The following is an 82,897-nucleotide window of genomic DNA, read 5'->3' on the forward strand; positions in this document are numbered from 1 at the left end:
TATTAACTCATCATGATCAATTGGTTTTCTTAAAAACTGAGCGGCTCCTAGTTTTAAGGCAAAGTCTTCATCTAATTTCTCTGTATATGTTGAGGTATAAAAAACAAATGGAATATGTTCAAATAATTTTTCCTCTTTGCAGGCTTGACAAAACATAAACCCATCCATAATAGGCATTAAAATATCTGATATAATAAGATCTACATTGTTGTTCTCGTATAGTTTGTTGAGCCCTTCACTACCATCATTAGCTTCAATAACATGATACCCTTCTTCTTCAAGAATTACTTTAAGTAGGTATAAGTTTTCAAACGTATCATCTACTATTAAAATAGTTTTTTTAATCATTTTTCTTTTCATTAATAATGCTTCTCATTTGATTAACAAAAGTTTCAGGATCTATTGGTTTCTCCAAATAGCCATCTGCACCAGCCTCTAATGCTTTTTCTTTATCTCCACCCATGGCGTATGAGGTCACGGCAATAATTGTTGTGCTTTTAGGCAAGCCATTGTGACTTAATTTATTACATATTTCGTAACCATCCATATCTGGTAATTGAATATCTATTAATATAATTTCTGGATGATTATCATGTGCCATCTTTAAGCCCTCTTTTCCATTATATGCTTTAATTATATTATAATTATTTTGACTCAATAAATAAGATAACATATACATGTTTTGTTCATTATCTTCAATTATTAATATAGTTTGTTTCATAGGTATTCAATGGTGTTGAGTTATGTATTAAATATAATAAAATGTTCTCATAAAATTTATTACTTTTTTATAAGCTATTTATTATCAACTTGTTCTAGCGGTAAATTAAATGTAAAATTGCTTCCTACACCTATTTTACTTGTTACTGTAATTGTTCCTCCTAATTTTTCTATTAAATTTTTACAAATTGATAATCCTAGGCCTGTACCATCATGCTTTCTACTTAATCCATTATGTAATTGTATAAAAGGCATAAATAACTTATTTAGGTCTTTTTTACTTACACCAATACCTTGATCGATAATTTGAGTTGTTAGCACATTATTATTACGATCTACTTTTACCAATATAGTGCCGTGATTTGAAAATTTGATAGCGTTTGAAATTAAATTTAATAATACTTGTTCTACTCTTCTTTCATCACTATTTAATATCACTTTTGTTGCAGAATACTCCAAACTTATTTGAAGTCCCTTTTTAATTGCTTGAGGTGACAAAAACTCTATTGTTTTTTCTAATGTAGTTAAGTAACTAAACGGAGACTTAGATACTTTTAATTTACCAGCTTCAATTTTAGAGATATCTAAAACGTCGTTAATTAATCCTAATAAATGTTGCCCACTATTTTTAACCATAGATAGTTGTTTTTTCTGTTCTTCATTTATAGGCCCTGCAAACTCTTTTAAAAGAATACCAGTAAAACCAATGATTGAATTCATGGGTGTTCTTAATTCGTGTGACATGGTTGCTAAAAACGCAGATTTCATTAAATCTGCAGATTGTGCTCTTATGGTCTCTTTTGCTAATTGGTTTGTTCTTAATTCTACCAATTCTTCGAGATGGTTTTTATATTTTGTGATTTCATCTTCTGTTTTTTTACGTTCAGTAATATCTCTTATAATTCCAATTAAATACGTATTGGCATCGTCATCAATAAATCTGGTTTTTTTAGTAGAAATTATTCGCGTTTCTTCTCCTCTAACTGTAAGGCTCTCTTCATTGATGTTTTCGACACCTGTAGATAGCACCTGTTTATCAATCCTTAAAAAACTTTCCCGCTCTTCTGGTGTTACATCTTCAGCAAGTGTTTTGCCAATTACATCTGCTCTTGTAAGATTAAATATTTTACAAAAAGCTTCATTTACTAAGAGTAATCTGCTCTGGTCGTCTTTTACAAATATTGGGTCTCCAACATTATTTATGATATTATCGAGATACTTTTCACTTTTTATTAAAAGCGATTCGGCAGCCTTACGTTTTGTAATATTTGTTGCTACAACACCTAAAGCTAAAGGTTTATTAGAAATACTATCTTTTATTAAAAAACCCGACATTTCTATGGGGATTAAACCGCCAGTTTTTAAATTTTTAAATTGTGCCTCGCCATTCCATTTGCCTTTATTAAAAATATTAGGCATGTGTACATTTACTATAGTATCGAGATAATCTTCTGGAAAAAAACCGGCTATATTAGTAGGTAATTCTTCATCGACCTCTAAACCTACCATTTTATTTCCCAATGCATTTAAATAAATAGGTTTGCCTTCTAAGGATGCTAACCCAATAAAATCGTCACTAGTCTCAATTAAAGAAAGTAACATTTGATTGTTTTTTTCTGCTTCTTTCCTTTCGGTAATGTCTGTGAAATAAATAGTTAAGCCATCTGAAGATGGGTAAATTCTATTTTCAAACCATTTGCCAAACGGCTCATAATACTCTATAAAATATTGCGTTTTTTGCGTTTCTACTGCTTTATAATATACGTTATAAAAAGGAAGTCCAACACCTTCTGGGAATTCGGTCCAAATGTGTTTTCCAATTAAACTTTCTGGTGCTCTTCCTAAAAATTCACCTGCTTTAATATTTACATACGTATAGCACCAATTTGTATCTAAAGACACAAAACCATCAGAAATATTATTTAATGTAGCTTCTAATTGAGAAACTAATTTTTTCTCTACTTGCTCTTTTCTAATTTTAAGGTTTTTATATTTCACTCTATATCTAAGTATAGAAAAAATATCCTTGTTTTGATTTGCAATAAAACTTATACCTTTTTTCTCTTTATCTATATGTTTTAGATAAATATAAAGTATTAACGAAAAAATAAAAGTTGCAAGAGTTTTTCCAATAATATGCCCTATTAATGCCGTAATAAACTCAGGATCATTATATTTAAGTATTAAATTAAAAACTAAAGAATCGAAAATTAAAACCGATTCTAGTGATAAAAAAAGAATTAAAAAGAAATATAGCTTTTTTATTTTAGTGATTAAAAATTGATATAAAATAACCAGTAAAATAAAGTCTAATAATAAGATTAAAGTCCCTGTAATAAAATATTTATAGTCTATACTAAAAATAGGTTTTGTTGAATTTTCATTGATTAGCTCTAAAAAACTTCCTTGTAAATATGCAATTCCAGAAAAAACAGATAATAAAAAATTTGAAATTATTATTCCAACAATGAGCGTTCTTGCACTTGCAACACCTTCTTTAATATAAATTAATAATACGGCAAACAATACCCCAGAAAAGATAATTATTGGGCTTGGGTAAATTGTATATTCACCTAAAATTTCAAAACTTATAAAAGTGTTAGAAAAAGCTTGAAGATATTGTATGGCACCAAGTAAAATATACAAAGGAGCTAAACCTAATTTTGATCTAAATCTAAATAATAGCAGAATACTTGCCGAAAGAAATAAAAACTCAATTAGTATAGTAGTATATATATTCATGCGTTAATATAAATTGTTTTCAAATACATACTTTTCTTAAAATAAAAGCTAAATATTTAATGCTTTGCTTATAACAAAAAACAAATTTTGCGTTCAAAACCTTTAAGATAATTCAAAAAGACATCAGTAACAAATTTTAAAAAAAAAGAATAGAATCTTAGTCAACAAAAAAGTTCACACAGATTAATAAAAGTTTTAAAAAACAGCTCTTTTTTTTAAGAGGCTTTGCTTTGTACTGCATATAAATGTCTTCCACATTAAAATTGGTTTTATTAACCTGTAGAAATAAAAAAGCCTGACTAAGTTTTGTCTTAATCAGACTTAATAGTGTATTATTATAACGATGCCTCTATGTGGCAATTCAATACATTGTTACAGCCTATTACAGTTATCAGGTTCAGAAAATAATTTTGCAGAATCTCTTTTTTCTTTTTAAGGTATGTTAATCTTCCTTAATTAAGACACCTTATTTTGAAGAATTAACGATTTAATAAGACTGCTGTTGTCCTAAAACAAAAAAGCATCCCAATCTTCTTATTCAGAAAAAAGGAAAGCCTTTCATTGGAATATCAAAGAAACTTTGATATTACTACGTCTCAGATTTTACTCTGAGCACAACACAACATTTTACCATTGCTTCAAAAAAAGCCTCAATTTCTTGAAGCTTCTTTTTGCAATTTTAGCGGTCTGGACGGGACTCGAACCCGCGACCTTCGCCGTGACAGGGCGACATTCTAACCAACTGAACTACCAGACCGTTGCATAATTGCGAGGGCAAATATACATTGCATTTTTAATTCCGCAAACTAAATTTAGAAAAATTAGAGATTTATTTATACAAATTTTTGGCGCTCTATCATATACGTTGTTAGTATCTGATTAAAACCGGCATTAATGTCAGCTTCTACATACTTTATTTTATATTGTCCACACTTTAATCTTAAGTTATTAAAGTACGCTTTTACAGCTTTTTCGTAGTTATCTTTAATGTTATCCGCATACAAATTAATGTACTCACCTGTTTCAACATCTATAAAACGCTTCGGTCTGTTATCAAAATCAAACGTGAGTTCTTTTGCTTTATCAAATACATGAAATAAAACAACCTCATGTTTATTATGTTTTAAATGTCTCAGTGCTTCAAATAGCTTTTCATCATCCTCAGAAGTTTGAAACATATCTGTAAACAAAAAAATCAAAGATCTTCTATGAACCTTTTCAGCAATTTGATGCAAGTACCTATACGTTTCTGTAGTTTTAGATTCTGGTTTAGCGACAACTGCCTCACTCAATTTATTAAGTAACATGTGGTGATGACGCTCACTTCCTTTTTCGGGTGAGTAAAAATCATAAGTATCACTATAAATACTCAAACCAACAGCATCACGTTGTTTCTTTAATATATGCATCAATGATGCACTTGCTAAAGCCGAAAACGCAATCTTATTAAGATTTGTAATACTAGTACCAGTAGATTCAGGATAATGCATAGAACTGCTATTATCTACAATGAGATGACATCTTAGATTGGTTTCCTCATCATAACGTTTCGTATATAATCGATCTGTCTTAGCAAACAGTTTCCAATCAATATGTTTTGTGCTTTCTCCTTGATTATAAATTTTATGTTCAGCAAACTCAGCAGAAAATCCATGAAACGGACTTTTATGCATACCAGCAATAAAACCTTCAACCACCTGCTTAGCTAGTAATTCTAGGTTTTTAAAACCGCCTGCTTTATTAAGTTCTAACTGTAATTCCATGAGTTACCGAAACTAAAAAAGGTTTGCCGTATAGGCAAACCTTTTATCATTTCTTTTAGAATTTGTTTAAACTTTATAGATTTTAGCGAAAATCAGTAATTTTTTGACCAATTGAAATCTTTTTTGAGTTGCATAGCTTTGCTACGGAAGGAAAAAAAAGGTGAAAAGTGGGTGAAAAAGTATGCTTTTTCAGCGAATTTATAAGGTTTAAATAAGTTCTATGAGTATTATCTATAAAAGTGCGTCGATAGCATCAGAATAAGCTTTCTTAGGAGCTACTCCTACTTGGCGACCTACTACTTCTCCATCTTTAAAAACTAAAACCGTTGGGATGTTTCGAACACCATATTTAGCTGCAAATTCTTGGTTTGCATCTACATCTACTTTACCTACAACAGCTTTTCCTTCGTACTCTGTGCTAATCTCATCAATGATTGGTCCAACCATACGACAAGGTCCACACCAAGCTGCCCAAAAGTCAACTACTACTGGTTTATCACTCTTTAATACTGTTTCTTCAAATGTTGCATCTGTTATTTCTAATGCCATAATATTTATTTTTAATTGTATTCTACTTCTGTTTAATACACAAAATTAGTCAAAAATTTTGCCAAACCTTACATTGGCAGTATTTGATTTGATTATAACACCATTCGCGAAATATATATTCGTTTTTTGGGCGCAACCAAAGGGTCAGGCTGTCCATTATATCTTTTTTGCTTTTAATGACAAAAAAGGATGCCATTTCCATCCTTTGCGCAAGCTGAAATCTAATTAGGCAGCTTTTTAGTTGCACATTAAATATATTTACGTAATTTAGCAACCACAAAGTTGCGTATAAATTTATAAAACGAACATTATGAACAAAACAATCACAAAAGAAAAGGTATTTAATCATCCAATAGATCAAATCTGGAATGCCATTACAAAAGCCGAAGAAATTTCAACTTGGTTTATTAAAGCAGATTTTAAAGCCGAAAAAGGATTCAACTACACTTTTAAGTCAGAGCCTAACGAAAAAGGATGTACAGTAATAAGTGGAACCGTAAAAGAAGCCAGTCCTTATGTATTAGTTTATACTTGGATTGTTGCCGATACAAAAGTAGAAACAACCGTTACTTGGACATTAGAAGACCTAGGTAATTCTACAAAACTATCTTTAGAACATTCTGGTATCGAAAACTATGCTGGCGAAACTGCCATTGCCATGTTCGAAAGTTTTAACGGAGGTTGGGATAATTGCATTAATGGTTTAACTAACTATTTAAAAGAAGAAGTTAATGCAAGATAATATCACCAAACTATTTAAAGCCATTGCAGATCCTACAAGGCGTGATATTTTTCACGCCTTAGTGATTGCAACCTCAGCATTGTCTATTACTCAAATCTCAAATCAGTTTGAAATGACCAGACAAGGTGTAACCAAACACATTAAGATATTAAATGATGCTGGGCTGGTAAAAATGGACGAACAAGGCCGAAATCGTTTCTGCTTTGCAGATCCAAAACCTTTAAAGGAAGTCAACAAATGGATGCAATTTTATTCTCAGTTTTGGGATGATTCTTTGGATAATTTAGGTGACTATTTGGATGGTAAGAAGGTTTAATTTTTAATAATTTAAGAATTGCCTTTTAACGTTGTTATACAAGGTATAATTAAGCAATTATATACTCTTTGTAAGCCTTCTTTTCTTTATAAATATTTTGATATTTAATTTGGATTCTTACTGTTTTTAAAAACTCTTCAAGAGAGCTTTTAATAATATTTGTTCTAAAATGGCAGTTTATTACGTTCATTTCTTTTCCAGCACTTAATGGAATAATACTAAAAGTATGTAATACAGATGCTTGTTTAATTTGATTATTTGATCCAAATTTTTCTTTGATCATTTCATCAAATTCAATAGCATCTATTGAAGTATCATCTATTCTAAATTTTATTGATTTAATTACTGCTGGACCAAAACCCTCATTTAAAACATTTATGCTTAAAATAAGCTCATTATTGCACAAATGGATAATACTATTTCGATAATATTTGTGTCTTCAGTTCCGATGATAATTGTGAGATACATTTACTTTTTTATTTAATTAACCTTATCCATAATAATGTGTACAATGGTCACGTATATGAAAAGTAGGGCTGAGAAATGGCATTAGTTTTTCGGATTATACACAAGCCGAATTTTTAAATTTTACTAATTATTTTATTTTTAGAAATTTGTCAAATTTAAAATTTGACGACTTTCCAAAATGCACAAACCTTCGTGTTAGCAAATGCTTGCGTTATTTTTTATGTACTTTGTTTCACACAGTTATTTATCCCGTTTTTTGATTATTCGCAATAATGCGTGTATCGTTGATAAATAATGGTAAAACATCCAACTATGCCAAATTGCTTTATCATAATTAGATTTCTGTTTGTCGTTGTGGTGTCGAATACCATAATTATTTGCAATATTAAATAAGTCCGATTCGTCCTTACTTTCCAGAAACTCTTTTGCTTTTGGTCTTAAAAACTCAAGAACATCTACAAGGTCACGAATAGCTTCTTGTCTATCTTCCATTGTAGATTTGTATCTTCTAAACTTTAATACAGCCTTATTAATTTTACTCTCAATGTTTTCGCTATCATTTGTCGGAACATCTGCATCAAAAAGATGAGATAGACCAGAATCTGCAAGTTGTAAAATCTCTCCTTCGTCTGATATTTCAAATCCACCTGCAAAATCTTTCAGAATTGGGTTTATTTGAGAACGAAAATACTGTTGACCTTCTTTATCATTGAATTCTTCGTAGTGATAACCACAACCATTGTGCTGATGATAATAACCGTCAATTGGCTTTGAGCAGTAATCGTAAAGAAATTCCAAAACGTCAAAAAAATCGTCCTCGCTATAATTCTCAATTTTGGAATGTACTGGATAAAGGTTTTCTTTTTTGAGATGTATGAAAAGTACAGAGTCCAAATCAATACCTAATTCTCCAGCGACTTCTCCTTGATCTTCACAATAATATCCGAAATATCTTTGGTAGTATCCGTCGTCTTCAAGTTTTCGATAAATAATAAGAAATAGGTTTTTTAAAATTTTCAAGTCGATTATTTCATTCGGCTTGATTTTTCCAGTACGTACCGAATAATAATCTCTTTTATTCATATTTAGTTAATTCAACTTATACCTAACATCCTGCGCTTTCAAGCCATCCAAAAGCTCCTGAGAAATTTTAACCTTATTTTTTCGACTAGGCATTTGCACTTTTAGTTTTTCCTTATTGTCATAAACCACAAAATTCAGTGTATTACTACCTTCATGGATTCGTAATAAATCATATAACGCAGAAATTTTACCTTCAGCTAAAGTATCTATATTCAATTGTATCGATAATTTTTTAGCATAAGTATCCATAACATCGTGCAACAACTGAAAACTATTAAACTGAATTCTAGGATCACCTTTTTTACCTGTATCTCTATTTACCCAACCTTCTTTAACAAAGGCTCTGACGTAAACAAAAGAATTGATGACAAAGAAGTGTCTAAACTTTAAATAGTCTTCTCCAAAGATTCTAAACTCGTGGCTGTCTGTATAATCTTCTACAGTAAATAATGCCCAACCTTTACCTTGTTTACTCACACGATGCTGTACATCTGTAACCACACCACCAAAAGTAACTTCTCTATTCAGCACCTTTTCTAAATCACTAAAATCTGAAATTGTACCATTACAAAACGTCTTCATTTCAATTTTAAAATCATCTAATGGATGACCAGAAATATAAATACCAACGACTTCTTTTTCTCTCGACAACTTTTCCATAGTTCCCCAATCTTCGCATGGAGGCACTAGTGGTTCTGCAATCTGCACATCGCTTGCTGCGCCAAATAAACTGACTTGAGCCGAATTTTCATTCTCTTGGTGTTTGGCACCATACTTAACGGCTTTTTCTAAAAATGTAATACCATCTCCATCGTGTGCAAAGTATTGTGCTCTGTGTGTATCTGACCAACAATCAAAACCTCCAGCATTTGCAAGTCCTTCGAATGCTTTTTTATTAGCCGCACGCAAATCTATACGCTTAGCAAAGTCAAAAATAGATTTATAATTTCCGTCTTCTTTTCGACCTTCAACAATCGTTTTTACAGCTCCGTGACCAACACCTTTTATAGCTCCCATTCCGAAACGTACAGCATTGTCTTTATTTACCGAAAACTTGTAATAACTCTCATTAACATCTGGACCTAAAACTGGCAAACGCATACGCTTACATTCTTCCATAAAGAAGGTCACAGATTTAATATCATTCATATTATTAGAAAGCACCGCAGCCATATATTCTGCTGGATAATGTGCTTTTAAGTATGCCGTTTGGTAGGCAATCCAAGCATAACACGTAGAGTGTGATTTATTAAAGGCATAACTTGCAAAAGCTTCCCAATCCTTCCAAATTTTTTCTAGTTTCTCCTTGTCTAATCCTTTTGCACCAGCTTGCTCAATAAATTTAGGCTTCATCTTATCTAAAACCGCAATCTGTTTTTTACCCATGGCTTTTCTCAAAACATCGGCTTCACCTTTTGTAAAATCTGCTAACTTCTGAGACAAAAGCATTACTTGCTCTTGGTAAACGGTAATCCCATAAGTCTCCTTAAGGTATTCTTCCATTTCTGGTAAATCATACACAATCTCTTCATCACCATGTTTACGGCTAATAAAACTTGGTATATATTCCATAGGACCAGGACGATACAAGGCATTCATGGCAATTAAATCATCGAAAACCGTAGGTTTAAGATTCTTCATGTGCTTTTGCATTCCTGGAGATTCATACTGAAAAACGCCTACTGTTTCTCCTTTTTGAAACAACTCATACGTTTTCTCATCATCTAAAGGAAAGTTTTCTGGATCGAGAAGTATATCATGCTTAGCCTTTACAATCTTAACCGTATCCTTAATTAAGGTTAAAGTTTTTAGTCCCAAGAAATCCATCTTCAATAAACCTGCATCTTCAACTACAGAGTTATCAAATTGGGTAACGTATAAATCGGAATCCTTAGCTAAAGCTACAGGCACATAATTGGTAATATCTCCAGGTGTAATAATCACTCCACAAGCGTGAATTCCTGTATTACGAACCGAGCCTTCTAAAATTCGTGCTTGATTAATCGTTTCAGCCTGTAAATCTTCACCATCAGAAATATTTAAAAGCTCATTCACTTTCTCTAAATCTTCAGCACGAAACTTTTTAGCCAGCTCTTTTTCAGACAATCCAAAAATCTTTCCGAGTTTAGACATCAAGGGAATTAACTTCGCAATACGATCAGCTTCATTTAAAGGTAGATCCAAAACTCTGGCTGTATCTCTAATCGATGATTTTGCAGCCATTGTTCCGTAAGTGATAATCTGCGCTACTTGATTAGAACCATATTTATTAATCACATAATCCATAACACGACCACGACCTTCATCATCAAAATCGATATCGATATCTGGCATACTCACACGATCTGGATTTAAGAAACGCTCAAAAAGTAAGTCGTACTTAATTGGATCTATATTAGTAATCCATAAACAATAAGCAACCACAGAACCAGCAGCAGAACCACGACCAGGTCCAACAGACACATCCATTTTTCTAGCTTCTCTAATAAAATCTTCAACGATTAAAAAGTATCCAGGATAGCCAGTATTTTCAATAACACTCAATTCAAAATCGAGTCGTTCTTTTAGTTCTGGAGTGATGTCTCCATAGCGTTTCTCAGCTCCTTTAAAAGTCAAATGTTTTAGAAATGCGTTCTCACCACGCTTGCCTCCATCCGCTTCATCTTCTACTTTTTTGAATTCCTCAGGAATATCAAAAGCTGGTAATAATACATCGCGAGCTAATTCATAAGGCTCTATCTTATCAACAACCTCTTGAATATTTACAATCGCTTCAGGTACATCCTCAAACAAAGCCTTCATCTCTTCCGAAGACTTAAAATAATATTCTTGGTTGGGTAAACCGTAACGATATCCACGTCCACGTCCAATTGGAGTCGCTTGTTTTTCACCATCCTTTACACAGAGCAAAATATCGTGTGCGTTCGCATTTTCTTGTTCAACATAGTAGGTGTTATTTGTAGCTACCAACTTCACATCATGCTTTTTTGCAAACTGAATCAATACTGGATTCACACGATTTTCGTCCTCTTGATCGTGTCGCATTAACTCAATATACAAGTCGTCAGCAAAGGTTTCTTTCCACCATAGCAAGGCTTCTTCTGCCTGATTTTCACCAATATTTAGAACTTTACTTGGCACTTCGCCATATAAGTTTCCTGTTAAGCAAATAAGATCTTCTTTGTAGTGTTCAATAAGTTTTCTATCAATTCTTGGCAGATAGTAAAAGCCTTCAGTAAAAGCTGCAGAAGATAGTTTTGCTAAATTATGATAACCTTTCTTTGTCTTTGCAAGAAGCACAATTTGGTAACCATTATCCTTTCTGGTTTTGTCTGTATGATTTTCGCAAACAAAAAATTCACAACCAATAATCGGTTTAATAATTTTACCTTTCTTTTCCTCTCCGCTTTCTTCTGCTTCAGCATGTTGTGCCTTAACTCCTTTGTTATGATTACCTACTGCGCTCACAAAATGAAATGCTCCCATCATGTTTCCATGATCCGTCAATGCAACGGCTGACATATCTTGATTAGCAGCTGCAGCTACTAAATCTTTAATACTTATAGTAGATTGAAGTATTGAAAACTGCGAGTGGTTATGTAAATGAACAAAATCAACATCAGCCAATTGGGAAGCTGCTTCTTTATTTGTTCCTGTCGTAACAGCTTCTGCTTGTTCCTTTTGTAGTCTTGCATTAATCTTAGCACTTGCTTTCTTAAGGTTAATATGTTTTAGACCAATAAGTTGAACTTCAGCAGGATTTTTTTGAGTGAAATTTTCAAAATAATCTGGCTGAACATCTAACTGTTCTTTGGTGTATTGTTTTCGTCTTATTAATTCTAAAAAACAACGCGTCGTAGCTTCAACATCTGCTGTAGCATTATGTGCTTCACCAAAAGGTTTATTAAATAAAAATTGGTGTAACTCTGTTAATGTTGGTAATTTGAATTTTCCGTAACGCCCACCAGGAAGTTGACATAAACTTGCTGTATGTTCTGTACAGGTATCTAAAACAGGAAGTTCTTGTAATTGGTTAACGACATCTTTGCGCACAAACTCGGCTCCCATAATATTCAAATCGAACTTCACATTTTGTCCGACTACAAATTTGGTCTTTGATAATGCGATATTAAATTTTTCTAATACTTCTGAAAGAGATACACCTTGTTCTTGTGCTAATTCTGTAGAAATGCCATGAATTTTTTCAGCATCATAGGGAATATTGAAGCCTTCTGGCTTTACCAAATAATCTTGATGCTCAATGCAATTACCCATTGCATCATGCAGTTGCCAAGCAATTTGAATACATCTTGGCCAATTATCTGTATCAGTTATTGGTGCGTCCCAACGTTTTGGTAAACCTGTGGTTTCGGTATCGAATATTAAATACATAAAGTCCTTTTGGTGTAAAAAATAAGAGCCTTAAAATTAAGAAATAAAGGCACTTTAATAAAATGAAGTTATAAACATTTGTAAACAAAAAAGCGCTACTCGATGAGTAGCGCTTCCTAAAATATTTTCATCTAAATTATGCTTGCAAATAGTCTGGAACACCATTAGCATCAGCGTCAACTGCATCCGCTGGATCACCATCTATATTTGGATCTGCATTTTCATCAATAGTTAAAATAGTATCTCCATCATCATCATTATCTAAATAATCATCTACACCATCTCCATCTGTATCACCAGTTTCAAAATTTGAGAATAAGCCATCACCATCATCGTCATTATCTAAATAATCTACATCGCCATCACCATCAGTATCAACTGGGTTTCCATTTGCATCAATAGCTTCATCTGCTGTTGGTATTCCGTCTCCATCATCATCAGCATCTAAATAATTCGCTATACCATCACCATCACTATCATCACCCGAAGTATCATCATAAATTAAACCATCTCCATCAAAATCCTCAAAAACATCAGGAATTCCATCAGAATCTGTGTCCAAGCAGTTGAGGTTATCTATGTCTGTTTGTATGCTTCCATCTTCATCTCCACAAAACTGTATTTGTTCTTGAAGGTATAGTAGGTATTGGGCGCACTTTTCTGCATAATTACCAATAGTTGCTGCGTTATATTGCAATTCAGCTTCCACTCTGTTCGCAGTAGCATGCTCACATGTTAGAATACAATTTCCTAATGTATCAATTATGTCTTGTATAGAACCATCTACGTCACCACAATAATCACGTTGTGTATTTAGTGCAGCTACAAAAGCATTACATGCAGACTCAAACTCAGTACTACTTACAAATTCTATGCTTGAGTCAAAAGTAGCCTCATAGGCTATCAACGCTGTGTTAGATGCCGTTTCAACATCATCACATAATATTGGGTTTGCAGGAATTTCCCCTGAAACCAAAGGTACTTTGAAGAAAATACCATTGGTATAACCAACCGAATTTAATCCCGATGCATCAAAAGCTAAAAATTGAAATCTACCTGTAAACGTACCTCTTGTTAAATCTATTTCATCAATCCAAATCTTACCAAGTTCTGGATAAATGGACACATCTTCGTCTGGTCTATTGTTTGTTGAATACACAGTACCAAAACCATCTATGTATTCCGCCTCCATTGTTTCAATAGGGTTGTCACCTCCATCACCAACTACAAATGGCTCATTCTCTGGTGTTTCAACGACTGAAGGCACTCTAAGCGTTACAGTTTCTATATTATTTGTACCTATTATGGTTAAAAAACCATTGGCTTCAATACTTGCTGAAAAAGCCTTGGCTCTCCAAAGTTCATTTTCGCGATCACCTTGAAAAGCAGGTGTATTAAATTGCACTTCGTCGCCACAGCTAAGTATTGTTAAAAAAACAAGAGATAAGAGAATACGTTTTTTCATGTTTAAAATTGATAATTTTTCCTTGGTTCAAATATAACGAAACAAGAATACCAAAAGTATAATAATTTTTAAAACTGAGCCATCTTGATTTCTTCTTTTAGTTAAAGTGAGATTCTTTCAGTTAAAGTGGATTAAAACATCTAAGAATTAAAAAAATATATTATCTTTGCGCCCTCATTAATAACAGAGGTCGAGAACCTCACTAATTAATTATTATGCCTGTAAAAATTAGATTACAAAGACACGGTAAAAAAGGAAAACCTTATTACTGGATCGTAGCAGCGGATTCTCGCTCTAAAAGAGATGGTAAATACTTAGAGAAACTAGGTGCTTACAATCCAAACACAAATCCTGCAACTATCGAGTTAGATGTTAATGGAGCTGTACAATGGTTACAAAACGGTGCACAACCAACTGATACTGCAAAAGCAATTTTATCTTACAAAGGAGCAATGCTAAAGCATCATTTAGCTGGTGGTGTAAGAAAAGGAGCCTTAACTGAAGAGCAAGCTGAAACAAAATTCAACGCTTGGTTAGAGGAAAAAGCGGCTAAAGTACAAGCTAAAGCAGATGGTTTATCTAAAGCAGATGCTGATGCAAAGGCTAAAGCACTAGAAGCAGAAAAAGCAGTAAACGAAGCACGTATCGCTGCAGCTGCACCAGTTGTTGAAGAAGAAGTAGCAGAAGATGTTGCAACTGATGAGACAGCAGCTTCTAACGAAGAAGAATAAAAAATTTATTTTTATACTTTTAAACCCAGACCTTAATCGTCTGGGTTTTTTATTTCATTAAAATTAGATCCTGAAACAAGTTCAGGATGACAAAATCAAAATTTGTTTTGAAAAAAGAAGATTGTTTTTATTTAGGGAAAATTGTAAAAAAATATAGCTTCAAAGGAGAACTCCTTGCTAAGCTAGATACAGATGAACCCGATATATATGATAATTTAGATGCTATTTTCATTGATCTAAGAGGCAATCTTATTCCTTTCTTTGTGCAATCCTCTCAATTGCATAAATCAGAATTACTACGTTTAAAATTTGAAGATGTCGATACAGAAGCTGATGCTGACGCATTAATGAAAACCGAATTGTATTTACCCTTAGACTTATTACCAAAGCTTGAAGGAAACAAATTCTATTTCCATGAGGTCATCGGTTTTACAATTAAAGATGAGAATTTTGGTGAAGTCGGCATTTTGAAAAGTATCAATGATTCTACCGCTCAATCTTTATTTGAAATTGATAGAGATGGCATCGAAATTTTAATTCCTATGAATGATGAGTTTATAGTTGAAGTAGATCGAATAAATAAAACTATTGAAGTCAACACACCTGAAGGTTTGATTGATTTATATATTGAGTAAATCTGTCATTCAGAGCACTACTGAAATCAAAATATATTTTGATTGAAAGTATTTTGCGAAGCAAATAAGAATCTCAAAATGAGATTGCCACGTCCTTCGTCCTCGCAATGACAAGAATATTATGAACAAGCCATTTCAATTTAAAGAGTTTACAATCAGCCAAGACCGTTGTGCTATGAAAATTGGCACAGATAGCGTTTTACTTGGCGCATGGACTTCCTTAAAAAATAATCCATTTTCAGTTTTAGACATTGGTGCTGGCACAGGCGTTTTAGGTCTTATGCTAGCTCAACGAAGCAATGCTGAAGCTATTGAGGCTCTAGAGATAGATGCTGAAGCTTACGAGCAATGTTCTGAGAATTTTGAAAATTCCCCTTGGGCAGATCGCTTATTTTGTTACCATGCTTCTCTTCTAGAATTTGTTGAAGAAATTGAAGATAAGTACGATCTTATCATTTGCAATCCTCCATTTTACTCAGAAGACTATAAAACTGATAATAATGCTAGAGATTTAGCACGCTTTAATGACGCGATGCCTTTTGAGCATTTAGCATATGCTGTTTCTCAATTACTGAGCGAAGACGGACTTTTTTCGGTAGTGGTTCCTTTCAAAGAAGAGAAAAACCTAATTGATTTAGGTTTTAGAGTTGGATTATTTCCAAATCGTTTAACCCAAGTAAAGGGGAATCTGGATTCTGAAATTAAGAGAAGTCTATTAGAGTTCTCTTTTAAAGAAGATGAAATAAAAAATTCCGAATTAATCATAGAAACTTCAAGGCATAAATACACTGAAGACTACATCAATCTCACCAAAGATTTTTATTTAAAAATGTAATTAGTGAGACCGCAACAGAGGTCGTGTTAAACATGTTGGTCCACCTCCACCTTTTACACTAATATCATTTCCTTTATAGGTTGTAACCTCACATCCTGCTTGTTCCAATAACTGTTTTGTTTTTGGATTTCCATCAACCATTAAGCATTTTCTTGGTGCAATTGCCAACACATTACAACCCATAGACTCAAATTCTTCATCTGGTACTTCAATAAATTTAAAATCTCTTTTAATGAGTTCATCTCTAAACTTAATTGGCATTAAAGAAGAATAAACTACTGCCAAATCTTTATCTACAGGATTTAAAATGCTCATTAAATGAAACACCTCATTTTCTCCTTTATAATGTGGTAATTCGGCAACAATAATGTCTATTCCATTAGGCTCTAATAAGGTTTTAAGTTGTGTAATCCCTTCCGTATTGGTTCTGTAGGTATATCCAACGGCCAAAGTTGTTTCATCTAACCAAGCCACATCACCACCTTCTAGAGTTCCCGGAGCTTTTATAATTCCTAGAACAGGAATATTATTTGCTCTATATATTTCTAAATGTGAATTAGGTTCATTAATTCGTCCTCCCTTTCCCATGTTACAAATAATCATTCCAAAATCTGTAGCAATTGACGCATCTCTGCAATAAATAGAGTCGATTTTTACATTCTCATTAAATGGAAAAGAATGGATTTCAATATTTTTATTGGCAAAATACGCTTCAAAAATTCTATATTCTTCCACTGAATTAATAAAATCTGGACACGATAAATAATTAAGTTCCTGCCATTGTTTTGTCAATTCATAATTAGAAACAAAAGCATTTTTTGATGATTTAATAAAAACAGATTGAAGTTTTAAATATTCTGAATGATGTGTGTATTTCATATTAATTTTTGCCTTGATTCCATTTCATAATTACATAAAATGGAATTCCTATCAATAATAATAAAAACCCATAAAATACACTTTGTTCACCTGTCCCATAAATTGCCCATAAAGAATAGGCAATTCCAAGCATACCAAGAACCACTGTTTTAATCCAACTATTTATATAAATTTTTCTTTCTATAAGAACTAGTATATAAGCGGCTGCAACAAATAAATAAGGTATCAGGGCAGAGAATACTACAATTTCAGCAATAAAGGTAAATTGATCTACAAGACCATCAGATAGATTCATTAACATTATAACTGTTGTCAATGAGCTTCCGATTATTAATCCCATTGCAGGAGCTCCTTTTTTATTTAATCTACCAAATATTTTAGGAAATAAATTATCGTTAGATGCTGCCATTGGTATTTGTCCTGTAAATAACACCCACCCATTTAGGCATCCTATTGCAGAAATGGCTATCCCACCAGCTACAAAATACCCACCAAAATCTCCTCCAATTAATATTGCTGCATCTGCAAAAGGTGATGGGGAATTAGCTAAGACATCCATGGGTAATACTCCAAAAAGGACAAACGTACTTAATATATAAACGATAGCAACAATTATGGTTCCTAATAGTGTAGCCTTAGAAATTGTTTTTTCTGGGTTCTTAATATTTGCTGCAGGAATAGAAGCAGATTCAATTCCTAAAAAGGCATACAATGTTGCTGCTGCTACAACCGGAAATATTGAAAAATTACTTTCTCCGGTTAAATTGAAAGACGGAAAATTATTAATGTCAAAAAGAAATAAACCAGCAATAATCACAAACCCTAGAGGCAATAATTTTAGTATCGTAGTAATAACCTGTACTTTCCCAGACTCTTTTATACCTCTTGTATTTATCCAGGTGAAAAACCAAATAAATGACAATCCGACTAATACTCTAATTATACTATCACTTTCTAGTACCGGAAAAAAGAAACTTAGTGCACCAACAATTGTTATGGCAAGAGCAGCATTACTAACCCAAATGGATATCCAATAACCCCAAGCAACCAAGAAACCAATAAAATCCCCAAACCCAGCTTTAGAATAAGTATAAGGGCCACCACTTTTATTTCCTATTATCTTGCTAAAATTGCCAAATATTTTAGCTAAAATTAATGCTCCGACTGCTGTAAATAGCCATCCTAAAAAACTAATACTCCCATAGGGTGCAAGAATTGCTGGGAGAACAAAAATCCCTGCTCCAATCATGCCTCCGACCACATAAGATGTAGTGGTTATCAATCCAATTTTTTGCGATTTAGAATTCATTATGATGTTGTTTAAGCGATAAGTATTAATTGCGTAAATTGAAGGGCGTTTAAATATACAATAATAGATGTCGGAAAATTTCTATATAAATACAGATATTACGAAGGCGAAAACACTTCCTGCACTTTTTTATAAGTCGGAGGCGACTTTTGAGGCACTAAAAGAACTTGTTTTTTTAAAATCTTGGCAATTTATTGGTGATGAGAACTTGGTAAGACTTCCTCAATCTGTTTACCCATTTGTTTTGTTAGATTCATTCTTAACTGAGCCAATGTTATTGACTCGTAATGAAAATGAACATATAAATTGTTTAAGTAATGTTTGTACACATCGAGGCAACGTTGTGGTTTTACATCCAGGTAAATCAAAAAAACTAACCTGTATGTATCATGGGAGACGTTTTAATCTAAAAGGTGAATTTGAACACATGCCCGAATTTAATGAAGTAAAAGATTTCCCAAAACCATGTGATAATTTACATCAATTTCCATTAAGAAAATTAGGTCCATTACTATTTGCCGGATTAAATCCATCTTTCGATTTTCAACAAGTTATCGATAAAATGAATGAACGCATTGGTTTCTTACCAATTGATGAATTTATTTTGGATAATTCTATTTCTAAAGATTACCTAGTTCATGCAAATTGGGCTTTATATTGTGATAATTATTTAGAAGGCTTTCATATACCTTTTGTTCACAAAGATTTAAATTCTATTTTAGATTATGGCAGTTATAAAACCGAAACCTATGACTATTGCAATCTACAAATTGGGTACACTGATGAAGCTACTGAAGTATTTGACCTTCCTAAAAATCATATTGATTATGGTAAAAATGTGTCGGCATATTATTACTGGGTATTCCCAAATATGATGTTTAATTTTTACCCATGGGGACTTTCTGTTAATGTTGTAAAACCATTAGATATAAACAGAACTAAAGTGTCTTTCATTTCTTATGTTTACGACCCTTCCAAACTAAACAAAGGTGCAGGAAGTGCGCTTGAAAAAGTAGAACGAGAAGATGAGTTTGTTGTTGAACATGTTCAAAAAGGAGTACGTTCTTCCTTCTACAAAGCTGGACGATTTTCACCTACAAGAGAACAAGGTGTGCATCATTTTCATACTTTACTAAGTAAATTTTTAAACGCATAAATTTTACATCTAAAACGTTATAGTTTCTTTTGCTTTCTTTAAATTTGGTGCATTATAGTTTTTAATCAAAACAGATGAACCGAGCATTTATGCGAACACTATCTGACAACCATTAAAATAAATATTACCAGATGAAACCAGATTTATTTGAAGCTCCAGATTACTACAACCTTGATGAGCTTTTAACAGAAGAACATAAATTAGTTAGAGATGCCGCAAGAGAATGGGTAAAACGTGATGTATCCCCTATTATTGAAGAATACGCTCAAAAAGCAGAATTCCCAACTCAAATCGTTAAAGGATTAGCCGAGATAGGAGCTTTTGGACCATATATTCCTGAGGAATATGGAGGTGCTGGATTAGACCAAATTTCTTATGGCTTAATTATGCAAGAAATAGAACGTGGTGATTCTGGAGTAAGAAGTACAGCTTCAGTTCAGTCTTCTTTAGTGATGTACCCAATTTGGAAATATGGAAATGAAGAACAACGTCAAAAATACCTACCAAAATTAGCATCTGGTGAATGGATAGGCTCTTTTGGTTTAACAGAACCAGATCATGGCAGCAATCCAGGTGGCATGGTGACCAACTTTAAAGATATGGGAGATCATTATCTTTTAAATGGTGCTAAAATGTGGATTTCAAATTCACCATTTTGTCAAATAGCTGTTGTTTGGGCTAAAGATGAAAGTGGACGTATTCACGGATTGATTGTAGAACGCGGTATGGAAGGATTTACAACACCAGAAACACACAATAAATGGTCACTAAGAGCATCTGCTACTGGTGAACTGATTTTTGATAACGTGAAAGTGCCAAAAGAAAATTTATTACCCAACAAATCTGGTCTTGGCGCACCACTTGGATGCTTAGATTCTGCACGTTTTGGTATTGCTTGGGGAGCGATTGGAGCTGCTATGGATTGTTATGATACGGCTTTAAGATACAGTAAAGAACGAATGCAATTTGGCAAACCTATTGGACAGTTTCAATTACAACAAAAGAAACTAGCTGAGATGATTACCGAAATCACAAAAGCGCAACTATTAGCTTGGAGACTTGGTGTAATGCGAGAAGCTGGCACAGCAACCTCAGCACAAATTTCTATGGCAAAACGTAATAATGTGGATATGGCAATTAACATTGCTCGAGAAGCTAGACAAATGTTAGGTGGTATGGGAATCTCTGGCGAATACAGCATAATGCGTCATTCTATGAATCTTGAAAGTGTGATTACTTATGAAGGCACTCACGATATTCACTTATTAATTACAGGATTAGATATTACAGGCTTAAATGCTTTTAAATAGAGCCTAAGGATCATTTAATTTTCTCGCTCTAGAGAAATCGATGTGAAATAAAATTTATAAAAATGCCTCTCAATTGAGAGGCATTTTTGTTTACATTTACTTTATGTCTTCAAAAAATAGATTAGATAGAGCCTACAAAAGCGCTAAGCGTATAACATTTGATGACACTTCTAAGTTCATTTTATTTAGTGATTGCCACCGCGGAGACAACAGTTTTGCTGACGACTTTGCTAATAATCGAAATATCTATTTTCATGCTTTAGAACATTATTATTCTGAAGACTTTAGCTATTGCGAACTTGGAGACGGCGATGAATTATGGGAAAACTTATCATTTGATTCAATTTTAAACGCTCATAAAAATGTTTATATGCTCATGAAACAATTTCATGAGCAGGAACGTTTGCACATGATTTGGGGAAATCATGATATGGTGTATCGCGATCCTAAATATGTAAAAAAACACTTATCTGCTTTTTTTGATCCAAAAACCGGCAAAAATGAAGACTTATTCTGCGGTATTAAATATAATGAAGGTATTGTATTACAACATTCTGAAACAAAACAAGAGTTATTCTTAACGCATGGTCACCAAGCTGATTGGTGGAATTACCTCTTCTGGAAATGGAGTCGTTTTATGGTACGTGTGCTATGGAAACCCTTAAATGTTATGGGTATTGCAGATCCTACAAGTCCTGCAAAAAACTACAAAGAATTGATTAAAGTAGAACGTAGAACAAAAAAGTGGATAACTGAAAAAGATAATCTCATAACCGTCGTTGGCCATACACATAGACCCCGTTTTCCAGAACCTGGTGACATTGCCTTTTTTAATGATGGTAGTTGCGTACATCCAAGAAGTATTACAGGTATTGAAATTGAAAACGGTAAAATTTCTTTAATTAAATGGCAGATTGTAACTACTGAAGATGGTACGCTAAAAATAGATCGCTTTTTGTTGGAAGGGCCAACTCGTTTGATTGACTATAAGACTGAGTAAAAATTAACTGTCATTGCGAGGACAAAGGACGCGGCAATCTTTTAAATCGGAACAAAAACAAACAGATTGCTTCATTTTATTCGCAATGAAGATACACTATTAACTTTCAGGCGCCAACTCAACTTCTAAACCCTCCATTACTGAAGTCATTTGAATTTGACAACCTAAGCGAGAATTCTCTTTTACATAAAAAGCTTCTGATAACATAGCTTCTTCTTCATCTTGCATTTCTGGCAACTCAGTTTCACTCAACACATAGCATTGACAAGAAGCGCACATAGCCATGCCACCACAAACACCAATGGTACCTTCTGGAGCCAACTCGTATGAACGAACCACTTCCATTAAATTCATAGCCATATCAGTAGGTGCTTCAATTTGATGTTTTACACCTTCTCTGTCTATAATTGTTATATTTATGTCTTGTTGATCCATATATTATTTCGTAGAGATTCGCTGAGTTTACACTGAGACTGTACAGAGCAAACTTATTGTATCGCTTTTACTACAGCCTTTGGAGCTTCTTTACGAGTGCCATCAAAGCCATCTATTCCACTTACTGTTGTATATTTTAAAACATATCGTTTTCCAGGATTGATGATCTTATAGGCTGCTTGACACATCAAAGTCGCTTCATGAAAACCACAAAGAATCAACTTTAATTTACCTGGATAGGTATTCACATCACCAATGGCAAAAATACCAGGAATATTCGTTTGGTAGTCTAATGAATTATCAACTTTAATCGCATTCTTTTCTATTTCAAGTCCCCAATTTGCTATAGGTCCTAATTTGGGAGAAAGACCAAACAATGGAATAAAATGATCGCATTCAACTTCAAATTCTTTTTCTATATGCTGTGCTTGTTTTACAACAATAGCCTTTACATTTCTATCACCAACAATACCTACAACTTCAGCAGGTGTAATAAGATTTATTTTTCCTTTATTCTTTAGTTCTTGAACTTTTTCTACAGAATCTAAATGGCCTCTAAATTCATTTCGTCTATGAATCAATGTTACCTCACTCGCCACGTCACTTAAAAAAATACTCCAGTCTAAAGCCGAATCTCCACCACCTGCTATTACAACTCTTTTATCTCTATAAATTTCTGGATCTTTAATAATGTATTCTACACCTTTATCTTCAAAATCAGTAATATTATGAATCAAGGGTTTTCGTGGTTCAAAACTACCTAAACCGCCAGCTATTGCAACTATAGGCGCTTTGTGTTGTGTTCCTTTATTTGTAGTGACAATAAATGAATCGTCTTCTTGTTTTTCTATAGTTTCGGCACGCTCACCCAATGTAAAACCAGGTTCAAATTGCTTACACTGCTCAAGTAACTTGCCCGTTAAATCACCAGCTAAAATTTCTGGATAAGCAGGAATATCATAAATCGGTTTTTTAGGATAAATCTCGGAACACTGGCCACCCGGTTGTGGTAAAGCATCAATTAAATGGCACTTTAATTTTAAAAGACCTGCTTCAAAAACAGTGAAAAGACCTGTTGGACCTGCTCCAATAATAAGTATATCTGTTGTAATCATTTTATTCCTGCGAAGGCAGAAATCTATTGATTACCACCTTGTCCTTTTAACTATTAAAACCTACAAGATTTTAGAAACCTCGCAGGTTGTTTTTATTCAACTTTCTATTAAGCACAAAACTAATAATGCATTTCAATTTAAAATGTGATAAATGTCATAATAACTATTCAACATTAATAACTTTTTCGATTTGTGGAGCGTATTTTTTAATCGTCATCTCTACACCAGATTTTAAAGTCATCTGATTAACACTACAAGACGTGCAAGCTCCAACCAATTGCACCTTAACAAACTTATTATCATCTATAGATAACAAATTAATATCTCCGCCATCACTTTGCAAAAACGGACGAATTTCGTCCAATGCTTTTTCTACGTTTAATATAAGTTCTTCTGAGCTCATTTACTTTTTGTTTTTCTCACCCTAGCCCTCACAAGAGTTGAGGGAGTTAATGAATTTTACTTTTTTATTGCAGAGCATCCTGCCATTGTTGTAATTTTTATTACTTCTGTTGCTGGCAAATCTTTATTTCTATGCACCACTTGCTGTACAACTTCTCGGGTTATTGCTTCGAAAGCTTCTTCTGTTGGAGTAGCTGTTTGCAAGGCTGCTGGTCTCCCAACATCACCTGCTTCCCTAATGCTTTGTACTAATGGCACTTCACCTAAAAAAGGTACGTCTAAATCTTCAGCCAAATTTTTTGCCCCTTCCTTACCAAATATATGATATTTATTTTCTGGTAATTCTGCAGGTGTAAAATATGCCATGTTTTCTATAATCCCTAAAACTGGGACATTAATACTATCTTGTTGAAACATTGCAACACCCTTTTTAGCATCTGCTAAAGCTACATTTTGAGGTGTACTTACAACCACAGCTCCTGTAATTGGTAGTGCTTGCATAATACTTAAATGTATATCTCCGGTTCCTGGAGGTAAATCGAGTAATAAGAAATCGAGTTCGCCCCAAGCTGCATCAAAAATCATTTGATTTAATGCTTTAGAGGCCATTGGCCCTCTCCAAATTACAGCTTGATCTGGTTTAGTGAAAAATCCAATAGATAAAACTTTAACACCATAATTTTCAACAGGTTTCATTTTAGATTTTCCATCTACATTTACTGACAATGGTCGTTCTGAAGCCACATCGAACATTATAGGAATCGATGGGCCATAAATGTCTGCATCTAAAACACCAACTTTAAACCCCATTTTTGCCAATGTAACAGCCAAATTAGCTGTAATTGTAGATTTTCCAACACCGCCTTTACCCGAGGCAACAGCCACAATGTTTTGAATACCAGGAATTGACTTCCCTTTAATTTCATTTTTGGGTGGTGTTACAGGAGCATCAACTTTAATGTTAACATTTATTTTTGCCTTTTCATAGACTTCTCGATGAATGGTTTGTAAAATCTCAACTTCTGTTTTTTTACGTGCTTGAAGACTTGGGTTTTTAATCGTAATATCTACAATCACTTCATCTGCAAATGTCACTACATTAGTAACAGCTCCACTGTCCACCATGTTTTCACCTTCTCCTGGAGCTGTAATGGCTTTGAGTGCGTTTAATATATCTTGTTTGTTTAGTTTCAAAATGCTTATCTAGATTTATTCTAAATGCAAAGATACTGCTAAAAGTTTAGATTTTGAAGCGGATAAATTGAAATGATTAATGAAAGGAATTGGTTTTGCAATATTGAATTTCTACTCTAAATATTTTGCTGGATCCCAAAATATAGACTCTAAATTTTGAATTTGATTGTCTATGATTTCAATACCTTCATTTTCTAGTAACTGTTGCATCAAATTAGTGCCTTCAAAATGATGCTTACCTGTTAAAAGTCCTTTACGATTTACAACACGGTGTGCTGGAATATCCTTTCCGTGTGAACCATTCAAGGCATAACCAACAATGCGAGCACTCTTTGCCGCACCTAAATATTTTGCAATAGCACCATAACTTGTTACTCTACCAAAAGGTATTTGTCTAGCAACATTATAGACTTTTTTAAAAAAACCAAGAGTCTCGGGCTTCATTACAACTCTCTTAAAATATTAATTAAAGTTATTAGGGCAACGATTCCCGTAATAATACCAATACTATAATTCATGCTTTTTTGAGAAGTGATTTTTTTGTCTTTTATTTTATCGAAGAAAAAAATATAGACATATAGCACTACAAATGTTCCCATTGAAGCACCTGTAACATAGGTTATGATACTTGTTCGCTCAAAATTCATCCACCCAAATGAGGCAAGAGTAATAGTCATATAAGCTTGATAAGGAATAGGAAACACATTTAGCACTGAAAGTAATATACCGTGCAACAACCGTCCATGCTTACTCTTAATCTCAGTCTCAACTTTTGCTTCTTTTTGTTTAGAAGCTAACACTAAAAAATAAATGGTAATAAGAACAAAAATGACAAAGGCAACACGTTGCAAAATTTCCACAATATCGGGACGATTAGATAGATATCTTGCAAAGATAATGGCAATATAAGTTTGAGCAAAAACAACTATAGATACTCCTGTTGAAAACATTATGCCACGTCCTGCACCTTCCTTGAGACTTATTCTCGCGGCTGTCATATTGAGAAGTCCTGGAGGAATAACTCCAATTAATGCAACAAAAAGTCCAAGAAAGAAAGCGAGGGTTATGCTCAAGTTTTAATTGATTTTAAATCTAATATACGTAATTGCTTTGTTATGCTCTAAATACTGCTTTTCGTAAAAGGTTTGAATTTCGGTTACTTCTTCGGGACTCCCTTCTAATTTATATACATTATGGTTGGCATATAAAATCTCATGTCCCAACCCATGAAGCAATCCAAGGGTATAACCATGCATAAACTCACTATCTGTTTTTAGATGCATTAGCCCTTCTGGTTTCAACACTTTTTTGTAACGTTCTAAGAATTGAAGATTGGTCATTCGATGTTTTGTACGCTTATATTTTATCTGAGGATCTGGGAATGTAATCCAGATTTCATCCACTTCATTTTCTGCAAACAAGTATTCTATAAGTTCAATTTGTGTTCTTATAAAAGCGACATTGTTTATACTTTCTTCAATGGCTGTTTTAGCACCTCGCCAAAAACGAGCGCCTTTAATATCTATTCCTATAAAATTTTTATCTGGATAGCGTTTTGCTAATTCAACTGTATATTCACCTTTTCCGCAACCTAATTCTAAAACTAAAGGCTTATCATTTTTAAAAACATCAGCTCTCCATTTCCCCTTTAAAGAATAGGTTTTATTAACCAACTCATCTCTTGATGGTTGAAACACATTAGCAAAGGTTTCGTTTTCTTTAAAACGTTTGAGTTTATTTTTACTTCCCACTTGTATCTACAGTTTCTAGATAATATTAATAATTCGGTAAAATTAAGGAAACATTTTAGGTTTATCTTTGTTTCATTCAATCATGTCAAAAATAAAAAAATACTGAAACCTGATGAGCATAATAAACGCATTTTAGTTGCACCCTTAAATTGGGGCCTTGGACACGCTACGCGATGTATCCCTATTATAAATGCACTAATAGAATGCAACTTCGAACCTATTATCGCAAGTGATGGCGCTCCTCTAGAATTATTGAAAAAAGAATTTCCGCAGCTTCAAACGATAGAATTACCTTCATACAATATTAGGTATGCAAAAAAAGAAAACTGCCTTAAAATGAAGTTGTTAAAAGACTTGCCTCGCTTTTTAAAAATCATAAAAAAAGAAAAAAAACTCATAGAAGCTTTAGTTGAAACTGAGCATATATCTGGCATAATTTCCGATAATCGTTTTGGCGTAAGTCATAAAGAAGTCCCTTCAGTATTTATAACACATCAATTGCGTGTTTTAAGTGGTCTTACAACATGGTTTAGCTCTAAATTGCATCTAAAAATAATTTCAAAATTTAATGAATGCTGGGTGCCAGATCATTTGGGTACCAAAAATCTTAGTGGAGATTTAGGACATGTTGATGACTACCAGCATTTCGTAAAATATTTAGGTCCTTTATCTCGTTTTAAAAAACTAGATATAAAAATAAAATATAATCTTCTGGTACTACTCTCTGGACCAGAACCTCAACGAACATTTCTTGAAAACAAACTCTTAGAAGAATTAAGGTACTATAAAGGAAATGTACTTTTTATAAAAGGAAAGATAGAATCGCAACAGCAGAAAGAAATTAGTGGGAATATGGTTATTTATAATTTTATGACAAGTACTGAACTAGAAGTTGCTATAAATGAAAGTGATTTTGTTCTAAGCAGATCTGGTTATACCACTATAATGGATTTGGCTAAACTCGAAAAAAAAGCCTTTTTCATTCCTACACCTGGACAATTTGAACAGGAATATTTAGCAAAAAAAATGCTTGCAGAGGGTATAGCACCTTGTGCAACTCAAAATGAGTTTAATCTAAAAATGCTATCTAATGTTGAAAATTTTAGTGGCTTTATCTCTCGAGAGTACCAATTAAATTACAAGAAACTATTTAGTCTTTTCTAGAGTAAATGAAAACTCACTACCTACATCTAATTGGCTTTCTACATATATTTTTTCTTCGTGCGCTTCAATAATATGTTTTACAATAGACAAACCCAAACCTGACCCACCTTCTTTACGAGAACCACTCTTATCAACACGATAGAAACGCTCAAAAAGGCGTGGTAAGTTTTGTTTAGATATGCCTTCACCATTATCAGTAACTCTAATAATAGCTTTGTTTTTAATCAGGTTTTCTATACTAATTTCTGTAGTTCCTTTTGTTCTTCCGTATTTAATTGAGTTTACAATTAAATTAGTTAAGACTTGTTGTATTCGTTCTTTATCAGCATTTACCATTATAGGTTCTAAATAATCAATATCAAACGTTAAGGTTATATTTTTCTTTGCCGCTTTCATTTCGAAAAGATCAAATACATTTTGCACAATTTTTACAATATCAAACTTCTCTTTATTAAGACTTAGATCACCAACTTCTAATTTAGTAATCATGTCTAAATCCTTAATGATGTATGTTAAACGTTCTACACCTTTACTGGCTCTCGTAAGGTATTTATTTCTAATTTTCTCATCATCAATGGCACCATCCAAAAGTGTATCTACATAACCTTGTACAGTAAATAAAGGTGTTTTTAATTCGTGAGATACATTACCAATAAATTCTTTGCGATATTCTTCTCTAATTTTTAGAGTTTCAATTTCAATTTTCTTGTCTTTTGCATATTTGTCAATTTCACGCCTAAGAGTTCCCATATCAGTAGTAATGGGTTGCTGCCTTAAATTTGTAGATTCTAAAAGTGTAAGGTCATCATATATTTTTTTTACACGTCTATATATAAAGCGCTCTACTCTGTATTGAACAATAACGAAACACAAAGGGAAACAAATTAAAGGGAAGAAGATGACTTGCCAATTAAACGTATGATAATAGAATAAAAAAACACTTACAACGAGTGTTGTAAACATCGTTACATATAGCGATGTACATATTGCAAATATATACGTTTTTTTAAAGTTACTTTTTTGCATTAGTCTACAAACTTGTAACCAACTCCTTTTACAGTTTTAAAAGATTTGTCTCCTATTTTTTCGCGAAGTTTTCTAATATGCACATCTATAGTTCTCCCACCAACAACGACATCATTTCCCCAGACTTTATCTAAAATTTCTTCACGCTTAAACACTTTTCCAGGCTTGGTTGCTAACAAAGATAACAATTCAAACTCTTTTCTTGGCAAAGTGATTTCTACACCTTTATTTGTAATTTTATATTCTTCTTTATATATAACTAAATCACCAATCTTAACTATAGTACCTGTAGCATCTTCAACATTCTTAAGGCGTCTTAATAAAGCCTTTACCTTACTAACTAACACCTTTGGCTTAATTGGCTTTGCGATGTAATCATCTGCACCTGCATCAAAACCAGCTACTTGAGAATAATCTTCACCTCTAGCTGTTAAAAAGGTAATGATTGTTTCACTTAAATTCGATTGTTCTCTAATACGCTCACAAGCTTCGATACCATCCATTTCTGGCATCATAACATCTAGAATAATCAAATGAGGTTTGTGTTTTTTGGCTTTTTCAACTGCTTCCACACCATTTTCAGCAGTAATAACTTGATAGCCTTCATTTAATAAATTATAGCCAACAATTTCTAAAATATCTGGCTCATCATCTACCAATAATATTTTAATATCCTTCTTTTTCAATAGAAATTCAATTTTTAGTTTTGTAAATATAAAATATATCTACCTTATCTTATGATGAAATTTTAATTGGTAACAATTAGCTAACATTACATTCTAAATTGCTGAAAATTAAAACCCACTGACAATTAAAGTGTTATCTTATTGTAAAAAAGCGCATTGTTAATAAACTCTATTATAAATACTCGCAATTTGTTAGTATATTTATAGTCTAATTTTTTAAAAATCAATTATGAAAAAAATTTACTTTTTATTATTTACTTTAATGTTTGGAGCATTTTCTTTTGCACAAACGACTTTATTCCAAGACTCCTTTGAGACAGGGTCACCTGACACATTAGGAACAATGTCTGAAATGTGTACTGATGGAGCTGGAGACTTTTTTACCGTTACAGATGGAACTAACATTGGTGGTAATTATGCTGTTAGTGGTGCTGATGGTACTTTTTGGCTAGCGGCACAAGATACTGATGGAGCACCAGAATGCAACTCTGCTACACAAACTTTAGAGTATGATAACATTGACATCTCTGCTGGAACTGACATGACACTAGCATTTACAGTTGCTGAAGATGATGATGGCACTAATCAAGATTGGGATGCAGATACGCTTGTTTATTTAGAAATTGATGTTGACAACTCTGGTACTTATACTAAGATATATCAATTTGCAGCAACTGGTGGTACAAATACTGAACCAGGTGTGGACACAAATTTTGATGGTACAGCTGATGGCGCTCTATTGAGTAATCTATTTCAAGAATTTACTGCTGCAGTTCCAAATGGCAGTACATTAGATTTAAGAATTACTTTTGAAAAATTAAATGCTGGTGACGAAGATATATCAATTGATAATATTCGTGTAATTGATGGTTATGTTACATCACCTGAGATTACTATTACTTCTCCTGCAGATGCAACAGTATTTGCACCAGGCACAACAAATGTAGATGTTGAATTTTCCACTGCAAATTTAAATGGAGGAGAAACTGTTAGTATAACAGTTAATGGTAATACAACTAATAATGCTACTAGTCCTTTTTCTATCCCAACTACTGATGGAACAGCTTACGATGTTACTGTTGACTTAGTGGATGGTGGTGTTTTAGATACAGATATGATATCTTTTAGTGTAGGTAGTCTTATAACTGTTGCAGACATCACAGCTTTAAGAGCTGATGTAGTTGCTAACGGCCTAGGTAGATTTTATGAAATCACTGGAAGTTCTTTAGTAACACATACTGATGGTTTCAGAAATAGAAAATGGATACAGGACACTGATATTAGTGGTGTCCTTATTTATGATGATGCTAATGTTATCGCTACTACTTATAATGTAGGAGATTTAGTCTCTGGTTTAAGAGGAACTACGACTGATAGCAATGGTGTATTAAGATTTGTACCAACTTCCGATTCTGGAGTTATTGCATCTTCAGGAAATTCAGTTGTTCCTCAAACGGTTACTATTGCTGATTTAAATGCTTCGCCTAACGATTATGAATCTGAACTAGTAGAATTACAGAATGTAATTTTTACTGATGGTGATGGTACAGCTACATTCGCAACTGGTCAAAACTATGATGTAACAGATGGCACGAACACTATCGTTAAACGTACTGATTTCTTTGGCGCAGATTACATTGGAGAAATTATACCTTCAACTCAAGTGCCTTCTGTAGTCGCTGTTGCTGGAGAATTTAATGGTGCTGCACAGATTTATGTAAGAACTTTAAATGATTTTACGTTATCAACTAGTAACTTTGAAACTTCAAGCTTCTTATTATATCCTAATCCAACAAGTACAGGTTCTATTACTATTACTTCTGTAAGTAATGATACTATATCTGTAAAAGTTTACGATATTTTAGGAAAACAAGTTAAAAACGAAACCTTAACAAATAACACGTTAAATGTTTCTAACTTAAAATCTGGTATTTATATAATAAAAATTACACAGAATAATACTTCTACTACCAAAAAATTAGTAATTAAATAAGTATATTTTTTAATACATTATAAAGCGTTGCTTGAAAATTTCAGGCAACGCTTTTTTATTTTCCATACTTTTGTAGTATGATATCTAAAGCCGCTATTTTTAATTTAAAATCTAATGCAGAGTTCGATACTTTAGCATTAGAAATCTTTAGGTTTCAGTTTAAAAACAATGTTATATATCGCTCCTTTTGCGACTTACTTTATAAGCATCCGGCTGATGTAAAGAGCATCTTAGATATTCCATTTTTACCAATTCAGTTTTTTAAATCTCATAAAGTTTTATGTGCTGCAAACTCTGTTGAGAAAACCTTCACTAGTTCTGGCACAACAGGCAGTATTACAAGTAAACATTTAGTGACTGATATTAAACTTTATGAAGATAGTTACACTAAAGGGTTTAACCATTTCTATGGTGACATTGAAGATTATGTTGTTTTAGCTTTACTACCATCTTATTTAGAACGTGATGGCTCTTCTTTAATATATATGGCGAACGATTTAATTGTTAAATCTAAACACCCAGAAAGTGGCTTTTACCTAAACAATCTTGAAGATTTAGCCCAAAAACTACAACAACTTGAAGCTAAACAGCAAAAAACACTACTCATTGGTGTCTCTTTTGCTTTGTTAGATTTAGTTGAACAATTTCAGTTTAGTCTAAAACACACTTTGGTTATGGAAACTGGTGGTATGAAAGGCAGAAGAAAAGAAATTATTAGACGAGAGCTTCATAACATACTACAATCTGGTTTTGGAGTCACAAAAATTCATAGTGAATATGGTATGACTGAACTTTTGAGTCAGGCCTATTCTAAAGGAAATGGTGTTTTTAAATGTCCTCCTTGGATGAAAGTCTTAACACGAGATACCGAAGATGCACTTACGCTTCAGCAACCAAATAAAACTGGTGGTATTAATGTTATTGACCTAGCCAATCTTAATTCATGTTCATTTATTGCTACTCAAGATTTAGGAAAAGTTAATGAGAATGGTCAGTTTGAAATCATTGGTAGATTTGATAATTCTGATATTAGAGGCTGCAATTTAATGGCTTTGTAAGTAGTGAACTGTTTTTCGACCTATTTCCTATAAGGTCTATTATATGAAGTATTTTATTCTATTTTACAATAATCTCAAGCGCTTTTTCTCAAACTATAGATTACAATACTAAGAAAGGTTTTGTAGCTAAAGGCTATGATGTAGTTGCTTATTTTAACAATTAAGCCATTGAAGGGTCTAAAACATATTCCACAACTTTTGACAGTGTAAAGTATAAATTTAGTTCTAAAAAAAATCTAGATATTTTCCTAAACAATCCTGAAGCTTATATTCCACAATATGGTGGCTATTGTACATATGCAGTCGCAACAAATTCAAAAAAAGTTGATATTGACCCTAAAACCTTTGAAATTAGAGATGGAAAACTTTATTTATTCTATAATTCTTGGGGAAATAATACCTTAACAAAATGGTTAGAAGAAAATGTGAAAGGTTTACAAAAAAATGCCGACTTAAATTGGGAGGCTATAAAGCTTAATTAATTCTATGAAAAAGAAAAATTAACTAAGTTAGCCTCTAAGTTGATTGATTGGTTAGATGTGCCCGAAAGTAATTTCGGGCATTTTTTATAATGATAACACTGTATCAAAATACTTAAATAACCTTTAAGATAAAATTCGTTTTCTTACCTCTACTGATTACAATATACTTGTCGTTAATCAAATCTTCAGAGGATAATTTATAATCTTCTTTTACCTTTTCTTTATTAACAGCTACAGCATTTTCTTTTAGAGCTCTACGTGCATCTCCATTAGAATTTAAGAAGTTAGTTTTCGCAGCCAAAGCTCCAATCATATCTATACCTTCATCAAATTCTGATTTAGAAATTTCAGCTTGTTTCACACCTTCAAAAACGTCTAAGAACAAACTTTCGGGTAATTGTTTAATCTCGTTTTTAAAATCTTTGCTAAATAATATTTTAGCTGCTTTTACTGCGTTATCATAATCTTCTTTACTATGCACAAAAGTTGTTACTTCTTCTGCTAGACTTTTTTGTAAAGCCCTAGAGCCAGGATTTTCTTTATGCTCTGTAATTAAGTTTTTAATAGTCTCTTTTCCCAAAAAAGTAAAAATCTTAATATACTTCTCGGCATCTGCATCAGTAGTATTTAACCAAAATTGGTAGAATTTATAAACTGATGTTTTATCTGCATCTAACCAAATATTACCACCTTCACTTTTTCCAAATTTAGAGCCGTCTGCTTTTGTAATAAGAGGACAAGTAATTGCATAAGCTTTAGCTTGGTCTTCACCATCATGCATACGTCTTACCAATTCAGTCCCTGTAGTAATATTTCCCCATTGATCGCTTCCTCCCATTTGTAACTTACAACCTATTGTTTTATACAAATGATGAAAATCGTAACCTTGTATTAACTGATATGTAAATTCTGTAAAACTCATACCAACATTTCCTTCTTCACCACTTAATCGTTTTTTTACAGAATCCTTCGCCATCATATAATTTACAGTAATGCGTTTACCTACATCTCGAGCAAAATCGATGAAGCTAAAATCTTTCATCCAGTCGTAGTTATTTACTAAAATAGGAGCATTTTTTTCTACAGAATTAAAATCTAAAAAACGAGATAATACATTTTTTATACCAGCAACATTATGCGCCAAGGTAGCTTCATCTAGCAAATTACGTTCGTCACTCTTCCCAGAAGGATCACCAATCATACCAGTAGCTCCACCAACCAAAGCAACAGGTTTATGACCTGATTTTTTTAAATGAACCAATAAAATTATTGGAACTAAACTTCCTATATGTAGTGAATCTGATGTAGGATCAAAGCCAATATATGCTGTCGTCATTTCCTTTTCTAATTGCTCTTCTGTGCCTGGCATGATATCGTGTACCATTCCTCTCCAACGTAATTCTTCTACAAATTTATTTGCCATTACTTTATTTTAATTCAATGTTATCTGCACAAAGATATGTTTCCACTTCAAATGACAAAAGACAATTTTAAAAAAGCGTAAATTAGCTTTATGATATTAGTTACTGGAGGAACAGGATTAGTTGGCTCACATTTGCTTTTTAAATTAATAAGCAACAATGAAAATGTGCGCGCTATTTACCGAAGAGAAAAAACATTGCAACGTGTTAAACATGTCTTTTCTTATTTTTCTGATGATGCTGAAACGCTTTTCGATAAAATTAAATGGGTTGAAGCAGATATCAATGACATACCAAAATTACAAGATGCGTTTAAGGGTATAACACATGTGTATCATTGTGCGGCCTTTGTCTCTTTTGAGCCCGATAAATACAAAACACTACGAAAGGTTAATATTAAAGGAACAGCAAACATAGTTAACCTCTGTATTAGTTATAGAGTTAAAAAACTATGTTATGTCAGTTCTATTGCTGCAATTGGGCATCATAGCGACCCAGAAAAATTTATCGATGAGCAAACAGCTTGGAATCCCGAAGATGATAACAGTGTCTATGCCATTACAAAATACGGAGCAGAGCTCGAAGTGTGGCGAGGCACACAAGAAGGTTTAGATGCTATAATTGTAAACCCTGGAATTATTTTAGGAGCAGGATATTGGAATGGTGGAAGTAGCGGTAATTTGTTTAAGCAAATCTATAAAGGCATGCGCTATTATGTAAATGGAGTTACAGGTTATGTAGATGTTTGGGATGCTGTTAATACCATGCACCAACTTATTGAAAGTGATATAAAAAATGAAAAATTCATTTTAATATCCGAAAACTTGAGTTTTAAAGCGTTTCAGACGAAAACGGCCAAAGCACTTAATGTTAAACCTCCTATGAAAGAAGCAAAACAGTGGTTATTAAACATAGCTTGGAGATTAGATTGGTTACAATTTAAACTTTTTAGCAAACGACGAAGTTTATCTAAACAAAATTCAAAATCAGCATTAAGTGTAACAAAATATAATAATTCGAAATTAAAAAATGCTTTAGATTTTGAATTTAAGCCTATAGATGAAGTAATAGTCGATGTAAGCAAATTATATCTTAAAGATCTTAATACAACTTAGTTTATAGCTATAGTATCTAAAACTTTGAATCTAAAATTTCTCTTTGGTTTTTTTACAGAGTCTTTCTTGCTTAATTTAATTTTATTAATAGAATCACGTTTACGTTTTGCGGCCTTACCTTCTATTTTTTGAAGCTCTCCAAACTCTTCTTTTTCTTTTTCTAACCTTGCCTTTACCTTATCTACAATGTCTTTGTAAACGTCAGTATTAAAAGCATAATAGGTATTACTATCTGCAAACTGCGCACTATCAATATTATATTTTGTTAAAACATAAGTTTCTGGCACAAAACCATTAGTTTCTAATAGTTTTCTATTCACACCTTTTGCAGCATTTATAATATATAAGTCATGAAGAATCTCTGACATTTTATTCTTAGATATAAGATTATCTGGTTTCTTTGGTTTATCATTCTCATTACAAGCTATAATCAAAAGGCTCAATACTATTAAAACACTTATCTTCTTAACCATATTATCTATTAAAAGTTAATCGCTGTCCTGCTTTAACGCCTAAAACTTTAAAATTGTTATATGCCAATTGGCCATTAACAAAAGTATGGGTTATTCTACTCTTAAACGTATTACCCTCAAATGGAGACCAACCACATTTATATAGAATATTGTCTTTATTAACAGTCCAAGGATTATTTAAATCCACAATAACTAAATCCGCATAATACCCTTCTTTTATATAACCTCGCTTTTCTACATCGAATAGAATAGCCGGATTGTGACATGCTTTTTCTACTATTTTCTCAACAGGAATTTTTCCTTGATGATGTGCTTCTAACAAAGCAACCAAAGCATGTTGTACCAATGGCCCTCCAGAAGGAGCACTGGTGTATGGATTATTTTTTTCTTCAAGCGTGTGAGGCGCATGATCTGTAGCAATAACATCAATTCTGTCATCTAAGAGTGCTTTCCAAAGATGCTTTCTGTCTTTAGCTGTTTTAACTGCAGGATTCCATTTTATATGACTTCCTTTTTTCGCATAGTCTTCATCAGAAAACCATAAATGATGCACACAAACCTCTGCTGTAATCTTTTTATCCTTTAATGGAATTTTGTTTGAAAACAGTTTCGTTTCTTTTCCTGTTGACAAATGAAACACATGCAATCTCGCACCTGTTTTCTTTGCTAACTCAATAGCTTTAGACGATGACAAATAGCATGCCTCCTCGCTACGAATAATAGGATGCTTTTCCATAGGAATATCATCTCCATATTCTGCTTTATATTTTGCTAAATTCTCCTTAATAGTTGCTTCATCTTCACAATGCACCGAAATCACCATATTGGTGCTTGAGAATATTTTTTCAATAACCTTTGGGTCGTCAACCAACATATTTCCTGTAGAAGATCCTAAAAACAGTTTTAATCCTGCTACAGTTTTAGGATTTACCTTTAAGATTTCATCTAAATTATCATTGGTGCCACCAAACATAAATGAGTAGTTAGCGTAAGATGAATTTGCTGCAATAGCAAATTTCTCTTCTAACCTCTCAACAGTCGTCGTTTGTGGATTGGTATTAGGCATCTCAATAAATGAAGTGATTCCGCCAGCCAAAGCTGCTTTAGATTCTGTTTCTATATTAGCTTTATGCGTTAAGCCTGGTTCTCTAAAGTGAACTTGATCATCAATCATTCCTGGTAATACATAATTACCTTCAGCATCGATGACCTTTATATCCGCAGATTTTACACTAATTGAAGAGTCTATTTCTTTAATAATGTTGTCTTCTATGAGAATATCTCCTTCAACAATTTTTCCTTCGTTGACGATTTTTGCATTTTTTATGAGGATATTTTGCATCATTTTTTTTCTACTTAGCAAATAAACTTTTCAATTTCAAACTTATCACACCAAAAATGGCTTCAGAAATAATACCACTACTCATTTTTGATTTTCCTTTGGTTCTATCTTTAAATAAAACAGGGATTTCAACAATTTTAAATCCTTTTTTATAGGCTTTAAATTTCATTTCAATCTGAAAAGCATAACCTACAAACTTAATTTTATTGAGATTAATAGCTTCTAGCACAGCTCTTTTATAACAAATAAATCCGGCAGTAGAATCTTTAACTTTCATCCGTGTAATAAACCTTACATATCGCGATGCTCCATAAGATAATATGATACGAGACATTGGCCAATTAACAACTGTAATCCCTTTAACATATCGCGAGCCTACTGAGATATCTGCATTGTCATCCAAACAAGCGTTATATAATTTTATTAAGTCATCTGGACTATGTGAAAAATCTGCATCCATTTCAAAAATAAAATCATAGGCTTTTTCTAAAGACCATTTAAATCCAGATATATAAGCTGAACCTAAACCGCTTTTTTCCTCTCGCTCTAATAAAAATAAACTACCAGAAAATTCTTGCTGTAATACCTTAACTGTTTCAGCCGTTTTATCAGGTGAATTATCATCTACAACTAAGACATGAAAACGCTTCTCTTGTAAAAATACAGCTCTAATAATAGACTCTATATTTTCAATCTCATTATAGGTAGGAATTATTACGATTGCGTCAGACATTAACTAACTTTTATACCCTCTTTTGAGTGGTGCTTAGAATTTTAACAAAAGTAAAGTTTTTAATGGATTATATGATGTAATTAACTTTTTTGATAGTTGTAGTTTAAACTTTTTGTTTTGTAGCGAAAATTATAGATTTTTTATAATTTAGCAGCATGCGTAATTTTATTACTTACGAGTGGTTTACCATCTTCACAATCATAGGATTGTTCGCTATTGTTGCTGCAAAAGTTCTCAATGCAATTAGATTTAATGATTTCTTATATGTTATAGGTAATTCTAAATACCTTAAAATCTATACCAAAGATCAAAAATTTATCGATCAATTTGATAGTTTTTTATTTGTTAACCTTGTCTTGTCCCTTAGTATATTTACTTACTTCACTTATTCTACGTTTATATCTCCATTAACGTTTGAGCTAGTTTTATTTTTAAAACTTCTTTTTGCAATATCTACCATAATTATTATAAAAACGCTTCTAGAGCGTCTTATTGGTAGTCTTTTTGAGATTGATGGTGTAATAGATAACTACTTGTTTCAGAAGACAACATTCAAAAATTACTCTGGCATCGTCTTTTTAATTGCCAACTTACTTTTGTTATATACAGATAAGTATGCAAATGTTGTTATAATAGCATCATTTGTTTTAATTTGCCTTATTAATCTCATAGGTTTTTTAACTTCATTTAAAAACTATCAAAAATTAATAAATTCCAATTTTTTCTATTTTTTGTTGTATCTTTGCGCTCTCGAAATCAGCCCTTATGTCCTTTTATATAAGGTAATTAGAGAGTATAACGCATAAAACACAAGGTTTAAGTATGAAAGTGAAAACGATTTTAGTATCACAGCCAGAGCCTAAAATAGAGAACTCTCCTTACTTTGATTTGCAAGAAAAGCAAAAGGTAAAAGTGGACTTTAGACCCTTCATCCACGTTGAAGGCGTATCATCCAAAGATATTAGACAACAAAAGATTGATCTTAGTAAATTTACAGCAATTATTCTTACAAGTAGAAATTCTGTAGATCACTTCTTTAGAGTAGCAGACGAATTGCGCTTTAAAGTGCCCGATTCTATGAAATACTTCTGCCAATCGGAAGCTGTTGCCTATTACTTACAAAAATACGTTGTCTATAGAAAACGTAAAATTTATGTTGGTAAACGTACTTTTGAAGAATTAACACCTTTAGTTAAAAAATATAAAGACGAATCCTTTTTATTACCTACAACAGATAAAGTAAAACCTGTAATTCCTGAAATATTAGATAGTCTAGGTGTTAACTGGAAGCAAGCTACATTTTACAAAACGGTAATTAGTGACTTATCTGATTTAGCCAATGTGTATTATGATATCTTAGTATTCTTTAGCCCTTCTGGCATAGAATCTTTATTCCATAATTTCCCAGATTTTAAACAAAACGAAACACGTATTGCTGTGTTTGGAAACACAACAGTAAATGCTGTTAAGGAAAAAGGACTACGTGTAGATATTTCTGCACCTACACCAGAGACACCGTCAATGACAATGGCTTTACAGAAGTATATTGATGCTGTTAATAAGGGGAAATAGTAAAATAACTATTATTTATATAAAAAGCGATTCTAAATTTAGAATCGCTTTTTTAGTTTTTTTAAGTTATTACTAAAACGAATAACGTTGTGGTCCTCCACGTCTCACTTCTTCAGACGCATATGACTCAAACTGTTTAAAGTTTTCTCTAAAGGCATTAGATAGTTTAAATGCCATTTTATAATACGCTTCATCATCATTCCATCTTGTTCGTGGGCTCAATACTTCTGTTGGTACACCAGGACATGTTCTTGGTTGTGCGACACCAAATACGGAGTGAATATGGTAATTTTCGTAATTATAATCGCTTAAATCACCATTTAAGGCTGCATTAATCATGGCTCTTGTGTACTTTAATTTCATCCGTGTTCCTACTCCATAAGGTCCACCTGTCCAACCTGTATTAACTAACCATACATTAACACCTGCGTCTAGCATTTTTTTACTCAACATATCAGCATATTCTGTTGGATGCAAAGGCATAAATGGTGCGCCAAAACAAGCCGAAAAACTTGGTACTGGCTCTACAACACCAGCTTCTGTACCAGCAACTTTTGCTGTATAGCCAGAAATGAAATGATAAGCTGCCTGACTTGGTGTTAGCTTAGATATTGGAGGTAATACACCAAACGCATCAGCAGTTAAGAAAAATATATTCTTTGGGTTTTTACCAATTGATGGTTTTCTAATATTATCGATATGGTAAATTGGGTAACTTACTCTTGTATTTTGTGTAATAGATGTATCAGCAAAATCTACATTGCCTTTATCGTCCAAAATTACATTTTCTAAAATCGCTCCTTTTCTAATCGCAGCAAAAATCTCTGGTTCTTGATCTTGAGATAGATTAATCACTTTAGCGTAACAACCCCCTTCAAAATTAAAAACGGTATTTTCTTTTGTCCAACCGTGTTCGTCATCACCAATTAAACTACGATTAGCATCCGTAGAAAGAGTTGTTTTTCCTGTCCCAGATAATCCAAAGAAGATAGCTGTATCGTCATCTTTACCAACATTTGCACTACAGTGCATTGGTAAAGTGTTTTTAAATACTGGAAGAATAAAGTTTAATGCAGAGAAAATACCTTTCTTAATTTCTCCTGTATAACCAGTTCCACCAATTAAAGCAATCTTTCGTGTAAAGTCTAAAATCGCAAAGTTGTGCTGACGTGTTCCATCTACTTCTGGATCTGCCATAAAACCTGGAGCGTTAACTACTGTCCATTCTGGCGAAAAATCCTTTAATTCTTTTTCTGTTGGGCGTAAAAACATATTATAAGCAAACATGTTACTCCAAGGATATTCATTAATAACCCTAATATTTAGCTTGTAGTTTTCATCAGCACAAGCATAGCTATCTCGTACATAAACTTCTTTCTCAGACAAATAATTTACAACTTTATCGTACAGCTTCTCAAACTTATCACTCTCAAACGGAATGTTAATATTTCCCCACCAAACTTTGTTCTCAGTAATGTCGTCTTTTACAATGAATCTATCCATTGGAGAACGACCAGTAAACTCACCTGTATTAACCGCTAAAGCACCAGAAGAGGATTCTACTCCTTGTCCTTTAGAAACAGTCTCAGCATGAAGTTCGTCTGAAGATAATTGATAGTTAACTTTTGCATTTTTAATTCCATATTGGTCTAACGAAATCGATTTCGTTGATTGGGTATGGTTTGCCATAATTTTTGTGTTGTTTAGTGGTGCAAAATTATCATTTTATTTTAAAATAACACACTCGATTAACATTAATCGACCTTACTTCTTATAATACCGATTAACATCACAACCCAAGCCGCAATTAGTAGCAATCCACCAATTGGTGTAATCATTGCAATAGTCTTAAAATCAATGCTTGAAAGTGCATTTGTAGCCAACCCATAGATAGAGCCAGAGAAGAAAATTAACCCAAAAAGCACCAAATGAAATATAGTTTTTTTCAGCTTTAAGCTAACAAAAGAAGTACTACCAAGTATTAACAACAAAAACGCATGGTATAATTGATAACGCACACCTGTTTCAAAAGATTTAATAGCATCAGCATCAACCAATTTCTCTAGACCATGTGCTGCAAAAGCTCCTAAAATGACACCCAGAATTCCTAAAACGGCTCCAGCAATTAATAATTTTTTTTTCATAATTAATATGATATTTAAGTCTAATACTTTTTGGATTTATTACATTCGCTCCACACAAAATTAGTCATATAAAACCATTATGCGAAAGATTTTAATCATTGGTGCTGGAAAATCATCATCATACCTCATAAAGTACTTACTAGACAAAACGCAATCTGAAAACCTCCATATTACCATTGGTGATCTTAACGTTGATAACGCTAAAAAATTAGTAGGCCGTCATGCCCAGACTGAAGTTATTCACTTAGATGTTTTTAATGCTAAATCTCGTACTGCTGCAGTTAAAAATGCAGACATTGTGGTTTCTATGCTACCTGCACGGTTTCATATTGAAGTTGCTAAAGATTGTATTAGACATAAAAAAAACATGGTTACCGCCTCTTATGTCAGTGAAGAAATGCAAGCCTTAGACGAAGATGCTAAAGCTAATGGTCTCATTTTTATGAATGAAATTGGTGTAGATCCAGGATTAGATCATATGAGTGCTATGCAAGTTATTGACCAAATTAGAGATAAAGGAGGTAAAATGATTTTGTTTGAATCCTTTACTGGTGGATTAGTAGCACCCGAGAGTGATAATAATCTATGGAATTATAAATTTACATGGAATCCGAGAAATGTGGTTGTAGCAGGACAAGGCGGAGCCGCTAAATTTCTTCAGGAAAGTCAGTTTAAGTATATTCCTTATGATCGATTATTTAGACGCACAGAGTTTTTAGAGGTTGAAGGATATGGCCGTTTTGAAGCTTACGCCAACAGAGACTCTCTAAAATATCAGCATGTTTATGGCTTAGACCATGCAAAAACTTTATACAGAGGTACTATGCGACGTGTTGGTTTCAGCAGAGCTTGGCATGTGTTTGTGCAATTAGGAATGACTGACGATAGTTACACTATTGATGATAGTATTAACATGAGTTATCGCGATTTTGTAAATGGCTTTTTGCCTTATAGCCCAACAGACTCTGTTGAACTAAAATTTAGACATGCTCTAAAGATTGACCAAGATGACATTGTTTGGGATAAATTTTTAGAATTGGATATTTTTAATTCTAAGAAAATGGTGAAGCTTGAAAAAGCTACACCAGCACAAATTCTACAGAAAATATTAATGGATAGTTGGACTTTAAGTGAAGATGATAAAGACATGATTGTGATGTACCATAAATTTGGTTACGAGCTTAATGGGGAAAAGCATCAGATTGATGCTACTATGGTAACACTTGGTGAAGACCAAACTTATACAGCTATGGCAAAAACCGTAGGTTTACCAGTAGCTATTGCCACAATGGCAATTCTTAATGGCAAGATAAAAACACCTGGTGTTCAAATACCAATTTCTAAGGAAGTTTATACTCCAATTTTAGAAGAACTTAACGCTTATGGTGTTAATTTCTCTGAAACCGAAGTCCCTTATTTGGGTTACAACCCACTAAATGCATAATAAGCCGTTTTAGCATATTATTGTTTCAAATTGAAATCATTTTCTTATTTTTAACTTTCAATTCATAAATAGAATTATACATGAAAGTTAATGATAAGGGTATTTACATCGATGGCATTGATAAAAAAATAATACGTGCGCTAATGGCAGATGCCAGGACTCCTATTCTAGAAATTGCACGTAATGTGGGTATTTCTGGAGCTGCAATTCATCAAAGACTTAAAAAACTTGAAAAATCTGGCTTATTAGCTGGTTCAAAATTTATAATTAATCCAAAGGTTTTGGGCTACACCACTATGGCATTTGTAGGTGTTTATTTAGACAAAGCGGTTAGTAATCCTGAGGCTGTGAAACAATTACAGAAGATTCCTGAAGTTATAGAATGTCATTATACAACTGGGCATTGGAGCATTTTTATAAAGATTTTATCTAAGGACAATGAGCATTTAATGCATGTATTGAATTCTGAAATACAGAGTATAAAGGGTGTATCGAGAACAGAAACTTTTATTTCTTTACAGCAGCAGATTAATCGACAGATTAAGATTTAATTCTTACAGTTCCTTTTCAATTTCAATTTATTTGGTATAATAAAAAAGAGGCAACCAAAAATTTAGTAGCCTCTTTTTATCACTAACTAACTATAATTAATTTTTAATAACACGAATTAATTTACTAGAGCTTCCTATTGAAACTTTAACAAAATAAGCACCAGACTCTAATCTAGACATATTTAAGTTTCTAGTTGCAACATTAGGTGTTTGAGACATTACAACTTGTCCTAGCATATTATATACCTTAATTTCTGATATATTTTCTCGAGAATTAAGTGTTAATACATCATCAACAGGATTTGGAAAATAGCTGAATGAATTATCATCAATTCCTGGAGTGGATAGTGTAGCATCTGAAACAGTGATATTAAAAGTTCCTTCAACTCTTCTAGCTATAGCTACAGGAGCAACACCATCACTCCATACTCTAATATAGTAAACCGCATTTGGTATTAACCCTGTTAACTCTACTGTTTCTCCACCATTATTTACAGAACAAGCAATACTATCTGCATCTAATTGTGAACAATCTAATGACGAGTAAACTGCAACATTTGCCTGATTAGAGTCACCAGTAATTACAGTTGTAATAGTTGCCTGCCCAGAACCAAGTGCTTGGAATGTGTACCAAACATCAGAATGGAAATTGAAAGAATCACAAGTAGTATCATCTAAATTGCTTGTAGAATCATCTGTCGCGCCAGCTGTCGTTTCTCCAAATAATGTTACACCGAAACTAAGGGGTGTTGCACTAGCGCATAAATCATTTCCTGGTGCTGGAACAGTAGGGACGCAGCTCACATTGAGTTCATAACTACCGACACTAGTACTTAAAAACCCATCTATCATTATGTAATACGTAATATTTGGTTGTGCAGTAAAAGTCACTTGAGATTGATTTGCACAAAATTGATCATTAAACGTTACTTGATTTGTTTGTAGACAATCGTCAAATACTCTAATAACTGTATTAAAGCTTGAATTACAAAGTGACAATGTTACATCTTGTAAAACAGTATCTGTAAATGAATAAAACACATCTGTTGCAGCATCATTACCACTGTTAGTTGCACGTAGTGTAGTACCTATAACGGTGTCTCCACAAGTAACAGCAATCGCTCCTGTACATTCATCATTTACAGGTGGTGGGCAAGTATCCTCAATCGCTCCCAAATCTACATTACATCCTGCATCAGTACCATGTTGTAACGTAAAGTTTATTGGTGTCCCAATTGGGTATGGCCCAAATGCTACAACTCCTGTCGTTAAAACCGGTGTTACTGTTGCTCCGTCAGAAATCGATGGATTACCATTTCCTAAATCAGTAACATTTACTTCTACAAAAAACTCTCCCGTTGTACAATCTTGACTCGACACAACAGCTGTCGCCATTGGTGGCCCACAGGTATCAACAATATCAACTTTTATATTATGAAACCCAAAATCAATTAAATCATCTGCATCATTTGGAACAATATTAAAACTAGAGATATTAGTCGCATTGGTTGTACTTGTAATGGCAATCGCTCCCGAACCTAATGGGTAAGCTGTAGGAGTAGATATATAAGCGTTATCTTGATTTGTAACCGATATTGTACCAGCTTCTAAAGTGTCATAATCTAACCCTTTAAATGTAAAATTAGTTGGGTAACCGTTTCTTGTAATCGTTAGTACAAATGGCTCTATTGTGTTTGCGCCACCAGAACCAAGGTAAAAAACCAAATCTGTACCATTTAAAACATCAAGTGTTTCGCTACCTGGATGATCTACTGTTAAAACATAAGTATCTCCATCTTTTACAATAGTCTCTGTAATGTTAGTAACATTATCTACTGCCGTATCTATAGTAAAAATAACTTCAGAACAAGTGTCTGAAACTGTTCCTAAGCTTACATCACACGTTGTATCAATACCATGTTGTAATGTTAGTGCTACTTGCGTACCTATTACGTAAGGACCAACAGTAAAACTTCCTATAGCTGCTATTGGAACAGAAGTTGTCCCATCAAATAAAGATGGACTACCACTTCCTAAATCAGTGATATTAATATTAATATTAAATGTCCCTGTAACACAATCTTGAGCACCTAAAACAGCTGTCCCAATGGGAGAAACACAAGGTGGCGGACATGTATCTGCAACAGTACCTAAATCTACATTGCACGCCACATCACTACCGTGCTGTAATGTGAAATTTATTGGTGTACCAATAGGATATGGCCCTAAATTTGTTACTCCCGTTGCTGTAACTGACGTCGTTGTTGTACCATCAAAAATTGCTGGACTCCCACCTCCCAAATTTGTAACATTTACATTAACAAAAAATTCTCCAGTGCCACAATTTTGACTAGCAAAAACTGCTGTTCCGACTGGTGGGACACAAGGTTGTACGATATCTATATTTATATTATGAAATCCGAAATTAACTAAATCATTAGTAGTACCTGGAATTATGTTTACTTCACTTATGTTATTAGCATTACTAGTATTTGTAATATTTAATGTGCCAGATCCAACAGCATAATTAGTTGGATTTGAAATAAGATCACCATTTTGATTTGATAAGGAAATAACTCCTGCACCTAGAGTATCATAATCTATACTATTGAGATTAAAATTAATAGCAATGCCATTTCTTGTTAGTGTTAAATTAAAAGGTGCTGTGGCAGCTGTTGTCGTACCTAAATAAAATATAAGATCTCCACCTCCTAAATTGTCTAATGTTTCGATATCTATAGGGTGGTCAATGGTTAACACATATGTATCTCCACCACTTACAAGTGTTTCGGTAATATTCGTACCATTATCTACTGCTGTATCAATGGTGAAATTCAAATTTTGAGCTTTAATACTATAGGCTGTTAAAAACAAAAAACAACATAATAAGATGCTGTAGAATTTTGTCTTTTTAAAATTGTAATTGTTTTTCATAATGTATGGATTTTATTAATAATGAAGGATACCATCAAACTATTTTGATGGCATCCATTACTTTAAAATATCTGTAATTATTAATTTCTAGGCGGATATATACCATCTAAAGCAATAATATAATTAACACCTTGGTAAGGCTGCATATTGTTATGTGCTTGTCCACCTCCAGATTGACCAACAGCAATTCCATCTGCAGCCATTTGAGCATTTTTGCCCAAAGAATAAGACCCTCCCTGTGCATTATATGCATTTGTAGGGTCTGGCACCGCAACACCACCTCTTGGAAGTGGACTTACTGCCTCAATAACAGCTGTGTGATCGTGAGTAGGCATTTGAGTTTTGTTAAGCGTAACGTTAGCTTCACCTCCTTTTTGCCCTAGTCTAATCGATGGTACACCAGGTCCTGTTCCAGCATGGACAGCAACACGCCCTCTTAAATCTGGTAACCCAAAAGTTGTTCTTCCATCTCCACCATAAGTGGTTCCTAGTATTGAGAATAATGATTGGTATTGAGAAATTGCCAATAATTGCCCATCGCATAATGCCCAACTTCTTGGTGCAAAATTCCCTCCGAACATCATAATCTGTCCAATAAACTGTTCCATAATAAATTTTGATTTTTAATTGGTTATATAGGTTACAAATTTGACGCAAACTTGTGTAAAATTTTACCGCAGAATCACTTCAACTCAAAAACGAGTAGAAATACCTGTTTTTAATTTATAGGTCATTTTATATAGGCTTTATCACTAACTTTAACCAAACATTAATTAATTATATTTTATTATGAACACAAAACTAACACCGCTCACAATCCCAGTAAAACAAACACAAGACTGGTTAAAAGAATGGCAAAAAACAAATGCAACTTGCGCTAAAGCCTTTTTAATACCAGTTTCTGACTTAGTAGCTGCTTTCAAAGAAATGGGTGTAGTAACTGAAGACTCCAAAGGAACTCTAACAGTTAATTCTACATTAGACAAAGGTGTAAGAGCTTATGTTGGTATTAATCCTGATAGCGCAAAACGTGGTATGAATGATGGCTATGGTAATGGCCTTTTTATTGTAGGTACCGAATTAGTAGGAAATGTGCATAAAGATATCGTAGAGGGTAATAAAGATGTAAACTTAAGTAAAATGAGCGGCACAGGTATTTATGATTTTATTAAACCTTGTCCAAACAATTGTGATCTAACAAGTCCCTTATACAACCTGAAATAATATTTAATGGAACAAATTGATGATCTTTTTGAATATGTTAGTATACTTCTGATTTTCATTAATGCGTGCCTTTATATTTGGAGCTATAGAAATTTCAATAAATCTATAGCTCTTAAATATTTTAGTGTATATCTCTTAATAAGTTTCACTATCATATTGGCAAGCACAATAATGGCGAAAATACCAATGAATAATTTGTATTTATCTCATTATTATTTTATAAGTCAATTTATACTTTTATCACTTTTTTACAGGTCACTTTTTCTTAAAAAACAAAAAAAATTAGTTGTTTATTTTTTATTCGGGATCCTTTTTGTTTTAGCGTTTAAATATTATCTAAAACCAAGTTTATATTTTAAATTTAATATACTTGAAATATTTATAACTTCATTTCCAATAATTGTATATTCAATTATTCACCTATACAATTCATTAAGTAGAAAAGGAGAATACATGTTTATAAACTCTGGAATATTGATTTATCTAACCATAAGTACTTTAATATTTATTTTGGGAGACTACTTGTCTGGTCTTAACAATGGAACTATTAGTTATATATGGATGATTAACAAGACTTTATATATTGTGTATTTAGTATTAATTTTAGTCGAATGGAAGAAACTCAATTTGCAAGCCAAGAACAAGTCATAGGAGCTCTTGTTTATGGTATCATTTTTTTGGTTCTAGTCACCATAGGTCTTATTCTCTTTTTCTATTACTCTAGACGAAAAATCATTAAAAAGGAAATTGAAAAGGTTAATATTAAGCTCGACCATCAAAAGAAGATATTACAAACCACAATTAAAGTTCAAGAGAAAGAGCGCAACCGCATTGCTCAAGATTTACACGATGCAATTAGCTCAAAGTTAAATGTAGTGAGCTTAACAACAAACGTTTTAATTGAAGATGATACAGTAAGCTCAGAACATAAAGAAGCATTAAACCATATTTTAGACATTACAACACGCACTTTGGAGAGTTCTAGAAAAATAGCACATGAGCTTATGCCACCTATTTTAGATAAGTTTGGTTTAAAAATAGCGCTAGAGGAGCTGTTTGAAGAGTTTACGTCTAACACGTCTATTCAAATAGATTATAATATAGACCAAATAGGAGACCTTAATAAAAGTAATGAACTCCACATATTTAGAATAACGCAAGAACTGATTAATAATGCGCTAAATCATGGTAAAGCAGATACACTACAAATGGAACTCAAAAATGAAATCCAAGGATTTATATTGATTTTTAAAGACAATGGCATCGGGTTTAATACTGAGGTCAGCAATAAAAAAACTGGTATTGGATTACAAAACATAAAGAGTAGAGTTGCCATTTTAAATGGTGAACTATTTATTGAAAGTTCAAAACAAATAGGAAGTACTTTCACTATAAACTGCAAATCTTATGGAAACTAAAATCACAATCGCTTTAGCCGATGACGAACTCTTGTTTAGACAAGGAGTTATTGCTATATTAAATAAGAATAAAAATTTAAACATTTTATTTGATGCTGATGATGGTGTACAACTTATGGAGCAATTACGGATAGCCGAAAAATTACCAGACATTGTAATAACGGACTTAAAAATGCCCAATCTCAACGGTGTAGAAACTACAAAGTTGATTAGAAAAGAATTTCCGGATATTAAAATTATTGCCCTAACTAGTTACTTTAGTAAACCTTTTATTGTAAATATGATATCTATAGGTGCAGTGGCTTATTTGGCCAAAAATAGCACACCTTCTCTAATGATAACGACTATAGAGGAAGTTGCCGAAAAAGGATTTCACTACGATCAGAAGGTTATGAAATTTATTCAAGAGAGTTTAATTAGTCCATCTAATAAAAGGTTGAAATCTAACTTTGACACCACTTACTTTACTAAACGAGAGATTGAAGTTTTAGAGCTCATTTGCAAACAATTTACTACAAATGAAATTGGAGATAAGCTATTTATTAGCCCAAGAACTGTAGATGGCCATCGTAATAATTTACTACTAAAAACAGAATCTAAAAATGTGGCTGGTTTGGTGGTTTATGCAATTCAGAATAAATTAATAAGTTTAGACGAAAATTTATAAGGAAAAAGCCCTGATTTCTCAGAGCTATTTAATTATACATCTTAAGTATTAGTCTCTCCCACCAAACACTTGTAGCGCCCAAAAAACTAAAGAAGCTAGCGCACCAATGGCAGCAACTAAATACGTTCTTGCAGCCCATTTAAGTGCGTCTTCAGAACCTTTGTATTCCTCTTGTGTCACCATATTTTTATTCTTTAACCAAGCTAAAGCTCTATTACTTGCGTCGTATTCTACAGGTAATGTGATGAAGCTAAACAATGTTGCAAAACCCATCATTACTAAACCTGCTACAGCAACCCAATAACCAAGACCTATACCTGCTGCTGCTCCTAAAACAAGCCCTCCAATAACAACCCATTGCGACATACCAGAAGTTACGCTTACTATTGGCACGAGTGCAGAACGCATACCCAATGCACTATAAGCTTGCGCATGTTGTACGGCATGACCACATTCGTGAGCAGCTACTGCAGCTGCAGCTGCATTCTGCTGATTATATACCGACTCACTTAAGTTAACCGTTTTATTTTTAGGATTGTAATGGTCTGTTAATTGTCCTGGTGTAGAAATGACTTCAACATCAAAAATACCATTATCAGCTAGCATTTTTTCTGCAATCTCACGACCACTTAAACCATTACGCAACTGCACTTTAGAGTACTTAGCAAATTTCTTTTTTAAATGATTACTTACCAACCAACTAACTAAAGTAATGGCTCCTATTAATATATAATATCCAAACATAATTTTAAATTTTTGTATTGTAAATCTAATAAATGTATTGCAAAAAATGCGCCAATTTTTTGATAAGAAAAATTGTCATATTTATATGTCATGCTGAACTTAATTAAGCACCTAAGTTAATTGAAAAGATTGCCGCGTCCTTTGTCCTCGAAATAACGTTATCCTACAATATTTACAATCTTACCAAGAACCACAATTACTTTCTTTGGTGTACGACCATCTAATTGCGCAATGGTTTTTTCATTTGCCATAACAGCAGCTTCAATATCATCTTTACTCATATCTAATGGTAACTCTAACGTAAAACGCATTTTACCATTAAAAGAAATCGGATAATTTTTGCTACTCTCTACCAAATGACTTGCATCGAAAGTTGGGAAAGAAGCTGTTGATATTGACTCGCTATTACCTAATTGCGACCATAACTCTTCTGCAATATGTGGTGCATAAGGAGACATTACAACCAATAATGTCTCAAGGATATCTTTACTTGTACACTTTTGAGCCGTTAACTCATTAACAGCAATCATAAAAGTAGAAACCGACGTATTAAAAGAAAAATTCTCAATATCTTCTTCTACTTTCTTTATGGTTTTATGTAATGTTTTTAAGCTGTCTTTTGTTGGCTCGGCATCGTTAACATTTAAACCGTTTTCACCAACATAGAGTTTCCATAATTTTTTAAGAAAATTATGTACACCTGTAATACCAGCAGTATTCCATGGTTTGTATTGTTCTAGTGGCCCAAGAAACATTTCGTAAAGTCTTAGACTGTCTGCTCCGTAATCTTCGCAAATCTGATCTGGGCTAACAACGTTATATTTAGATTTAGACATTTTCTCGACATCACGTCCAACTTTATAAACTCCATCTTCCAATAAGAATTCTGAATAAGCATAATCTTCACCAAATTCAATATCGTTCTTTAATCCATCAATATCTAATTCATCAGAAGCATTAACATAATTTACTTTTACATGAATAGGTGAAAATTTAAGTCCTTCTATAATAGCTCCAAAATTCTGACCATAAATATCTTTCTGAACAGATTCAAACAAATCTCTAAAAGTACTTATAACACTTTTTTGATCTTCGTTTAATAAATCAAAAAATACAGTGTCCACAATTACGCTCGCCAAACCTTTAGTAAAACCATCACCATTTACAAAGTTGTTCTTATCCTTTGTAGAAATTTTTGAATTCAATATAAAATCATATAAGTTTTCAAATTTCTTGAAGCTATCATATGAAATGTAAATTGGCTTACTCAAAACTGGATCTTTGAAATCTTTTGATTTTGATGACAAACTACCCAACAAAAGATCTACTCTATAAACAAAAGCACTAGTCCCAAGAATCATTCCTTGGTTAATCAACTTTTTAAAAGGCTCTTCAACGTTTACAAAACCTCTATCTTTTAAAAGTTTTACCCAAAAACGTGAGTATAATAAATGACCTGTAGCGTGTTCGCTTCCACCAATATATAAATCTACATTTTCCCAATACTTAAGTGCATCTTCGCTAGCAAAGACTTTATCTCTATTAGATTCTTCCATATAACGGAAAAAATACCAAGAGCTTCCTGCCCAACCAGGCATTGTGTTGAGCTCTAAAGGATAAACTCCGTTGTGAGATTCTTCGCTTTGCTCTGAATGACAAAGGTCATTTGAAACAACTTTATTTGTTTTTGTACACCAAGCCCAAACATCTGCACGTCCTAAAGGTGGCTCGCCCTCTTCGGTTGGTAAATACTTTTCCACTTCTGGTAAAACGATAGGCAAATGTGCTTTATCTATCATTTGTGGCATGCCGTCAACGTAATATACTGGGAATGGTTCTCCCCAATATCGCTGTCTAGAGAATACTGCATCACGTAATCTGTAATTGGTTTTACCCTCTCCTTGTTCTATGTTTTCTAGCTCGTAAATAGCACGTTTACTTGCTTTTTTATAGTTCATTCCGTTAAGGAAATCACTATTAGCAATCTTTACATTGTCTTTTGAGCCGTAAGCTTCTTCTGAGATATCAACACCTTCAAATATATCTGGGATGTCAATTCCAAAATGTTTTGCAAAATCGTAATCGCGCTGGTCACCACATGGCACAGCCATTACTGCTCCAGTTCCGTAGCTCGCTAACACATAATCACCAATCCAGATTTGAATTGGTTCTTTTGTAAATGGATGCTCTGCGTAAGCTCCTGTAAACACTCCAGAAATGCTTTTTACATCTGCCATACGATCGCGTTCGCTTCGTTTGGCGGTTTTTTCTATGTAAGCTTCAACGTCTGTTCTTTGTGCTTCGGTTGTTATTTTTGAAACTAGTTCGTGTTCTGGTGCTAGTGTCATAAAACTTACACCGAAAATGGTGTCAGGACGCGTGGTGAAAACTTCTATTTGATGAGATTGCTTCCCACTTCGTTCATCGTGGTTCGCAATGACGTTAAAAGTGACTGATGCTCCAACAGATTTCCCAATCCAATTACGCTGCGTTTCTTTAAGCGAATCGGTCCAATCAATAGTCTCTAATCCTTGAAGTAAACGCTCTGCATAAGCAGATATTCGCATACTCCATTGTGTCATCTTTTTTCGCACAACAGGATGTCCGCCACGTTCGGAAACACCATTTACTATTTCATCATTTGCTAAAACAGTTCCTAATGCTGGGCACCAGTTCACTTCAGTTTCAGCTAAATAAGTCAATCGGTATTTTAATAAAATTTGTTGTTGTTGTTTTAAAGAATACCCATTCCATTCTTCAGCAGTAAAATCCTCTATATCATCATCACAACTTGCATTTAATGTTGTATTTCCTTCCGTAGAAAACTTCGAAATTAAAGTATCGATATGTTCGGCTTTATCAGAATCATTATTATACCAAGACTCAAACAACTGAATAAAAATCCACTGAGTCCATTTGTAATATTCAGGATTCGACGTACGAACTTCTCTACTCCAATCGAATGAAAAACCTATTTGATCTAATTGTCTTCTATAAGTTGCAATATTTGTTTCTGTTGTAACCGCAGGATGCTGACCCGTTTGAATCGCATACTGTTCTGCAGGTAATCCAAAACTATCATAACCTTGAGGGTGTAACACATTAAAACCTTTATGACGTTTATAACGCGCATAGATATCACTAGCAATATAACCTAGTGGATGACCAACGTGCAGACCTGCTCCACTTGGGTAAGGGAACATATCTAAAACGTAATACTTTGGTTTGTTGCTGGTATTTGACGCTTTAAACGTTTTGTTTTTTGCCCAGTAGTTTTGCCACTTCTTTTCTATGTCGTTGAAATTGTACTTCATAATTTAAAATATGATGTTTCCGTCATTGCGAATCACGCTTTTTTTAAAGTGTGACGTGGCAATCTTTTAATTTGAACTTCAATTCAAGAGATTACTTTGGTCGTTCCACCCTCGTAATGACGTTTTCAGTGCGCAAATTTAAAGGTATTACAACACAATAAAAAACTAAACGTTGTATTGTTCTAGATAAGCAAATTGTTTTTTATTTTTACGGTACTAATTAGCATTAATCCATGGCATCATCCTTTGACAAGTATCAAAAGCGTAAACTTATATCCTCGTACATCTCTGTAGTCGTAAGTATTGCTCTGGTTTTATTTCTTTTAGGCTGCTTAGGGCTTTTAGTTATTAACTCTAAAAAAGTTGCAGATCACTTTAAAGAACAAGTGGTAATGACAATATATTTAAATGATACTGCAAAAGATGTTGAAGTGAATCAACTCAAAAAAAGTTTAGCGATGGCAGATTACACAAAAGAGGCGCTTTTTGTTTCAAAAGAGGAAGCTGCAGATTTTATGAAGGCCGAAACTGGTGAAGACTTTATGGATTTTGTAGGCTATAATCCTTTAAAAAATTCTATAGATGTTCATTTAAAAGCCGATTTTGTTACTACTGAAAAGTTAACAGAAATCACAGAAAGTTTATCTACAAAAGATTTTATTGAAGAAATTCGTTACGACAATGATTTGGTAGAATTAATGAACAATAATGTAAATAAAATAACCTTTTGGGTATTAATTATTAGTGGTTTGTTTACTCTAATTGCTGTGCTATTGATTAACAGTTCTATTCGTTTAGCAGTTTATTCTAAACGTTTTATTATAAAAACCATGCAAATGGTTGGTGCTACTAAAACCTTTATCCGAAGACCTTTTGTATGGAAAAGTGTTCAATTAGGAATTATTGGTGCACTTGTTGCTTTAGCTGGTATGGCTGTAGTATTATATTATTTAGATAATACGTTTCCCGAATTAGAATTGCTAAGAAATACAGTAATGATAATTGTGTTGTTTGTTGGGATTTTTCTTTTAGGTATTGTTATTACCTGGATTAGCACCTTTATTGCAACACAACGCTTCTTAAACTTAAAGACGGATCAGTTGTATTACTAAGATGACTTGTTATAGAAATATTAATATGTTCTATTATTTTAAATAAAACATTTACTTTGCACCTATTAAAGTTAGCATACAGAACATTACATTATGGGAGAACAAAAACGCAAAGAAGACAATAAAATCGAATTTATTTTCGGAAAGAAAAACTACAAGTGGTTGTTCATTGGATTAGCATTCATAGCTATAGGCTTTATTCTTATGGCTGGTGGTGGCAGTGATGATCCAAATATCTTTGACGAATCTATCTTTAGTTGGAGACGTATTAGATTGGCACCTACCTTAATATTGATTGGTTTCGGAATTCAGATTTATGCCATTCTTTTAAACCCAAATAAAGACTCAAAAAAATAACATTGATTTTACTACTTTTACGATGTATCACATCTGTAATTGATACTTTTGCCCCATGGAAATTTTAGATGCTGTTATTTTAGGAATTATTCAAGGTCTTACTGAATTCTTACCTGTCTCTTCTAGCGGACATCTCGAATTAGGAAAGGCCATTCTTGGTAGTACTATTATTCCTGAGGAAAGCTTATTATTTACTGTCGTTCTTCACTTTGCAACTGCGCTTAGCACTATAGTTGTTTTTAGAAAAGACATACTCGAAATTTTAACGGGTTTATATAAAGGTATTACAACACTAACTTGGAATGAAGAATCTAAATTTTCTGCTAAAATTATAGTGTCCATGATACCAGCTGTGATTATTGGTTATAAATACGAACGTGTATTTGAACAACTTTTTGGTAACAATATCCTTTTGGTTGGATCAATGTTAATAGTCACAGCCGTTTTATTAATTCTGGCAGATAGATCTAAAAAGACACATAAAAAAGTATCCTTAAAAGACGCATTTATAATAGGTATTGCCCAAGGTATAGCTATGTTACCAGGAATTTCTCGTTCTGGTGCTACCATATCTACATCAGTGCTTTTAGGTATTGACAAGAGTAAAGCTGCGCGCTTTTCATTTTTAATGGTCGTTCCATTAATTTTTGGTAAAATTGCCAAAGATGTACTGTTAGGCGAGATTGATTATAACAGTACTAATTTCACCTTTTTAAGTGCTGGCTTTATAGCGGCTTTTATATCTGGCCTCTTTGCCTGCACGTGGATGATTACACTTGTTAAACAAAGTAAATTGACCTACTTCGCTATCTATTGCTTAGTTGTTGGTATTACTGCAATAATTTGGTCTCTACTCTAATGCAAACAGCTGAATATTTTAAAAATGGACAGGTCTTATTGATAGACAAACCACTCAACTGGACATCTTTTCAGGCTGTTAATAAATTACGTTGGGCTATTCGACAAGCGTACTCAATTAAAAAAATAAAGGTTGGTCATGCTGGCACACTAGATCCTTTAGCCACGGGCTTATTAGTGATTTGCACAGGCAAAATGACTAAGCAAATAAACACCTTTCAGGGACAGGAAAAAGAATACACCGGAACTTTTGTTTTGGGTAGCACTACTCCTTCTTTCGATTTAGAAACAGAAATAGATCAAACCTTCCCAACAGATCATATTACCAAAGAATTAATTCATAAAACAACAGTACAATTTATAGGTATTCTTAATCAATACCCTCCTGTATTTTCTGCCATTAAAAAAAACGGGAAACGTTTGTATGAGTTTGCACGTGCTGGTGAGAAGGTAGAAATTAAGTCGAGACAAGTAGAAATTACTGAATTCGAAATTACTTCAATCAACGATTTAGAATTAAAATTTAGAGTTGTATGTAGTAAGGGCACTTACATTAGATCCTTGGCTAATGACTTTGGAAAAGCCTTAAATTCTGGTGCTCATTTATCTGAATTACGGCGAACAAGAATAGGTGGTTTTAATGTTGAAAATGCGTTGACACCCGAAGCTTTTATAGAAAACCTTCCTGCTAAATAATCATTTAACAACGGTTTAAGATTGCCTTTTAAACTATTTCGTTGTTATATTCGTATATCATAATGAATGAATAAGGTTTATTTATCTGAATTTAATTGAAAAACATAAAGCATTTATTATTACATTTCTCCTCACTGGGATTGTGATTTTTGGTCTGTTTAGTATTCAACTAAAACTACAAGGGAAGTTAATCACTGAAAGCTATTACTTATTAGAACCAGAACCTGAGAAAACTGAAAAAGAACTTCAAAAAATAAAAAGCTTAAAAACAGCTTCTACAAACAAAGCTTTTAATGAAGACCAAGAATACAAAGACCTGATGCGTAACTTTAAAACGGTAAGCGCTAACGACTTTGAACGCACAACAAAAGCTATAGAAGAAGCTAAAACAAGTGATGTAGAAGAAACAAGCCTCAATAAATCTTTTGCAAACAGAAATGCTTATGCCTTAAAATCTGAGGAAACAAAGTCTTATAAAAAACTTGAAGACGAATTAAATAAGCGTTTAGAAAATAAAAAACAAGCAGACGAGCATGCTAAAGCTAAAAGCACCTTAACCTATTCTTTAAAAGGTAGAACGCTCTCATACTACAAAACACCTCGTTATCTATGTGAAAATGGCGGGAAAATTGTAGTAAACATTGAGGTTAATGGATCTGGCAATGTCTTTGGCGCATATATTAATGGCTCATCTAACTCTAATAATCAATGTTTAATAGACCATGCTCTAGAATATGCGAAATCTGTTCAATTTAATATTTCGGAACGTACGAATCAGATAGGTACTATTACCTTTTTATTTAAAAAAAAAAATTAACTTCGACTGCACTCTGTTACAATTCAAGATAAAAGATTTACTAAATCCTCGATTGTAGATTGTCCTTTATCTTTATTATACCAACGTTGTAAATCTTCTTTAAACTCTGGCGTTAGCATCCCATTTTTAGATTTATATGCATTTACCATATCAGTAGCGACAATTGGCCTTGGTCCAAAGGTAGCAACAACATTGTTACTCTTATTGTCAATCATTATTAATTTGGGAATTGCCTTACCTCCATTAGTTAAAAAATGGTTCATAAGGATATCGTTTTCATCTCTTAATACAACATTAAAATTAATATTATCATTGAGTTCAGCCACTTTATTTATTACTGGCGCTATATGTGCAGCATCACCACACCAACTTTCAATAATAACTAACCAAGTTACTTTTCTGTTAAAATTTTCAATTTTGGTTCTCATCTCATCAGAAACTTTAACTGTTTTGTCCCAACGCTTCATTCTCCTATCGTTAAGCATGGTATAGTTTACCATATCTTCTGTTTTTTCATTTCCAGTAGTTGAATTTTCTTCAACTAACTTAGAGACTAAATTTCGGTAATCAGCATATGTAATACCACTCTTTAAACTGTCTGCAATTATATTGTTTATCATATGTATATCTAAAACTTCCAAAGTGCAAAATTAAGCTTTTGTTGCCATTTTTTATGCAACAGTTGCTACATTAGTAGCTACTAATTTAAATCCTTACAATTATGGAAAAACACAGATGCGGTTGGTGTGTTGGAGACCCTTTATATGAAGCATATCACGATAATGAATGGGGAGTTCCTGTGTTTGATGATGATACCCTATTTGAATTTTTAATTTTAGAAACTTTTCAAGCGGGTTTAAGTTGGATTACGGTTTTAAAAAAACGCGAAAACTTTAGAAAAGCTTTAGATAATTTCGATTATAAAAAAATTGCGAAGTACCAGCAACCTAAGATTGAATACCTATTACAAGATACTGGTATTATAAGGAATAGACTTAAAGTAAAAGCTACAATAACTAATGCTGAAGCATTTATGAAAATTCAAGAAAAATTTGGTTCATTTTCCAAATACATCTGGAATTTTGTAGATGAGAAACCTATAAAGAATAGTTTTATAAACTATAAGAATGCACCTGCTAATACTCCACTCAGTGATATCGTAAGCAAAGATTTAAAAAAACGCGGTTTTAAATTTGTCGGTTCAACAGTAATTTATGCTCACATGCAAGCTACAGGAATGGTTAATGATCATGAAATATCTTGCTTTAGATATAATGAAGTTTAAAGGTATTTTAAAAACTCTAAACGAGAAATATGCTTACCACCTAAACTCTCTAAATGTTTTGTATGTAATTGACAATCAATTAATTTATAATTAGAATTTTGAACAAAAGTTATAAACCCAACTTTGCTCGCATTACTTACTTTGGCAAACATACTTTCACCACAAAAGATTTTATTCTTTAATTCAATCCCATATAAGCCACCAACCAAGTCGCTATTTTCCCATACTTCAATAGACTTGGCATAACCTAACTTGTGTAATTTAATATAAGCTTCTACCATATAATCAGTAATCCATGTACCTTGTTGTCCTTTTCGTTTTGCTAATGCGCAGTTTTCTATTACCTGTGTAAATGCTTTATTTTCTGTGACTATAAATTGTTTCTTTTTTAAGAGTTGCTTCATGCTTTTAGAAACCTTCAAATCTTGCGAGAATAACACAAAACGAGGGTCTGGTGACCACCACAATAAAGGTTCTTCGTTTTCAAACCATGGAAAAATCCCCTTAGAATAGGCATGTAGTAAGCGCTCTGTTGACAAATCACCACCAACAGCTAAAAGCCCATCTATAGTGGCTTCTGAGACATCTGGAAATTCTATTTTATTAGTTAAAAAGTGCATGGATTTAGTTTATGATAGCATTTTATTAAGATCTTCCTGTTAAATAAGACTTTCTGCTTTGATAGGAAAAGAATTTTATTGATATTTGAAGTGACCTTTATGATATAAATTTTTTGTTCATCATTGCTTTTTTTTTAAGTTTGTTTGTAGAGGTCAAACCTAAAACCACAATACTAAGTCCTGATTAACCGTCAGGACTTTTTTTATTTTATAATTTCTAAAAAAAAAGACTTGCCTTAAGTTAAGACAAGTCTTTATATTAATGATTGTTTTTCTGATTAAAACGGTAAATCGTCATGATCACCATCCTTTAAATCGCTAACAGGTTCAAAAGCTTCTGTTGGTGGTACTGGTGGCATATCTCCGCTTACAGATTCAGATTGTAAAGCCTCAATTCTCCATCCTTGTATAGAATTAAAATATTTAGTCTCACCTTGTGGATTTACCCATTCCCTTCCTCTTAGATTAATACTAATCTTAACCTGTTGACCAACTTGATAGTTATTTAATAAATCTGTCTTATCCTGAACAAATTCCACCATAATATGCTGTGGGTATTGTTCTTCTGTAGTTACAACTACTTCTCTTTTTCTAAACCCGTTACTACCAAAGGTTTGTGTCTCACCTACCATTTTAATACGTCCTTGTACTTCCATTTTGCTTAATCTATAATTATTTAATATTTGTTCTTTTTTGAGTCTACGAAAGTAATAACTTCCAAGCACTTTCTACGTCTCCGTAACTCAAATAATTTTGAGCTAATTTATGTTTTTCTCTATGTGATGCTGTTTTAATATTTGGATAATGCTCACTAATGTCCTTTATAAATTGATTTACCTTGTTTTTATTTGGTAAAGCTTCGACATTAGCCAACATGCCAAGGTTATTGCCTGTTAAAATCATACTATTTTTTACATGTTCAGGCATGCCATTTACACCAATTCCCATAGTTTTTAAAGGTTTTGGAATTTCAAAAAAGCCTTTTTTAGCTCTAGTATAATAACTACCACCAGCTCTTGCTACTAAGTCTAAAGCTTCCTGATTTATGGTATTATCTATATTCATCACCTCGTTTGCGATATGCAATTTTACAACTTCACAAATCACTAAATTACCAGCACCACCATCTGCACCTAAATGCACAATTTCATTAACTTTACATTCAAATTGCACAGGCGATTCTGCAACTCTAAATGGTTTTATTTCATCTGAAGGCAACATCGTTAATCCTGCTTTTTCAAATTCATTAACATCCTTAGAATATTCTGTGCTTGTTAAAGACATTTGGTGCACAATGTCGTAATTCACTACATTAATCACTACTTCTTTAACTGCTTCTACATTTTGCAATGTATGCTTTATCGTATTATCTCTAACGCGTCTGGCAGGCGAGAAAATTAGGATTGGTGGATTTGCACTAAACACATTAAAGAAACTAAAAGGCGATAAATTAGGATTGCCTTCTGCATCTATTGTACTCGCAAAAGCAATAGGTCTAGGTGCAATAGCACTTAATAAATAACCATGTAATTCGCCTGTTGAAAGGTCTTTAGGATTGAAGGAAACCATGTATTTGACTGATTTTCAACAAATATAATTATATTGAGTTGCTGGTGAAAGTATTTTATACACAATAGCGTACAATATTATCAACAGTTTTACATTATATTTAAAATTGAAATTAAACTAACCAATGACCTTTAGCTTAAACCGAAATATAATCCGCTGGATTATTATTATATCATCCTTTATTATTATTTCTCTTATTCTCTGGAATACTTACACTTTTTTTCAAAAGTTTAAGGGTGAAGAACGTGTAAAGATGAACACTTGGTCTGTAGCCCAAATTGACTTTTTAAAAAATATAGATGATTTAGACAAAGATGTAAACAGCGTCACATCACATGTTCTTACCGAAATGACTACAAGCACTCCAATGTTCGTCTTATATAATGATGGAAGTGTAGGTACTTCTATCAATATAGATGAGGAAAAGCTAAAGGATTCAATACAAAAGCAGCGATTTGTTGAAAAATTTTCTAATGAGAATGAGCCAATAGAAGTTATCGTTGGCAAAAAAGTAATTCAAACGATTTATTATGGTAACTCACCATTACTTAATAAGCTAAAATATTACCCATTAGCATTAATGCTTATAATTTTCTTGTTCGGTGCAGTAGCCTATTTCTTCTATCGCAGTTCTAAAAATGCAGCGCAAAACAAACTTTGGACAGGTATGGCCAAAGAGACCGCTCACCAAATTGGCACACCTTTATCTTCTCTTATTGGTTGGGCTGAAATTTTAAAAACCGAAAATGTAAATCCAAATTATATCGTTGAGATGGAAAAAGACATTGATCGTTTACAAACCATAACGGAACGTTTTAGCAAGATAGGCTCTGTTCCAACACTTAAAAAAATAGATATTGTTGAGGCAACCAAATCGTCTTATGATTATTTAAAATCACGATCTTCTAAATTAATAAATTTTGATAGCATTATTCCAGAAAAAGAGATTCACGTTAGTCTAAATGAACAGCTTTTTAGCTGGACTATTGAGAATTTGGTTAAAAATGCTATTGACGCCATGAAAGGTAAAGGAGATTTGAAACTCCAATTAACACAACTTGAACAACAAGTCTTTATAAATATTACAGATACCGGAAAAGGCATTTCGAAACAACAATTTAATAAAATTTTCGAACCTGGTTATACTACAAAAAAGCGTGGTTGGGGACTTGGATTATCTTTAGCAAAACGTATTATTGAAGATTACCACAATGGTAGAATAAGAGTTCTTAATTCTGAAATTGGAAAGGGTACAACGATTCAGATTATGCTGAAGACTGTTTAAGAATTAGTCTAAATATGACGCAATCTTAGTCGCAATAGCCTTAAACTCTTCTGGTGTTAATTTCTCTTTATGAGTAAAGCGTGCATTTTCCATAGTATGCAAAGGAATTAAATGTACATGTGCATGTGGTACTTCTAGTCCAATCACTGACAAACCAATACGTTCGCAAGGCACTGCTTTTTCTAATGCTAAAGCTACACGTCTAGAAAATTGCATTAATGCAGTGTAGCTAGCTTCGTCTAAATCAAATATTTTGTTAATCTCCTTTTTAGGAATGCAAAGTGTGTGTCCTTTTGAATTTGGATTGATATCTAAAAATGCTAAAAAATCTTCAGTTTCAGCTACTTTGTACGCAGGAATTTCACCTGAAATAATCTTTGTGAAAAGCGTTGCCATAGTTTTGACTATTAATTGTTATAAATATAAAAAGATTCCTGCTTTACTGAAATGAATTCAGCATAAAACAGGAATCTTTTTTTTAAACTCTGATACTTTATCTAGAAATCTCTAAAATATCGAACTTCATAGTTCCATTTGGTACTAGAATCTCCGCTGTATCACCAACAGATTTACCTAGCAAACCTTTACCGATTGGTGAATTCACCGAAATTTTACCAGTTGCTAGATCTGCTTCACTTTCAGCCACTAAGGTATAGGTCATCTCCATACCATTCATTTGGTTTTTAATTTTCACAATAGATAAAGCCAATACTTTAGACGTATCTAATTGAGACTCATCAATAACACGAGCACCAGCCATAATCTCTTCCATCTTAGAAATTTTCATTTCTAACATGCCTTGCGCTTCTTTAGCAGCATCATATTCTGCATTCTCACTTAAATCACCTTTGTCTCTTGCCTCACCAATGGCCTGCGATGCTTTTGGCCGCTCAATATCTTTAAGTTGACTCAACTCGTCTCTTAATTTTTTTAATCCTTCAGCTGTATAATAAGATACTTTACTCATAATTCATTCGTTTAATTAAATAAAAGATACCGAACCACTGAAACAATTTCAGTACAAGTCTGTTCCGCATAAAAAAAATCTCGTGCTGACGAGATTACTATACAAATATATAAAATATTTACGGTCTAGTTGAAATAATCGTAAATTGACCCTCAAAATTTGAAGATGAAAAAATTGCTTTTAATATTAAGTGGCATTGTGTTTTTAGGATGTAATAAAAATGATGATAATGTCAACTGTAACTTTTTATTTGATGCTGGAGTCAATTTAACTGTTAACACTAATTTACCACAGTTTAATCAGCTACAATTCCCGGGAAATGGGGTATTTGTTTCTGGGCAAGGCAATAACGGCATTTGGTTATGGCGTTTAAACTCTTCTATACTTTATGCTTGGGACGCTGCAGACCCAAGTCACGAACCATCCGCATGTTCAACCATTGAAGATACAGGTAATGGTGATATTGTAGAATGTGGGTGCGAAGATGCCAATCAATATAGTCTAGCTACTGGTCTAGGTTTTGGCGAAAACACACAACCCTGTACTTTAAAACCATACAGAGTTGAGGCCATCGGAAACAATACTTTTTTTGTAAGCAATTAAAAGTTTAAAGTTAGACCTACCAAAAAATTAGTGGTTGCCTGCGGATAAAAACCAGCCCCTTCAATTGTTAAAATAGTTCCTGGATTACTAAAATCATCATCATAAGTAAAGTAATAGCCATTGGATATATACTTTTCATTAAAGATATTATTTACCAAACCAGTGAAAACTACCGAATCAAAAATAGCTCTTGTTTTTAACATATAAGAGATATTAAAATCATTTATAAAGAAACTATCTAACTTAGACAATTCGGCTTTGGTATTGCTCATATATTGCTCACCAACAAACTTGCTTAACAACGATATTTGAAAATTTTCGATAGGCTGAAATACAATAGCATTAGCAGCGACCATGTTTGGTGAAAATGAAATATCCGTTTTACCTAGATTTTGCAATTCACCATTAAAAGGAATAATTGTTTCGTTATTCTTGTTTGTACTTATTGTTATATTTGGTTGTAGAGTTAACTTTGGTGTTACTGGTATTATGGCTTCTAATTCTAATCCCAAACGGTAACTTTTACCACTATTGGTTCTTATTGGGTTTCCGACGTCATCTAACTGACCAGAAAGCACTAATTGCTCATTATATAACATATAGTAGATATTGGCATTGAATGTTAAATTCCCTTTTTGGTGTCTCAATCCTAATTCAAAATCATTTAATTGTTCCGCTTTTATGTTTGTATTGCTTTCAAAATCTGTTCTATTAGGTTCTCTATTTGCTCTTGCATAAGAGAAATACAGACTATTTGTAGTATTTAAATCATATGTAACACCTGCTTTTGGGTTAAAAAAAGTAAAGTTTTTATCAATCTCAAAATCAACTAAATCTGATGTGTTTCCTGTAGTTATATATGTTACACTCCTCACTTGTAGATCTCCATACAAACTTAACTTATCATTTAGTCTATAATTTCCTTTGGTAAAAACCGATAAATCATTCTTTTTACTATTTCCGTCGTAGTAACGATCTCTTATTTCGCTTTGGCTTGCAAATTCTGCCCAAATGACTTCACCAAAATGGTCTCCGTTGTAATGACTATAAGACCCTCCAAAAATTAAATTTAGATTGTCGTATTTATAATTGGTGTTTGCATTAATCACATAGAAATCGTTATCTAGCCAACGACGACGAATTAAATCTGTGGTATTTACAGTTTCTCCATTAAAAGTTAAAGGAATGAAACCGTAAGTATCAAAATTCTCATCTTCTTTATACTGTTCGAAATAACCACGACCATAGGTGTAATTCAGTCCTAACGTTGTTGCCCATTGTCTATTATATCTCTGATACCAGTGTAATTGATAATGATCTTGACTATAATTATCAACTTCATTATCATAAAATTGCGTATTTCCATTATCATCCGTGTAAATACCAGATGGATTAAAGGTGCGATTATTTGCTAAAGTTTCACCATCAATTCCGTTCCAAGCTTGGTAGGTTACTTCTTTACCTCCAAATGTGATAGCTTTAATAAGCGTATTATCATCTACATAAGAGACTTGTAAAAAATAGGACTTTAAATCTGCTAAGGCTCTATCAATATAACCGTCAGAGGAGATGTTAGACAAACGACCAGCAATTTCAATACTTCGGTTTTGCTCAGTATCCGAAAACACTTTACCTGTGCTAAATTTTACAGTATGTTTTCTTGTATTATAACTCCCTAAAGAACTAGAAATTTCACCAGAAGCGTCTTTAGAAATCGCATCTGTTAGTATGTTGATACTAGCGCCAAATGCTCCAGAACCGTTGGTTGATGTCCCAATACCACGTTGCAATTGTAGGCTCTCTACCGATGATGCAAAATCACCTAAGTTAACCCAAAACGTCCCTAAGGATTCCGCATCATTATAAGGAATTCCATTTATGGTAATGTTTGTAGATTGCGCACTTACACCACGTACTCTAATACCTGTGTAACCAACTCCTGCACCTGTATCTGATGTAGTAACTACAGATGGCAAAAAATTTAATAAAACCGGAATATCCTGTCCTAAATTACGCTTGGCAATTTCCTTTTTGGTAACATTAGTGTGGGTAATTGGTGATTTTGCATTTACACGAACAGCTTTTACTAAGACTTCGTCTAGCTTTTCTGTTTTTGTAGAATCTTGTTGCTTTTCTTGCCCATAAATAGAACAAACGCTTAATAAAAAAATAAAAATGGGTAATCTCTGTCTACTATTTTTTGACAGATTTTTGAATAAAATTTTCATACGACTATAAATAATAATCGAATAAAAAGAGGTGATTATTCTTGGTTAGTAATTAGTTAATTTGAGCATTAGCTAATGCAATATGAAAAACGTTGTTTTTTTTATATTGAATCAATACATGAATAATTAAAACATCATCAGATTCAGAAGTAAAAAACCAACATTGATGACCTTATCGCACTCGCTAAAAATGTCCGCTGGACATTTTCTTTACGCTCGATTTCCTTAGCAGCATTACCTGCTCAGGTTCAATGGGTATGATCTCAGCCATTTATTGGCACCCCTTTTTTGAGAACATTGCGAATATATTGTAGATTTTTCTATTTGTAATACACTTTTCTACACAATTTTCAAAAAAAAAAGAAAATCACTAGAAATAACGGAAGCAATTAATCCCTTTCTGGTGGTTTTCTATTTGCCTTTTTATCTGAAATTTTACGTTTATTAGCCAAGCGCTTTTTTTTCGCTGATTTTGGAATTTTTGTTGCGACTCGTTCTTTTTCCTCTTTTAAACCCTCTTCTATTAATTCTATAAAACGTTGTGTTACTATAGCTTTGTTTCTAAATTGGCTTCGGCTTTCATCACAAGTAAGAATTAGAACTCCGGCTTTATTTAATCTTTTTTTGAAGAATTGAGTAAGCTTCAGTTTATTATCATCATTTAATACTGCTGAATTTTGAAGGTTAAAATACAACTCAGCTTTGGAAGATACTTTATTTACATGTTGTCCTCCACTTCCTGAACTTCTGACGAATTTATAATTGAGTTCTGATTTAAGTAATGCTACATCCACAATTATGAAATTTGATGTGGTGCTTTAAGCAAATCGTTTACCGTTTTTACAGGATTAAAAGTAATGATTGGAACCTCAACAAAAATTGTGTTCCAAAACGCCATACTACCATTCCAAAGTCCAGGTAATTCTAAAGCTTTTAAGTCCTTACCTACTTTGGTTTTCATTGTTATGAAAGCCGCTTTATGATCTACATAATTCTCTAAATCGAATTTTTCTCCTTTGTAGTTTTTGACTCCGCAAACTAAATCTACTGGATTAAAATGTGTTGCATTTTTTAATGTCTCTTTTTGAGTTTTATCTTTTTGATTAATCTGAGCTGATTCTACAATTTGAAGCGATTGATTCCAACTTTGGTCTTTAACCCAAAATGGCCCTCCGCCTGGTTCGCCTTCATTTTTCACCATACCACAAACACGAATTGGTCTATTTAGCTTATTTCGTAAATATTCAATTTTATATTTCTCTGAATATTTTTCGAATTCATCAGAAATCTTAACACTCAGTTCTCTAGTCAAAAATTCGGCTATTTCGGTAAGCTTATCTTCATTAGGCTTATCTTTTTCTAAATTTTCTAAAAACGTAAACGCTTTGGCTTGGAGTTTTAATAGAATTCCAGCCAACACCTTTTTATATTTTGCAACTTCTACTTTGTAATACTTCACTACCACACTATCAATGTTTTTAACAAAAATGATATCGGCATCAAGCTCATTGAGATTTTTTAACAAAGCACCATGTCCAGATGGTCTAAATAATAACGACCCATCATCTTCTCTAAATGGTTTGTCTTTTAAAGTTACTGCAATAGTATCCGTAGATTCGTGTTGATACGAAAATGAAATCTCAAAAGAAACGCCTGTGCTTTGTTCTACATATTCTTCAATACGTTTAAATTCTTCATCGAATTTATCTTTAAAGCGTTCTGAAATTGTAAAGTGAAGTTCTGCCTTATTATTAACAGAAGCATATAATGCAGATTCGTAAAGATGTTCTTCAAACGCAGTAGAAATATGGTTGCTCTTATATCTATGAAAAGGTAATAATCCTTTTGGGGAATTTCCAAAATTGAGTCCATTTTCATTTAGCATTGTTTGGGAAAAATGCCATATTTTTTCGCTAGTTGATAGCTTACTAAAATCAATATTCTTAGATTTTATTTGTTCTAAAACCAAACCGTAAAAAGGCAATTTCTCTAAGCCCACTAAAAACAGAGATAAATCTTTAAGCTTGTTTTTATTGATGTAAGAGTTTATCGATTCTTTTTTTGGATTAAATTCTTTTACAAACTGAAATAAAAACTTAAACATTCGTGTTGCAGCACCAGAAGCTGGAACAAATTTTATGAGTGATAAATCACTCTTTTTTGTTTCAAAATAAGCTATAGAATCTTTAATCAGCGTCTCGTCTAATTCCGTAATACCATTTTCTAAAGTTGCTGCTTCGGCAATATTTGTAAAAGGAATACCAGATTTAAACAATGTAATCTGAGACTCAATATTATTTAAAGTTAATCCCTTATTTTCTATTTGTTGTATGTCTTTTTCAGTAAAACTCATGTATGCTTTTCTAATAAATTATCAATGTGCTCTACAGCTAGTTTAAGTCGTTCTTCTTTACTCCCTTTTAATAAAACATAGGGCTTTTTATATGTTTCTAATGCGGTTTCAAAAGCTTTAAACATTCTCGCTCGCTCATTTGGCTTGTCTCGTAAATCATCAGCTTCCCAAGGCGTGTCAATATAGGTTAAAAAATAAAGGTCGTAAGAATTTTTTAGAGCATATGTCTCTAAAATCGGGTCACATGTTCCTTGATAATAGGCTTCGCTATATACTTTAGTTTCAAGTAAATCGGTATCGCATATTAAAACTGAATCTGTTTTTTGAGCCAACTCGTTTTCAAGTTTCATTTGTCCAATCGCTATTGGCAATAGATCTTTTGGCTCGCACGTTTTGCGCTCGTCATTCCATTTATCTTGCAGATATTCTCTAGCATATTCGCGTACCCAAACCGAATTGTAATGTCTCGCTAACTGTTTAGAGAGCGTTGTTTTACCTGTAGATTCAGGACCAAAGAGCACTATTTTTATGCAGTTTGAATGTTGTTGTTTAAGTGCTTCTTCCATGCTATATAACCGAAAATGGCGATAAATGTAAATCCTAAATATTGGAAACTTGTAAAGGTAAATCCTTTATACAAATATAAAGGTACAGATATGATATCACCAATAATCCAGAAAATCCAGTTTTCGATTTTGCGTCTCGCCATAAGCCACATACCAACAAAAAAGATTGCTGTTGTAATGGTATCTGCATAAGCAACCCAACTTGTCCATTTATCAAAAGTCTTGTAGACTACGAAGACAAATAAAAGGGTGGCTATGAAAATAATAATACTTATCTTTTTTTCTTTAGAAGTTGTTCTAGATATTGGTGTTACATGCTCATCATCAACTTTACGCGTCCATATATACCAGCCATAAACACTCATTACAAAGTAATATCCATTTATCATCATGTCCCCTAGTAATTCCCATTTCAATAATAAATACACAAAAATTATTGTACTTATCATACCTGTTGGGAATACCCAAATCTTATTCTGTTTAGAAAACCAAACTGATAAGAAACCAAATACAACAGCAACAATTTCTAGAACAATATCTGTTGTTTGATAGTCTGAATACTGACCAAAAAGAAAATCAAAAATGTGGCTCATAATCGCTTCTGTCTGTTTTTACAATTTTCATTTGCAATACTGCAATATCCACTTCAGAAAATGAACGTTTTATCTCTTGAGTTAAGAATGGCATTAAGGTATCATAGTCTCCATAAATTTGGGTACTTAAAGGATTCTCTATAACTGTGAATTCTGAAGCTCTTAGCTGTTTTATAAAATTAATGACATGTTTTTCGTAATCATCCTGTAATGGAGATAACGTTAAATCTATAGATATGTTCATGTTACTTTTTTATTTCATTAAAAAAAGATTCATTTTCTTCAAAGGCTGTACCAATAACCACCAAATCGGCTCCAGAATCGTAAGCAAATTGTAGTTGTGCCTTTGACCTAATTCCGCCTCCGACGATTAAAGGAATTGTTAATTCTTGTTTAACTTCTTTAATTATTTCGGGCTCAATAGGATGTGTTGCTCCACTACCAGCTTCAAGATAGATTAATTGCAAACCTAATAACTCACCTGCTTTAGCTGTATCAATTATAGTTTTAATATCATTTCTACTTATTGGTTTGGTTTGGCTTACACGTTGTACAGAGGTTTCCTTTCCATTTTCAATCAATATATAACCTGTTGGAATCACTTCTAGACTTGCATCTTTTAATTTCGAAACGGCTTCCACATGTTTCCCAATGAGATACTCTGGGTTTCTGCCAGATATTAAAGATAAAAACAAAATACCATCTGCTTTATCTGAAATCTGAATCACATCTCCAGGAAACAAAACCACGGGTAAATCTGTGTGCCTTTTAATTTCTACGACCAAAGTTTCAGTAACTCCTTCGTCAACTTCACTTCCACCAACAAAAATATGTGTAGCTATAGATTGATTGACTTTAGAAATAAAATCCAAAACAGACTCAATTTTCATCTTATCAGGATCAATTAATACGGCTAATAATTTTTTGCCTGATTTTGACGAAGTAATTATATTTTGAAAGATCTTACTCATTATGGGACAACATAAGCACATGTAAACTCTTCAAATTCTAGAAAGGCTGTATTGTATCTATACTTTTTAGATTTGTAATCTATCCACGCAACTGTACTTACATCTTCAAGCATAAACGGAATCACTAAAAAATGATCTTTAAATAGCATTCCAGGAGTAGCAAATAGCTTATATAATGATTCTTTAATTCCCCAAATTATGGTGAGTTTTCTAATGTAATCTTCAGATGTTTTATCCAAATAATCAAATTCATAATCCACAAATTTCTTGGCTATGATTCCTATCTTATCGCGCTGCTTTTCAATATCAATACCTACTTCTTTGTCACTTACAATTACTCCCGAAAAGGTAAAGGAATGTGTAATGGAAATATGTTTTCCATCCTTGAGGTGTGGTTTTCCATTAGCGTCGTAATATAAATCTTGGTCAGTATAACCAAACTCTCTTAGTAAATGACGTACACTCAAAAAACCACGCTGATGAAGCTCGCTTTTCATGCCTAAAACACGTTCTAAACTTTGGGGTTTCAAATTTAGAGGATTTAATAAGTCATCATAAGACTCTTTAATCTTCCAGATTTTAACAGTAGTTTGTGAGTTGACACTAATCGATTTATATAGAGGCATTTAATATTCTAAATGTTATTGATTATCTTTGCATCGCCTAAGGCAGATTTGGTGTTTTTAGATATAGCGAATTTAGTTATTAAAGCCATAAACTCAAAGGCAAGTACAATTTTAAAAACAAGAAAAAAAAGAGTATGAGTACAAAAACAATTGCTTACGTACCTAACAAGGTAAAAGATATGTCGATGGCGGCTTGGGGAAGAAAAGAGATTGAATTAGCTGAAGCAGAAATGCCAGGCTTAATGAGTCTGCGTGAAGAATATAAAAACGAGCAACCTTTAAAAGGATCTCGTATTGCTGGTTGTTTACACATGACGATTCAAACTGCGGTTTTAATTGAAACTTTACAAGCTTTAGGTGCAGAAGTAACTTGGAGTTCTTGTAATATTTTCTCTACTCAAGATCAGGCTGCTGCTGCTATTGCTGCTACTGGCACTGCTGTGTATGCATGGAAAGACATGACAGAAGAAGAATTTGATTGGTGTATAGAGCAAACCTTATTTTTCGGTGAAGACAGAAAACCATTAAATATGATTTTAGATGATGGTGGTGATTTAACTAATATGGTTTTAGATAGATATCCTGAATTATCTGCTGGAATTAAAGGACTTTCTGAAGAAACTACAACAGGAGTTCACAGACTTTACGAGCGTGTTAAAAATGGTACATTAACAATGCCAGCAATTAATGTAAACGACTCTGTAACAAAATCTAAATTCGATAATAAATACGGTTGTAAAGAATCTGCTGTAGATGCAATTCGAAGAGCAACAGATATTATGTTAGCCGGAAAACGTGTAACCGTTTGTGGTTATGGTGATGTTGGTAAAGGTACAGCAGCTTCTTTTAAAGGAGCAGGAAGTATTGTTACGGTTACTGAAATTGACCCAATTTGTGCATTACAAGCTGCAATGGATGGTTTTGAAGTAAAGAAATTAGAAACGGTTGTTGCAAATTCTGATATTATTATTACAACTACTGGAAACAAAGATATAGTACGTGCTGAGCATTTTGAAGCAATGAAAGACAAAGTCATCGTTTGTAACATTGGTCATTTTGATAACGAAATACAAGTGGGTTGGTTAAACGAAAAGCATGGTCATACTAAAGATACAATTAAGCCTCAAGTAGATAAGTATAACATTAACGGAAAAGATATTATCTTACTTGCAGAAGGTCGTTTAGTAAACTTAGGTTGTGCAACTGGTCACCCAAGTTTTGTAATGAGTAACTCATTTACTAACCAAACTTTAGCACAAATAGAACTTTGGAAAAACAGCGCAGCCTATAAAAATGATGTGTATATGTTACCAAAGTATTTAGATGAAAAAGTAGCAAAATTACACTTAGAGAAAATCGGTGTTGAGCTTACGGAATTGGCAGAATACCAAGCAGATTATATTGGAGTGAAAGTTGAGGGTCCTTATAAGCCTGAGCATTATAGATATTAACAAATTCCTTTAAAAAAGGAATCTCAAATTTTCAAAACCCAAATGTTCAATTGAACATTTGGGTTTTTATTTTAATCCCCTTTTTAATAAAACAAAATGAAAACATTAGACCTTACAGTTTTGCAAAATGCATTAAACGATATTGAAGGTTATTTACCAAATAGTGAGGTTTTAAATATTAAAGTTTCAAAAGTTAATGTGTCTTGGCATTTAGATCACAGCTTAAAAGTTATTAATAGTGTTGTAAAAAACATGCAGAATTCTGATTCAGCCTCATATATTGACAATTTTAGCTTTTTAGGGAAGTTATTATTAAAACTTAAATTCTTTCCAAGAGGAAAAGCAAAAGCACCAAAATATGTATTGCCCTCAGAAACTATTTTAATAGACGATATTAAAACACAATTAGCAGAAGCAAGACAGAATATAAAAGCAATTCCAAGTTTAGATAAAAACGCTTATTTTAAACATCCTTTATTTGGTAATGTAAACACATCTAGAGTCATCCGTTTCTTGGATGCGCATACAGATCATCATTTAAAAATTGTGAAAAGCATATTGAAGTAACTTGATTATGTGTCTGTCACTTCGAGTGATTCTGAAGTATGTGGAATTGTATCGAGAAGCTTTTTACTACAATTACAAAATATCTTTAAAAATGGTTCTCGATACAAAACTCAAGAAAAATGAATTTCACTCGAACTGACGGTGAAAATTAATTCCCAGTAACCAACAACCTACGAGCTCCTTTTACACCACACTTCTGATATTTATGATAAGCTTGTGCAGCGCGTTCTCTGATTTGAGCATCAATTTCATTTAAAATCCATCCATCAATGGCTGATTTTAAGGTATAAGCTTCAGGTGCCATTAAACCTGTTGTCCAAACTAGAGGGTTAACTTTGGTTTGTTCAAAATAGGGTTTAAAATAACCTTTACTAATACATGCTAAGACTATAGCATCTCGTTTAGTTTCATTTATAGGTGTAAAATTACCTTAAACATTAAATTCCATTAATCCATCATGACCAACATAAGCCAATAATTCAGATTTACCTCCAAATTGAAGTTTGATGTCATTATAAGAAATAGATTCATCATTTCTTCCTGCTGTAGCTTCAAGAAAATCTATTGTGGTTTGCTTAATGTGTTTTCCATCATAAGCATCAGCAAGCATATACGTATTTGAGCCTTTATGTTTAAATAATAAGCGTTCTAAAATTTTCGAATTATCTGATGTTATGGTTTCCACCAAAATCCAATCTTTGCTGTTTTTAAAATGGGTTTTCACTCCATACAACGCTCCCCAATATAAATTATTTTTTGGGTCTTGCCCATTACCCAATTTACTCGGAACTGGTACAATTCCTTGATTTGCATTGTCACATAAAGCGACAAATACATGAATTGTTTTAATTCCCTTTTCTTTTTTAGTAAATCCTAATAGTAGCGTAAAAAGAAGTAAGAAGAGTGTCTTTTTTTTCATATAACTCAAACGGAAATTCAACAGATTTAGTATCTTTAAACCTATGCAACACCAATCTAAACTACCAAACGTAAATACAACAATTTTCACTACAATGAGCGCTTTAGCAAACGCACATAAAGCTTTAAATCTGTCTCAAGGTTTTCCAAATTATCCGAGTTCTCAAAAGCTAAACGACCTGGTTACCTATGCCATGAATAATGGTTACAACCAATATGCACCAATGGCTGGCAATTTAGATCTACGCATAGCGATATCTAATAAATATGAGTTGTTATACAACAATACATATCATCCAGAAAAAGAAATAACCGTTACAGCTGGTGCAACACAAGCTATCTATACCATCGTATCTGCTTTTATAAGACCAAACGACGAAGTCCTAATTTTTAAACCTGCTTACGATTGCTACGAACCAACCGTTGAAGTCAATGGTGGCAAAACGATCGCTATACAATTATCTGCACCAGATTATAAAGTAGATTGGAATGAAGTCGCTTCAAAAATATCGTCAAAAACCAAGATGATTATCATTAATTCGCCTCATAATCCTAGTGGAACAGTTTGGTCTAAAAACGATATGCTTCAACTTCAGAAATTAACCAAAGACACTAATATTATTGTTTTAAGTGATGAAGTATATGAGCATATTGTGTTTGATGGTGAGCAACACCAAAGTGCCTGTTTATTTGATGACTTAAAGCAACGTAGTTTTATAACCGCTTCATTCGGAAAAACGTTTCACAACACAGGTTGGAAAATTGGCTACTGCTGCGCACCAGAATATTTAATGACTGAGTTTAGAAAAGTACATCAGTTCAATGTGTTTTCTGTAAATCATCCTGCTCAAAAAGGCATAGCCGATTATATGCAAGATGCCGAAACATATTTGGGTCTAAACTCATTTTTTCAGCAAAAGCGCGATTTGTTTTTGAATCTGATTTCAGAATCTCGATTTAAATTTAAACCCTCTCAAGGCACTTATTTTCAGGTTTTGGATTATACAAGTATTACTGATGAGCACGACGTTGATTTTGCAAAACGACTGACTAAAGACTTTAAAATAGCATCTATTCCATTATCTGTATTTAATAAAAAAAGTAAAGACGATAAGGTGTTGCGTTTCTGTTTTGCAAAAACTGATGAGACTTTAGTAAAAGCCGCTGAAATTTTATGCAAAATTTAAGTTACTTTTTGTACATTTCTGTGCCTCAAGAATAAACATAAAAACACATGAAATATTATATTACCCTTTTATTCTTAACACTATCATTGACGTCTTTTACACAGAAGGTAAAGACAAAGTCTTTTTAGACGGAAATGACATTACTGATATTTTAAATCTTGAAGGAAAAGATGCTATTTTAAAGCAAGCTGCCACGATTTCAGCAAAAATTAAAATGCTAGAAAAAGTTAAAAAAAGACTGAAAATCTTAAAAAAGATAAGAATAAAACCGAAAAAGCTCGAAAAAAAGGGAAATTTTCTCTCGAAGATGAAGGTAAATGGCTCGATAGACTTGAAAAGCTTAATGAAAGATTAGATAAAGCTAAACGTAAATTATAAACCATGAGTAATGCCTTAACGATTGCTGTAGTTCAAACCAATTTAATTTGGGAAAACCCAATAAAAAATAGGCGCTTACTAAACAATAAGATTAATACTATTACAAGCAGTATTGATCTTATTATTTTGCCAGAAATGTTCACTTCTGGCTTTACAATGAATGCATCTTCTATTGCAGAAACTATGGATGGAGAAACCATTGCATGGCTGAAGGAAAAAGCAAAAGAAAAACAAGCCGTAATCATTGGAAGTTTGGTCATTTCTGAAAATGATAATTATTATAATCGCTTGGTTTGCGTAGAACCTTCGGGAGAAATAACTAAATACGATAAACGTCACACTTTTACTTTAGCTGGCGAACATAAAGTCTATACGGCTGGCACAGAAAAAGTGATGTTCAATTATAAAGGTTGGAAAATTCACCCTTTAGTTTGTTACGATTTACGTTTTCCTGTTTGGGCTAGAAATGTAGAAAATTACGACCTTCTACTTTATGTGGCTAACTGGCCAAAACCAAGAATTAATGCTTGGGATGCACTTTTAAAAGCTCGCGCTATAGAAAATATGGCCTATTGTATTGGCGTAAACCGTATTGGATTAGATGGTAATAATTATGAATATCCTGGACATTCGGCCGCTTACGATGTTTTAGGAAATAGAATAGATTCGATACCAGCAGATAAGGAGGTCATAGACATTGTTGTTTTAGAAAAAGGTGTGATTAATAAATACAGAGATAAGCTTAACTTCTTAAACGATAGAGATAACTTTAATCTAAAAGTATAAAATCTATTATAAAATCGAAACTCGACCGCACTTCTTCTATTGGTGGTGAGTAACTAACACGTTCTGGCTGAATACCAAGTAAATAATTTCCAGTATCATATTTTCCATTGCCATTAGCATCGAAAATAGCACGTAAGGCATATTTTTTTGGCAACAGATCTGTGAAATCTACTACTGGTGACTCCGTTGTGTAATGTTCGTATAGCACATCACCTCTATCATTGACTAATTGAACAATCATTGGGAATTTAGCATTTATTAAAGTCACTCTAATATTTCCATATTCAGAATTCATCTTGGTTCTAAATGTATAATCTAAAGTATCCTTATTTGTACCTTCATAAAAATCTGTAAATGTTCCTGGTAACATTGTAAAAAAGTACTTCTTCCCTTCTTTCTTTTTAACAGGAAATGTATAGCGATTAAAAATGGAGTCGTATTTAACTTCAAAATCTGTATCTACTGAATCTCTATCCATCAGTTTTATTTTCGATTTATCAATTGCTGTAAATGGTACGTTCCCTTCAATTGTAAACTCTTGTTCAAAACTTAAAGTTCCAGAGGAAACTACTTTTAGCATTAAAGAATCTGCTTTAAGGTTTCTAAAACGATGCTTTAAGGTATCTATGTACTCTTTATTTGTGACAACAAAAAATGTTGTGTCTACTTCAAATTTTGGTTTGTACCAATAATACAATGTATCTGTGTCTGGAGCTTTAACAATACGCGTTTGGTAACCTTCGGGTGTTTCCCCTAAGACTTTAATTCGCATGGACTCATAATCTCCTTGGTAAGGAAAAATAATTCTAGACTCACCATCTTGTTTAGGTTTTACTGCTTTAAAATTAACTTCTTCCTTAAATAAAGTGACCTTAAAAGATGAATCTGTTGGCACTGAAATAAAATGGTCGTTAAAGCCTATTTTATCTGCCTTCTGATTAAATAGGTAATTACTATTCTTGTCTTTTAATGCAATTAACTTGTACTGTCCTTCTTTTATATTGTCAATACTAAAGCTCGTAAGACTATCTAATGTATTTGTTATATATCTTGGTTTTTCCTTATACACAATAGAGTCTGAATATGTAGAATCAATTTCATACAACATCACCGAAATAAAAGTATCTGGTTCTTCTTTTAAAGCATCAACCACATAGCCTTTTACGGATAATGAATCAATAGTTTCACCTGTAGAAAAGACATAACGATAATATGGATATGGGTTTTCTTCATTATTATCTACAATACTCTCACCAAAATTAAAAGCGTAGGTTGTATTGTCTTGTAATGTATCTTTTATTTGAATTGAAATGTATTCGCTAGCTCCTCCCATTGGAATAATAGTTGGATCTGTATCCATTGGAGGTGAAATAATTAATTGTTTGCGAACATCCTTTATCTTAACATATTCATCAAAATAAATTCTTATTTCATCTCCTTTAAAATTGGTTGAAAAATTCTCAGGTATAGTTTTTTCTATTTTAGGCGGCTCAAGATCTTTCTCACCACCTGATGGTGTACCACGATTAGCACAATTCATAATGGTTATTGCAATTAAAACAACACTTAAAATTCGCATTAAAGATACACGCATCTACTCTAAATAATTTTAGGACAAAGAAACAATATTAAAACAAAGAAACGAAAAAATCAATCTGCAATTGCTATCGTTGCAAGACTTAACTTAATATTATCAATTTTAAACAAAACCGAAGCACAGGCTTCAACAGTTGCTCCGGTTGTAATAATATCATCAACTAATAAGACGTGTTTTCCTTTTAAAGATACAGTATCTGATATATTAAATAATGCTCCATCATCATTCCATCGCATTAATCGCCCTTTAGAGACTTGTGTTTTGGTTGCTTTAGTTTTTACCAAAACAGTATCGTTATAATCTGCGCTCAAAGCTTTTGCAATTTCTTTCCCAAATTTAGCAACCTGATTATAACCACGTTTTCTCAACTTAGTCTTATATAATGGCACAGGTATAACAACATCCACGTCTTTAAAAACTTTCATTTCACTTAACTCAGCGCCTAACCATTTACCAAAAAAATCACTAATCTCTTCATGCCCTCTATACTTTAAATTATGTAATAACTGTTGTACAATTCCTTTTTTAGAAAAATGTAATAAAGCGGTTGCATTTTCGAGTTTAACCCGACCATAAACAATTTTCTTTACAGTTTCAGAAGCCTCAAAATGAAAATTAGTCACTGGTAATTGATGTCTGCAATTTGTGCAAATAACTAACTCATTATCTATCAAAGCAATATTACAGGCTTCGCAGACTTTAGGAAAGAATAAGTTTAACAAGTTTTTTACCACTTAATCGAATAAAATAAAATTACACTTCAATATAATCTAATTTCGCATTAACTAAGAAAATAATAATGATAGTTAACCCTCAATTATTTAACTATAGATTAATTATAAGTTCTTTATTAGTCGTTTTAACTGTTTTAGGGGTATTTAGTTTTACTAATTATAAATCCAATAAGTCCTACGAAGAATTCTTAAAACAAGAGAAGTTTTTGATAGAAAAAGAGCTATCAGAAATGTTAACAAGTTACGATGATTTAAGCCAAGACTATAATCTAATGTCTTCTCAGCTCCAAGAAGCAAAACTAGAAACTAAGAGTGCCTTAGATTCTTTAAGATTATTAAAAAGTGATTTATCAATTATCACTAGGTTTAAAGACCAGCTTATAGTTTTAAAATCTAAGAGTAAGGTGCTTCTAAGTACCATAGACTCTCTAAATTCTGCTAATATAAAGTTGCAGAAAGAAAAGCGATATGCTTTAAATACAATAGAAAAGAAGACTCTAGTCATAAATGACCTAGAAGACGCAAATGAATCTTTAAACAGAACCATTGATAATGCTTCGATATTAAAAGCTAGCAATATTGTTGCCCAAGCCTATAAATTAAAATCTGGTAAAAAACGATTCACAGAACGTGCAAAACGCACTAATGCCGTAGATGTATGTATCACCCTTACAGAAAACCCTTTAACCTTTAAAGGTAAAAAGGATATTTACATACAAATTGTAAGCCCTCAAGGCAATGTTGTATCAGATAAAGGTGAGGTTGTTTTTGGAGACACCTCTTTAATCTTCAGTAAAAAAGAAGTTGTTAATTATCTCAATGAAAACTTAGAAATTTGTACGGCAATTATTGCTGATGAGGAGGACAAACCATTTTTAAAAGGCTATTATTTTATTAATGTCTTCCATGAAAACATTAAACTAGGTAGTACTAGTATAGAATTAAAATAAACTATTACATAATTTTTTAAAAACCGCTCTATTAATTAGAGCGGTTTTTTATTTTTGCAGCATGGCAAATGACGATAAATTTAAAATAGTAATCTCTCATGCAAAAGAGTATGGTTACGTATTTCAGAGTAGTGAAATCTATGATGGCTTAAGTGCTGTTTATGACTATGCACAAAATGGAGCAGAACTAAAGAAAAACATACGAGACTATTGGTGGAAAGCTATGGTACAAATGCACGATAATATTGTAGGTATTGATGCCGCAATTTTTATGCATCCAACCATATGGAAAGCTTCTGGGCACGTTGATGCGTTTAATGACCCCTTAATTGATAATAAAGATTCTAAAAAGCGTTATAGGGCAGATGTTTTAGTAGAAGATTATTGTTTAAAAATTGAAGCTAAAATAAATAAGGAAGTTGCCAAAGCAGCCAAACGCTTTGGTGATGCTTTTAATAAAACCGAATTTATTTCTACAAATGGACGTGTTGTTGGTTATCAAGAAAAAATAGATAGTATCCTTAAACGTTTGGGACAATCTTTAGAAAAAGAAGATTTAGTAGATGTAAAGGCATTGATTGAAGAACTTGAAATTGCTGACCCTTTAACAGGCAGTCGAAACTGGACAGACGTAAAGCAATTTAATCTAATGTTTGGCACTAAACTAGGCGCTTCTGCTGAGTCTGCAATGGATTTATACTTGCGTCCTGAAACCGCTCAAGGTATTTTTGTGAACTTTCTTAATGTTCAGAAAACTGGACGCATGAAAATTCCTTTTGGAATTGCCCAAACAGGAAAAGCATTTAGAAATGAGATTGTCGCCAGACAATTTATTTTTAGAATGCGTGAGTTTGAACAAATGGAAATGCAATTTTTTATAAAGCCAGGCACACAAAAAGAATGGTTTGAATATTGGAAAACCACAAGAATGAAGTGGCATAATTCTCTTGGTTTAGGTAAAGACAATTACCGTTTTCACGACCATGAAAAATTAGCACATTACGCAGATGCTGCAACAGATATTGAATTTAATTTCCCGTTCGGATTTAAAGAATTAGAAGGTATTCACTCACGTACAGATTTCGATTTAAAACAGCACCAAGAATTCTCAGGTAAAAAATTACAGTATTTCGACCATGAAGAAAATAAAAGTTATACACCTTATGTTTTAGAAACATCTATTGGTTTAGACCGTATGTTCTTAGCTGTATTCTCAAACTCTTTAGTTGAAGAAGAACTAGAAAATAATACTACACGTACTGTTTTAAAATTACCAGCAGTTTTAGCACCGACAAAAGCGGCTATATTTCCTTTGGTTAAAAAAGACGGTTTACCCGAAGTTGCAAAGCAAATTGTAGAAGACTTAAAATGGGATTTTAATGTGTTCTATGATGAAAAAGATGCTGTCGGAAAACGTTATAGAAGACAAGATGCCAACGGAACACCATTTTGTATTACTGTAGACCATGATACGTTAGTAGATAACACTGTTACCATTCGCCATAGAGATACAATGGAACAGAAACGTGTTAAAATTGAAGACTTAAAAGATATTATAAAAGCAGAAGTTGATGTGAAGCATTGGTTGATGAAGATGTGATAAATTTCTGCGGAAACAAGAATTTCATAAAAAACAAAACCCAAGCCACTGCTTGGGTTTTGTTTTTTTTAAACCTAAAGATTAAAATCTATAACCTACATTAATTCCAAATTTACCAACAAAATCTAATTCACTTTCCTCATTATTAAATAGATTTCTACCAACTCCATAATTTACTTCTCCAAAAAAACCTCCTTTGGTAATCCATTTTCCACCTAAACCAACACCTAAGGCAAAGTCAGTAACAAAATTATCATTATCATCATCAAAAAATAAGAAATCTATATCACGATTTGTACGATTAAACATACCAAATCCTTCTAGAAAAAAACCTCCTGCATATTTTTTACCGAAATAATATCTGTAATAAGGAGAAATATAATATTCAACATTATCTTTTATCTCTTCATCATAGGCTACAAAAGCACTAATACCAACACCAGACTCTGCATTTAATAAATACTCGTAACCTACTTCAACCGCTCCTACCACAAGCATAATTGCGTTAATCTTAATTTCATGTTTGCCAAAATATTCACTATCAAAAAGGTCTTGCTCTTGGGCATTAATTGTTAGGCTTGAGCACAAAACTAGAAGTGCTAAAAAAGATTTTTTCATTATTTTATTTTTTTTTACTAAATATTGTAACATACAATCATACCACATAGATACAAAACTATCTAAATGGTTGCGTAAGAAAATACATTAGTTTTAAAAATAAGCCTT

At 32.9% G+C, this 82,897-nt stretch carries 83 protein-coding genes, 1 tRNA gene and 1 riboswitch; of the genes, 34 read left to right on the plus strand and 50 right to left on the minus strand.

Annotation, left to right across the window (positions count from 1 at the left end; translation table 11 throughout):
* From AAC053_RS00385 to trxA, 6 genes are all read right to left on the minus strand, one after another.
* Positions 1-348 (minus strand): response regulator (locus tag AAC053_RS00385; RefSeq protein ID WP_339751422.1); only part of this gene is annotated, 348 nt, incomplete at its 3' end.
* Positions 341-721 carry a response regulator gene (locus AAC053_RS00390; protein WP_339751425.1) on the minus strand — a complete coding sequence of 127 codons (381 nt, stop codon included), beginning with the start codon at positions 719-721 and terminating at the stop codon, positions 341-343. The genes AAC053_RS00390 and AAC053_RS00385, both read right to left, overlap by 8 nt.
* Positions 722-795: 74 nt before the next feature.
* Complete coding sequence (locus AAC053_RS00395; RefSeq protein WP_339751428.1) at positions 796-3,462, minus strand: PAS domain S-box protein; 2,667 nt, start codon at positions 3,460-3,462, stop codon at positions 796-798.
* Between the two features lie 683 nt (positions 3,463-4,145).
* A tRNA-Asp gene (locus tag AAC053_RS00400) sits at positions 4,146-4,219 on the minus strand.
* A 76-nt stretch (positions 4,220-4,295) separates the two neighbouring features.
* Complete coding sequence (locus AAC053_RS00405) at positions 4,296-5,225, minus strand: DUF58 domain-containing protein (RefSeq protein WP_339751430.1); 930 nt, start codon at positions 5,223-5,225, stop codon at positions 4,296-4,298.
* 231 nt (positions 5,226-5,456) lie between these two features.
* Positions 5,457-5,774 carry a thioredoxin gene (gene trxA, locus AAC053_RS00410; RefSeq protein ID WP_339751433.1) on the minus strand — a complete coding sequence of 106 codons (318 nt, stop codon included), beginning with the start codon at positions 5,772-5,774 and terminating at the stop codon, positions 5,457-5,459.
* Between the two features lie 310 nt (positions 5,775-6,084).
* Here trxA and AAC053_RS00415 point away from each other — a divergent pair, with 310 nt between their 5' ends.
* The gene (locus AAC053_RS00415) at positions 6,085-6,516 is read left to right on the plus strand and encodes an SRPBCC domain-containing protein (RefSeq protein WP_339751435.1); all 432 of its coding nucleotides are present in this window, start codon (positions 6,085-6,087) and stop codon (positions 6,514-6,516) included.
* Positions 6,506-6,832 (plus strand): metalloregulator ArsR/SmtB family transcription factor, encoded by a 327-nt coding sequence (locus AAC053_RS00420; protein ID WP_339751438.1) that lies wholly within the window; start codon positions 6,506-6,508, stop codon positions 6,830-6,832. Before AAC053_RS00415 ends, AAC053_RS00420 begins: the two co-directional genes overlap by 11 nt.
* Before the next feature lie 49 nt (positions 6,833-6,881).
* On the opposite strand, the gene AAC053_RS00425 is transcribed toward AAC053_RS00420, so the two are convergent.
* From AAC053_RS00425 to AAC053_RS00440, 4 genes are all read right to left on the minus strand, one after another.
* On the minus strand, positions 6,882-7,238 hold the full coding sequence (locus AAC053_RS00425) for a hypothetical protein (protein ID WP_339751441.1): 357 nt from the start codon (positions 7,236-7,238) through the stop codon (positions 6,882-6,884).
* A 302-nt stretch (positions 7,239-7,540) separates the two neighbouring features.
* Entirely contained in the window at positions 7,541-8,320 is a 780-nt protein-coding gene (locus tag AAC053_RS00430) for a hypothetical protein (protein WP_339751443.1), read from the minus strand.
* Positions 8,321-8,389: 69 nt separating this feature from the next.
* Positions 8,390-12,775 carry a DNA polymerase III subunit alpha gene (gene dnaE, locus AAC053_RS00435; RefSeq protein ID WP_339751446.1) on the minus strand — a complete coding sequence of 1,462 codons (4,386 nt, stop codon included), beginning with the start codon at positions 12,773-12,775 and terminating at the stop codon, positions 8,390-8,392.
* A 136-nt stretch (positions 12,776-12,911) separates the two neighbouring features.
* Positions 12,912-14,240, minus strand: a complete 1,329-nt coding sequence (locus AAC053_RS00440) for a DUF6252 family protein (protein ID WP_339751448.1) — start codon at positions 14,238-14,240, stop codon at positions 12,912-12,914.
* 215 nt (positions 14,241-14,455) lie between these two features.
* Here AAC053_RS00440 and AAC053_RS00445 point away from each other — a divergent pair, with 215 nt between their 5' ends.
* The 3 genes from AAC053_RS00445 to AAC053_RS00455 all read left to right on the plus strand — a co-directional run bounded on the left by AAC053_RS00445 (position 14,456) and on the right by AAC053_RS00455 (position 16,441).
* A complete protein-coding gene (locus AAC053_RS00445) occupies positions 14,456-14,971 on the plus strand; it encodes a 30S ribosomal protein S16 (RefSeq protein ID WP_339751451.1) in 516 nt (171 codons plus the stop codon).
* Positions 14,972-15,078: 107 nt separating this feature from the next.
* Positions 15,079-15,606, plus strand: a complete 528-nt coding sequence (gene rimM, locus AAC053_RS00450) for a ribosome maturation factor RimM (RefSeq protein WP_339751607.1) — start codon at positions 15,079-15,081, stop codon at positions 15,604-15,606.
* A 121-nt stretch (positions 15,607-15,727) separates the two neighbouring features.
* Positions 15,728-16,441, plus strand: coding sequence for a methyltransferase (locus tag AAC053_RS00455; protein WP_339751453.1), 714 nt, complete (start codon positions 15,728-15,730; stop codon positions 16,439-16,441).
* Here the strand turns inward: AAC053_RS00455 and AAC053_RS00460 are convergent, their stop codons facing one another.
* The gene (locus AAC053_RS00460; RefSeq protein ID WP_339751455.1) at positions 16,442-17,320 is read right to left on the minus strand and encodes an arginine deiminase family protein; all 879 of its coding nucleotides are present in this window, start codon (positions 17,318-17,320) and stop codon (positions 16,442-16,444) included. It lies immediately after the preceding gene.
* 1 nt (position 17,321) lies between these two features.
* On the minus strand, positions 17,322-18,629 hold the full coding sequence (locus AAC053_RS00465) for an amino acid permease (protein ID WP_339751458.1): 1,308 nt from the start codon (positions 18,627-18,629) through the stop codon (positions 17,322-17,324).
* 67 nt (positions 18,630-18,696) lie between these two features.
* Between AAC053_RS00465 and AAC053_RS00470 the strand changes: the two genes are divergently transcribed.
* The 3 genes from AAC053_RS00470 (at position 18,697) to AAC053_RS00480 (ending at position 22,095) form a co-directional block, all read left to right on the plus strand.
* Complete coding sequence (locus AAC053_RS00470) at positions 18,697-19,785, plus strand: SRPBCC family protein (protein ID WP_339751459.1); 1,089 nt, start codon at positions 18,697-18,699, stop codon at positions 19,783-19,785.
* Between the two features lie 131 nt (positions 19,786-19,916).
* Positions 19,917-21,095, plus strand: coding sequence for an acyl-CoA dehydrogenase family protein (locus tag AAC053_RS00475; protein ID WP_339751461.1), 1,179 nt, complete (start codon positions 19,917-19,919; stop codon positions 21,093-21,095).
* A 103-nt stretch (positions 21,096-21,198) separates the two neighbouring features.
* On the plus strand, positions 21,199-22,095 hold the full coding sequence (locus AAC053_RS00480) for a serine/threonine protein phosphatase (protein ID WP_339751464.1): 897 nt from the start codon (positions 21,199-21,201) through the stop codon (positions 22,093-22,095).
* A gap of 99 nt (positions 22,096-22,194) precedes the next feature.
* Here the strand turns inward: AAC053_RS00480 and AAC053_RS00485 are convergent, their stop codons facing one another.
* The 7 genes from AAC053_RS00485 to trmB all read right to left on the minus strand — a co-directional run bounded on the left by AAC053_RS00485 (position 22,195) and on the right by trmB (position 26,992).
* Positions 22,195-22,530 carry a ferredoxin gene (locus AAC053_RS00485; RefSeq protein ID WP_339751467.1) on the minus strand — a complete coding sequence of 112 codons (336 nt, stop codon included), beginning with the start codon at positions 22,528-22,530 and terminating at the stop codon, positions 22,195-22,197.
* A 53-nt stretch (positions 22,531-22,583) separates the two neighbouring features.
* Positions 22,584-23,645 carry an NAD(P)/FAD-dependent oxidoreductase gene (locus AAC053_RS00490; RefSeq protein ID WP_339751470.1) on the minus strand — a complete coding sequence of 354 codons (1,062 nt, stop codon included), beginning with the start codon at positions 23,643-23,645 and terminating at the stop codon, positions 22,584-22,586.
* Between the two features lie 163 nt (positions 23,646-23,808).
* A complete protein-coding gene (locus AAC053_RS00495; RefSeq protein ID WP_339751472.1) occupies positions 23,809-24,048 on the minus strand; it encodes a NifU family protein in 240 nt (79 codons plus the stop codon).
* Between the two features lie 56 nt (positions 24,049-24,104).
* Positions 24,105-25,241, minus strand: coding sequence for an Mrp/NBP35 family ATP-binding protein (locus AAC053_RS00500; protein WP_339751474.1), 1,137 nt, complete (start codon positions 25,239-25,241; stop codon positions 24,105-24,107).
* Between the two features lie 111 nt (positions 25,242-25,352).
* Positions 25,353-25,685, minus strand: coding sequence for an MGMT family protein (locus tag AAC053_RS00505; protein WP_339751477.1), 333 nt, complete (start codon positions 25,683-25,685; stop codon positions 25,353-25,355).
* Positions 25,685-26,314 carry a LysE family transporter gene (locus AAC053_RS00510; RefSeq protein ID WP_339751480.1) on the minus strand — a complete coding sequence of 210 codons (630 nt, stop codon included), beginning with the start codon at positions 26,312-26,314 and terminating at the stop codon, positions 25,685-25,687. The genes AAC053_RS00505 and AAC053_RS00510 overlap by 1 nt, the downstream gene beginning before the upstream one ends.
* 3 nt (positions 26,315-26,317) lie before the next feature.
* On the minus strand, positions 26,318-26,992 hold the full coding sequence (gene trmB / locus AAC053_RS00515) for a tRNA (guanosine(46)-N7)-methyltransferase TrmB (protein WP_339751483.1): 675 nt from the start codon (positions 26,990-26,992) through the stop codon (positions 26,318-26,320).
* A 336-nt stretch (positions 26,993-27,328) separates the two neighbouring features.
* Here trmB and AAC053_RS00520 point away from each other — a divergent pair, with 336 nt between their 5' ends.
* Positions 27,329-28,156, plus strand: a complete 828-nt coding sequence (locus tag AAC053_RS00520) for a glycosyltransferase (RefSeq protein ID WP_339751486.1) — start codon at positions 27,329-27,331, stop codon at positions 28,154-28,156.
* Here the strand turns inward: AAC053_RS00520 and AAC053_RS00525 are convergent.
* Together AAC053_RS00525 and AAC053_RS00530 are read right to left on the minus strand one after the other, a co-directional pair.
* Positions 28,139-29,182 (minus strand): ATP-binding protein, encoded by a 1,044-nt coding sequence (locus tag AAC053_RS00525; protein WP_339751489.1) that lies wholly within the window; start codon positions 29,180-29,182, stop codon positions 28,139-28,141. The genes AAC053_RS00520 and AAC053_RS00525 overlap by 18 nt on opposite strands.
* The gene (locus tag AAC053_RS00530; RefSeq protein ID WP_339751492.1) at positions 29,182-29,868 is read right to left on the minus strand and encodes a response regulator transcription factor; all 687 of its coding nucleotides are present in this window, start codon (positions 29,866-29,868) and stop codon (positions 29,182-29,184) included. The genes AAC053_RS00525 and AAC053_RS00530 overlap by 1 nt, the downstream gene beginning before the upstream one ends.
* 229 nt (positions 29,869-30,097) lie before the next feature.
* On the opposite strand from AAC053_RS00530, the gene AAC053_RS00535 reads away from it, so the two are divergent.
* The 3 genes from AAC053_RS00535 to AAC053_RS00545 all read left to right on the plus strand — a co-directional run bounded on the left by AAC053_RS00535 (position 30,098) and on the right by AAC053_RS00545 (position 33,401).
* On the plus strand, positions 30,098-31,861 hold the full coding sequence (locus AAC053_RS00535; RefSeq protein WP_339751495.1) for a T9SS type A sorting domain-containing protein: 1,764 nt from the start codon (positions 30,098-30,100) through the stop codon (positions 31,859-31,861).
* A 77-nt stretch (positions 31,862-31,938) separates the two neighbouring features.
* Positions 31,939-32,919, plus strand: a complete 981-nt coding sequence (locus AAC053_RS00540; protein WP_339751498.1) for an acyl transferase — start codon at positions 31,939-31,941, stop codon at positions 32,917-32,919.
* 167 nt (positions 32,920-33,086) lie between these two features.
* On the plus strand, positions 33,087-33,401 hold the full coding sequence (locus AAC053_RS00545) for a YHS domain-containing (seleno)protein (RefSeq protein ID WP_339751609.1): 315 nt from the start codon (positions 33,087-33,089) through the stop codon (positions 33,399-33,401).
* Between the two features lie 112 nt (positions 33,402-33,513).
* Here AAC053_RS00545 and tyrS read toward each other — a convergent pair whose 3' ends face one another.
* On the minus strand, positions 33,514-34,824 hold the full coding sequence (gene tyrS, locus AAC053_RS00550; RefSeq protein ID WP_339751500.1) for a tyrosine--tRNA ligase: 1,311 nt from the start codon (positions 34,822-34,824) through the stop codon (positions 33,514-33,516).
* 90 nt (positions 34,825-34,914) lie between these two features.
* Between tyrS and AAC053_RS00555 the strand changes: the two genes are divergently transcribed.
* Positions 34,915-35,937 carry an NAD-dependent epimerase/dehydratase family protein gene (locus AAC053_RS00555; protein WP_339751502.1) on the plus strand — a complete coding sequence of 341 codons (1,023 nt, stop codon included), beginning with the start codon at positions 34,915-34,917 and terminating at the stop codon, positions 35,935-35,937.
* Here AAC053_RS00555 and AAC053_RS00560 read toward each other — a convergent pair.
* Genes AAC053_RS00560 through AAC053_RS00570 form a run of 3 tightly spaced genes read right to left on the minus strand, consistent with a single transcriptional unit; the run spans position 35,934 to position 38,485 of the window.
* Positions 35,934-36,410 (minus strand): DUF4296 domain-containing protein, encoded by a 477-nt coding sequence (locus AAC053_RS00560; RefSeq protein ID WP_339751505.1) that lies wholly within the window; start codon positions 36,408-36,410, stop codon positions 35,934-35,936. The genes AAC053_RS00555 and AAC053_RS00560 overlap by 4 nt on opposite strands.
* A 1-nt stretch (position 36,411) precedes the next feature.
* Positions 36,412-37,752, minus strand: coding sequence for a dihydroorotase (locus tag AAC053_RS00565; RefSeq protein ID WP_339751611.1), 1,341 nt, complete (start codon positions 37,750-37,752; stop codon positions 36,412-36,414).
* Positions 37,753-37,762: 10 nt separating this feature from the next.
* Entirely contained in the window at positions 37,763-38,485 is a 723-nt protein-coding gene (locus tag AAC053_RS00570) for a polyprenol monophosphomannose synthase (RefSeq protein ID WP_339751508.1), read from the minus strand.
* Positions 38,486-38,640: 155 nt separating this feature from the next.
* Here AAC053_RS00570 and AAC053_RS00575 point away from each other — a divergent pair, with 155 nt between their 5' ends.
* Both AAC053_RS00575 and AAC053_RS00580 read left to right on the plus strand, forming a co-directional pair.
* Positions 38,641-39,291, plus strand: a complete 651-nt coding sequence (locus tag AAC053_RS00575; protein ID WP_339751510.1) for a DUF4271 domain-containing protein — start codon at positions 38,641-38,643, stop codon at positions 39,289-39,291.
* A gap of 16 nt (positions 39,292-39,307) precedes the next feature.
* Positions 39,308-40,057, plus strand: a complete 750-nt coding sequence (locus AAC053_RS00580; protein ID WP_339751513.1) for a uroporphyrinogen-III synthase — start codon at positions 39,308-39,310, stop codon at positions 40,055-40,057.
* A gap of 72 nt (positions 40,058-40,129) precedes the next feature.
* On the opposite strand, the gene pckA is transcribed toward AAC053_RS00580, so the two are convergent.
* Both pckA and AAC053_RS00590 read right to left on the minus strand, forming a co-directional pair.
* On the minus strand, positions 40,130-41,746 hold the full coding sequence (pckA, locus tag AAC053_RS00585) for a phosphoenolpyruvate carboxykinase (ATP) (protein ID WP_339751515.1): 1,617 nt from the start codon (positions 41,744-41,746) through the stop codon (positions 40,130-40,132).
* A 65-nt stretch (positions 41,747-41,811) separates the two neighbouring features.
* Positions 41,812-42,201, minus strand: a complete 390-nt coding sequence (locus AAC053_RS00590) for a DUF423 domain-containing protein (protein ID WP_339751518.1) — start codon at positions 42,199-42,201, stop codon at positions 41,812-41,814.
* A 79-nt stretch (positions 42,202-42,280) separates the two neighbouring features.
* Here AAC053_RS00590 and AAC053_RS00595 point away from each other — a divergent pair, with 79 nt between their 5' ends.
* Positions 42,281-43,645, plus strand: coding sequence for a saccharopine dehydrogenase C-terminal domain-containing protein (locus tag AAC053_RS00595; protein ID WP_339751521.1), 1,365 nt, complete (start codon positions 42,281-42,283; stop codon positions 43,643-43,645).
* An 80-nt stretch (positions 43,646-43,725) separates the two neighbouring features.
* Entirely contained in the window at positions 43,726-44,196 is a 471-nt protein-coding gene (locus AAC053_RS00600; RefSeq protein WP_339751524.1) for an Lrp/AsnC ligand binding domain-containing protein, read from the plus strand.
* Between the two features lie 96 nt (positions 44,197-44,292).
* On the opposite strand, the gene AAC053_RS00605 is transcribed toward AAC053_RS00600, so the two are convergent.
* Complete coding sequence (locus AAC053_RS00605; RefSeq protein WP_339751527.1) at positions 44,293-47,130, minus strand: T9SS type A sorting domain-containing protein; 2,838 nt, start codon at positions 47,128-47,130, stop codon at positions 44,293-44,295.
* Positions 47,131-47,210: 80 nt separating this feature from the next.
* Positions 47,211-47,738, minus strand: coding sequence for a tail fiber protein (locus AAC053_RS00610; protein WP_339751528.1), 528 nt, complete (start codon positions 47,736-47,738; stop codon positions 47,211-47,213).
* A 181-nt stretch (positions 47,739-47,919) separates the two neighbouring features.
* On the opposite strand from AAC053_RS00610, the gene AAC053_RS00615 reads away from it, so the two are divergent.
* From AAC053_RS00615 to AAC053_RS00625, 3 genes are all read left to right on the plus strand, one after another.
* Positions 47,920-48,354 carry a hypothetical protein gene (locus tag AAC053_RS00615; RefSeq protein WP_339751530.1) on the plus strand — a complete coding sequence of 145 codons (435 nt, stop codon included), beginning with the start codon at positions 47,920-47,922 and terminating at the stop codon, positions 48,352-48,354.
* Positions 48,355-48,965: 611 nt separating this feature from the next.
* Positions 48,966-49,772: an ATP-binding protein gene (locus tag AAC053_RS00620; RefSeq protein ID WP_339751532.1), complete on the plus strand. Its 807-nt coding sequence runs from the start codon at positions 48,966-48,968 to the stop codon at positions 49,770-49,772.
* Positions 49,762-50,439, plus strand: coding sequence for a response regulator transcription factor (locus tag AAC053_RS00625; RefSeq protein ID WP_339751533.1), 678 nt, complete (start codon positions 49,762-49,764; stop codon positions 50,437-50,439). The genes AAC053_RS00620 and AAC053_RS00625 overlap by 11 nt, the downstream gene beginning before the upstream one ends.
* Positions 50,440-50,487: 48 nt before the next feature.
* On the opposite strand, the gene AAC053_RS00630 is transcribed toward AAC053_RS00625, so the two are convergent.
* Positions 50,488-51,183 (minus strand): zinc metallopeptidase, encoded by a 696-nt coding sequence (locus AAC053_RS00630; protein WP_339751535.1) that lies wholly within the window; start codon positions 51,181-51,183, stop codon positions 50,488-50,490.
* 158 nt (positions 51,184-51,341) lie between these two features.
* On the minus strand, positions 51,342-54,497 hold the full coding sequence (locus tag AAC053_RS00635; protein WP_339751537.1) for a class I tRNA ligase family protein: 3,156 nt from the start codon (positions 54,495-54,497) through the stop codon (positions 51,342-51,344).
* A 233-nt stretch (positions 54,498-54,730) separates the two neighbouring features.
* Here AAC053_RS00635 and AAC053_RS00640 point away from each other — a divergent pair, with 233 nt between their 5' ends.
* The 5 genes from AAC053_RS00640 (at position 54,731) to AAC053_RS00660 (ending at position 58,337) form a co-directional block, all read left to right on the plus strand.
* Positions 54,731-55,609 carry a permease-like cell division protein FtsX gene (locus tag AAC053_RS00640; protein WP_339751540.1) on the plus strand — a complete coding sequence of 293 codons (879 nt, stop codon included), beginning with the start codon at positions 54,731-54,733 and terminating at the stop codon, positions 55,607-55,609.
* A 93-nt stretch (positions 55,610-55,702) separates the two neighbouring features.
* Positions 55,703-55,966 carry a DUF3098 domain-containing protein gene (locus AAC053_RS00645; protein WP_339751542.1) on the plus strand — a complete coding sequence of 88 codons (264 nt, stop codon included), beginning with the start codon at positions 55,703-55,705 and terminating at the stop codon, positions 55,964-55,966.
* 55 nt (positions 55,967-56,021) lie between these two features.
* On the plus strand, positions 56,022-56,825 hold the full coding sequence (locus AAC053_RS00650) for an undecaprenyl-diphosphate phosphatase (protein WP_339751544.1): 804 nt from the start codon (positions 56,022-56,024) through the stop codon (positions 56,823-56,825).
* Positions 56,825-57,520, plus strand: coding sequence for a tRNA pseudouridine(55) synthase TruB (gene truB, locus AAC053_RS00655; RefSeq protein WP_339751546.1), 696 nt, complete (start codon positions 56,825-56,827; stop codon positions 57,518-57,520). Before AAC053_RS00650 ends, truB begins: the two co-directional genes overlap by 1 nt.
* Positions 57,521-57,662: 142 nt before the next feature.
* Positions 57,663-58,337: a hypothetical protein gene (locus tag AAC053_RS00660; protein WP_339751549.1), complete on the plus strand. Its 675-nt coding sequence runs from the start codon at positions 57,663-57,665 to the stop codon at positions 58,335-58,337.
* A 23-nt stretch (positions 58,338-58,360) separates the two neighbouring features.
* On the opposite strand, the gene AAC053_RS00665 is transcribed toward AAC053_RS00660, so the two are convergent.
* On the minus strand, positions 58,361-58,957 hold the full coding sequence (locus AAC053_RS00665) for a thioredoxin family protein (RefSeq protein ID WP_339751552.1): 597 nt from the start codon (positions 58,955-58,957) through the stop codon (positions 58,361-58,363).
* Positions 58,958-59,058: 101 nt separating this feature from the next.
* On the opposite strand from AAC053_RS00665, the gene AAC053_RS00670 reads away from it, so the two are divergent.
* Entirely contained in the window at positions 59,059-59,622 is a 564-nt protein-coding gene (locus tag AAC053_RS00670; RefSeq protein ID WP_339751555.1) for a DNA-3-methyladenine glycosylase I, read from the plus strand.
* Here AAC053_RS00670 and aat read toward each other — a convergent pair.
* The 3 genes from aat to AAC053_RS00685 form a co-directional block, all read right to left on the minus strand.
* A complete protein-coding gene (gene aat, locus AAC053_RS00675; protein WP_339751558.1) occupies positions 59,619-60,242 on the minus strand; it encodes a leucyl/phenylalanyl-tRNA--protein transferase in 624 nt (207 codons plus the stop codon). The genes AAC053_RS00670 and aat overlap by 4 nt on opposite strands.
* 278 nt (positions 60,243-60,520) lie before the next feature.
* Complete coding sequence (locus tag AAC053_RS00680; protein WP_339751561.1) at positions 60,521-60,898, minus strand: DUF3127 domain-containing protein; 378 nt, start codon at positions 60,896-60,898, stop codon at positions 60,521-60,523.
* 43 nt (positions 60,899-60,941) lie between these two features.
* Positions 60,942-61,811 carry a flavin reductase family protein gene (locus AAC053_RS00685; protein WP_339751564.1) on the minus strand — a complete coding sequence of 290 codons (870 nt, stop codon included), beginning with the start codon at positions 61,809-61,811 and terminating at the stop codon, positions 60,942-60,944.
* A gap of 124 nt (positions 61,812-61,935) precedes the next feature.
* Between AAC053_RS00685 and AAC053_RS00690 the strand changes: the two genes are divergently transcribed.
* Positions 61,936-63,096: a HAMP domain-containing sensor histidine kinase gene (locus AAC053_RS00690; RefSeq protein ID WP_339751567.1), complete on the plus strand. Its 1,161-nt coding sequence runs from the start codon at positions 61,936-61,938 to the stop codon at positions 63,094-63,096.
* Between the two features lie 3 nt (positions 63,097-63,099).
* Here AAC053_RS00690 and AAC053_RS00695 read toward each other — a convergent pair whose 3' ends face one another.
* Both AAC053_RS00695 and greA read right to left on the minus strand, forming a co-directional pair.
* Positions 63,100-63,492, minus strand: a complete 393-nt coding sequence (locus tag AAC053_RS00695; RefSeq protein WP_339751569.1) for an HIT family protein — start codon at positions 63,490-63,492, stop codon at positions 63,100-63,102.
* A gap of 97 nt (positions 63,493-63,589) precedes the next feature.
* Positions 63,590-64,063, minus strand: a complete 474-nt coding sequence (gene greA, locus AAC053_RS00700) for a transcription elongation factor GreA (RefSeq protein ID WP_339751571.1) — start codon at positions 64,061-64,063, stop codon at positions 63,590-63,592.
* Positions 64,064-64,228: 165 nt separating this feature from the next.
* Between greA and AAC053_RS00705 the strand changes: the two genes are divergently transcribed.
* Entirely contained in the window at positions 64,229-64,666 is a 438-nt protein-coding gene (locus tag AAC053_RS00705) for a hypothetical protein (RefSeq protein ID WP_339751574.1), read from the plus strand.
* Here AAC053_RS00705 and AAC053_RS00710 read toward each other — a convergent pair.
* The 8 genes from AAC053_RS00710 to AAC053_RS00745 all read right to left on the minus strand — a co-directional run bounded on the left by AAC053_RS00710 (position 64,663) and on the right by AAC053_RS00745 (position 72,003).
* The gene (locus AAC053_RS00710; RefSeq protein WP_339751575.1) at positions 64,663-66,894 is read right to left on the minus strand and encodes a TonB-dependent receptor; all 2,232 of its coding nucleotides are present in this window, start codon (positions 66,892-66,894) and stop codon (positions 64,663-64,665) included. The genes AAC053_RS00705 and AAC053_RS00710 overlap by 4 nt on opposite strands.
* Positions 66,895-67,098: 204 nt before the next feature.
* Positions 67,099-67,189: riboswitch (TPP riboswitch) on the minus strand.
* Between the two features lie 94 nt (positions 67,190-67,283).
* Positions 67,284-67,688: an alternative ribosome rescue aminoacyl-tRNA hydrolase ArfB gene (arfB, locus tag AAC053_RS00715; protein WP_339751576.1), complete on the minus strand. Its 405-nt coding sequence runs from the start codon at positions 67,686-67,688 to the stop codon at positions 67,284-67,286.
* Positions 67,689-67,690: 2 nt separating this feature from the next.
* Positions 67,691-69,247, minus strand: a complete 1,557-nt coding sequence (locus tag AAC053_RS00720) for a DUF4301 family protein (RefSeq protein WP_339751578.1) — start codon at positions 69,245-69,247, stop codon at positions 67,691-67,693.
* On the minus strand, positions 69,244-69,813 hold the full coding sequence (locus AAC053_RS00725; RefSeq protein WP_339751581.1) for an ATP-binding protein: 570 nt from the start codon (positions 69,811-69,813) through the stop codon (positions 69,244-69,246). Before AAC053_RS00725 ends, AAC053_RS00720 begins: the two co-directional genes overlap by 4 nt.
* Entirely contained in the window at positions 69,774-70,406 is a 633-nt protein-coding gene (gene pnuC, locus AAC053_RS00730) for a nicotinamide riboside transporter PnuC (protein WP_339751582.1), read from the minus strand. Before pnuC ends, AAC053_RS00725 begins: the two co-directional genes overlap by 40 nt.
* A complete protein-coding gene (locus tag AAC053_RS00735) occupies positions 70,390-70,650 on the minus strand; it encodes a hypothetical protein (RefSeq protein ID WP_339751583.1) in 261 nt (86 codons plus the stop codon). Before AAC053_RS00735 ends, pnuC begins: the two co-directional genes overlap by 17 nt.
* A 1-nt stretch (position 70,651) precedes the next feature.
* Complete coding sequence (locus AAC053_RS00740; RefSeq protein WP_339751584.1) at positions 70,652-71,377, minus strand: geranylgeranylglyceryl/heptaprenylglyceryl phosphate synthase; 726 nt, start codon at positions 71,375-71,377, stop codon at positions 70,652-70,654.
* On the minus strand, positions 71,377-72,003 hold the full coding sequence (locus AAC053_RS00745) for a 4'-phosphopantetheinyl transferase superfamily protein (RefSeq protein WP_339751585.1): 627 nt from the start codon (positions 72,001-72,003) through the stop codon (positions 71,377-71,379). The genes AAC053_RS00740 and AAC053_RS00745 overlap by 1 nt, the downstream gene beginning before the upstream one ends.
* Before the next feature lie 134 nt (positions 72,004-72,137).
* On the opposite strand from AAC053_RS00745, the gene ahcY reads away from it, so the two are divergent.
* Complete coding sequence (gene ahcY / locus AAC053_RS00750; RefSeq protein ID WP_339751587.1) at positions 72,138-73,454, plus strand: adenosylhomocysteinase; 1,317 nt, start codon at positions 72,138-72,140, stop codon at positions 73,452-73,454.
* A 96-nt stretch (positions 73,455-73,550) separates the two neighbouring features.
* Positions 73,551-74,021 carry a DUF1569 domain-containing protein gene (locus AAC053_RS00755; RefSeq protein WP_339751588.1) on the plus strand — a complete coding sequence of 157 codons (471 nt, stop codon included), beginning with the start codon at positions 73,551-73,553 and terminating at the stop codon, positions 74,019-74,021.
* A gap of 148 nt (positions 74,022-74,169) precedes the next feature.
* Here AAC053_RS00755 and AAC053_RS00760 read toward each other — a convergent pair whose 3' ends face one another.
* Positions 74,170-74,325: a hypothetical protein gene (locus AAC053_RS00760; protein ID WP_339751590.1), complete on the minus strand. Its 156-nt coding sequence runs from the start codon at positions 74,323-74,325 to the stop codon at positions 74,170-74,172.
* 126 nt (positions 74,326-74,451) lie between these two features.
* Entirely contained in the window at positions 74,452-74,940 is a 489-nt protein-coding gene (locus tag AAC053_RS00765) for a hypothetical protein (RefSeq protein WP_339751592.1), read from the minus strand.
* 43 nt (positions 74,941-74,983) lie between these two features.
* Between AAC053_RS00765 and AAC053_RS00770 the strand changes: the two genes are divergently transcribed.
* Positions 74,984-76,126, plus strand: coding sequence for a methionine aminotransferase (locus AAC053_RS00770; protein ID WP_339751593.1), 1,143 nt, complete (start codon positions 74,984-74,986; stop codon positions 76,124-76,126).
* A gap of 381 nt (positions 76,127-76,507) precedes the next feature.
* On the plus strand, positions 76,508-77,290 hold the full coding sequence (locus tag AAC053_RS00775) for an amidohydrolase (RefSeq protein WP_339751594.1): 783 nt from the start codon (positions 76,508-76,510) through the stop codon (positions 77,288-77,290).
* On the opposite strand, the gene AAC053_RS00780 is transcribed toward AAC053_RS00775, so the two are convergent.
* Positions 77,274-78,884, minus strand: coding sequence for an Ig-like domain-containing protein (locus tag AAC053_RS00780; RefSeq protein WP_339751597.1), 1,611 nt, complete (start codon positions 78,882-78,884; stop codon positions 77,274-77,276). The two genes, AAC053_RS00775 and AAC053_RS00780, sit on opposite strands and share 17 nt — an antisense overlap.
* Before the next feature lie 56 nt (positions 78,885-78,940).
* Positions 78,941-79,609, minus strand: a complete 669-nt coding sequence (locus AAC053_RS00785; RefSeq protein ID WP_339751599.1) for a phosphoribosyltransferase family protein — start codon at positions 79,607-79,609, stop codon at positions 78,941-78,943.
* 77 nt (positions 79,610-79,686) lie between these two features.
* On the opposite strand from AAC053_RS00785, the gene AAC053_RS00790 reads away from it, so the two are divergent.
* Both AAC053_RS00790 and AAC053_RS00795 read left to right on the plus strand, forming a co-directional pair.
* Positions 79,687-80,571, plus strand: coding sequence for a hypothetical protein (locus tag AAC053_RS00790; protein WP_339751602.1), 885 nt, complete (start codon positions 79,687-79,689; stop codon positions 80,569-80,571).
* Between the two features lie 61 nt (positions 80,572-80,632).
* Positions 80,633-82,171: a glycine--tRNA ligase gene (locus AAC053_RS00795; protein ID WP_339751604.1), complete on the plus strand. Its 1,539-nt coding sequence runs from the start codon at positions 80,633-80,635 to the stop codon at positions 82,169-82,171.
* An 81-nt stretch (positions 82,172-82,252) separates the two neighbouring features.
* Here the strand turns inward: AAC053_RS00795 and AAC053_RS00800 are convergent, their stop codons facing one another.
* Complete coding sequence (locus AAC053_RS00800; protein ID WP_339751606.1) at positions 82,253-82,789, minus strand: DUF3575 domain-containing protein; 537 nt, start codon at positions 82,787-82,789, stop codon at positions 82,253-82,255.
* Between the last annotated feature and the right edge of the window lie 108 nt (positions 82,790-82,897).

The sequence above is a fragment of the uncultured Winogradskyella sp. genome, assembly GCF_963975125.1.
Lineage (GTDB): Bacteria > Bacteroidota > Bacteroidia > Flavobacteriales > Flavobacteriaceae > Winogradskyella.

What these genes read in the sequence shown, in the direction of transcription:
- AAC053_RS00390 (WP_339751425.1), bottom strand. Translation starts at nt 721, where the DNA reads ATGAAACAAACTATATTAATAATTGAAGATAATGAACAAAACATGTAT.
- AAC053_RS00395 (WP_339751428.1), bottom strand. Translation starts at nt 3,462, where the DNA reads ATGAATATATATACTACTATACTAATTGAGTTTTTATTTCTTTCGGCA.
- AAC053_RS00405 (WP_339751430.1), bottom strand. Translation starts at nt 5,225, where the DNA reads ATGGAATTACAGTTAGAACTTAATAAAGCAGGCGGTTTTAAAAACCTA.
- trxA (WP_339751433.1), bottom strand. Translation starts at nt 5,774, where the DNA reads ATGGCATTAGAAATAACAGATGCAACATTTGAAGAAACAGTATTAAAG.
- AAC053_RS00415 (WP_339751435.1), top strand. Translation starts at nt 6,085, where the DNA reads ATGAACAAAACAATCACAAAAGAAAAGGTATTTAATCATCCAATAGAT.
- AAC053_RS00420 (WP_339751438.1), top strand. Translation starts at nt 6,506, where the DNA reads ATGCAAGATAATATCACCAAACTATTTAAAGCCATTGCAGATCCTACA.
- dnaE (WP_339751446.1), bottom strand. Translation starts at nt 12,775, where the DNA reads ATGTATTTAATATTCGATACCGAAACCACAGGTTTACCAAAACGTTGG.
- AAC053_RS00440 (WP_339751448.1), bottom strand. Translation starts at nt 14,240, where the DNA reads ATGAAAAAACGTATTCTCTTATCTCTTGTTTTTTTAACAATACTTAGC.
- AAC053_RS00445 (WP_339751451.1), top strand. Translation starts at nt 14,456, where the DNA reads ATGCCTGTAAAAATTAGATTACAAAGACACGGTAAAAAAGGAAAACCT.
- AAC053_RS00455 (WP_339751453.1), top strand. Translation starts at nt 15,728, where the DNA reads ATGAACAAGCCATTTCAATTTAAAGAGTTTACAATCAGCCAAGACCGT.
- AAC053_RS00460 (WP_339751455.1), bottom strand. Translation starts at nt 17,320, where the DNA reads ATGAAATACACACATCATTCAGAATATTTAAAACTTCAATCTGTTTTT.
- AAC053_RS00465 (WP_339751458.1), bottom strand. Translation starts at nt 18,629, where the DNA reads ATGAATTCTAAATCGCAAAAAATTGGATTGATAACCACTACATCTTAT.
- AAC053_RS00470 (WP_339751459.1), top strand. Translation starts at nt 18,697, where the DNA reads ATGTCGGAAAATTTCTATATAAATACAGATATTACGAAGGCGAAAACA.
- AAC053_RS00475 (WP_339751461.1), top strand. Translation starts at nt 19,917, where the DNA reads ATGAAACCAGATTTATTTGAAGCTCCAGATTACTACAACCTTGATGAG.
- AAC053_RS00480 (WP_339751464.1), top strand. Translation starts at nt 21,199, where the DNA reads ATGTCTTCAAAAAATAGATTAGATAGAGCCTACAAAAGCGCTAAGCGT.
- AAC053_RS00485 (WP_339751467.1), bottom strand. Translation starts at nt 22,530, where the DNA reads ATGGATCAACAAGACATAAATATAACAATTATAGACAGAGAAGGTGTA.
- AAC053_RS00490 (WP_339751470.1), bottom strand. Translation starts at nt 23,645, where the DNA reads ATGATTACAACAGATATACTTATTATTGGAGCAGGTCCAACAGGTCTT.
- AAC053_RS00495 (WP_339751472.1), bottom strand. Translation starts at nt 24,048, where the DNA reads ATGAGCTCAGAAGAACTTATATTAAACGTAGAAAAAGCATTGGACGAA.
- AAC053_RS00505 (WP_339751477.1), bottom strand. Translation starts at nt 25,685, where the DNA reads ATGAAGCCCGAGACTCTTGGTTTTTTTAAAAAAGTCTATAATGTTGCT.
- AAC053_RS00520 (WP_339751486.1), top strand. Translation starts at nt 27,329, where the DNA reads ATGAAGTTGTTAAAAGACTTGCCTCGCTTTTTAAAAATCATAAAAAAA.
- AAC053_RS00525 (WP_339751489.1), bottom strand. Translation starts at nt 29,182, where the DNA reads ATGCAAAAAAGTAACTTTAAAAAAACGTATATATTTGCAATATGTACA.
- AAC053_RS00535 (WP_339751495.1), top strand. Translation starts at nt 30,098, where the DNA reads ATGAAAAAAATTTACTTTTTATTATTTACTTTAATGTTTGGAGCATTT.
- AAC053_RS00540 (WP_339751498.1), top strand. Translation starts at nt 31,939, where the DNA reads ATGATATCTAAAGCCGCTATTTTTAATTTAAAATCTAATGCAGAGTTC.
- tyrS (WP_339751500.1), bottom strand. Translation starts at nt 34,824, where the DNA reads ATGGCAAATAAATTTGTAGAAGAATTACGTTGGAGAGGAATGGTACAC.
- AAC053_RS00555 (WP_339751502.1), top strand. Translation starts at nt 34,915, where the DNA reads ATGATATTAGTTACTGGAGGAACAGGATTAGTTGGCTCACATTTGCTT.
- AAC053_RS00560 (WP_339751505.1), bottom strand. Translation starts at nt 36,410, where the DNA reads ATGGTTAAGAAGATAAGTGTTTTAATAGTATTGAGCCTTTTGATTATA.
- AAC053_RS00565 (WP_339751611.1), bottom strand. Translation starts at nt 37,752, where the DNA reads ATGCAAAATATCCTCATAAAAAATGCAAAAATCGTCAACGAAGGAAAA.
- AAC053_RS00570 (WP_339751508.1), bottom strand. Translation starts at nt 38,485, where the DNA reads ATGTCTGACGCAATCGTAATAATTCCTACCTATAATGAGATTGAAAAT.
- AAC053_RS00575 (WP_339751510.1), top strand. Translation starts at nt 38,641, where the DNA reads ATGCGTAATTTTATTACTTACGAGTGGTTTACCATCTTCACAATCATA.
- AAC053_RS00580 (WP_339751513.1), top strand. Translation starts at nt 39,308, where the DNA reads ATGAAAGTGAAAACGATTTTAGTATCACAGCCAGAGCCTAAAATAGAG.
- pckA (WP_339751515.1), bottom strand. Translation starts at nt 41,746, where the DNA reads ATGGCAAACCATACCCAATCAACGAAATCGATTTCGTTAGACCAATAT.
- AAC053_RS00590 (WP_339751518.1), bottom strand. Translation starts at nt 42,201, where the DNA reads ATGAAAAAAAAATTATTAATTGCTGGAGCCGTTTTAGGAATTCTGGGT.
- AAC053_RS00595 (WP_339751521.1), top strand. Translation starts at nt 42,281, where the DNA reads ATGCGAAAGATTTTAATCATTGGTGCTGGAAAATCATCATCATACCTC.
- AAC053_RS00600 (WP_339751524.1), top strand. Translation starts at nt 43,726, where the DNA reads ATGAAAGTTAATGATAAGGGTATTTACATCGATGGCATTGATAAAAAA.
- AAC053_RS00605 (WP_339751527.1), bottom strand. Translation starts at nt 47,130, where the DNA reads ATGAAAAACAATTACAATTTTAAAAAGACAAAATTCTACAGCATCTTA.
- AAC053_RS00610 (WP_339751528.1), bottom strand. Translation starts at nt 47,738, where the DNA reads ATGGAACAGTTTATTGGACAGATTATGATGTTCGGAGGGAATTTTGCA.
- AAC053_RS00615 (WP_339751530.1), top strand. Translation starts at nt 47,920, where the DNA reads ATGAACACAAAACTAACACCGCTCACAATCCCAGTAAAACAAACACAA.
- AAC053_RS00620 (WP_339751532.1), top strand. Translation starts at nt 48,966, where the DNA reads ATGGAAGAAACTCAATTTGCAAGCCAAGAACAAGTCATAGGAGCTCTT.
- AAC053_RS00625 (WP_339751533.1), top strand. Translation starts at nt 49,762, where the DNA reads ATGGAAACTAAAATCACAATCGCTTTAGCCGATGACGAACTCTTGTTT.
- AAC053_RS00630 (WP_339751535.1), bottom strand. Translation starts at nt 51,183, where the DNA reads ATGTTTGGATATTATATATTAATAGGAGCCATTACTTTAGTTAGTTGG.
- AAC053_RS00635 (WP_339751537.1), bottom strand. Translation starts at nt 54,497, where the DNA reads ATGAAGTACAATTTCAACGACATAGAAAAGAAGTGGCAAAACTACTGG.
- AAC053_RS00640 (WP_339751540.1), top strand. Translation starts at nt 54,731, where the DNA reads ATGGCATCATCCTTTGACAAGTATCAAAAGCGTAAACTTATATCCTCG.
- AAC053_RS00645 (WP_339751542.1), top strand. Translation starts at nt 55,703, where the DNA reads ATGGGAGAACAAAAACGCAAAGAAGACAATAAAATCGAATTTATTTTC.
- AAC053_RS00650 (WP_339751544.1), top strand. Translation starts at nt 56,022, where the DNA reads ATGGAAATTTTAGATGCTGTTATTTTAGGAATTATTCAAGGTCTTACT.
- truB (WP_339751546.1), top strand. Translation starts at nt 56,825, where the DNA reads ATGCAAACAGCTGAATATTTTAAAAATGGACAGGTCTTATTGATAGAC.
- AAC053_RS00665 (WP_339751552.1), bottom strand. Translation starts at nt 58,957, where the DNA reads ATGATAAACAATATAATTGCAGACAGTTTAAAGAGTGGTATTACATAT.
- AAC053_RS00670 (WP_339751555.1), top strand. Translation starts at nt 59,059, where the DNA reads ATGGAAAAACACAGATGCGGTTGGTGTGTTGGAGACCCTTTATATGAA.
- aat (WP_339751558.1), bottom strand. Translation starts at nt 60,242, where the DNA reads ATGCACTTTTTAACTAATAAAATAGAATTTCCAGATGTCTCAGAAGCC.
- AAC053_RS00680 (WP_339751561.1), bottom strand. Translation starts at nt 60,898, where the DNA reads ATGGAAGTACAAGGACGTATTAAAATGGTAGGTGAGACACAAACCTTT.
- AAC053_RS00685 (WP_339751564.1), bottom strand. Translation starts at nt 61,811, where the DNA reads ATGGTTTCCTTCAATCCTAAAGACCTTTCAACAGGCGAATTACATGGT.
- AAC053_RS00690 (WP_339751567.1), top strand. Translation starts at nt 61,936, where the DNA reads ATGACCTTTAGCTTAAACCGAAATATAATCCGCTGGATTATTATTATA.
- AAC053_RS00695 (WP_339751569.1), bottom strand. Translation starts at nt 63,492, where the DNA reads ATGGCAACGCTTTTCACAAAGATTATTTCAGGTGAAATTCCTGCGTAC.
- greA (WP_339751571.1), bottom strand. Translation starts at nt 64,063, where the DNA reads ATGAGTAAAGTATCTTATTATACAGCTGAAGGATTAAAAAAATTAAGA.
- AAC053_RS00705 (WP_339751574.1), top strand. Translation starts at nt 64,229, where the DNA reads ATGAAAAAATTGCTTTTAATATTAAGTGGCATTGTGTTTTTAGGATGT.
- AAC053_RS00710 (WP_339751575.1), bottom strand. Translation starts at nt 66,894, where the DNA reads ATGAAAATTTTATTCAAAAATCTGTCAAAAAATAGTAGACAGAGATTA.
- AAC053_RS00720 (WP_339751578.1), bottom strand. Translation starts at nt 69,247, where the DNA reads ATGAGTTTTACTGAAAAAGACATACAACAAATAGAAAATAAGGGATTA.
- AAC053_RS00725 (WP_339751581.1), bottom strand. Translation starts at nt 69,813, where the DNA reads ATGGAAGAAGCACTTAAACAACAACATTCAAACTGCATAAAAATAGTG.
- pnuC (WP_339751582.1), bottom strand. Translation starts at nt 70,406, where the DNA reads ATGAGCCACATTTTTGATTTTCTTTTTGGTCAGTATTCAGACTATCAA.
- AAC053_RS00735 (WP_339751583.1), bottom strand. Translation starts at nt 70,650, where the DNA reads ATGAACATATCTATAGATTTAACGTTATCTCCATTACAGGATGATTAC.
- AAC053_RS00740 (WP_339751584.1), bottom strand. Translation starts at nt 71,377, where the DNA reads ATGAGTAAGATCTTTCAAAATATAATTACTTCGTCAAAATCAGGCAAA.
- AAC053_RS00745 (WP_339751585.1), bottom strand. Translation starts at nt 72,003, where the DNA reads ATGCCTCTATATAAATCGATTAGTGTCAACTCACAAACTACTGTTAAA.
- ahcY (WP_339751587.1), top strand. Translation starts at nt 72,138, where the DNA reads ATGAGTACAAAAACAATTGCTTACGTACCTAACAAGGTAAAAGATATG.
- AAC053_RS00755 (WP_339751588.1), top strand. Translation starts at nt 73,551, where the DNA reads ATGAAAACATTAGACCTTACAGTTTTGCAAAATGCATTAAACGATATT.
- AAC053_RS00760 (WP_339751590.1), bottom strand. Translation starts at nt 74,325, where the DNA reads ATGGCACCTGAAGCTTATACCTTAAAATCAGCCATTGATGGATGGATT.
- AAC053_RS00765 (WP_339751592.1), bottom strand. Translation starts at nt 74,940, where the DNA reads ATGAAAAAAAAGACACTCTTCTTACTTCTTTTTACGCTACTATTAGGA.
- AAC053_RS00770 (WP_339751593.1), top strand. Translation starts at nt 74,984, where the DNA reads ATGCAACACCAATCTAAACTACCAAACGTAAATACAACAATTTTCACT.
- AAC053_RS00775 (WP_339751594.1), top strand. Translation starts at nt 76,508, where the DNA reads ATGAGTAATGCCTTAACGATTGCTGTAGTTCAAACCAATTTAATTTGG.
- AAC053_RS00780 (WP_339751597.1), bottom strand. Translation starts at nt 78,884, where the DNA reads ATGCGTGTATCTTTAATGCGAATTTTAAGTGTTGTTTTAATTGCAATA.
- AAC053_RS00790 (WP_339751602.1), top strand. Translation starts at nt 79,687, where the DNA reads ATGATAGTTAACCCTCAATTATTTAACTATAGATTAATTATAAGTTCT.
- AAC053_RS00795 (WP_339751604.1), top strand. Translation starts at nt 80,633, where the DNA reads ATGGCAAATGACGATAAATTTAAAATAGTAATCTCTCATGCAAAAGAG.
- AAC053_RS00800 (WP_339751606.1), bottom strand. Translation starts at nt 82,789, where the DNA reads ATGAAAAAATCTTTTTTAGCACTTCTAGTTTTGTGCTCAAGCCTAACA.